Source organism: Pseudomonas sp. TH31 (assembly GCF_016650815.1).
Taxonomy (GTDB): domain Bacteria; phylum Pseudomonadota; class Gammaproteobacteria; order Pseudomonadales; family Pseudomonadaceae; genus Aquipseudomonas.
Window position 1 is genome coordinate 228199 of record NZ_JAEKEZ010000033.1, and the last position, 115343, is coordinate 343541.

A 115343-nucleotide genomic window follows, 5' to 3' on the forward strand; every position below is an offset into this window, starting at 1 on the left:
CATGCACCACCCGCAGCGGTTTTTTGAAGATCACCGCGTCAATCACCCCAACCATCTGTCCCGGCCGCACTTCGCCCAAATCGCCGCCGCGCTTGCCGGACGGGCAGGTGGAGTACTTTTTGGCCAGCACATCGAAGGCTTCGCCCTTGGCGATGCGTTGTTTGAGCTGCTCGGCTTCTTCCGAGGTTTTCACCAGAATATGGCGGGCTTGAGCTTTCATGAGGCAGGTACCTTGCAACGGTGATGACAGCGGGGCGCGGGATTATGCCTCAACTCACTCCGGTTGGCCGATCATCGTGCGAATCTTGTTGGCCAGCAGATCGATGGAAAACGGTTTGGCGACCATGTCCATGCCTTCCTCCAGGAAACCCTGGCGTTCGGCGGCTTTCTCCGCGTAACCGGTCATAAACAACACTTTGAGGTTCGGGCGATATTGACGGGCGATTTCCGCCAGTTGCCGGCCATTCATCCCCGGCAGGCCGACGTCGGTCACCAACAGGTCCACTCGCAAGTCGGACTCGAGCAAGGGCAGGGCAGCCCTGGCGTCTTCGGCTTCATGGGCGTGATAGCCCAGCTCATTGAGCAAGTCGAGTACCAGCATGCGCACCGCCGGATCGTCTTCCACCAGCACGACCGTTTCACCGGCAATCGCCGAGGGTGCGTCGCCAGTCACCGGCAGTAGCGTGTCTTGCGGCGCACCGAGGTGCAGCCGTGGCAAATACAGGCGCACGCAGGTCCCTTGGCCCGGCAGGCTGTCGAGGCTGACATGCCCGCCCGACTGCTGGGCAAAGCCGTAGATCATCGACAACCCCAGGCCCGTGCCCTGGCCGATGGGTTTGGTGGTGAAGAATGGATCGAACGCCTTGGCCAGCACTGACGACGTCATGCCGGTGCCGTTGTCGCTGACGGCAATCATCATATAGTCCCCGGCCTTGACGGCTTCGAGCAGCGTGCTGTCGCTGCCGTCGAGGTAGACGTTGGCCGTTTCGATCAGCAACCGGCCGCCATCGGGCATCGCGTCCCTGGCGTTGATCACCAGGTTGAGCAGGGCGTTTTCCAGTTGGCTGACGTCAGTACTGACCGACCATACATCGTCGGCCAGTTGCAGCTTGAGCTCGATATGATCGCCCTTGGTGCGGCTGAGCAGGTCTTCGAGCGAATGAATCAACTCATTGGCGTTCAGCGGTTTGCGGTCCAGCGACTGACGGCGGGAGAACGCCAGCAGGCGGTGCGTCAGGGCCGCTGCCCGGTTGGCGGAGGATACCGCCGCTTCGGTGAAACGGCCGATCTCGGCGGTGCGCCCATCGGCTATGTAGCGCTGCATCAGGTCGAGACTGCCGATAATTCCGGTGAGCATGTTGTTGAAGTCGTGGGCAATACCGCCGGTGAGCTGACCCACCGCTTCCATCTTTTGGGCATGGCGCAACGCATCTTCGGCCCGCTCGCGCTCGAACATCTCGTTTTGCAGGCGTTGATTGGCCTCGGCCAATTGTTGCGTACGGGCGATCACGCGCTCTTCGAGGGTTTCATTGAGGTTGCGCAGGGCTTCTTCGGTTTCTTTACGCTCGGTTTCATCGATCACGAAGATATAGAAACCGTTGACCGCGCCGTCTGGGCCGTGTCGTGGCAAGTAATTCATCAGGGCATTGCGGATACTGCCGTCCCGGTGCGGGGTGTCGATACTGAACGAGCAGGGCCGGCCTGCCAGCGCCTCGGCAACGTAGTGGGCGCGCATGGAATAGTTCTCGTCACCGAGCACTTCATGGATGGTTTTGCCAAACAGCTCCTGAGGCGTCAGGCCATACCAGTCGAGGTACGCGGCGTTGTTCAGGCGGAAGCGTTCCTCGCGGTCGACGTAGCTGATCAGGATCGGCATGGCGTTGATGATCAACTGCAGCTCGGTCTGGCTCTGGCGCAAGGCTTGTTCGGTGTGTTTGCGTTCAGTCAGGTCGAGGGCTGCGCCGAGAAAGCGCATCGGCCGACCGTGGTGGTCTTTGTAGCAACGACCCGGGCAAACACCCAGCGCAACTGGCCGTCGGGTTGCAGCAAGCGATATTCCTCGGCGTACTCGGTGCCGTGGGTGATGCAATGCTTGATGCTGCGGGCAATCATCGCCCGGTCTTGCGGGTGGACGCCTTGCAGGTAATCGCTGATCGGCAACCGGGTGGCCATGGCCGGGTCGACACCGTGCAGTTGCGCGAAGTGGGCGTCGGCGATGAAGCGGTCTTCGCCTATGTCCCAGTCCCAGGTGCCGACCGCATCGGTCGCGGCCAGGGCCAGTTGCAGACGCTGTTCGGTTTCGTGCTGGGCCTTGAGGCTGGCGGCGGAGCGTTGTTCGAGTTCGAGGGCAATGCGCCGCCGTTCGTTGGTTTCGATGGCGGTCACCAGAATCCCGGCCACTTGAGCGCTTTCATCGCGGATCGGACTGTAGGTCAAGTCCAGCCAGAAGTCGGAGTCACGCCCGTCGCGCTGCAAGGTAAAGCGTTGTTCGCTGTAGGTCCGCACCTGGCCTTGCAGGACGGCGCTGTAGATCGGGTCGGTAAAGTCTTTTAATTCTGGCCAAGTCTGGTGCGCCGGCTGTCCGAAAGCATGAGGATGCTTGTTGCCCGCCAGCAGGGCGAAGCCGTCGTTGTAGATCTGCGTGAGCTGCGGGCCCCACAGCAAGAGCATGGGCATGGGCGAGTGAATCACGATGTCCACCGCGGTTCGCAAGCTCTGCGGCCAGGTACTGGCGGCGCCCAAAGGGCTGCGGCGCCAGTCCAGTCGGGCCATCAGGGCCTGGGCATCGCTGCCGGTCGGTGATGCGTTCATCAAGATGTCCTGCACGTAAGTCGGTGTGGCTGCGTCTACTATCCTTGCTAGGCGGTAGACGCTGGATGGCCCGATGCGTCACTGTCTCGGGTCACATCTGTTCATTGAATGCTTCGCGGGTGTTTTTTGCCATGGAAATCGATGTGCTGTTGCGGCAACTGGCGAGCCAGGAGGGCTCCGATCTTTACCTGTCCACCGGCGCGCCACCCAGTGCTCGGTTCGACGGTGTGCTCAAATCCTTGTCTGATCAACGGTTCAAGCCGGGGAAATCGCCGCCATCGCCGCGTCCATCATGGACGCCGAACAGCGATTGGAGTTCGAGCGAGAACTGGAAATGAACCTGGCCATCTCCCTGGCCGGGGTCGGACGTTTCCGGGTCAACATCTTCAAGCAACGCAATGACGTATCGATCGTTGCGCGCAACATCAAACTCGACATCCCGCGCTTCGAAGACCTCAACCTGCCGCCCGTGCTGCTCGACACCGTGATGCTCAAGCAAGGACTAATGCTGTTCGTCGGCGCGACCGACTCGGGCAAGTCCACGTCCCTGGCGGCTTTGATCGATTACCGCAACCGCCACAGCAGCGGCCATATCATCACCATTGAAGACCCGGTGGAATATATCCATCGCCACAAGAAATCGATCATCAACCAGCGGGAAGTCGGCGTCGATACCCGCAGTTTTCATACGGCATTGAAAAATACCCTGCGCCAGGCACCTGATGTGGTGCTGATCGGCGAAATTCGCGACCGCGAAACCATGGAGCATGCCCTGACGTTTGCCGATACTGGCCATCTGGTGATCTCCACGTTGCATGCCCACAACGCCAACCAGGCGCTGGACCGCATTATCAATTTCTTCCCGCAGGAGCGCCGGGAGCAACTGCTGCATGACCTGGCCAACAACCTCAAGGCCTTCGTTTCCCAGCGGCTGGTGCGCACTCGCGATGGTCAACGCCGGGCGGCGGTGGAAGTGATGCTGGGGACGCCGACCATTGCCGACTTGATCCGGCGCAATGAGTTTGATGAGCTCAAGGGGATCATGGAAAAGTCGGTGGAACTGGGGATGCAGACGTTTGACGGGGCGCTTTACGCGTTGGTTGTGGAGGGTGCGATTAGCGAAGACGAAGCATTGAAACATGCGGATTCGCTGAACAACTTGCGGCTGCGATTGAAGTTGCATGCCGATGCATTACCGGGCCCACAGCCACCGTCCGGCGAATGGGGCCTCCTGGACTGACACCGTTCCCCATCTGCATGGGGACCCATGGCCTGACACAAATCCCAATGGAGCTGCCGCAGGCTGCGATCTTTTGATTTTGTTTTTGATTTTAAGAAGCAAGATCAAAAGATCGCAGCCTGCGGCAGCTCCTACGGGGGGATTGTGTTTCAGTCATTGAGTTCGTGGCGGTTTCGGAAATGCTCGAGGGCTTCGGGATTGGCCAAGGCATCGGTGTTTTTCACTGGTTGCCCATGCACCACATTCCTTACCGCCAACTCCACCACCTTGCCGCTGATGGTGCGCGGAATGTCCGTCACCGCCAGGATCTTCGCCGGCACATGCCGAGGCGTGGTGTTGGCGCGGATCACCTGGCGAATCTGCTGCTGCAGTGATTCATCAAGAACGATGCCGTCCTTCAACCGCACGAACAGCACCACCCGCACGTCATCCTGCCACTGCTGACCGATGGCCACGCTGTCCAGCACCTGCGGCACTTTTTCCACCTGCCGGTAGATTTCCGCCGTGCCAATGCGCACGCCGCCAGGGTTGAGCACGGCGTCGGAACGCCCGTGAATCATCATTGCACCGTGTGGCAATTGCTCGGCGTAGTCGCCTTGAGCCCAGACGCCGGGGAACTGGCTGAAATACGAGGCGCGGAGTTTTTCGCCAGTCGGGTCGTTCCATAAGCCGATGGGCATCGCCGGAAAGTGCCGCGTGCACACCAACTCACCTTTTTCGCCGATCACCGCTTGGCCTGCATCGTTCCAGACCTCGACCGCCATGCCGAGGCTCTTGCCCATCATCTCGCTGCGCCGCACCACAGACATCGGATTGCCATTGACGAAGCACGAGACGATATCGGTGCCGCCGGACATCGAGGCCAGGCACACGTCCGGTTTGAAGTCGCGATAGACGAAATCGTAACTCTGCGGTGACAACGCCGAACCGGTGCAGAGCATGGTTTTCAGGCTGCTCAAGCCGTGGCTCAGTCGAGGTTTCAGGGCGCTGCCTTCCAGGGTCGCAAGGAACTTGGGACTGGTGCCGAAGACGTTGATGCGCTCGTCGTCGATCAGGTCGACCAAACGTTCAGGGCCTGGATGAAACGGTGAGCCGTCGTACAACACGATGGCGCTGCCGACCGCCAGGGCCGAGACCAGCCAGTTCCACATCATCCAGCCGCAGGTGGTGTAGTAGAACCATGCGGCTGCCGGGGCCGAGATCGCAATGCAAGCCGTGTTCCTTGAGGTGTTGCAGCAACACGCCACCGGTGCTGTGGATGATGCACTTCGGCACGCCAGTGGTGCCGCTGGAATAGAGGATGTACAGCGGATGGGCGAACGGCACGGCAATGAAATCCGGTTCACCGCCGGCTTCGTAAAAGTCTTCCCAAAGCGTCACGTTGGCTCGGCTGCGGAAGTCTTCGATGTGCGCCTGTGGCAGTGCGTAAGGCACGACGATCAACTGCTGCAAGGTTGGCAGCCGTTCGAGGATTTCGTTGACCTTGGCGCGCTGGTCGATCTCTTTGCCGGCATAGCGATAACCGGCGCAGGTGAGCAGTACCTTCGGCTCGATCTGGCCGAAACGGTCGATCACCCCTTGGGTGCCGAAGTCCGGCGAAGAACAGGACCAGATCGCCCCGAGGCTGGTGGTGGCGAGCATCGCGACCAGGGTTTGCCAGGTGTTGGGCATGCACGCTGCGACCCGGTCGCCCTGGCCGACACCGGCGGCTTTCAAACTGTTCTGGAAACCGGCGACATGGCTGGCCAGTTCGGCCCAGGTCAGTTGTTCGCGCTGACCGTTTTCCGCCACGGCGACCACCGCCACGGCGTCGTCACGACGCCGCAGCAAGTGTTCGGCGAAGTTCAGTGTTGCGCCGGGGAACCATTCGGCGCTGGGCATGCGCGGGCCTTCACGCAGCACCGCGTCGGGTTGTGCGTGAAAACGGATATCGAAGACATCGACGATGGCCTGCCAGAACGCCTCCCGCTGATCGATGGACCATTGGTGCAGGGCAGGGTAGTCGTCGATCTTGAGGTGATGTCGCTGATTGATGAAGCGCCGAAAGGCCTCCATGCGGGTCTTGCCGATGCGCTCGGCGCTGGGTTGCCAGAGGATGTCGGACATGGTTTGCCTCTTCTTGTTGGCGAGTGCTGCGCACTCGATCGCGGGCAAGCCTTGCTCCTACAGGTTCGGTGCGCTCTTGTAGAAGCAAGGCTTGCCCGCGATGAACGATAACGCGGTCTAGTGGCGGGTTACTGCGCCAACCACCCACCATCAATATTCCACGCTGCACCGCGCACCTGGCTGCCGGCCTCGCTGCACAAAAACAGCACCAGTTCACCCAGTTGCGGCGGCGTCACGAACTCAAGGGAAGGCTGCTTCTCGGCCAGCAAATCGTGTTGCGCCTGCTGCGGGTCGATCCCGGTGGCGGCGCGATCGTCGATCTGTTTCTGTACCAGCGGCGTCAGCACCCAGCCCGGGCAGATAGCGTTGCAGGTCACTTGGGTCGTCGCGGTTTCCAGGCCAACGACCTTGGTCAACCCGATCACCCCGTGCTTGGCCGCCACGTAGGCGGCTTTGCCCACCGAACCAACCTGGCCGTGAACCGAGGCGATGTTGATGATCCGTCCCCAATTCCTGGCGCGCATGCGCGGCAGGCACAGGCGCGTGCTGTGGAATACCGACGACAGGTTGATCGCGATGATCGAATCCCAGCGCTCTACGGGAAAGTCTTCCACCGCCGCCACGTGCTGGATGCCGGCGTTGTTCACCAGGATGTCGATGCCCCCGAACTCATGCTCGGCGTAGGCAATCATCTCGGCGATTTGCTCGGGGTTGCTCACATCGGCCGGGTGATGGCCAACCTTGCCGCCAAACTGTTGCACTTGGGCAATCACCTTGGACGCATCGCCGAATCCGTTGAGGACCACGTTGGCCCCAGCCTTGGCCAGGCTGAGGGCGATGCCCAGGCCGATGCCGCTGGTGGAGCCGGTGACTAATGCGGTTTTGCCTGTAAGAGTCGTCATGAATGCCTCACACAATGCCAGTGGCGTAGAAAGTACCGATGACCACGAAAACCGCCAGGGTCTTGATGATCGTAATACAGAAAATGTCTTTGTAGGCTTCGCGGTGCGTCAGGCCGGTCACTGCCAGCAAGGTAATCACCGCGCCGTTGTGCGGCAGGGTGTCCATGCCGCCACTCGCCATCGCGGCGACCCGGTGGAGCACTTCCAGCGGAATGTTGGCCGCGTGGGCCGCGCTGATAAATTGCTCCGACATCGCCGCCAAGGCGATGCTCATGCCGCCCGATGCGGATCCGGTGATGCCGGCCAGCAAGGTCACGGTAATGGCTTCGTTGACCAGCGGATTGGGGATGCTTTTCAGCCAGTCGGCCAGTACCAGGAAGCCCGGCAGCGAGGCGATCACCGCACCAAAGCCGTATTCCGAAGCGGTGTTCATCGCCGCCAGCAATGCGCCGCTGACCGCACTTTTACTGCCTTCGGCCAACTTGCTGCGAATCGCCTGGAAGCCGAACGCCAGCACCATGATGATGCCGATCAACAACGCGGCTTGAACGGCCCAGATCGCGGTGAGCTTAGCGATCTCGGTGGTCACCGGCGTAGCCATGCCCGGCAGCGCGAGTGTATGGGTCTTGCCGTACCACAGCGGAATCCAGTGGGTGAACAGCAGGTTCATGACGCCGACCATCAACAGCGGCGACAGCGCGATCCACGGGTTCGGCAGCTTGATATCTGCAGCAGTTTCCGGCTCGTTACGCAGTTCGGTGCCGTAGCCTTCGCCAGCCCGCAGGGCTTTGTTGCGTTGGCGCTGGAGGAACAGCATGCCGGTGCAGAACACGAAAATCGTCCCGATCAACCCCAGCCACGGCGCGGCCCAGGCAGTGGTGTTGAAGAAGGTGCTGGGGATGATGTTCTGGATTTGCGGAGTGCCGGGCAGGGCGTCCATGGTGAAGGAAAACGCGCCGAGGGCGATGGTCGCCGGGATCAGCCGTTTGGGGATGTCGCTCTGGCGGAACATCTCGGCTGCAAACGGATAAACCGCGAACACCACCACAAACAGCGACACGCCACCGTAAGTCAGCAGGGCGCAGACCAACACGATCACCAGCATCGCCTGGCGGGTACCGAGCAAGCGAATGGCCGCCGCGACGATTGAGCGCGAGAAACCCGACAGCTCAATCAACTTGCCGAACACCGCACCGAGCAGGAACACCGGGAAATACAGTTTGATGAAGCCGACCATTTTCTCCATGAACACCCCGGTGAACGTGGGGGCGACGGCGGAAGGATCGGTGAGCAGGACAGCGCCGAGGGCGGCAATCGGGGCAAAGAGGATAACGCTGTAGCCACGGTAAGCAGCCAGCATCAGCAGCGCAAGGGCTGCCAAGGCAATGATCACACTCATGGGTGTGTCTCCTGGAATTGTTATTTTTGTAGGGTGAATCTTTTGTGGGAGAGGGCTTTAGCGGGAATCGTGCCAGATTATTAACTTATTGAAATATAAGGATATTGTTGTTTTTTAAAACGAGTTTGCTAATTTTTGTCTCTATTTTGAGATTTTTGCTGATCTGGCGGACGCCTTCGCGGGCAAGCCTCGCTCCCACGGGTTCGTGTTGTTCGCGAGTGATCGCAAACCTGTAGGAGCGAGGCTTGCCCGCGAAGAGGTCCTGTCTACTAATAGAGATATGTATCTCTTTATGGAGACTCGGCAATCCCCAACGCCACCATCTTCTTGTACAAGGTCGACCGCCCAAGCCCCAGTCGCGCCGCCGCTTCAATCACCTTCCCCCCGCATTGCACAAGGGTGGTCTCGATCAACTGCCGATCAAACCGCTCCCGAGCCTCACTGAACGTCTCCTGGCCATCCGCCTCGATCACCGGGCTCGTCCCACGCTCAACCGGCGTGAAAGTGCCAATCGCCGCCCGGATATCGGCTTTGTTCAACATCAAGTCATCGCTGAGCAACGCTGCGCGTTCCAGCACATTGCGCAACTCGCGAATGTTCCCCGGCCAGGCGTGTTGACCCAGCAACTCCTGCGCCTCGCGGTTCAGCTCATGCTGACTGCGCAGTTCTTCAAGGATCGCTTCGCTCAAGGCCGGAATATCGTCGAGCCGGTCACGCAACGGCGGAACCTGGATCGGCAGCACGTTGAGGCGGTAGTACAAATCTGCACGAAATTCGCCGCGTTTGATCGCCGCTTCCAGATTCGTGGAGGTGGCGGCAATTACCCGCACATCGCTCTGGATCACTTCATTTGAACCCACCGGCTCGAATTCTTTTTCCTGCAACACCCTCAGCAACTTGCTTTGCAGGGGCAAAGGCATGTCGCCGATCTCGTCGAGAAACAACGTGCCACCCTGAGCGATCTGCAGCTTGCCGACCCGGCCTTTGCGGTCCGCGCCGGTAAACGCGCCGGGTGCGGTGCCGAAGAACTCCGCTTCCAGTAATGATTCGGGAATCGCCGCGCTATTAATGCTGACAAACGCCTTGTGTGCCCGTGGCGAAGCGCCGTGGATCGCCTGGGCCAGCAGCTCTTTGCCGGTGCCGGTTTCACCGAGCAGCAACACCGGTGATTCGGCGCTGGCACTGCGCCGCGCCCGACGTTTGACTTCCAGGCTGGCGGCGCTGGTACCAATGAAATGCGCGAAGTTGTACTTGGTCTGCCGCGCGCGCAGCAGGGAGCGGGTCGAGGCCAGTTCTTCCTGCATGCTCAGGTAGCGCTTGAGCATTGGCGACAGGCTGCGCAATTCGTCGAACAACGCGAAGCCGATGGCGCCGATCACCGCGCCGGCATCGTCATGAATCGGTAGGCGCATCACCACCAGCGGTTCTTTGGGGGTGTCCTGCATGTCCAGCAGGATCGGCCGGCCAGTGCGCACCACCTCGCGCAGCAGGCTGCCGGGGATCACGCTTTCACAGGGCTTGCCGATTGCGACTTCTGCCGATTCCAGGCCAAAGCGCCGGGCGTAGCGTTCGTTCATCCAGACGATATTGGCGTCGCGATCAACAATCACCGTGCCTTCGCTCGATTGCTCGATGATTTCGAACAACGAACGGATCGCCAGCATACGCACGCGCTGGTAGTCCTTGAGGCTTTCGGTGGTGTTCATGTTTGTCGTGTCCAGAAGTTGTGTTATCTGTGCGGGCGTCTTCGCGAGCAGGCTCGCTCCCACATTTGAAATGCATTCCAATGTGGGAGCGAGCCTGCTCGCGAAGGCCGCGCATCGGTTTCAAGGCTTAGCCTGGATGCGCCGCCGCCAACAGCTCTTTGGTATACGGATGCTGCGGCGAATCGAACACATCGTGGCTGGCGCCGCTTTCCACCACTTTGCCATCCTTGATCACGATCATGTCGTGGGCCAGCGCTCGCACCACCGCCAGATCATGGCTGATAAACAGGTACGTCAGGCCATGCTTTTGCTGGAGGTCGCGGAGTAGGGCGACCACTTGTTTTTGCACGGTGCGGTCCAGTGCCGAGGTCGGTTCATCCAGCAGGATCAGCGCCGGCTTGAGCACCAGTGCCCGGGCGATGGCGATGCGCTGCCGTTGGCCGCCGGAGAATTCGTGGGGATAGCGGTGGCGGCTTTGCGGGTCGAGGCCGACTTCTTCCAGCGCCCGAATCACTTCGGCTTTGCATTCCTCGGTGCTCAGTTGGCTATGCACCTCCAGCCCTTCGCTAATGATCTGCGCCACGGACATCCGGGGGCTCAAGCTGCCGAAGGGGTCCTGGAACACCACCTGCATCTTCTTGCGCCACGGCCGCAGTTGCTTTTGCGTGAGACCGTCCAGTGCCTGGCCTTGAAAACGAATGCTGCCTTCGGAGTCGAGCAAGCGCAGGATCGCCTGACCGAGGGTGGACTTGCCGGAACCCGACTCGCCAACGATGCCCAGGGTCTTGCCACGTTGGACATTCAGGCTGATGCCATCCACCGCGTGTAAATAGGTCTTGCGTTGGAACAGCCCGCCGCCAATGGCGAACCGTACTTGCAGGTTGTCGACCTCCAGCACCTTCTCGCGCTCGTCCCGGGGCAAGGCTTCGCCTTCAGGCTCAGCGTTCAGCAGCACGCAGCTATAAGGGTGCTTCGGTTCGGTGAACAGCGTTTCGCAAGAGGCCTGTTCGACGATTTCCCCGGCCTTCATCACGCACACGCGCTGGGCGATGCTGCGCACCAGATTGAGGTCATGACTGATCAGCAGCAGCGACATGCCGAGCCGTTGTTGCAAGGACTTGAGCAACAGCAGGATCTTGCGCTGTACCGTCACATCCAGCGCCGTGGTCGGCTCGTCGGCGATCAGCAGTTCTGGTTCACAGGCCAGGGCCATGGCGATCATCACCCGTTGCCGTTGGCCGCCGGACAGTTGATGGGGGTAGGCCTTGAGCCGCTCCTTGGGTTTCTGGATGCCGACCAGTTCCAGCAGTTCAAGAATTCGCGCTTGCGCCACTTTGCCGGCCAGGCCTTTGTGCACCAGCAAGGTTTCGCCGATCTGCTTTTCGATGCTGTGCAGCGGGTTCAGGGAGGTCATCGGTTCCTGAAAGATCATCGCGATCCGGTTGCCGCGTAACTGACGCAAGACCTTGGCATCGGAACCGACCAGTTCCTGGCTGCGATAACGAATGCTGCCCGTGGTTTCGGTGCCCAGTTTGGGCAGCAGTTGCAGGATCGAATGGGCCGTCACCGATTTGCCCGAGCCCGACTCGCCCACCAGTGCCAGACACTCGCCGGGGCGGATGTCCAGGCACAGGTTGCGCACCACGGTCTGGCCACTGAAGGCCACGTTGAGATCACGGATTTCGATCAGGTTGTCATTCATATCAATCGCCCGGCTCATAGTCGTGGATCAGGATCTTGGGTCGAAGGCATCACGCAATGCCTCGCCGATGAACACCAGTAAAGACAGAATCAGCGCCAGGGTGAAAAATGCCGTCAGGCCCAGCCATGGCGCTTGCAGGTTCTGCTTGCCCTGGCCGATCAGTTCGCCCAATGAAGCGCTGCCTGCGGGCATGCCGAAGCCGAGAAAGTCCAGGGCCGTCAGGGTTGAAATCGCGCCGGTGAGGATGAACGGCAAGTAGCTCAGCGTTGCGTTCATGGCGTTTGGCAATATGTGCCGCACGATCACTTTGCGGTCGCTCAAGCCCAGGGCCCGGGCGGCTTTGACATATTCCAGGTTACGTCCGCGCAGAAACTCGGCGCGCACCACGTCCACCAGGGCCAGCCAGGAAAACAGCGCCATGATCCCCAGCAGCCACCAGAAATTCGGCTCGACGAACCCCGACAGAATGATCAGAAGATAAAGCACCGGCAGCCCGGACCAGACTTCCAGCAAGCGCTGGCCCAGCAAATCGACCCAGCCGCCGTAATAGCCTTGCAGCGCGCCGGCGGCAATGCCGATCAACGCACTGACAAACGTCAGTATCAAGGCAAACAGAATGGACACCCGAGCGCCAAAAATCACTCGGGCCAACACGTCTCGCGCCTGGTCGTCGGTGCCCAGCCAGTTGACCTTCGTCGGCGGGCTCGGCGCGGGTTTGTTCAGGTCGTAGTTAGGCGTGTCGTCGCTGAACGGGATTGGCGGGAACAGCAGCCAGCCGCCGTCCTTGCGGATCAGCTTCTGTACGTAATCGCTGCGGTAGTCGGCCTGGAACGGCAGTTGCCCGCCGAACTCCTGCTCGGTGTAGCGCTTGAATGCGGGGAAGTACAACGAGTCCTGGTAACTGACGATCAGCGGCTTGTCGTTGGCGATCAACTCGCCACCGAGGGTCAGCAGGAACAACCCGATAAACAGCCACAGCGACCACCAGCCACGGCGGTTTTTCTTGAACCGTTCAAAACGGCGCCGGCCCAGCGGCGAGAGCTTGAACATCAGGCGTTCCTCGCGGCGAAGTCGATGCGCGGGTCGACCAGGGTGTAGCAGAGGTCGCCGACCAGTTTTATCAAGAGACCGAACAGGGTGAAGATGAACAACGAACCAAACACCACCGGATAATCCCGCGATACAGCGGCTTCATAGCTCATGCGGCCGAGTCCATCGAGGGAGAAAATAACTTCGATCAGCAACGAGCCGGCGAAGAACACGCTGATAAACGCCTGGGGAATCCCGGACACCACCAGCAACATCGCGTTGCGAAACACATGGCCGTACAGCACCCGGCGTTCGCTCAAGCCTTTGGCTCGGGCGGTGACCACGTATTGGCGGGTGATTTCGTTGAGGAAGGAGTTTTTGGTCAGGATGGTCAGGGTGGCGAACCCGCCAATCACCAGCGCCGTAACCGGTAATACCAGGTGCCAGAAGTAATCGGCGATTTTGCCCACGCTCGACAGCGACTCGAAGTTGTCCGAGACCAGACCGCGCACCGGGAACCAGTTCAGCGATGTGCCACCGGCAAACACCACGATCAGGAACATGGCGAACAGGAACGCCGGCATGGCGTAGCCGATGATGATTGCGGTGCTGCTCCAGATATCGAAATGGCTGCCGTGGTGCACGGCCTTGCGAATCCCCAGCGGAATCGACACCAGGTAAGTGATCAGCGTGGCCCAGAGGCCGAGGGAAATGGTCACCGGCATTTTTTCCAGGATCAGGTCGGTAACCGTGGCGCCGCGGAAGAAGCTCTTGCCAAAGTCCAGTCGCGCGTAGCTTTTAAGCATCAGCCACAGGCGTTCCGGTGCCGGTTTGTCGAAACCGTATTGTTTTTCGATCTCTTTGATCAGTTGCGGATCGAGGCCTCGGCTGGCGCGGGAACTGCCGTGCAGGGTCTCGCCTGCGCCTGCGCCGATGCTGGCGCCGCCGATGCCTTGCAAGTGCGCGATCGCCTGTTCCACCGGGCCACCGGGGGCGGCCTGGACGATGACGAAGTTGACCAGGAGAATGATGACCAGCGTCGGAATAATCAGCAGCAGGCGCCGCAGTATGTAAGCCCACATCAGCGTGGCCCTCCGGATTTGCCGCGTTTGATCAGTTCGGCGGTCATCTGTTGGTTGGTGAGGGGGGAGGTGCTCACTTCCCACCAGCTCTCGATGGCTTCGTCGTTGCTGGCTTGCACGCTGGGAATGCCGAAGCGATTCCACCACACGGTCGAACTGCCGGGCGGGTAATAGTTGGGAATCCAGTAGTAGTTCCATTGCAGTACCCGGTCCAGGGCATGGGCGTAGCGCAGCATGTCGGCCTGGGTGGTGGCGCGGACCAGGCCGCTGACCAGCGTATCGACCGCCGGGTTCTTCAGCACCATGTAGTTGTTGGCGCCGGGATCGTTGGCCGCGGACGAACCGAAGTAGTTGACCAGTTCGCTACCGGGGAGGTGGTCACCGGGTAACCGGTGATGACCATGTCGTAGTCTCTGGACATCAGGCGGTTGACGTACTGGGACGAGTCGATGCGCCGAATGTTGAGGTCGATGCCGATCTGTTTCAGCGTGCGCTTGTACGGCAACAGCAGTCGGTCGATGCCGTTCTGGCTGGTGAGGAAGGTAAAGCTCAGTGGCTCGCCCTGGGCATTCACCAGTTGATCGCCGTCGGGTTTCCAGCCGGCCTGTTCAAGCAGGGCCAGGGCCTGCAATTGTTTGTCGCGGATATTGCCGCTGCCGTCAGTCTTCGGTGCTTCGAAGACCTGGGTGAAGACTTCGTCGGGAATCTGCCCGCGCAACGGTTCGAGGATCGCCAGTTCAGCAGCATCCGGAAGCTTGCGCGCTGCGAGGTCGGTATTGGAAAAGAAGCTCTGCTGGCGGATGTACAGGTCGCGCATCATCTGCCGGTTGCTCCACTCGAAATCCCAGAGCATGGCCAGGGCCTGGCGGACACGGCGGTCCTGGAACATCGGGTTTTGCAGGTTGAACACGAAGCCTTGGGCGGTTTGCGGTGCTTCGGTGGCCAAGTGAGCCTTTTGCAGGCGACCGTCGCTCAGGGCCGGGCTTTCGTAGCCGATGGAGTAACCGGTGGCGGAGAACTCGCGGTTGTAGTCGTAGGCGCCGCCGCGCAGTACCTGGCGGGCGACGTCGGTATCGCCGAAGTACTCGAGGCTGAAATGATCGAAGTTGTATAAGCCGCGGCTGACCGGCAGGTCCTTGCCCCACCAGTCGGCGTTGCGTTCAAACGTGATGCTGCGTCCGGCATCGACTTTGCTCACTCGATACGGGCCGCTGCCCAGAGGTGGCTCGTAACCACCGCCGCTGGCGAAGTCGCGGGTTTTCCACCAGTGCTCGGGAAACACCGGCAATGTCGCGATGTCCAGGGGAAGGGTACGGTTTTCGTTGCTCTTGAAGTCGAACCGAACGGTTGATGGCGACTCGACTTCGACGCCTTTGACGTCGGCGAACTGGGTGCGATAGCGCAGGCTGCCCTGGGTCATCAGCAGGTCGAAGGTGTAGCGCACGTCCTCGGCGGTGATTGGCGTGCCGTCGGCGAAACGGGCCTTGGGGTTCAGGTAGAAACGCAGGGACAGCCCGTCCTCGGCACGCTCCATCTTCTGTGCCACCAGGCCATACACGGTATAGGGTTCATCGAGCGAGCGCTGAGCCAGGGGTGAATAGAGCAGGCCGTCAATCTGGGTCACGCCGATACCCTTGTCGATGTAGGGCAGGACATGGTCGAAATGGCCGATTTCAATGGCCGAGCGCCGCATTGTTCCACCCTTGGGGGCTTGCGGGTTGGTGTAGGTGAAATGACTGAAACCCGCGGGATATTTCGCCGGCTCGCCATACACGGTCAACGCGTGTTGCGGTGCTGCATTCACACCGGCGGCACCCAATAGCAGTGCCACGGCAGTGAATATCAAAGTGGGGAAAACCAGTCGCATTGTCAGCCTTAGAGCCGGGTAATCGATAACTACAATTTGTACGCTAGCGGCGCGTCACTCGCCAGCCGAATCATCTTGCCAAAACACAACGGCCCACCAAAAGGCGGGCCGTTGTGCAGATAACGCAGGCGACAGATCAGTCCTGGCGGCTGGTCACTTCCAGCAGGTGATAACCAAACTGGGTTTTGACCGGGCCTTGCACCACGTTGATCGGTGCGCTGAAGACCACGGTGTCGAATTCCTTGACCATCTGGCCCGGGCCGAACGAACCCAGGTCACCGCCCTGACGGCTGGACGGGCAAGTGGAGTTGGCCTTGGCAACGTCGGCGAAATCAGCGCCGCCTTCGATCTGGGCTTTGAGTTCGTTGCACTTGGCTTCGCTGGCAACAAGGATGTGACGGGCAGTGGCTTTGGCCATGGGGAAATTCTCCATTCAATGTTCAGTAAAGTGCTGAGCCTACCGGATTCAGTGGCCTATTTCTTCTCAAAGTTCCATCGCAGGCGGGCGAGCGATAAAGGATGGTCTTCGATCCGTTAAGCCAAACGCAATCTGCTACAAAGAGCGTGTGTCACCTGAGATCTTCTTAACTGATCGGCATCAGGGCTTAAAGGCCGGCATTTCTCAAGCTCTCGGCGTGCAGCGCGCGGAAAAACTCCGCCCAGTCTTCGCTTGAAGACTGGAGTAAGCCGTTGGTCATGCTGGCCGTTGTGTACGGTGCCGTGTCCGAAGCCGGTCGGCCGCCTGGCGCAACAATTGGTCCGTGGCTGCCCAGCCGAGGCAGCCATCCGTTACCGATACTCCGTACTGCAAAGACGAACTCAACGCTTGGCAGCCTTCGAACAGATGACTTTCAATCATCATGCCGATCAGGGAATGATCACCGTGCAGGCGCTGTTCGAGCACGTCGTTGAACACTGCAGGCTGGCGTAACGGGTCTTTGCCGCTGTTGGCGTGACTGCAATCAACCATGATTCGTGTCGGGATCTTCAGTTTGCTCAGGTCGTGGTTGATCCGCGCGACGCTGTCACGGTCGTAGTTAGGTCCGCGATGCCCGCCGCGCAATACCAGGTGGGTATCCGGATTACCTGGGGTTTGAATGATTGCAGGATGCCCCTGGCTATCGACCCCGAAATGCCGATGGGGGTGAGCTGCCGAGCGCATCGCGTCGCTGGCGACCGTGACACCGCCATCGGTGCCGTTCTTGAAGCCCACTGGCATGTTCAGGCCACTGGCCATTTCCCGGTGGATCTGCGACTCGGTGGTACGTGCACCAATGGCGACCCAACTGAGCAAATCGTCGAAGTAGCCGGCGGCCATCGGTTGCAACAGTTCGGTGGCAATTGGCAAACCGAGGCAGAGCATTTCGCACATCAACTCGCGAGACAGGGTCAGACCACCGGCCATGTCATCGCTGCCATCAAGGCGCGGATCGTAGGCCAGGCCTTTCCAGCCAACCGTGGTGCGAGGCTTTTCGACGTAGGCACGCATCACCAGAAGCATTTCATCACTGACATCGGTGGCCAGGCGCGCAAGGTTAGCGGCGTATTCGAGTGCGGACTGCGGGTCGTGAATGGAGCAGGGGCCGACGATGACCAGCAGACGGGAGTCTTCACCGTTGAGGATCGCACGGACCGCATTGCGGTGGGCGGCGACTTGCTGGGTCAGGACGTTGCTGAGAGGCAATTGCTGTTTGAGTTGCAATGAGCTGGGCAGACGCAGGGTCAGCGCTTCATTGGCAGGGCTCAGGGTGGACAGTGGCAGAGCAGAGACGGACGAGTTCATATTCAGGCTTCCTGGGCTGGCAGCGGGTTCGTTCCCGCGTGCTCGGCCCTACTGGGGTGTTCGACAATTGGCCGGATTGGCTGCGTGTGTGTGCTTGCCACCTGTGGGTGACCGATCGGAGGCGGCAGGCTGTCCCGAGCGGAGGCTGGTAAATCGCCAGGCGGTAAAACTGTCGTAACGGTAATAAGTGGCATCGTTCATTTTCTAAATCCTCAGGTGTCTGGTGTGTCGCTAAAAATGTGCAGGGGCTGAAAAAACAAAACCCCCGGTCGGGAAGCCGACCGGGGGTTGAGAATTCTCTGGTGGCGACCCGTTTAAAGTGGGCGCCGTGTGGGTATCAGGCGCGCCAGTGGCTAAACCAATACCCAAAATAAAAGCTTGCCGGGGCACAAACGTCATTCGCCCGGGCAGCCGCCATCGAGCGCAGGGCGCTGACGGTACGAAGCTGTGAGAGGGCGTTGAACATGGTCTGTCTCCGATGAATGCACTGAGCTTACTAGAGGGCGGCAGGCGGATTCAATCAGAAAATACTATCGGGCACCGACAGTGTTTTCTATCGCTTCCGTGCCTGGAGGGTTGTGACACACTCTGCGTTTGGCCAACACGATGATCTTTGCGGAGCGTTGCATGGTTTTCGAACGACGTCCGGCGACGTCCCGGGATCTGGATTTCGCCCGAGACCTGACCTGTCAGAACATGTTGCACTATTACATTCAGCACGACCTTCTGTGGCTGGATGAGGCTTTTGATGTCGCCTGGGCCGGCCGGGAAAACTGGCTGATTATGCAGGGCGACGTTGCGGTGGGGTTTTTCAGCCTGAGTCGTGATGCCAAGGCCCTGTACATCCGCGAACTGCACATGGCTGAAGCCTTTCGGGGCAGGGCGCAGGTTCCTGGGCGATCGATCAGGTATGGGCCATGACCTGCGCGGAACGTAGGCCTGCCTTGCGCCTGACTGTTTTTAAAAATAATCCGGCGCAGGCGCTGTATCAGCGAAAGGGCTTGGAGGTGGTCGGCGAGGACGGGTATTTCCTGAGAATGCAGCGCGAAGTCGATGCCCCTCGTCGCTGAAACGCACAGACGGCAAGCTTTCAAAGATGAATTGAAACTTTTTATATGTCGCTTGCCGCTAGGTCTGCCAGTCGCTTTTTGCTAAGGTGTTCGGCAACTCAATACGACCATATCGCGAGGTGTCTGCTTGATTAGGGTGCTAGTAGTCGATGACCATGATCTCGTTCGTACAGGCATTACACGAATGCTGGCTGACATCGATGGCCTGCAAGTAGTCGGCCAGGCCGAGTCAGGGGAGGAATCCCTGGTCAAGGCGCGTGAGTTGAAACCCGATGTGGTTCTGATGGACGTCAAGATGCCCGGGATCGGCGGTCTTGAAGCCACGCGAAAATTGCTGCGCAGTCATCCCGACATCAAAGTTGTCGCGGTCACTGTGTGTGAAGAAGATCCGTTTCCTACACGGTTGCTGCAGGCCGGTGCGGCGGGTTATCTGACCAAGGGCGCAGGATTGCCGGAAATGGTCCAGGCTATTCGGCTGGTGTTTGCCGGGCAACGTTACATCAGCCCGCAAATCGCCCAGCAATTGGCGATCAAATCGTTCCAGCCGACCAACGATTCGCCTTTCGATGCCTTGTCAGAGCGTGAGATCCAGATCGCGTTGATGATTGTCGGCTGTCAGAAGGTTCAGATCATTTCCGACAAACTTTGCCTCTCGCCGAAAACCGTGAATACTTACCGTTACCGCATTTTCGAGAAGCTTTCGATCAGCAGCGACGTCGAACTGACGCTATTGGCGGTTCGTCACGGCATGGTTGATGCCAATCTCTGAAAATGACTGAAGTCTTCGATCCGAGTGCCTTCCTGTCGACCGTGAGCGGACGCCCCGGCGTCTATCGCATGTTCGACAGCGATGCACGCCTGCTTTACGTCGGCAAGGCCAAGAATCTCAAGAAGCGCCTGGCAAGTTATTTTCGAAAAGCCGGTCTTGCGCCCAAGACCGCCGCGCTGGTGGGCCGTATCGCCCAGATCGAAACCACGATCACGGCCAATGAGACCGAAGCCTTGTTGCTTGAGCAGACGCTGATCAAGGAATGGCGTCCGCCCTACAACATTCTGCTGCGTGACGACAAATCCTATCCTTACGTCTTTCTCTCGGATGGCCAGTTTCCGCGCTTGAGCATCCACCGCGGTGCAAAAAAGGCCAAGGGCAAGTATTTTGGCCCTTATCCAAGCGCGGGTGCCATTCGAGAAAGTCTGAGTTTGCTGCAAAAAACCTTTTTCGTTCGCCAGTGCGAAGACAGCTATTACAAGAACCGTACGCGGCCTTGCCTGCAATACCAGATCAAGCGCTGCAAGGCCCCGTGTGTCGGGCTGGTGGAGCCGCAGGTGTATGCCGAAGACGTACGGCACTCGGTGATGTTCCTTGAGGGGCGCAGCAACGCGCTGACGGACGAGCTGTCTGCCGGGATGGAGGAGGCTGCGATCAACCTCGAGTTTGAGCGCGCGGCTGAATTGCGAGACCAGATTTCATTGCTGCGCCGGGTTCAGGACCAGCAGAGCATGGAGGGCGGAACCGGCGATATCGATGTGATCGCCGCGTTCGTCAATCCGGGGGGCGCCTGTGTTCACTTGATCAGCGTGCGTGGCGGCCGGGTGCTGGGCAGCAAGAATTTCTTCCCGCAAGTCGGGATTGAAGAAGACGTATCCGAAGTCATGGCGGCATTTTTGGGCCAGTACTTCATCACCAGTCCCGAGCGGGATTTGCCGAGCGAACTGATCGTCAACGTGGTTCACGATGATTTTCCGGTCCTGATCGCCGCCATCGACGAACTGCGCGGTCGCGAATTGTCCATCAGCCACCGGGTACGCGGTACGCGAGCGCGCTGGCAGCAACTGGCGGTCACCAATGCCGAGCAAGCCTTAAGCGCGCGACTGGCCAATCGTCAGCATGTCGCCGCGCGTTTCGATGCTCTGGCGCAAGTACTGAACCTGGAGGAGCCACCACAGCGCCTTGAGTGTTATGACATCAGCCACTCCAGCGGTGAAGCCACTGTGGCATCCTGCGTGGTGTTCGGCCCGGAAGGCCCGATCAAGTCTGACTACCGCCGGTATAACATCGAGGGTGTGACACCAGGCGACGACTACGCTGCAATGCACCAGGCCCTGACCCGACGCTTCAGCAAACTGAAGGACGGCGAGGGCAAGTTGCCGGACATCCTGTTGGTGGACGGGGGCAAAGGTCAGCTGTCCATGGCCCGGGACGTACTCAATGAACTGGCAGTGCCTGATCTGATTCTGCTGGGCGTGGCCAAGGGCGCGACGCGCAAGGCCGGTTTCGAAACCTTGTACCTGAATGACGCTGCACATGAATTCACGCTGCGCGGTGATTCCCCCGCACTGCATTTGATCCAGCAGATTCGCGATGAGGCCCACCGTTTCGCCATTACCGGGCATCGGGCACGACGGGGTAAAACCCGTCGTACCTCAACGCTTGAAGGCGTTGCGGGCGTCGGGCCGACACGTCGGCGCGATTTGTTGAAACATTTTGGTGGATTGCAGGAGCTGTCTCGTGCCAGCATCGAAGAGATCGCCAAAGCACCCGGGATCAGTAAAAAGCTCGCTGAGTCGATTTATGCAAATCTGCACAGCGAGTAGAATGCCAACTCACCTCGTAGCCAGTTGTGCCGATGAATATCCCTAATCTGATTACCGTTCTACGCGTCCTGCTCATTCCGATCTTCATTTTACTGTTCTACCTGCCGTACCAGTGGAGCTATCTGGCTTCCAGTTCGGTCTTCGCATTCGCCGCAGCCACTGACTGGCTCGACGGATACCTGGCCCGTCGTCTGGAACAGAGCACGCCGTTCGGGGCCTTCCTCGATCCGGTGGCTGACAAATTGATGGTCGCCGTTGCGCTGGTATTGCTGGTGCAAGAACACGGCAACCTGTGGCTCACACTGCCGGCAGCGGTCATTATCGGTCGCGAGATTGTCGTCTCGGCGTTGCGAGAGTGGATGGCCGAACTCGGCGCCCGTGCTCACGTCGCCGTGTCGAACCTGGGCAAATGGAAAACCGCCGCGCAAATGCTGGCGCTGGTGATCCTACTGGCCAATCCATCGGACTTCAGCTTCTGGGTCCTGGTGGGTTACGCCTTGTTGCTGGTATCGGCAGGCCTGACATTGTGGTCAATGGTCCAGTATCTGCGGGCTGCCTGGCCGCATCTGAAGACCGACGTTGAAAAGAAATAAAACTTTTTTGAATCAAGGGGTTGACGGGGCTTCTGGATTCTATAGAATGCGCCACACCAAGACGCGGGAATAGCTCAGTTGGTAGAGCACGACCTTGCCAAGGTCGGGGTCGCGAGTTCGAGTCTCGTTTCCCGCTCCAAATATAGAAAAACGCCACTCAATGAGTGGCGTTTTTTTTTGCGCGTTATTTTATTGCCAGCATTGGAAAAAGAGGCTTCGGTCTCATTTGCAAATGCCCAAAAGGGTGTTGCAGGCGGGACGTCGGGGCCGTCTTGATCAGTATGGGCCTTCAGCTTTCAGCTTAGCCAGGGCCTGTTTGATGTGCCCGGAGTTCTCACCGATCATGTGAAGCGCGCCGCAGACATTGTCGCCAGTATCCGTCGTGCCTTGGCGCTCCACCATCAAGGTGAACGCCATCAAGGCCGCCTCTAAGGCGAGCTGGTTTTGGTACAGTCGCTCAAGGACATCAGGTAGCGAATATTCAGTGGGCATCGTTTCGACTCCGATCGAGTAACCGAGAGCGTAGCAGCGGGGGAGGGAAGACAGCCAAAGGCCCAAGGGCGGTGGATAGACGATTCAGCCAATCTGTAGCATCGACCGGTTGAATCCACACCTTAAAGCGGATACGTATGGGAAGGCGGCTGCACTCAGCACTGAAGTACTATCAGATAATGCTGCCTGACTATTTTAAAAAGAAGTTTGACGGTAACTGAACGGCGTTTCAGCCTCAGAGGCTATGTACCAGACTATCGAGCACTTCGGCGGTTGTGTCATCCAACGTAAATTCTGCTGATACGGTCACTCTAAGCTGCCGTGCTAAGCGGTATTCGCTGGGCGTGCAGTTAACGAACTGTTTGAAGGCGCGAGCGAAATAGGAGGGGTCCTTGAAGCCGGCCTCATAGCCGATGCTGGTAATAGGCATCTGGCTATTGTCGAGCAGTTGCTTGGCGAAGCTCATGCGTTTGTTCAGGATGTAGTCCGTAAAGCCAAGTCCATTGGCTTCCTTGAACAGGCGACTGAACCGAAATGTTGTCATGCCGCAGCGTTTCGCCAGGTCCCTCTGATCGATGCTATCCCGAAAGTGCCGGTCGATGTGCAGCATGACATTGCTGAGCGCTTGGTGTTTTTGGTGTCCCGAGGTCAACCGGATACTGTCCGGCAGGGTCGGAGAGTGATCGATCAGCGATGTCGTGCCTTGGTTATGGGCATTTCGGCGCAGCTCGCAGAGCTGTATCACTGCCGTCAGGTAGCGCTTCCTTTCGATGGTTGTGAGCGGGAGCATCATGTATTCCCAAACGCCTGAGCGCATGGCCCAGATAGCCAGTTCTTCTGAGTGCTGCAAGGTGAACATGGTGATCGGGATGGTGGGTGAGGTGCGTTTGATCTCCAGTAGTAGCCGCAAGCCCGGCGTATCGGGGCGATCGAAATGGATGCAGATCATGTCTGCCTGTTCCCCTCTGGGCAGTACAGAGTTTTTCGCCAGTCTGCAGACGCAGGTGCTCTCGAACTGCGCGATGAGTTCGCTCGTGGATCGATCGTGAGTCAGATCGAACCATAATAGCGATGGCTTTATGATCAAGTTCGACGTCATGTCTCTACTCGCGGTTTTTTATGCCTCTCTTCGCTGAGTAGTATTGTCAACGTGCCATCAATTTGCAGACTAAATCCTGATAATAAAGAGTTGATTTAGTTCTATACGCTCTAAATTTCGCCTGAAAACCACCGTTGGACGACTGTTTACTCGCGTGTTTTCGATGCAGTCGGCACCAACCGTTTATAGCTTGTCAATCAACGACAATTGCACTTGCAAGTCTTTTCCTTTTTCACCCCCCTGTTACTTCTGCAAAGCCAGCTTCCTGGTTGGCTGCGCCCGCAAAAAAGTCCTAGCGATGCGCAAAATCCTCCTAACGCCCATGCCTGCCTCCTGACTAGGGTGACATCAGGCAGTGCAGAACGTGCTGCCTCATAAAAAAGACATTCGAATGAGGTGGGCAAAATGATCATGCAAACAATCAAGGCTTCGGTGGTGAAGTTCCTCAAAGACGAAGATGGTCTGACCATCGTGGAGTACGCGGTGGCGGGCGGGTTGATTACGGTGGCTGTTGCCGCTGCTTTCCTGGCGCTTGGGACGCAGGTGAATACCAAAATTACGGCGCTCTGCGCCGCGGTCAAAGGTTCCGCTTGCTAACGATAATTCCCGCTGGAGGACGCAGCGAAGTCCATAGAACAACCGGTTGCCTCTATCTCTGATAGGGCGTCGGACAACTTTCTAACTGGGCTTCGCGTTGTTCCTGCCAGTTTGCGTTTTGAGCGGCATGGCCGCTGGAGTGAGGTGAGCAAAATGACTCTGCAAACAATCAAGGCTTCGGCACTGAAGTTCATCAAAAACGAAGATGGCCTGACCATTGTGGAATACGCGGTGGCGGGTGGGTTGATTACGGTGGCTGTTGCCGCTGCGTTCCTTCTACTGGGTGGCCAAGTGAATGCCAAAATCACGGCGTTATGCACGGCGGTCAATAGTGGTAACGCTTGCCCATAACCATTAGCCCAAGTCGGGAGACGCGCCATGTCCATGGAATTGCTGGTGTCGACAATTGTGCTGCTAGGACTGCTGGGCGTCGCGGTGGTGAGCGATCTGCTTCACCACCGTATTCCCAACATGCTGATTCTGTCAGGTGTTGTCCTGGGATTGGTCGGTCAGATTTATTCGGGTGGTGTCAGCGGATTGGGTGACAGCCTGTTGGGTATCCTGGTCTGTATGGGGCTTTTTCTGCCCATGTACGCTTTGGGTGGCATGGCTGCCGGTGATGTCAAGTTAATGGCCATGGTTGGCAGTTTTCTACCGTTCCATTACGCGTTGTGGGCTGCACTATTTAGTCTGATAGCCGGTGGAGGGGTTGGTTTTTTGATAGTCCTGGTTCGCGGTCAATTGTTTCAGACCCTGGGGCGCTATTGGCTGATTGTGAGGGCGCAGTCCTATCTGGCGCCCGCTCCAGATGAAGTGGCTGGCAAGCCTTTTCCTTACTCGATTGCAATCTTGATAGGCACTTTAATCAGCGTCTACTGGCAACTTGTTGCCGGTGGGTTGGGAGTTTAGTCATGCACGTCATCGTCGATAGCGAGGCCTACCCCAGCGATCGGGAAGCGGTGCAACGACTGGCTCCTCAGCCTTGCACAATCAGCGAAACAGGTCTGACAGAGAGTTTTCTCGGTGAGTTGCTGTGTAAGCATTTGTATGAAGCCGGTGTGCTGGACATGCCGCGACTGGTAGAGCGACTGGCGCTGACCGGCGCCGTACTTGAAGAGGTCCTGGCGTTTCTGCGCAAGGATGGCCGTGTTGAAGTGCTTGGTCAGATAGGGCTGCAATCGACGGGTGGGCAGATGCTGCGCTACGGCCTGACCGAACGCGGTCGCGGTGCCGCCCGCGATGCCCTGTCGCGCAGTGGCTATATAGGTGCGGCCCCCTTCCCGGTGAGTACCTACCGTTCCTTGCTCAAAATCCAGACCATTCACCATGGCCGCATCAACGCGAGCGATATGCGCAGGGCCCTCTCGGGCGTAGTGCTGACAGAAGGAATGCTTGATCAGTTGGGTGTGGCGCTGAACTCCGGGCGCGCGATCATGATTTATGGCCCTGCGGGTACCGGCAAGACCTATGTCAGCAGTCGGCTGATTCGCCTGTTCGCCGAAGCCATCTGGGTGCCTCATGCCATCGTTATCAACGAGTCGGTGATCGAGATCTACGACCCACAGGTCCATCAGAAGCTGGATGATCGCGGCCAACAGAACAATCTGATGCTCAACGAAGGAATCGATCGTCGACTGCAGTGCTGCAAACGTCCGATCGTGATCACCGGTGGTGAGTTGAGCATGGAGCAGCTAGACGTTCGCTATGACCCCTTCACCCGTCAGTACCAGGCTGCCTTGCAGCTCAAGGCCAGCAATGGCCTGTTCATCATCGATGACATGGGACGCCAGCGCATGGCGCCCGCCGAATTGTTGAATCGCTGGATCGTACCCATGGAGGAGAAGCGTGACTTCCTCAACCTGGGCGGCGGTCGGCACTGTGAACTGCCGTTCGATCTGATTCTGGTGTTCTCCACCAACCTCAACCCGCTGGAATTGGCCGATGAGGCCTTCCTCCGTCGGATTGGCTACAAGCTGCAGTTCGGGTACCTGAAACCCGAGGAATACGAACGGATCTGGCGTCAGGAATGCGAGCGCCTGGGCATTCCTTTTGATCCTCTGTTGCTGCGCTATGTACTGCAACGGCTTTATGCAAGTGAAGGCATGCCGCTGGTGCCTTGCCATCCCCGCGATCTCCTGAACATGGCTCTCGATCGTCAACGTTACTTGGACGGTTCCGGTGCCCTGTCGCCGCAAGAGTTGGAATGGGCCTGGCACAACTATTTCGTCCAGCTCGACTTTCTTTGATCCGGAGATACTGACATGAGCTCTCGTACTCTTACCCTGATAGGCGTTTCCCTGGTCATGGGCCTTGGTGCTGCATGGATGGCTGACTCCTGGCTGAGCGCAAGGCTCAATGCAAGCCCGGATGACCATCTTCGAAGCGTGGTAGTCGCCACGGTAGAGATTCCATTCGGGCAGATGGTCGAAGCCCAGCAGGTCACGACCGTGCGCATGCCCATGGACACAATCCCGGACGATGCCTTTGATTCCAGCGACAAGGCGGTGGGCAAGATCGCAACGTTCGACATCCTTCGGGGCGACATCGTGCGCGGCGCGCGTCTGAGTGAACACTTGGGAGGCAGCACCCTGGCCTCTTTGATTGCACCCGACAAACGCGCGATATCGGTACGTGTGGACGATGTGGTCGGTGTCGGCGGATTCCTGTTGCCGGGTAACCGGGTCGATGTACTGGCGACCAAAACCACAAATGCCGGCAGTAATAACGCTGTCTCCAGGACCATCCTCGAGAACCTGCGGGTGTTGGCGGTGGATCAGACGGCGGGTACTGACAAGACCCAACCGGTGGTAGTGCGTGCAGTGACGCTGGAGATGTCGGCCACTGAGGCCGAAGCCCTGGTCACTGCGCAGACGGAAGGCAAATTGCAACTGGCGCTACGCAATCCGCTGAACCTCGAGAAAAAAGCCGCAGTCGTTGCGCCTGCCACACCTTTCGCACCTGCTGCACCGGTCATGGCTGTGGCTAGTGCCCCGGTGCCAAAACGCGTGGTGCAACACCGCAGCAATGGCGGGGCTATCACCATTATCCGCGGGATCGAATCTCGCGTAATCGACGTTCGCTGATCGGGCACGACAGGTGCCTGGGCAGCCAGGTAGTGGCGGAGCCGTTCCGGGTCCGTATCGGTACATGAGGGCTTAACGATGCATCCTCGAATTCAACGGCCGTTTCCGGTAACGCCAAGGCGCCAACGGGGATCGGTGACCGTTCTGATGGTGATCGCGTTGGCGGCGATCACCTTGATGGCGGCCTTGGCGGTGGACGGCGGCCACATGCTGCTGAACAAGACACGCCTGCAAAATGCAGTGGACGCCGCGGCCCTGAGTGGCGCCAAAACCCTCAGTCAGGTCACGGGTGCTACCACCAGTGCCAGCGCCACACGCGCTGCCGCGCTGCTTACGCTCAATGCCAATGCCAATGCCACGGGTAACGCGGAATTGGCAACGGCCATCGGCGGTAACGCGAACGCGGGTACCTTCGCGGTGGTGGAACTGGCCTCCAACGTCTACGGACCGTTCTCCTATCCAGGGCCGACGAATGCCACTTACGTTCGGGTAACGGTATCGAGCTATCGCCTGACCGGTTTCTTCTGGAGTTTCGTCCAGTCATTTGGTGCTGCCGGTCTGGGGAGTAAAGCGGTGGCGGCGATGGCCACCGCAGGCCCCAGTCCCACCAGCCCGTGTGATCTCGCACCCTTGATGGTCTGTGGTGATCCGACCAAGTACAGCCCGAGCACCGGGGTGTTCTGGGGGTTCAAATTTGGTGATTTGCAGGATTTGAAAACAGGCTCTGGCACTTCGTCTGCCATTGGCCCTGGCAACTATCAGTTGCTCGATTTCGGATCGGGTGGCAGTGCAGTCAGGGATGACATGGCCGGAGGCGGCTCGGTGTGCCGCAGCGTCGGGCAAAGTGTCACGACCGCACCGGGCAACAAAGTCGGCCCGACATCCGAGGGTTTGAATACTCGCTTTGGTCAGTACAACGGACCGGTCAGTGCCTCGCAGTATCCACCAGACCTGATCGTTAGCTACAGCACACCGGTGATCAGCTGGAACAACTCAAGCACGCCACCACGGGCGGAGTTCAAGGGCCAACCCGTCATATCGACCGGAGGCACGCTCACCGCTGGCAGCAATGCGGTGCTTGGCTACAAAGACTGGCTGGCAAGTTCTGCCGCATGTGCTGCCGGCTCAGGCAGTGGTTGCCAGAGCGGCGGCGTCTTCGAACGACGGATGCTGAAAGTCGTGATTGGCAACTGCACTGGGAAAAACAATGGGGCAACGTCGATTCCGGTCCTGGGGTTTGGTTGCTATTTCGTGGTCCAGCCGGCCGGTAGCACGGGAAGTACCTCGGAGATCTTCGGACAGTTCGTGCAGGAGTGCCAAGGCGACAACGTGCCTGGCCCCAATCCTTCGGGTGATACCGGCCCACAGATCATTCAGCTCTACAAAACCTATATCAACACCACCACTCCGAGCACTGATTCTTAGGAGGCGTCATGAGACTTCATTCGTTGAAACAAGCGCAGGACCAGCAAGGAATGGCATTGGTGGAATTCACCATTGTCCTGCCGTTGATGCTGCTGCTGTTGCTGGCCCTTGGCGAGTTCGGCCGCATGCTTTTTCAGTACAACACCCTGTTGCAGGCCAGTCGTGATGCCGGACGTTACATCGCCAGCCAGGCCTGGAACTCGACGCTGGGACAAGTCGATCTGACCACCAACACAACACTGGTGACCCAAACAAAAAACGTGGCGGTCTATGGTGTGCCTGTCAGCACCGGAACGCCTGTGGTGTCAGGGTTGACGACCAGCATGGTGGGGGTCACTGCGGTGGGCTCTGACCATGTGCAGGTCACCATCACCTATACCTTCTGCCCGGTGATTGGCGGTGGCAGCTGTGCCGGCTCGATTACCGGTTTTTTTGCCAATTCGATTTCGCTACGCGTTCCACTGGTTGCCACGACTGTCATGAGGGCTCTGTGATGAATCGCAAACAGATGCGCGGCGTCTATGTGGTGGAGTTCGCCTTCGTCGGCCTGCTGGTGTTCATACTGTTGTTCGGCGTGCTGGAGATGGGCCGCCTGTACTTCACGGTGAATGCCCTCGACGAGTCCGTAAGGCGTGGCGCGCGCCTGGCGGCAGTGTGCAATATCAGCGATCCGATCGTGTTGCAGCGGGCGATTTTCAATGCCGCGGGTAATACGGGCACGAGCCAGTTGATCACCAATCTGGGCACCGCCAACCTGACGCTGACTTATCTGGATGCGAACGGTGCATTGGTGGCCAACCCCACCGACACCACCAGCGTCACTGGATTTCGTGCCATCCGTTATGTCCAGCTGAGCCTGCAAAACTACGTGTTCAATCTGTTTATTCCCGGGGTTGGTGTGCCGATTACCCTGCCGGTATTCAGGGCGATTTTGCCACGCGAAAGCCTTGGGCACCATTCCGAGTCAGGGGAGGTCACTCCATGCTGAATATAAAGGAAACTCCGTTAAGCACTGCGACCGGCAAGCCCGGGCTGCGATTGCTGATCAGCAGTCGCGATGCCACGGCGTTGCGTGATTTGCAAAGCGTCTGTCAACGCATGCCCTGCCTGGAGGTGAGCACTCGTCTGGTGAGTAATGGGCATGTCGACCCGCTCTACGGTCTGGAACGGATGCCTGATCTGTTGCTGTTGCGCGTCAGCCACCTGTGGCGCGAGGAAATGGCGGCACTGTTACTGCGTCCTGCCCATGAGCGTCCGCCCATGTTGGTGTGCGGTCTGTTGAGCGAACAGGAAGGCATGCGCCTGGCGATGCAGGCTGGCGCCCGCGACGTGCTGCCGGAGCCCATCGCCGAGACAGAACTGGTCGCTGCCTTGAATCGTCTGGTCACAGAGGTTCGGGTTGGCAGTGGGGCCGAAGGGAAATTGATCGCCGTGATGAGCGCCAAGGGTGGCTCTGGCGGCACCTTGCTGGCCTGTAACCTGGCTCAACAGCTCAGCCTCAAGGGCGGCAGTACCCTGTTGCTGGATATGGACCTGCAGTTTGGCAGCGTGACGCATTACCTGGATGTGGCGCAGTCGCACAGCCACCTGGAGGTATTGCAACAGATCGATAGTCTGGACAGCGTAGCGTTACGCGGTTTTTGCAGTCACTTCAGCCCGACCTTGCATGTGCTGGGTGGCCGGGCTGGTGAGTTATGTCTGCCGCAGGATGCTCAGGCCGAGCAACTTGACGCCCTGTTGCAGTTGGCCCGCGCCAGCTATGACTGGGTGGTGATCGACCTGCCGCGGCAAATCGATCACCTCACCGACTCCGTGCTGGAGCAGGTGGATCGGGTGTACATGGTGGTGCAGCAAAGCGTCAGCCATCTGCGAGATGCCAGCTCTCTGGCGCGGATTCTTCGCGAAGACCTGGGTGTGCGCGGGGATCAATTGCAAGTGGTGGTCAACCGCTATGACAAAGCGGCAGCGATCAGCCTCAAGGACATCGGCGAGGCACTGCGCTGCATGAACCTGTCGAAATTACCCAACGACTTCAGCCTGGTCAGTCAGAGTCAGAACACTGGGGTGCCGTTGGGGCTGCATGCGCCGAGGGCCGCAATTACTGTCGCCCTGCGCGACTTGGCCGAAGAGTTGGTCGGTCACCAGATGACTGGAAACAAAGGTTTATTCAAACGCGCCTTCAACCGTTTTTTCGGGGGATGACCCATGATCAGCGACTTTCGTACCCGCTTGCGCAAACAGCCCGGTAAATCCACCTCATCGTCGGCAGGCCAACAGGGCGATGATCTGCTGGATCCGGCAGAGGAAATGATGGCGTGGGAGCGTGCAACGCCGGACGTTCTTTACGAGACCAGAAGCCAGGTCACCCCGGTGGAGGCCGAGTGGCGCGAAAAGATCTACCAGCAGTTGCTCAAGGTCATGGACCTATCCTTGTTGGATTCCCTTGAGCAGGTCGAGGCTGCGCGGCAGATTCGCGATATTTGCCAGCGCTTGCTCGATGAGCATTCGGCGCCGGTGAGTTCCGCCAGCCGCCAGTTGATCATCAAACAGATCACCGACGAGGTGCTCGGCCTGGGTCCACTGGAGCCGCTGCTGGCTGATCACAGCGTGTCCGACATTCTGGTCAATGGCTATGCCTCGGTCTATGTCGAGCGTTTCGGCAAACTGCAAAGGACCGATGTGCGCTTTCGCGATGATCAGCATTTGCTGAACATCATCGATCGCATTGTGTCCAGCCTGGGTCGTCGTATCGACGAGTCCTCGCCGTTGGTGGACGCCCGACTCAAGGACGGTTCACGGGTCAACGCGATTATCCCGCCGCTGGCCATCGACGGCCCGAGCATGTCGATTCGCCGCTTTGCGGTGGACCTGCTCAATGCCGACAGCCTGGTCCAGGTAGGGACGTTGACCCCGGCGATTGCTCTGTTGCTCAAGGCGGTTGTCCGAGGGCGGCTTAACGTGCTGATTTCCGGCGGTACCGGCAGTGGCAAGACCACCATGCTGAATGTGCTGTCCAGTTTCATTCCGCACAACGAGCGGATCGTCACCATCGAAGACTCGGCGGAATTGCAACTGCAACAGCCTCATGTGGTGCGTCTGGAAACCCGGCCTTCGAATATCGAGGGGCGTGGCGAGGTGAGCCAACGGGAGTTGGTGCGCAACAGTCTGCGGATGCGCCCGGACCGCATTGTGATCGGCGAAGTGCGCGGCGCCGAGGCGCTAGACATGCTGACGGCCATGAACACTGGTCACGACGGCTCGTTGACCACCATCCACGCCAACACCGCGCGCGATGCGTTGGGGCGAATCGAAAACATGGTGTCGATGACGGGGGCCACCTTTCCAATCAAGGCCTTGCGTCAGCAGATCGCTTCGGCGATTGATGTGGTGATCCAGCTGGAACGTCAGGAAGACGGCAAGCGCCGACTGGTCAGCGTGCAAGAGATCAATGGCATGGAAGGCGAGATCATCACCATGACCGAAATCTTTTCCTTTACGCGTCAAGGCATGGGCGAAAACGGCGAAGTGCTCGGCGACTATCGCCCCAGCGGCATGATTCCATCGTTCCGCGATGTGCTGGCCAAACGCGGTATCGAGTTGCCGCTTTCCCTGTTCCGCCCTGAGTGGATGGAGGCGCGGCAGTCATGAGCCATATTCCTGGTGTATTCATTCTGGTTTTTCTCGGCATGGTGTTTATTGCGGTATTCCTCCTGTCCCAGGGCGTGGTGGTGCCCGTGTTCGGCGAGGCCGGCAAGATGCGCAAGCGCATCCGTGGCCGTTTGCATGTCCTGGAGAAAGCCAACAATCTGCCCAACATGCAGACGGTATTGAGGCAGAAATACCTGACGCGCTTGTCGCCACTGGAGGCCAGGCTTGAGCAGTTGCCCTTTATGGCGGACCTGACTCAGTTGATTGAGCAGGCAGGCCACGAATATCGTGCCTATCGGGTGATGTTGCTCGGGCTTGTTCTGGGTGTTGCGGCGGGGGCTCTGGCCCTGGCGTTCTCGTTACCGTGGTGGATGGCGCTGGCGGTGACTTTTGCGGTGGCCTGGTTACCCATGCTGAAGATTCTGCGAGACCGCAGCAAGCGTTTTGCAGCGTTCGAGGAGGGGTTGCCGGATGCGCTGGACGCCATGTGCCGGGCCCTGCGCGCCGGGCACACGTTCAACGAAACCCTGCGCCTGGTCGCTGAGGAGCACAAGGGACCGGTCGCTTATGAGTTCGGCCTGACCTTCGCCGATATCAACTATGGCAACGATGTACGGCGGGCCATGCTTGGCCTGCTCGAGCGCATGCCGAGCATGACGGTGATGATGTTGGTGACCTCAATCCTCATCCATCGCGAGACCGGCGGCAATCTGACGGAAGTGCTGGAGCGTTTGAGCCGGCTGATCCGCGGGCGCTTTCGCTTTCAGCGCAAGATCAAAACCCTGTCGGCGGAAGGGCGTATGTCGGCCTGGGTGCTGGTGGCGATTCCTTTCGTACTGGCGATCGCGATCGTGCTCACAAGCCCCAGTTATCTGCCTGTGCTGGTCAATGATCCCATGGGTCATAAGCTGATCATTGGGGCCTTCTGCGCCATGCTGATCGGGATTCTCTGGATACGCAAAATCATCCGGATACAGGTTTAAGCGGTATTCGCTACCGGGAGGTACAAGTCATGGACTTTTTGCTCGGGTTATTCAGCCGGGTCACGGGGAACGAACAGATGGCGCGTTTGTTGTTCCTCAGCGCGATCGGGTTTAGTACGGTGCTTGCGGTCGTCGCCGTGATCTTGCTGATGCAGGGGCTTCAAGACCCGGTACAGCGTCGTCTGGCGCTGATCAAGCGTGGTCATTTAGGCAGCTCTGTCGGTCAGGAGGCCCTGGGTAACCTGCAACTGTTGCTGGAACGGGTCGGCCAGCGCGTCGGCTCAGCCGAATCGGCCCAGACGTCTGTAACCCAGACCCTGTTGATGCACGCGGGGTACCGTTCCTCGTCGGCGGTGCAGATGTATTGGGCGGTACGCTTGCTGTTACCGCTGTTGCTGGTGGGCATTGCGTTGTTGCTGTTACCGATGATTCCCAAAGTTTCCCTGATCCCGGGCTTGTTGTCGGTCGTCATGGTGGCCGCTGTCGGATGGCTGGCGCCCGCGCTGTATGTCGGCAAACGCAAGCAATTGCGCCAAGGCCGGCTGCGTGCCGCGTTTCCGGATGCACTGGACCTGATGGTGGTATGCGTGGAGTCGGGCCTGGCCCTGCCCACGACCATAGAACGGGTGGCCGAGGAGATGTCGGTCAGTCAGGTTGAATTGGCCGAAGAACTGGCCCTGGTCAATGCGCAAATTCGCGCTGGCGTTTCCAGTACCGAGGCGCTTAAGCAACTGGCTGTGCGCACCGGACTGGAGGACGTGCAAGGGCTGGTCAGTCTGTTGGCGCAGAGCATCCGCTTCGGCACCAGCGTGGCCGATACCCTGCGCATCTATGCTGATGAGTTCCGTGACCGGCGTACGCAGGCCGCTGAGGAAATGGGCGCGAAAATCGGTACGAAGCTGATATTTCCACTGATTTTCTGCCTGTGGCCGAGCTTCTTTCTGGTCGCCATCGGCCCTGCCCTTATCGGGGTGTTAAGAGCATTCGGGTGAGGTAATCGGGTGGCGGCTGTCGAGCCCGATGGCCATGTCACCTGAGCATGAGGTGGAGTAGGCGAGGGGAGTGTATTCACTCAAATCGCCGCTCAAGCCTCGCACCTGATTGCTATTTTCATGCACAGCTCATTCGGTCCGGCTTTGCAGCCGGACAATCTGGACAAGCGCCAGAGGCTGATCACGTCGTTGATGTCTTTCAGTTGCCGCTACTGCTGATTTCACCTGCTGTCTTTTGCTCGAAGAATGCCGGAATCGGGTAGCTGAAGCTATTTAGCCAGCGCTGCATGGCCAGGTCACGTTCGGTGGCCGAAGCGGTTTGCAGTTTTGGGGAGGCAACCACACCGCGAATCTGTAACTGCAACCACTGTTCGGTGCCTTGTTGATGCACCGATGCGGGGCCCGGCTCAATTGCCCAAGCCGTGGTAGACAAGCTTGCCATGCACACGATCAACAGCCTTTTGGTATTCATCTCGACTCCTCGTACTTTCTACTTGATCGCGCTGGAGGAGGCATCGACCACCTCTGTCCTGCGATTCCCCTCGGACACCACCGCTTTTTTCGCGGTGGCCTTGAGTTTTTCCGCTCGGCTCTGGGCCTCTGCGACTTGCTTGGGGCTCAAGCTGGTCCGGGTCACGAGTTCTGAAGCGGCCTTCCAGTTATCCTGATAGATCAGCAGCGTCACCATATTGAGCGCCGCCAGTGAGTCCGACTGCTTGAGCTCCATGGCCGTCATAAACTCGAAGCGGGCTTCAGGGATCTGTCGCTGATTGAGGTAGACGACTCCCAGGTCATTACGCATCTTGTCGTCGGTGGGGTCCATCTTCACCGCTCGCTTGAGGTGAATGGCAGCGGCGGCGTTATCATTCTTGGCTGCGGCCAACTGGCCCAGGCCATGTTCCCCGTCAGCGGCCAGGCAGGTGCCAAGCAAGCTTTCATACAATGGCCCCGCTTCGGGACGCCCCATCAAGCGCAGCACCCGAGCCTTGCGCAGGCGAACCTGGACCAGGTTGTCGGGCAAGCCTTCCAGATTCGCCAGGCTGGCATACAAACGGCCCTCGTTGGCCATGTTGTCGGCGAGGTTCAGGGCCAACTCTTGTTCCGAACCGGGCTTGGCGCAGTCTGCGGGTCGCGAGGACACGCCATTGGAGGCACAACCTGCGAGCATTAATGTCGCCGCTATTGCAATGACTGCTTTCATCGAGTGTCCTCCGGCTACAACACGTTGAACGCCAGGCCAGTGCCAATGCAAGCGCTCAAGGTCACCGCTACGAGTGAGGGCGAGGCAAGCCCGGTTCAGGTTCAGGTTCTGGCTCATTGCGAGAGCCCGGTCTGACTGTCGAAATCGCCATTGTCAAGGAAGAACATGCGGTAGAAGTTCGGGTCGTAATTGCGTAGCTGTTCGCCAGGCAATGACGGTAGTTGTGCATTGGCAGCCAGGGGCTGGACCAGATGCGGGGTGACAATCATCAACAGTTCGCGCTCTTCACGGTTGATGGTGTTATTGCGGAAGAACGCGCCCAGGATCGGGATATCGCCCAGCCCTGGAAACTTGTTCACCTGGGAGTTGTTACGAGTACTGATCAGGCCGCTGATGACGAAACTTTCGCCGTCGGCCAGGGAAATGCTGGTGTCGGTGCGTCGTATGGTCAGCGCCGGGACGATCGTGCCAGCAATGCTGACGGCGTTGGAGAAGTCCAACTCGCTGACTTCCGGCGCTACCTTCAGGGCGATCCGGTTTTTCCCTACGATGGTCGGCGTCAGGGTCAGGCGGATACCGAACTCCTTGTATTCGATGGACACGTTATTGCTGCTTGAACTGGGCACCGGAATCGGTACTTCACCGCCGGCCAGGAAGCTCGCACTCTGTCCGCTGAGCGCTACCAGGCTTGGCCGCGCCAGGGTGTAGGCGAAGCCGCTGCCTTCCAGCGCGTTGATCGCCACCAGTGTATTACCGGTAGCAAAAGAGAGGTTGAACATGTCGTTGTTCACCGGCACCGACGGCGTGACGATGCCTCCGATGGAGGGCAAGGTTTTCGGTGAGCCGAACAGGAAGTTGCCACGGGTGCCGAAAATAGACGCTGAGGCTTCCTTGAGTTTGGTCCGGCTGACTTCAACAAAGCGGATATCGGTCTGCACCTGGCTCGGCAACAGCGGGTCGTCGGAAGGCACCGTAGACACGCTGGTCAGTGCTGCAGTGGCCCTGCCCTTGACGAATACCATGCTTTGGCGCGGTGTGGGTGAGCAGGCGGTCCAGACCATCAGGCTTGTGGTGCCCGGTGCGATGCCCGTGAGTATGAAGGCGTTGCTGCCGCTGGGCTGGACATCGGCAATTTTCGGGTCGCCCACGGCGAGCTGTGTCACAGGGACGGGGACGCGCAGTTCATTTTGAAGTCCCTGGCCAACCTCGAAGGTTGCCGGCAGGTTGTTCAGTTGCGAACAATTGGCTGCCGCGGCCTGAGCCGCATCCACGCCGAGGCCCATCCAGAACAGGCCATGAATAATGTGCTTGAAAGCGGGCACGGTACGATAGCTCATTAAGTGCATCCTCGCTGAATAGGCCATCTTTAAGGCTTACTAGGTTACGGTTACCTCGGATTACTTCCAGAGGCCCAGGCTGGCCCTTTACTTCGCCAGACCACTCATCATTAATGGTCCCGGCAATATTCCTTGGTGCTGCACGCGAGCAGCCGCAATACGTGGGTCTGACTGACCTGCAAGCGATCTACGATAAAACTGTCGTTAGGAATCCAGATACCTAGGCTCAGGACACGCGAGTTTTTTGCCAACCTTGTTTGGCTCCGACAGGCTTGCGACCAGAACAATACGCACAGGCTCGACAGCAACTGCGGCTATAAACATCACCGTCAGCCGACGTGAGTAACTGGTAATCAGGGCATCTAGCAGGAAAAAGCCAACCAGGATCATAGAGAAGTAACTCCTTGTGCCAACTCGCTACCTGATCTCTGAACAAAAGGCGAGAAACTCAAATCGATACGCCTTTCCCCATGAATGAAGGTAGTTCAATCAAGGCAAAGCGTCATGAATTCGAAAGAGAAACTTCGACGCAAATTTTGGCACAGGTCTTAAAACCTTGGTCTTGCGATGCTGCGTGCCCCTTGCGGTTAAACCCTGTGCGAAAAATGCCGAGCACTACGTGGCGATTGCTTTGCGCAGTCCCTCTTCATTTTCAACAAAAATGCCAAGAACTAAGGCAATCGATGTCGTGCGTTTGGCAGCAGCAGGGGATAGCAGTGCACACCTGTATGACGACAAAGCAACTTTTCCCAAGCTTCAGAGCATCTTGCCGTTGAACTGGATGGAACTAAATGCGTCTTAGTTGGCGGACAAACCAATCCTTGTGGAAGCCATCATGCGTTTAAAAAGAAAAACCTAGTTGCCGTTATGCAAACCTGCCGATACCCGGGTATCGGCAGATCGGGCTCTGCCGCTCAAAGACTCAGTAGGAATTGCAGTGTTGTGCTACGGCCGTGGCTTGGTCGACGTACGGCCGCGCCGGTTCAAGGTTCCACTCGGGCTTGTTCCTGACAGGCTTGCCGTCGAAGGTTGCTGCCAGATGACAAACCATTTGCCGGCGCAGTGACCCGCCATTGACGCTGTACTCCCTCCATTGCTGATCGTCTTTATGTTTGTTGTACAACTCGGCAAACATTCTGTCGGTCTGATCATCCTTGATAGCACGGCCGCAAGCGGTAGGCACCACCTGGAGCGACCAGGTGTTCGGTCCGAGTTTCGGATCGGGACGTCGTACCCAGCTGCTTGATTCGATGTACTTGTCACAGAACTGTTGCGAGGGGGAGGCGTGGTGTTGATGCACGAGAAGCTGGCCTTGCTCGTCGGGGTTTTTGGGAAATCAATCTTGACGATGTTACGGTCCTTTCCTGTCTTGTTTTTATAGTCTCGCTGATTGGCCAAGGCATCGTTCAACCCACGTTGATCGCTGTAGAAAAAGGCCAGAATCGGTAGTTCGTCATCTTTCGGGTTACCCAAGCGTAATTCTGTCTGGGTTTGAAACTCACGGGTGTTGATGACTTTCCGAGCCCCCATGAAGTTGCGAAAGGCGTCTACCCGATCCTTGCTGCTCATGGGATTGCGCATATTGAACCCACACTGCAACTGGTCTTGCTTGATGTCGTTGTTGAACTTGGTGAAATGCGTAACCCAGGCATTCGCGCTAAGGATAGGGGGGGCCATGGCTTGGCATACGGCCTCTGTCTGGGCGGTGTTTTTGTTGTTGCCACAGCCCCGGTCGTCTCGAAAATCGGTCCAGGCGTCGTTGGGGAATGCACAGTAGACATGCACCGGAGTCTCGGGATCGCGTACCAGATCTCTCGGAGTGATGATGTAGCCGTTCTGCGTACTCATGCCAGGATCTTCATAGCTGATGCCATCGGCACGCATAAAAGACGCGGCAAAAGTACCCAGCTCTTTGGCTTTCGGGCTTGGATTCCATACGTCCCATTTCTGCCCCTTTGCCGGGTCAGCTCGGTGAGTGCCCCTGATCAACAATCCCGAACAGTCCGATGCCGGATCCTGCCTGCAACTATCGACTGTGTTGTTGTACAACGTTTCAACCCGTTTCAGTGTCTCCTCGCAAGATTCGGCGTTGGCCAAGGCCGTTTGCAAGAGCAAGGGAAATATAAGAAATGGAGTCATCCTGTTCAGACGTTTTTTCATGGCGCTACTTCCTTGTGGTTGGAGTCAGTAGCCGGCGTGGGCGTCCATGCCGGTGCTACAGAAAACAGAAGGGTTCGTTGCACGCGCCGGCCTCTTTCGCCGACGACTTGCGCGACCTGCCGCGGACAACCGTAGCGCCCTCGGCGGACGAGGGCGGCACGGTGCTGCGCAAACTCAACGCGGCACGGGGTTGCAACCTGCGCCCCGGGTCTCGCTGTCCGACAACGCAGGCCTGAAAGGCTCGAGATTCCAGGGCGTCTTGCTGCGGTAGTTGACCAGTACGCAGCTCAATTGCTGGCGCATGCTACCGGCGGAATTTTCATTGTCACGCCAGTTGCTATCTGCGCCCTTGAGGGCGAACAACTGGTCGTACAAAGCCCCGGCCTGCTCGTTGGGCAGGGCGCGGCCAGCTGCCGTGGGCACCACGCTCAAGGTCCATTCATCCTTGCGGGTGCCGGGGTCGTAACGCTTGACCCAGTCGGCAGAGGCAATGTATTGCGGTGCCTGGAGCGGCAGCGGATTGCAACCGGCCTTGGCCGCTTCCTGGGGGTGACATTGGGGCGAAACGGTTCCAGGCTCCATTCGGTCTTGGCTGGATAGTTCTGCACCAGGCAGCTCAGTTGCTGGCGCATGCTGCCCGGTGATTTCTCGTTGTCGCGCCACTGGCTATCGGCCCCACGCAGCTCGAACAGTTCCTTGTACAAGGCGTCCTGGTTGCTGGCCTGGATCGCCTTGCCCTGGGCGGAGGGTGTGACCTGGAGGGTCCATTCGTTTTTCTTGCTGCCTGGGTCGTAACGTTCGATCCAGGTCGCCGCAGCGATGTAGCTGGGCACCGGTTTTACCGGCGCCGGCTGCGCACCGCCAGCCACCGTCAGGTCTATCGCCTGGTCGGCGGCGACATAGCTGAAACGCTGCTCCGCCGGCTTGGTGAAGTCCAGCCGCAGGACCGGCACGCTGTAGCCCTGGGCCTGGAGTTTCTTCTGGAAGTTGCGCGCGCTGTTCAGGCCGTTCTCCGGTTTTGGTGGCAACTGGTCACCGCGGGTGGCGAAGTTCTGTGTGCTGTTGACGTTGTAGATGAAGGCATCGATGTACTTCATGTTTTCGCTGCCGTCATTGGTCGCCGAGGCATTCTTCAGCATGAACTCGTTGACCTGGGCACTGAAGGCGAAGGGGTCCTTGTTGGTGGTGTTCGGCCGGGACTCGTGGACCCGGATCATGGCGTTCCAGTCGCTCGGTTTTTCCGCGTTCCAGGAGCACTGGCTGTATTGGATCGGTCCCTTCATCAGCCCGGTGTATTTCTGGGTCCATTGCTCGGCGGTGCTGACTGCGGCTTCCGCGCAGGTGCCGTAGGCCAGGGCGGCGTTGCGGTTGTTCATCACGCCCTGGGCCGCACGCGGTGGCTCGCGGCTGTCGAAGAAGCCGCAGCCGTACCACTTGCGCTCTGGCCCGGTACCGCCATCGAAGGCGTAGATGCAGGTCCAGCCCTGTTCCTTGACTGGCAGGCTCAAGGCCGCCGCATCGGCCGGGGTGCGCAGGATAAAACCGGCCGGGTGAATGAGAATCCGGGTGCTCAGGTCCTTGCGGATCCAGGAGTAGGAGGTCGCGCCGATCTTGATCGCGTAGGGGCTGTAGTCCCAAGGGTTGAATGGCCCGTCGTTGACCATACGCAAGGTCACGCCGCTGCAGTAGTAGTGACCGCGTGCGGCACCGGTATCGGGCTCCTGGCAAGCGTCCTTGAGGATGTTGTAGTTGTGGTTGATGCGATTCAGGGTCTGCTGCGGATCGAGCGGCGGCTGGGCGGCAACCGCACAGAACGCCAGGGGCAGGGTCCAGACCAGGGCAAAGGACGAGCGAGCGGCTGGGGACATTGTCGACGACTCCTTGTCGAACGAGATGATTTCCTTTAGAGGACCAAAGTAGTCAACTCAGTCCTTGTGGTCAAACCAGTGCTTTTTTCACGGCTCAACGTCTCGGTTCATAACCCTACCCATGACATTGAACCGCAGCGTCCATTCGCATGGTGGCCGGTCTGCTTATCAGCGTAGACAACAAAAGGTTCGGGGTGCCTGGTCTACAGATGATCAACGTTAAAAAACTCTGGAGCGTCCCTTAGCCTGTCTCAACAGGCCAAGGGGCAATCCCAAGGGATCGTGAACCTAGGCCTCCCAGCCCGCCCCACTGACCGCTGCCTGCGCCAGTGGGTGCAAGTCCGCTCCTTGATGCTCCGTCTGCCAGGCCAGCAGTTCCTTGCGCATGCCGGGCGTCCAGTACATCTGCAGATGATTACGCACGCCGAGCACTGCCAGTTGCTGGTCCGGTTCACTGGCGAAGTATTGGGCGATCTGGTTGACCATTTTGATCAGGTTGTCAGTGCTCATCGGGTCACCTCGGTTTTTGTTCCTGTGGTGCGCGCCTGGCGGCGTTCGTCGAGCAGGCGTTGTTGGTTGTCGCTGAATTCCTGATAGCGTTTTTGCCACTCGGAAGGGTGGTAGACGCGGCTGACTTCCACGGCGGTGACCTTGTACTCCGGGCAGTTGGTGGCCCAGTCGGAGTTGTCGGTGGTGATCACGTTGGCCCCCGATTCAGGGAAGTGGAAGGTGGTGTACACCACGCCTGGGGCGACCCGTTCGGTGACCCGCGCACGCAGTACGGTCTGTCCGGCGCGACTGCCGATGCCGACCCAGTCACCTTCGTTGATACCACGGCTCTCGGCGTCGGTCGGGTGGATTTCCAGGCGGTCTTCGTCGTGCCAGGCGACGTTCTCTGTACGCCGGGTCTGGGCGCCGACGTTGTACTGGCTGAGGATGCGCCCGGTGGTCAGTAGCAGGGGATAGCGATTGTTGACCTTTTCTTCCGTGGGTATGTAGCCAGTGAGCATGAAGCGGCCCTTGCCGCGCACGAACTCTTCGATGTGCATGGTCGGCGTGCCGTCCGGTGCCGCCGCGTTGCATGGCCATTGCAGGCTGCCGTGGCGATCCAGTTCGGCGTAGCTGACGTTAGTGAAGGTCGGCGTCAGGCTGGCGATTTCATCCATGATTTCTGACGGATGCTGGTAGTTCATCGGGTAACCCAGCGCGTTGGCCAGGGCCACCGTGCCTTCCCAGTCGGCCTTGCCGCCCAGCGGTTCCATGACCTTGCGCACCCGCGAGATACGTCGCTCGGCGTTGGTGAAGGTGCCGTCTTTTTCCAGGAACGAGCTGCCCGGCAGGAACACATGGGCGAACTTGGCGGTTTCGTTGAGGAAGATATCCTGCACCACCACGCATTCCATGGCCGACAGCGCCGCAGTCACGTGTTGGGTATTGGGATCGCTTTGGGCAATGTCTTCGCCCTGGCAATACAGGCCCTTGAAGCTGCCGCCCAAGGCTGCTTCGAACATGTTGGGAATGCGCAGGCCCGGATCGGGTTGCAGGGTGACGTTCCAGGCCTGTTCGAACTGCGCCCGTACCACCTCGTTGGAGATGTGCCGGTAGCCGGGCAACTCATGGGGGAAGGAGCCCATGTCGCAAGAGCCCTGAACGTTGTTCTGCCCACGCAGCGGGTTCACGCCCACGCCTTCACGGCCGATGTTGCCAGTGGCCATGGCCAGGTTGGCGATGCCCATGACCGCCGTGCTGCCCTGGCTGTGCTCGGTGACACCCAGGCCGTAGTAGATCGCCGCGTTGCCGGCGCTGGCATACAGACGGGCGGCGGCACGGATGTCGGCCGGGGCGACGCCGCAGATCTCGCCAAGGACTTGCGGCGAGTTTTCCGCGCGGCTGACGAGCTCGCGCCAGCGGGCGAAATCGCTGCCCTCGCAACGGGCGTCGATAAAGGCCTGGTCGAGCAAGCCTTCGGTGACGATGACGTGGGCCAGGGCGTTGAGCATGGCAACGTTGGTGCCCGGGCGCAGGGCCAGGTGCAGTTCGGCGCGGGCATGCGCCGAGTCCACCAGGTCAATGCGGCGTGGATCGATGACGATCAGTCGCGCGCCTTGTCGCAGGCGGCGTTTGAGCTGGGAGGCGAACACCGGGTGGGCATCGCTGGGGTTGGCGCCCATCACCAGAATCACGTCGGCCTGCATCACCGAGTCGAAGCTCTGGGTCCCGGCAGACTCGCCCAGGGTTTGTTTCAGGCCATAGCCGGTCGGCGAGTGACAGACCCGCGCACAGGTGTCGACGTTGTTGTTGCCGAACGCGGCGCGCACCAGTTTTTGCACCAGGTAGGTTTCTTCGTTGGTGCAGCGACTGGAGGTGATGCCGCCAATGGAGTCGCGGCCGTATGTTTGTTGCAGCCGGCGGAATTCGCTGGCGGCGTAGGTCACCGCTTCATCCCAGCTGACTTCCTGCCACGGGTCGTTGATGTGCTGGCGGATCATCGGCTTGGTGATGCGATCCGGGTGAGTGGCGTAGCCCCAGGCAAAGCGCCCCTTGACGCAGGAGTGGCCGTGGTTGGCGTGGCCGTTCTTGTCTGGAACCATGCGTACCAGCTTGTCGCCTTTCATCTCGGCGCGGAACGAGCAGCCCACCCCGCAATAGGCACAGGTGGTGATTACGCTGCGTTCGGGCTGGCCGAGTTCGACCACGCTTTTTTCCATCAGGGTCGCGGTCGGGCAGGCTTGCACGCAGGCGCCGCAGGACACGCATTCCGAGTCGAGGAAGCTTTCGCCACCGGCAGCGGCGACCCGGGATTCGAAACCGCGCCCGGTGATGGTCAGGGCAAAGGTGCCCTGGGTTTCTTCGCAGGCGCGCACACAGCGGTTGCAGACGATGCACTTGCTCGGGTCGTAGTCGAAGTAGGGGTTGGAAGTGTCCTTCTTGTCGGCCAGATGGTTGTCGCCTTCATAGCCGTAGCGCACTTCCCGCAGGCCGACCTGGCCGGCGACGGTTTGCAGTTCGCAATTGCCGTTGGCCGAGCACGTCAGACAGTCCAGCGGGTGATCGGAGATGTACAGCTCCATGACGTTGCGCCGCAGCGTGGCGAGCTTCGGCGTCTGGGTGTGCACGCTCATGCCTTCGCTGACCGGCGTGGTGCAGGATGCCGGGTAGCCACGCATGCCATCGATCTCCACCAGGCACATGCGGCAGGAGCCGAAGGCTTCCAGGCTGTCGGTGGCACACAGTTTGGGAATGGTGGTGCCCATTAGCGCGGCGGCGCGCATCACCGAGGTGCCTTCGGGCACGCTGATGCTGCGGCCGTCGATGTTCAGGGTCACCTGCACCTCGCTGTCGCGGGCCGGAGTGCCCAGGTCGATATCGGTGTTCGGGTCGAAGAGAGTAATCATTGCTCGGCCTCCGAGGGCTGCAGACCGAAGTCGGCGGGGAAGTGCTTGAGGGCGCTGGCCACCGGAAAGGAGACCATGCCGCCCAGCGCGCACAGCGAACCGTATTGCAGGGTGTCGCACAGGTCCTTGAGGATGATCACCTGCGCATCACGACCGCTCTGGCCCGGCGCGGCCAGCAAGCGGTCGATCACCTCCACGCCGCGGGTCGAGCCGATGCGGCACGGGGTGCATTTACCGCAGGATTCCTCGGCGCAGAACTGCAGGGCGAAGCGCGCCATGCGGGCCATGTCCAGACTGTCGTCAGCCACCACCACACCACCATGACCGAGCATGGCACCGATGTTGGCGAAGGCTTCGTAATCCAGCGGTGTGTCGAATTGCCGGGTGGCACCCAGGCGCCGAGGGGCCCGCCAACCTGGGCAGCCTTCAGCGGCCGGCCACTGGCGGTACCGCCGCCGTAGTCTTCCACCAGTTCGCGCAGGGTCAGGCCAAAGGCCCGCTCCACCAGGCCGCCGTGACGAATATTGCCCGCCAGCTGGAAGGGCATGGTGCCCAGGGAGCGGCCCATGCCGTAATCGCGATAGAACTGCGCACCCTTGGCCAGAATCAGCGGCACCGAGGCCAGGGTCAGCACGTTGTGCACCAGGGTCGGCAGGCCGAACAAGCCCTGCAAGGCAGGAATCGGTGGCTTGGCGCGAACGATCCCGCGCTTGCCTTCGAGACTGTCAAGCAGCGCGGTTTCCTCACCGCAGATATAAGCGCCAGCACCGACGCGCACTTCCATATCAAAGGCCTGGCCGCTGCCGCCGACATTGGCACCGAGGTAACCGGCAGACCGGGCGATGTCCAGCGCTTCGCGCAGGGTGGCCACGGCCTGTGGATATTCCGAGCGCACGTAGATGTAGCCGTAGCTGGCCCCGACGGTGATCCCGGCAATGGCCATGCCTTCGATCAGCAGGAAGGGATCACCTTCCATCAGCATGCGATCGGCGAAGGTACCGGAGTCGCCTTCGTCGGCGTTGCACACAATGTATTTCTGCGCAGCCTGGGTGGCGCGCACCGTGCGCCATTTGATCCCGGCCGGGAAGGCTGCGCCGCCACGGCCACGCAGGCCCGAATCGAACACGGCGGTCGCGGTCTGCTCACCGCCCAGGGCGATGGCCTGAATCAAACCCTCGAAACCGCCATGGGCCCGGTAATCCTCCAGGGACAACGGTTGGGTAATGCCGGCGCGGGCGAACAACAGGCGTTGTTGCGTTTTTAGATAGGGCAACTGCTCCACCAGACCCAAGGCCAGTGGATGGGCGGACGAATCGCCTTGTAGTGCATCGAGCACGGACGGCACATCGGCAGCGGTCACCGGGCCGAAGCCGATACGACCTTGTGGGCTGTCCATTTCCAGCAGCGGCTCCAGCCAATACAGGCCGCGCGAGCTGGTGCGTTGCAGGTCCAGCGACAGTTGGCGTTCCTGGGCCCGAGTGGCCAGGGCCACCGCCACATCATCGGCACCGACGGCGCGGGCAAGTGAATCAATGGGCAAATAGAGGCGCGGCATCATGCGTCCTCCTGGCAAGCATCGAGCAGGGCATCCAGACGCTCGGCACTGAGCCGCGCATGCACCTGGCCATCCAGCTCCAGAGCTGGCGAACAGGCGCAGGCGCCGAGGCAATACACCGGGCGCAGACTGATGTTGCCGTCGGCGCTGCTGCCGTGGTCGTCCAGTTGCAGGCGTTCGCGCAACTGCGCGGCAAGCTGCTCGGCGCCGCGACTCTGGCAGGACTCGGCCCGACACAGACGCAGAATATGCCGGGCCGGCGGCGCGGTGCGAAAATCATGGTAAAAGCTGATGACCCCGCGAATCTCGGCCTGACTCTGGTTGAGGGCGTGGGCAATCTCGGGGATGGCGGCATCGGGGATATAACCGATGCCCTCCTGAAGTTCATGAAGAATCGGCAACAGTGCGCCAGCGCAGCCTTTGTGGCGCTCTAGCAGGCTGTGAAGCACAGCCAGTTGCAACATCTCATCAGGCATACGGCATTCCTCACGGTCACGGACAAACCAGGCGGTTGTCGGTTGTCCGAAAGTGTCGGCTGCGGCACTCACGCCACGTCACGCAATCGTGGCATTTTCAGGCCGTTGGCCAGGCACCCTGATCGGGCATCTTGTTGGGCCCGGCACGGTCTTGACCGCACCTGTTCAGGGCATAAATAGCAGCTTGCCACGCTGCCTTTAATTCATCTGCACCAAAGCGACGTGCTCGGTTCTTTCTACGACTACTCATTGAGTCTAGATGCGCACCGATACATTAGCCGATTGGCGTACTTGGCACCCTCTCTGCGACATAGGGCGCAAGGCGCTGAAACCCTGCGCCGAAGCGTTTCAGCGGCCTGTCGTGGCGACGCCTTGCAAGGCGCCGGTCTGTTTCAGCGCTTAGAACCAATAATGCAGGCCGAGCATTAATGACTGGGCGCTGTAGTCAGTGCGCACATCGCCTTGGGGCAGGCCCTGAATGTCACCGAAGTGCGCATCGCGAGTCTTGAGGTATCGATAATCCAGGGACAGGGACCATTGATCGGTGAGCTCGAAACCTACCCCGGCGCCGAGTTGATAGGCCGATACGTTGTCGCGATGAGTATTGCCGAAGTGGACGCCGCCGGCTTCCAGGCCACTGATTGACACGCTGCTGTAGCCCAGGCCACCGCCAATGTAGGGAGTGAACCGACTGAAGGGCGCCGGGAGATTCAAGACGTCATACCAGAGGTTGGCCATCAGGCTGGTGACTTCCTCCTTGCCTTTGCCCGGGATGCTCCCGCCGCCTTCGTATACCCGGTTATTGAATTGGGTCAGGGTGTTTTTGCGGTAACTGAGTTCCACTTCAGGCCTGAGCCCGACGGGGAATCGCCAGCCCAATGCCAGCCCGGTGGCGTAGCCGGAGTCTAACGGGTGGTTGAACTGCATCTCGACAAAATCGAGGTGGTTCTGGTTAAGGTCCTGCGGGGCAACCCAGTTCAGTCCGCCCATGACACTGATGTAGGGGCCGAGCGTGTCGGCGGAACTGGACGCAGGGCTGATAAAGCCCATGCCAATGACGCCCATCACGAGATGCTGAGTGCTTTTTAGTAGGTTCATGCTCGGTCCGAAGTGTGCCGTTATCGATAAGTAAGCGAAGCGTGCTCAGGCGCGAGCGTTCAACACGCCCGTTCCCGGGAGGGGTCATTGGTGCTGCAAATGCGTGCCTGGTTTGTCGAGCACGAGGTTGCTCAGCGTATTCGCCCGTTGTTCCGCCAGCGTGCGCAGGTTGTCCAGTGCGGTGGTCATTGCTGCCGTCAGCATTTTTCGTAACAGCCCGCGATACAAGAAACTCAAGGGGCCGGAGATCTTCGCGCTGTGGGTGACCCGGGTTTCATGCGGGGAAAGTCTATGCATCTGGTGATCGAACTCGAGGTCGATCCAAAGCAGCCTTGCCGTGTTCCGATAGCTTTCATGCAGCCTCACCGTTTCCAGTTTCAGTGGCATGTTCAAGCCACTCCTGAGGACACACTTGCCCCGCGTTCCAGGCTGGAACGGGCCATTGAGTTCACAATGACTGACGTCGGTATCCCATAACGGCGCCTCTTTGAAGTTGCTCCAGATCTTCCAGATTTCGGAAGGCGGCGATTTGACCCGGACTTGCACATTTACATCGTTCACGGTGACACCTTTGTTGTGTGGGCGCTGTCATGCTGGAGAGTGAGATCAACTCAATACCTCACGCAGCAGGCGCGGATTGACTCAGCACTTGAGCGGTAATACTGGCTTGACCGATTTTTTCGCCCCGGTTGAACAGGTCGATGTAGATGCGGTTCGTTTTGAATGGCTGATCCTGTGCGTCAAAGCCGGCTTGCGGTGCCAATGACAGCGGGCTGTTCCTCGGGATTGGTCGATCCAGAGTGAAACTCAAGGCCAGCAGGTTCATCGGGGTATTGAGTGGAATTCGTAGATAACTGTGGGCAATCTGCATGTAGCACTGGCGGGCAACTTCGAGGAAATAGACCATCGAATAGTGCTCGGGGTCGCCCTCCTGGAAGATGTGCTCATCCGGCACTCTGAGCGTGTCCACGCTCAAGCCCTGGGCGATACCGCTCATGTCACTGACGATGATGTTTTCTTCTCTGGCCTTGTGCAGCAGCGCCTTGTCGCGGCAGCGAACAGCCGTGAACTCACCGGCAAGCGATGTCTCGAACGCCGAGTTGTAGGCCATGCCAAGGATGCACGTGCACATCAGCTTTCCGGCCTGCATGACCTTGGCATTGAAGACCTGAGGGTCTTTGCCTTGTTCCAGATGAAGATCAATCGCACCCTGCTTCTGTACGTATTGCTGGAACTTGATACTCAGGTTTTTGACATAGGCAACCCGGCCGCTCAGCGGGGGCATGGCGAGTTCAATCAGTTGCAACACGCCCTCGAGCAATAAAATGCCGGGGATGTGATCAAGCGGGTGGTCGAAGAAGTAAGGGTGCGCTTCATTCACCACGAGCCGGGCGTGCAGTGACTGAGGGCCACGCTGGACGTTGGCGATCACGATATTTTCCGGGCGACGTTGCCAGTGCACGGGGCGCTGGGCTTCAGCGCCACGGTGCAGGGCGAAAAGGCCTTCCATGGCGCGAGTTCTGACACGCAGCCCCGAGAGCAGGGTGCTGGTCAGCAAATCGCTGAGCTCCAGCACGTCGACGCCGTCGTGTCGCGGCTCCCTGGCCAGGCTGACAGGTCGTGCAGGCAGGATGACCTGTTGCAGTTCCTGGGGCGCCGAGTGAGCGAAACGCAGCGTAAAGGGATGCTTGACGGCAGCGGCGGGTCCGGCAGCGGCCGGGCGCCACTCCTGAAGCTTTTCAGTAAATAACCACATCACTGCCTTGCCGGCCTCGCGCACCTCGATCACCGTGTGGGCCGAGGCACTCAACAGCACCGCCAACAGGGTTTCGATGCCACTGGCTTCGGCCAGGAAACCGGTCATTTCTTGCAGTGAGCTGCTTGGATGAGTGGCATCAGGCTGCAGCTCGCAGACTTCAATGTTCTGGTATTGGCTCCGCTTCTTGCCCAGCAGTTGGCAAGCCTCTTCCAGCGAGTTCGCAGCATGGGCCAGGACTGCCGCGCGGATCACCAGTAAAGGCTTGTCGCTGGAGCCTGGTCGATAGGGGCGCAGCGCAATCACCCCCAACCCTTCGCCTTGCAGTATCGCTGAGTGCCGGGCGCGTTCGATCTCTATTTCGCCACTGATAAAACGCCCTGCACCGAGCAGGAGCGTCGCCACGCCGTCCTTGAACCATTGCTGAGATGCCAGCAAGGTTTGCCAGAACAAGCCAGGGGTGCCGACCAGTGTTTGATGGAAACCTTTGAAGTCAAAAATTTTTGCCGGGTAGCCGGACAACATGTTCGGCAACATGGTTGCGACGTCCGTCACCTCCACACCCGGTGGCCGGCCTTGAGCCTGTGAGTAGAACGTGTGGGCGCCGCTATACGCATTGCTGAAGCGCTCCCCACCCATGTTGCAGCACATGACCATGGCGGTGCCGGGTGAACCGGCCACACCCGGCAGGCGTTGCAGTAAATGATTGATGCGATCGGTGACCAACAGCTTGAACGGATCGACATGGGCCAAATGTTTGGGGCCCATGCCGAAACCGTCGATATCAATGACGCGATCCTGCACCAGGAATTTTCCCAGTAACGGCTGACCCGCAGTGGCGGCGCAATCAACGAAGCGTCCATAAGGGAAACTGACTGACGGTGCTGCTGGCTGATCGAGTTGTTGCTTGAGAGCCTGCAATGAGAAGTGACTGCCGATCGCCGCTTCTGCCCCGACAATGGCAAGGTCCAGCATCAGCACGCCGGGGGCGACCCGGGGGACGGCAGGGCGGTTGTCGGGAATGTATTCATCCACCACCAGATGCGCATTGGCGCCGCCAAAACCAAAGCTGGATATGCCTACCCGGATCGCCGACTGACGATCAGCGAGGGGCTGTACCTGCTCTGTGGCCAATCGCAGGCAGGTCTCATCGACTTTTGCGCTGGGGCGATAGTCGGGCTGAGGTGGAATACCTTTGTGACGCAATATCATCAGCGCCTTGGCGAGCGAAGCGCCTCCGGCGGCGGCCAATGGGTGACCAATGACGGATTTGATCGAACCGATCATTATCTTTTTGTCATCTATGCGATGAGGGGCGAAGAAACTGTTCAACGAGTCCAGCTCTGTCGCATCCCCCAGCGGTGTACCGGTGCCATGGGTCTCGATGTAGTCCACGTCGTTGGGGTCAAGACCGATATAGGCACGCTGGTAAGCCGTGCACTGAGCCTGTTTGCCAGGCGCAAATACCGAGCCTTCGGCGCCGTCGGCCGAAAGTCCCAATGCCCGCAGAACGCCCAGGGGGCGGCGCTTGGCAATCAGGGCCTGCGATACCGGCTCGACCAGAAAGGCGACCGCACATTCGCCCGGCACAATGCCGTCAGCGTCCTGGCCGAACGCCTGCATTTGGGCTCGGGAGGAAAAGGCGGTCAACTGCGAGAACCCCAGAAACAGCGCCGGCGGCAGTACAGTGTTCAGTGCCATGACAATCGCGTTATTCTGCCTGTCCGCTGTTGACCAGCGCTTGAGCCATATCGATTGCATAGGGGAACGAGCTGCAGGCGGTATCTACCGATAACGCAGGGCCACCCAAGGCAAAAGCCGCCGCCAGTTCAGCAACTTGTTCACCCGGCGTATAACCCCGTGGTGTCTCGGCTGTACCGCAGACTCCCGTGACGAAGTAACTCTCATCACTCCAGGACGTCGCGACCACTAACGCCGTGCGCTCCCTGATCAATACCGAGCCTTGTGCGGCAAGCTGGGCGAGGAGTGTCTGGAGTACTTTCTTGCCGATGGCGACCTGCCGTCCTTCATGGCGTGAAGGGGTCGATGCGTCATCGGCCAGGCAATAAGCGCTGTCCAGGTAAGTACGATCCTTTTCCCCTTTCGTTGCTGAATAGATTGACGCCTTATCCAGCCCCCAACGTGTCAGCATCGAATGGATGGGCGCTACCTGTCCCTGCGAGAGCAAGTGCCAAAGCGCATCCGTTGAGGGGGCCCCGGGAAACTCTCCAGCCATTGCACTGAAGCAAAAATCGCCCTCTGTCGTTACCGCGCCACTCATACCCGTTCTCCTGGTTGTCAAAATGCTGGGTGATCTTTGCGATCACCCGGACTCCATTCCATTTTTTACAACGGCTCAGCCCAGTCTTGTCAGCAACGACATGGCGTCTTGCGGCGTACGACGCGACATCAGCGCCTCACCGGCAAATTCGCTGACAGGGCACTGTTGCGCCATTGATTGGCAGAGGGTCTCTCGGGCAAAACCGCTGAGCCCCAACTGTGCGAAAGGCATCTCGATGTCGATCGACGTTGGGGCGTCGGGGATCAGGGGGGACAGGGCGTTTAAAAGCAGATTGCTTATCTGCTCCTGGGGGGCTGTTGTGCTTGTTGGTTGTGCTTGGCTGGGTGTTACCGAGGTTGACTCGGGGGTGGCCAGGGCGGCTTTAATCAGTGCGATTGTGTCCTGTGGGAACTTGGCGTTGACCAACTCAGTGCTGTTGGCCTTGAGTAGCGGCCACAAAGCGACGATCGCTTCCTGAAAGTCCAGTTGCACCAGGGAATCCAGGCCCAGGCTTTCATAGCTTTGCTTCTGGTCGATCTGGTCAACCGTAAAACCGGTGATATTCGCCAGTTGTTCAAGTACCCATGCTTCGATATTCACGGCAGGCGCCTGCGGATTGGCTTCAAGTCGTGCCAGCAAGACGGTAGGCGAGGGCGCATCAAAGAGCGATGAAGTGAGTTCTTTCTTTTCCGGGAAGTGCTGAGCCAGGGATTCGAAAATATCGACCAGCCCCAGGGAGTCGATGCCCAGACTCTCGAAACTTTGATCGAAGTCGATTTGTTCCTTTTTGAATCCAGTGACCGAACTTATTTCGGCGCGCAACCATTGCCCGTAGCTGAGCGCAGGCATTTGTTCCGCCACGGGTGCCGATGCCAGTACTACCGGGGTCGAGTGTACGGGCTCCAGGACGGGCAGGCTTCTATTGACGGGGGCTTCAATCCCATGGGCATAAACGCCTTCCAGAACTTGTTGATGCGCGTTGAAGTAATGCGCAGTGACCGTTTCGGCCTGCGCCAGCACACGCATCAATATTGATTCTTTTTCGATATTGGAATCGCACAGTGAATCAATGATTTTTTCTGAAAGAGAGAAATAGCTATGAGCTATTTTTCCATTGGACACGATGAATTCCTGCACAACATCGTTGAGTTGGACGCGCATGAGGTTCTCCTAACCAAAGTCGGTATATGTTTTCTATCAACAAGAAATCAAAAGTCATGGCCCAGGGCTGGGCCTTGTGTCACTCAATGAAGCAAACAGGCAGTAGCCATATAGAGACTTAAAGTTGGAGTTCCACCGCGTCGATCTCGGAAGATGTTGTTTTTCTGGCCCCTTTGAGCAGCCCGGATCTTACGTTCAGATAAGTGAAGAGCGTGATTGCATCAGCCCCCTGGAAAGCGATGTAGCCGTCAGGACGAATCAGCATCAATGTGCCCTCTTTGGCGTGGTAGCGCTTGTGCAGCCGCCAATCGGGGTCCAGCAACGTCGAGTGCCAGAAAGGCAGCTCGCAGCTACCTAGAGCATCAATGACGCAATAAGCCTTGATGCCTGGGTAATCCTTCTCCACCGACTCGGCCAGCGAGTAATAGCCCGGTAGCAAAGGGGAAAACTGATCGGCTGCGCTAAATATCAGCAACGTGAAGGTTCCCTGGAACAAGTCGATCAAGCGTTTTGGCGGCAAACCTTGCAGTTGCCACAACTCGACATCGGGAGCCAGTTGACCTGCGCGAGGCGCAGACGTCTTAAACTCGGGTTTCTTGCCTTTTTTATCCCAATTCATGCGCTGCTTTTTCGTCAGCGATTCTTGAATGTAATCACTTTTGCCGTAGTGGTACTGATGACCGGAAATCATCGTGGGCAACTTGCGCTGAACCTTACGCCTGTTGCTCAGCAGTGGCAGCACATTGTCGCGCAGCCAAACGAGGGCGCGATGCCTGAGGGTTATCAGTGCGGTCAGTCGGTGTGCCGTGTTCTCGACCTCCAGGGCGACCGGGTAGCGTTCTTCGTTGTAGCTTTCCAGCAGTGATTGATCCGCCAGGCCCTGATCGACATAGGCCATTTTCCACGCCAGGTTGTAGGCTTCGGAAACGCCCAGGTTCATCCATTGCCCGCCGATCGGGCTGCCGATATGAGCCGAGTCGCCCACCAGAAACACAGCGCCTTGTTGCAGCGACTGCACGCGGCGATGTTGAAAAGAGGCGATGGTGGTCGATGAAATATTGGACAGCGTCATCTTTTGCCCGCGTCCTTCGCACAACCGCTGAAAGTTCTCCAGACTCAGGGAAGGGCGCTCACCTTCTGGCGGCAGGTCGTAGGGCATCTCGATGAAAAGTCGATAACGGGATTGGGCGCTGATCGGCGCGACTGCCACATAACCATCCTGCGCACCCAGGAAGAAAGCCCCTTCATCCTTGCTTCCAGACCACTCGATATCGGCATCGGCCAGCATGAAAAATCGGTCGTAGGACGATCCTTCGAAAGTCATCTCAAGACGTTTTCTAATGTTGCTGCGAGCACCGTCGCACGCGACTACCCACCGACTGGTAAAGGATTCGTCAATGCCATCCGCATGATGGAGCGTCATTCGCACGGATCCCGGCTGGTTGTCTATATCGACCAGTTCGGTATTCCACTCGACATCCACCCCCAGCTTGTTAAGTCGCTCAAGCAGAATCTTTTCTGTTTGCGGCTGTGGCAGGCTGAGGAGCAGGGGATAGGTCGTATCCAGGTAGGAGAAGTTGTAGTTCAGCACCCGTTTGGCGTTCGACTGCACCGAAAACTGGTTGATCGTGAACCCGTCGCTGATGGCCTGCTTGGCAACACCCAGATCTCGAAAAATTTCCAGGGTTCTGGAATGGATGGCCATCGCTTTGGTAGCGGTCGAGGGGCCGGCATTCTTTTCAATAATGCGAAAAGACACACCCCACTTTTTCAGCATGATTGCCAGGGACAGGCCAATAGGGCCCGCACCGACGATCATGACTGTCGGGGTGTTACCGGGGCCGAAGTGCTTGGGTGCCAACGTGCTCAGAGTATTCATCTATCAGTACCAGTTTCTATAGAAGGGAGAGTTGGCAATGCCGAGCAGGGCGTCGTCACCGGATGAATCTCCGTAGGCATAAATGTAAAAGTCATCAAGGTTGCTCAAACAGCCTTTCAGGCGTGTGACTTTTTCTCTCTCAACACAGTTGGTACCTGATATTGCGCCGGTCAGTTTGTTCTTCGCAGTCGCCAGGCGGGTGCCGCAGACATAGTCAAAACCTGCCGCCTGTCCCCAGGGAATCAGGTAGTTCTCCGGCGAGTTGCTGACCAGCGCCGTGATATGTCCCATGGACTGATGCCATTGCAGCCGGCGCAAGGCCTCGGGCCTGAGCCAGAGTGGTAGCAGTTCGCTAATGAAATACCTGGCATGCTCGCGCTCTTGCTCGACTGACAGGCCGCCCAGGTAACAGGCAATGAACGCCAGGCGTGCCTGCATCAACGGTGTGATGCCTAGAAGAACACTGAGCATTTTGGGCAGTAGGGGAACGATCCTTAGCCAAAACGACCTGGTCCCCACGATAAAGCGCATGTAGCGCCAGAACGTATGCCTGTCGGTCAATGTGCCGTCAAAGTCGAAAACGGCCAGTACCGGTTGTGTGTTATTTGCTTGCATGGATCTCTTCCTTGAGAGAGAGAATCTCGATGGTTCTGGGCAGTTTGAAGCCTGAGAGGTAGCGCGAGAGCAGGGTGGAGATAGCGCTCTGGGTCAGGTCACCGCTCCCTTCAATGCACAGGTGCAATACGTTGACCTCCTTGTTGTCAGGGACGATGTAAGCCTTCGCGCGCACCACGCCTGGATGCTTCAGGGCAATGGATTCGATTTCGGTGAGGTCGACCATTTGCGCTTTGATCTTCGAGATTCGCAGGCGTTGGCAATAGAAGAACACATGTCCATCGTCGTCCCGCCAGACCAGATCACCCGTGTGTAGCCAGCCATCACGGAAGAACCGGGCATTGGCCTCCGCTGCATCGTTATATCCGTCAATCACCATCGAGCCGCGTATCAGCAGTTCGCCGATACGCCCAGGTGCGACGTCTCGACCCTGAGCATCGACGACCCGCAGTTCTACGTTGCGAATCGGTTGTCCCATGGCACCGCGATGGACCTTGCCAATCGAACTCTGGACTATCACCGGCATGCTCTCGGTCAACCCATAGCCTTGCAGCACCGGATTGCACCCCAGCAGCCTTCCCAGTTTCTCGGCTTCGTCCGCCGGTAGATGGCTGCCACCCGAATAAATCATCAGTTGTGGGTGCATCGGCAACAGTGCGCCTTTGCGTTTGGCCAGTCGCGTATTGAAGTAGCGAATGACGTCGGGCACCAGGCAGGCAAAGGTGACCTGATGCTGGGACAGGATTTGCGCCAGATCGCTATTGAGCAGCGTGTTGGTCATTAGCAGGGTGGCGCCCACGCTCAATGGAAAGACCATCATCACGGACAGTCCGAAGATGGCATACAGCGGCAGCGTCACCAGATGAACGGATCCGCCCCCTTGAAGATGAAACTGCTCATGCAACCCATCGCTCGATTGCGTCAGGTCAAGGTAACGATGGGAAACGGCCAGCGGTTTACCGGTGCCCCTATAGGTGAACTGCACCGAGACGATCGGATTGCCTTCGGGCAGTAACAAAGGTTCGGCCTGTCGAGGAAGCCGTGAATCGGCCGTTGCGTTGTCGGGCAGGGGAGAGGATGGCTCGCTTGCGGTGTTCAACACCAAGGCGTGATGAACGCCGTAGGCAGGCTGAAATGTCTCGCTGTGTTGCTCGAATAGCGTTTCGGTCGTCACGACCAGCGTCGGCCGGGCAATACTGATGACGCTGCTCATCTCGAATGGCGTCAGTTTGTAGTTGAGGATAACCGGAGTCGCCCCGCGTCCGATGATCGCCAGATAGTAAGCGATGAACTCCACCCCATTGGGTAGAACAACCGCCACTGTGTCACCTGGTAATACACCCAGGTTTTTGAGTGCGCCGTTGCACTCTTCAGCCTTTATTCGCAACCCGCGGTAAGTGACGGTCTCTTCTTCCGCGTCCAGGTTCCTGATAGCAACGTGGTCCGGGAAAGATTCTGAAAAACCGACAAACCGATGCAGAAAACCTTCTTTATATGAAAGGCTTTTCATTTACCAACCTCTCTCAATCCTTGAAGTAATGGTTAGACAAAAAAAGTAATACAGAGGCAGGCTATATAAGTTGTTTCAATTACGCATTTGTGTAGTTGTTTTTCCGATACCAGTCCAGGGTGTCGGTCAGTGTTTCAGCAACCGGGCGGAACTTGCACTCCAGCTCTTTCAGGCTTTTGTTATGGCTGAAATGAGTGCGCCCTTGCTCTTGCTCTATGAGTTTGACGGTGGAGGTGCTGATGAGCACCGGCTTTTTCGTAACTCGGTAATAGCCTTCATACATCAAGGCTATTATTCGCAGCATGAATAGCGGGATTTTTCGTTCCGGCGCTTTTACGCCGCTGACACTGGAGAGTGCCTGGAAAATGCTTTTCATGTTCATATGATTGCCGGCTGCCAGATAACGTTCTCCGGATCTGCCGCGTGTGATGGCCGCGAGTTGATGCTCCGCCACATCCCGGGCGTCTACTACGGAAAAACTGCCAGGCAGCACACCAGGTAATTTCATCCCGACAAAGTCGAGCAGAAACTGTCCTGATGAGGTCGGGCCGATATCCCCGGGGCCAAACATCCAGCCCGGTAGTACCATGGCGATGAACATGTCGGGGTGTTGCAGCAAAAATTCCTGAATTTTTTGCTCGGACAGTATTTTACTCAAGTAGTAATCGTCAGCATCCGATTCACTGCGTGACATCGTCTCATCGATCACCTGGTCTTTATTGCCCTTCAATACGGCAATGGAGGAAGTATGGACTGCACGACGAATGCCGGCGGCGTAAGCGGCTTGCAATAATCGCTCGGTCCCGGTGACATTGGTGTCATACAGTTTCTGCCAGTGTTTTCCACCTTTGTAACTGTCGCGGAAGTAAGCTGCCGTATGAAACAAGGCATCACAGCCTTGCAGGGCATGGCTGAAGGCGTCGACATTGAGCATGTCGCCTTCGACAAATTCGACAGGCAGATTGCCGAACTGCTTCCTGGCTTTTTCTACGGAGCGAACCAGTGCTTTTACCTTGATATTTCGCTTTAAAAGCGCATGAACCAAATTATTACCGAGCAGGCCAGTAGCGCCTGTGACAAAGGCATATTCCATTAAAATCCAGCTCCTGTGGGGTAACCTGCTGCTGCATTGAGATTGATGTCACGGGTCTCGATGCTTTGATCAGGTGTTGGCTGAGCCAACGACGCAAGTAAAAACCATTCGGTATCTGAAAATCAAGTGGTATTTCGTTATGAGCATAGAAGTGACGTCCCTGGACTGGGCTTAAAGCTATTAAATTCAGCGTTTTAGCGCTTAATCGACAGCAGGTACTTCACCTGGATCGGGCGGGTTGAAGGAATTTTTCGCCGCTCGTCGTCTGCCTCTTGAGGGAGTCACAAGACAACCTTGCCGATTCGGTCGATCGGGTGGGTGGGCCACGCGTTAGGCTGGATACCGAGGTGCCTGAGCATGCTGGAGTTGACGCCTCTTCATGAGTTGCAAGGGCTTGCAACGGCGGCGCCGCATGTCGATGCAGCGCGCTTCGCCGCCGCCGTTCCCATACATGGCATTTACATGGCACTTTTTAAAAGCGTAAATGTAAATTGATTAAGATGCTCTAGTATAAGGTATAGTCGTTAAAAGCCGTATTTTGTAGTGAATAGCAAGCGTGTTGCATTCAGTTACAATTAGATATTTTTTGTTTGGCCAGAGGAGCCGAAGTTGTGATTAAGAAGAGATTGGGTCGCGAAGAAAGTCAGCAAGTAACAAGAGACAAGTTATTCGATACCGCCACTGATCTTATGGTTAGGAAAGGCTTTCACGCCGCCAGTGTCAACGCTATATCTGAGGAGGCCGGCTTTTCAAAAGGCGCTTTTTTTTCAAATTTTACAAGCAAGTCAGACTTGCTTCTGCAATTGACCCAAAGATTCAAGCGAGTTGAAATCGACCGCTTGGGTGTTACCCTGGCTTCTGGATATTCATCAGAAGAACTGGCGCATGGATTGAACGCTTATATTGATACGCTTAAAAACAATACCAGTTGTGCGATCCTTGATGCTGAACTACAACTGATTGCCTTGCGTGATGAGGAGTTTTCAGCGCATTACTATGCCCTGCATCAGGAAAACAGTGAGGCGTTGGGCAAGTTGATTACGATTATATTCAGCCATGCAGGCAAGAAGCCTCCTTTGGAATGTGCCACCCTTGCAAAGACATTCACCGCTCTGTCGGAAGGTTTGATACTGCAAGGGCATAAAGACCCGGCGTCTGAAATAAAATTGGTATTGAACTCGCTTATCCAGACAGCAGAGCCCTTATAGAATATTTGCCAATCTTGGGAAGCATGCATTGTTCACATGTCCGGGGCTCAGATCTCGGACAGGATGCGAGCGGTTTTTCACTGTGTCCCGACAACTTTTTGGTGCCGTTTTCGCGAACTGGAAAACCTCCATTGGTTGTGACGGTGCATTGCTGCTTTATACCTATTGAAATATGTAAAAGTACGCTCGGCGAAACACCGGAAGGTCACTTCGGACAACTGCTCAGCCGCTCCAGAGCGAATGCCACGGGTGAATATTTTGTCCTGAATTCCATCGTGCCGGAGCAGGAAGTTGTCCGTAACCTTAGTGCTGCCAATGGCGGTATCGATCAGGCTTTCAGCTTGATCATGAGCTGGTCGGCGTGGCGCCCGATACCCACGAAGCCTGGCATTCGAGCATCGAGTCGTTGAGTTGGCAATCATTGGCCAGGACCGTCTGAGGCAACTCAGGCAGGGTTTTGGTCGTGCAGCCACTAGCGATCAGTTCACGTATAAGTTGTTGCCCGACTTCTAGAACCAAGTCTCCATTTGCACACCCAATTGCCACTCGCCGCCGGACTTGAAGCCCTTCTGACCAAAATCGTCTGTGGCGCTGAAATTATCCAGGTCCCTGGACCAGTTCATGTAGGTGGCGAACAGACGCAGTTCCGGGCGAATGAAAAAGTCACCGGTCTGGGCCTTGAAGGTCGGGGCGAAGGTGAGTTTCCAATAGTCGCCCTTGGCGGCCTGGCGGCCATCGTAGCCCAATGCATTGAGGTTCATTGTTTGCCAGCTCAGCTCATATTGCATTTCGAAGTTGCTGGTCAGTTCGTTGGCCAGGCGCACGTTGAGCGTCATGTAGCGATAGTCGTCGCCGGGGACGTAACGATTCTTGCTCTGCTCGGCTATCAAGGCCGGTGCGATGCGCCAGTCCTGATTCAGGCGGGTATGGCCATAGAGCGCCAGGCGCAATGTCTGAGCCTGGTCCAGCAAGTCGCCGTCGGCACCAATGCTGTTGACCTCCGCCCCCAGCCCTTGGCCGTACAGCAGCGCCGCCTTGAAGTAGCCTTCTTGACCAAAGAAATCGGGGCGGTGGTAGGCGAGCATGCCATGGGCGCCACTCGAAGCAGGGCTGAATCCAGACTTGTTCACCCGGGTATCCCTGGCGAATTCCTGCCTGCTCTTGTCGTTCAGGCTGGCATCGTTCTGGCCTGAAGAAATGCCATTGAGCATGACCTGCCAGCGGCCCTCGTCGAAAAACTGATTGAGGGTCGCGACATAGCTGCGGATGTCCTTGTTTTCCTCGGTGCCGAAGTCACCGTAGGAACGGCTCATCAGCGATGCATTGATGCGCCAGTCTTCAGCCAGGTGCACGTCGTAGATACCGCCGCCGGTCCCGGCCAGGAACACTATCCCCCTGTCGAGCCAATGGATATCGTAATTGTCCCGATCAAAGCGCTTGCCCGCCCACAGGGTGGCATTGCGCAGCAGGGGGCTGTCTTGAAAGGACGCCAGGTGACCAAGTTCGGCGTAGACCTGGCGCACATTGAGCGCACTTTGCGCCGCGGTCCAGTCGTTGGGCGTCTCCAGACCGTCGGCGAGCATCAGCGTGTACTTGGAGCGTGTTCCATTGGCGGCCTGGCTCTCCTTGGTGAACTTGGCTTCCATGTAGGTATCGACTTCATTGCCCAAACGGCCAACCGCGCCACCTACGGAGCCGGCGGGGGTCACGTAAGGGCCGCCGCGACCGGCACCTGATTTGTTGCTCATGATCCCGGAGCGGGCATAGCCGCCGAAGGTGAAGCCATCGCTCAAGTGCTCGGTCGGGGTGGCTGCAGGGGCGGTCGCCGCAGAAGGGCTTTGGAGGGACTGCTGATTGGCTTCTACCCGGCAACGCGTTGGTCGAGGGCGGTTTGTGCAGGCGTCGGCAGCCTGCCGGTGATTTGCTGGTTGAGGTGTTGGACTTCCTGGCGCAATCGCGCTGCATCGGCTTCGGCCATCGAGGCTCGGGCTTCGGCGGAGGAGGTCCTGGCTTCAAGTCGGGCAAGACGCTCTTCGATGCTTTGCGCCGGTGCGGCGAACAGTTGCGTGGAGAGAACCAGCAAGGAAAAGCCAGCCAAAGGCCGGCAAACCTCAGAACGCATAATTAACCCTCTTGTTTTTGTATTCGGGTACTGCAAACACCTTTCGAACGCATCCCCGGCTCCAGTCGGGTCGGGGTTTGTGCTGGATCGTCCAGCGCGATATCAGCGCCTTTTGCACAGCGCTCCACTTGACAGCGAACCGTTTGGGGATGCGTAATGCGCTGCGATGTTAACGTTAACTCAAATAAAAACAAGAGGGTCGTCACATGCAGCTTGCAGTCAAACGTGAGTACTGGCTTATCAGTGGTTTGCTGTTTTTCTTCTTCTTTTCGTGGTCATCCAGCTATTCGCTGTTCTCGATCTGGCTTCATCGAGTCATTGGCCTGAATGGCACGGAAACCGGATTTGTTTTCGCCGCCAATGCCATTGCCGCGCTGCTGATTCAGCCGTTCTATGGCGCTCTTCAAGACCGACTTGGGCTGTCCAAAAAGCTCCTGGTATGGATTGGCATCCTGCTCTGTGCCGCCGCCCCGTTTGCGATTTATGTATATGCCAACCTGCTGGCGCAGAACGTGGTGTTGGGCGCCATGGTCGGCGCGGCTTTCCTGGCCCTTGCAATGCTCGCGGGAGTGGGCGTGATCGAGTCGTATACGGAGAGACTGTCACGTCATGCGGGCTTTGAGTTCGGGACCACCAGAATGTGGGGTTCGCTGGGCTGGGCCAGCGCGACGGGCGTCGTCGGTGTGGTTTTCAACATTGACCCGGACATCGCGTTCTACATGAGCAGCGCAGCCGGCGTCGTGTTCTTGCTAATCCTGTTTCGACTGGATTTGAGCAGGTTCAACCAACCCGGCGTGCAAGCCGGTGAGCAAGCAGCCAAACCCGTGCGCCTGCACGATCTTTGGACATTACTGACACTGCCGCGTTTCTGGGCATTCAGCTTGTACCTGACCGGAGTGTGTGGGATCTACATGATCTACGAACAACAGTTCCCCGTGTATTTCTCCTCTTTTTTCCCGACCCCGGAAGAGGGCACCCGAGCTTATGGCTACCTGAACTCATCCCAGGTACTCGTCGAGGCGGTACTGATGCTGTTCGCCCCCTGGGTGGTCAGCCGCACGGGCGCCAAATATGGATTGATCCTGGCCGGCAGCATCATGTTCGTGCGTATTCTTGGATCCGGGCTGGCAACGCAGGCCTGGACCATCGCTGCCTGCAAGATGTTGCACGCTTTGGAGGTGCCTATCCTGCTGGTCTCGGTATTCAAATACATTTCGTTCAACTTCGATTCTCGGCTTTCCGCCTCGATCTATCTGGTGGGATTCCAGTTCGCCCAGCAATTGACCGCAATGCTGCTGTCGCCGCTCGTGGGCTACGGTTACGACCATTTCGGTTTCTCGAGTGTTTACGTACTGATGGCTTGCCTGGTCGGCGCTTGCTTAGTGCTGTCATGGACCTTGTTGCGCACCGATCCAGTGCGCAACCTCTCCCAAGTGAAGGTTGTCGATTCGCTGGAACTCCCTGCCATGGCTCAATCCACCACTCGTTACGAACCCTAGAAAGGACCAAGCCATGCACGCTGCACTGCTGGACGAAGCGCATCGCGCCATCGAAACAAAGCTACCCGGACGCGGTAGCGACTACCGCCTCGGTTATCATCTGGCGCCGCCGGCGGGATGGATGAATGACCCGAACGGTCTGGTTTTTTTTCGCGGTGAATATCATGTGTTCTATCAGCATCATCCCTATTCGGCGCAGTGGGGACCGATGTACTGGGGGCACGCCAAGAGCCGCGACCTGGTGCATTGGGAACATCTGCCCATAGCCCTGGCCCCCAGCGATTCCTATGACCGAGACGGGTGTTTTTCAGGGTCGGCGGTGGTCGCGGACGATACGCTTTATCTGATTTACACCGGGCATGCCTGGTTGGGCGCGCCGGGCGACGACCAGAACATTCACCAGGTTCAATGCCTGGCCAGCAGCACGGATGGTCTCTCGTTCAGCAAGCACGGGCCGGTAATCGAAACACCGCCCGATCCGCAGATCATGCATTTTCGCGACCCAAAAGTCTGGCAGCGAGGCGGGCAGTGGTGGATGGCGCTTGGTGCTCGTCAAGGCGACGACCCGCAACTCCTGCTCTATCGCTCCGAGGACCTGCATCACTGGGAGTATCTGGGCTGTGCCCTGCAAGGTCAGCGTGAGCCGGACGGCTACATGTGGGAATGCCCGGATCTGTTCGAATTGGATGGCTGCGACGTTTTTCTCTATTCGCCGCAAGGTCTGAAGCCCAGTGGCTACGACAACTGGAACAAGTTCCAGAACAGCTATCGAATGGGCCTGCTAGACGACACCGGGTGCTTCAGTGAGTGCGGTCAGCTGCGCGAACTCGATTCCGGTCACGATTTCTATGCCGCGCAGACCCTGCTGGCGCCGGACGGGCGCCGCCTGTTGTGGGCGTGGATGGATATGTGGGACAGCCCGATGCCGAGTCAGGCGCAACATTGGTGTGGCGCGCTGTCGTTGCCTCGCGAGCTGAGCCGCGACGGCGAACGGCTGCGCATGCGTCCGGCCCGGAGTTGGCAGCGCTAAGGCAGTCACGACGGACGCTGCAGATCGGCGCGGTCGAATCCCGGAGCCACACACTCGATGTACGTGGCGCCCTGCTGGAGTTTGAGCTTGAACTGGATCTGGCCGGCAGCAACGCTGAGCGCTTTGGCCTGGCGCTGCGCTGCAGCGAAGACCAGCAGGAGCGGACATTGCTGTATTTCGATGCCATGGCCCGTCGCCTGGTTCTCGATCGGCAAAACTCGGGAGCGGGGGTGAGCGGTGTTCGCAGCGTCCCGGTGACGATGGAGCAGACGCGGATCGTGCTGCGGATTTTTCTCGATCGTTCATCTATCGAGGTGTTCGTCGACGACGGCGCCTATAGCCTTACCAGTAGGATTTATCCACGGCCCGACAGCCTCCAGGTCAGCGCATTCGCCGTCAATGGGGTAGGGGTGTTCGGGGATACGTCTGTCTGGAACCTCGCCGATCTCCAACTCTGAATACACCAGGGGTGCCATTCATGCAGTTTGCTGCCAGGCATCGTGTTGTCATGCTTTTATCAAGCATGACATGATGCCCGGCCAGACAAGCAAGGGCACCCGCGAATGGCTTCAGTTAAAGATGTCGCACGGCTGGCGGGGGTTTCCTTCATGACCGTTTCCAGGGCGCTTAACACCCCGGAAAAACTGAACCAGGAAACCCTGGCGAAAGTTCGTCAAGCGGTCGAGACCTTGGGCTATGTCCCCAGCCTTTCTGCTCGCAAGATCCGTGGTGGTCACTCCAGTGGCAAGACCATTGGCGTCTTCGCGCTGGATACCGCGACTACGCCCTTCGCCGTGGAGATGCTCCTTTCAATGGAGCGTACGGCACGGGAAAACGGCTGGAACGTTTTCATCCTCAATGTGTTCGAAGCGCCACCGAGTCAGCAGGCCATCGACCTGATGCTGTCCCATCAACCCGACGGGATCATCTTCAGCGCCATGCAGTTACGCACCGTCGAGATCCCCCGGTGCTGCGCAGCCTGCCGCTGGTGCTGAGCAATTGCATGAGTTCAGAACCCGGCGTGGCCTGTTACGTGCCCGACGACGCAGACGGTCAGTATCAGGCCGTGCGACAGGTGCTGAAGCGCGGCTACCGGCATCCGTTGTGCATCAACCTGCCGCAAACCAGCCTGGCCTGGGAGCCGCGCCAGTTGGGATTGCGTCGTGCCCTCACGGAGGCCGGCATGTCCGCGGACGAGGTTCCTCAATACAACCTGTCGACCGATGACGCCTATCAGGAAACGATTGGAGTACTGGAGCACCAATTGCGGGGGTTAAAAGGAAGACCGGCTTTCGATCTGCTGATTTGTGGTAACGACCGCATCGCGTTGGTCGCTTATCAGTACTTGCTCAGTCGCGGTTTGCGTATTCCAGCCGAGGTGGCGGTTCTGGGCTACGACAATATGATCGGTGTTGCCGAGTTGTTCTATCCACCGCTGAGCACTGTGCAATTGCCGTATTACGAGATGGGGCGTCGCGCTGCCCAGTATGTGATTGAAGGCAGGAACGAAACCACGATTCACCGGGTTGAATGCCCCCTGGTTGAGCGTGAGTCTTGTTAACAAGGATGTTGCATGGGGCGCAGTTTTTTGCAGGCGCTGAAGATAACGATGACGACGATGAAAGTGGCGAGCGCGCTTCAGACGATGGCCCGCACAGTTCGGTAGTCGTCCGGGCGCCTTCACTCCTAACCCGGTCTGAAGCGGACCGGCAACGTGCGCGCCAGGACGCGCACCTTGCTCAGTACCTACTCGGCACTTCTGTCGTTATGGCTGGAGACGAATTGCCGAAAGCGTTCGGTTGGCAAACCTTCGAACAGTTCTGCTGGCGTACCCTGGGCATCGATCAGGCCACCGTGCATGAATACCACCCGATTTGACACATGCCGGGCAAAGCCCATCTCGTGCGTGACTACAAGCATGGTGCGGCCTTCTTCGGCCAGGGAGCGCATCACCCGCAACACCTCTCCAACGAGTTCCGGGTCAAGTGCCGAGGTCGGTTCGTCGAACAACATGACTTGTGGATTCATCGCCAGCGCCCGCGCTATCGCTACGCGCTGCTGTTGTCCGCCGGACAAGTGCGCGGGGTAATAGTCGCGGCGATCGTACAGGCCGACCTTGTGCAACAGGGCCTCTGCTTCCTCGATACATTCGGCACGGGAGCGTTTGAGGACCCGCATCGGGCCCTCAATGATGTTTTGCAGTACCGTCATGTGCGACCAGAGGTTGAAGCTTTGGAAGACCATTCCCAGGCAACTGCGCATGCGCTCAACCTGGCGGCCGTTGCTCGGGGTCTGGCGGCCGTCGGCATGTTGCTTCATTTCGATCACTTCACCATTGACGCTAATGATGCCTTGATCCGGCGTTTCCAGAAGGTTGATGCAACGCAGAAAGGTACTTTTACCGGATCCACTGGCACCGAGGATCGAGATCACGTCGCCCTTGTGGGCTTCCAGGGAAATGCCCTTGAGGACATGTGCGCTGCCGAAGGACTTCTGAATGTTAGTTACCGACAAGGCTGAAGCGGGCTGAGTGCTCATGGCATGCTCCGTATCAAATCAAGAATGGGTAGGCAGCGAAGGGCTGGCTTTTTTGATGGCGTCGACTGGCCGCTCACGCAAGTGCGGCGAGAGGCGATACTCGAGCCAGGCGACAGCACGCACGACCAGGAAATTCAGCACCAGGTAGATCAAGGCCGCGCAAATGAAAACTTCCATCGTGCGATAGGTGCGCTGGATGATCTGTTGCGCGACGCCAGTGACGTCCCAGACAGTCACCAGGCTGGCCAGCGCCGTGGACTTGACCAGCAAAATGGCTTCGGTGGAGTAGGCCGGCAGGGCCTGGCGCAGGGTAACCGGCGCAATGATCCGGCGTAGCAGTTCCCAGGGCGACATGCCCACGGCCTTGCCCGCCTCAATCTGCCCCTGTGGCACGCTGAGCAGTCCGCCGCGAATGATTTCGGCGGTGTAACCGGCGGTACACAAGGCCAGTGAAACCACCGCGCAGCCATAGGGCGACTTGAGCAGTACCCAGGCGAAGCTGTCGCGAATGGCCGGGAACTGGCCGAGTCCGTAGTAGATCAGGAACATTTGAATCAGCAGCGGCGTACCGCGAAACAACATGATGTAGAACCGCGCTGGGTAGCTGAAAAACCACCAGCGGCTGACCCGCAGGCTGACAATGCCGACAGACAGGGTCAGGCCGATCACCAATGAGCTGAAAAACAGTGTCAGCGTGGTGGGCAGTGCGGCCAGCAGCTTGAGCATGGTGTCCGCGAGGAACGGAAAATCGATCATAAGTGTCGCTCCCGACTCGAACTAGACTGGGCTGCGCTGACGCGTACGGCGCACGCGAGCTTCAGCCATATGGAAAAGCCGACCGGACAGGCCAGTGAGAATGAGGTACACAGCGCCCCCGATGATGTAGAACGTGAAATATTGACGAGTGGATCCGGCCGCGACCTGACTGGCACGCATCAACTCCACCAAACCGATGACTGAAATCAACGCGGAGTCTTTCAGGCTCATTTGCCAGACATTGCCCAGTCCGGGCAGCGCGAATCGCAGCACCTGGGGGACCAGAATCCGTTTGAAGCGCATCGCACGGGTCATGCCAATGGCCAGCCCGGCTTCAAGTTCGCCTTTGGACACCGCGAGAAAAGCGCCACGGTAGACTTCAGCCTGATAGGAGCCGGAAATCAGCCCGACCGCCAACGCCCCGACCAGAAAAGGCGGCACGTCGATATAGCCTTCACCGCCGAACCAGTGGCCAACCGCGGTTACCACACTGGCTCCACCAAAGTAGAACAGGTAGATCACCAGCAACTCGGGGATCCCCCTGAACAGTATCGAGTACAGATCTCCCAGCCAGCGCAAACTGCGCTGACGGGATAGCTTGGCAGCAGCGACCAGGCTGCCAAATACCGCCCCCACCAGCAGGGCTGCCAGGGTCAATATCACGGTCATGCCCGCTGCCTTGAGCAGCGCCATTCCCCAGCCTGAGTCACCGAAACTGAGTAGCTGCAAGAGGTTCATAGAGGGTCCCACTTATGAAAAGGTTTAAGCAGGCCCGGCAACCTTTACGGTGCCGGGCCATTCAGAATCATTGCTTAGGGGTAAGGTCTGCCTTGAACCACTTCTCGCTCAGTGTCTTGATCGTACCGTCAGCCATGGCTTCCTTGAGGGCTGCGTCGAACTTGGCTTTCAGCTCAGGGTCTTTCTGACGGAAGCCCAGTGCTTCGCCTTCACCCCAGATCGGGCCTTTGATGACCGGCCCGGTAAAGACCAGCGGTTTGTTCTCAGGCTTGTCCATGACCGAGTTGAAGAAGGTCACGTCATCGAACGATACGTCGATACGGCCGGCAAGCAGATCGAGAATGGCTTCGGCGGAGCTGCCGTACTCACGGATAGTTGCCACATCCTTGAAGTTCTGATCAATGAAGGACGTGTAAATCGTGCCCGAGGCGATACCAATGGTTTTGCCCTTCAGTGCCTTGCGCAGCTCTTCAACGCCGGCGCGTACTTCCTTGGCATCGGAACCCAGCGTAATGGCGGCATCGGCACCGGTTTTACCCGGCAACAGATCGGCTTTGAGCGCGACGAAACTGGCCGGTGTCTGGGCGTAAGGCGTCGAGAAGGCCATGACCTTCTGGCGTTCTTCGTTGATGACAATGGCGTCCATCAGCACGTCGAATTTACCGGCATTGAGGCTGGCGATCATCCCGTCCCAGTTCTGTACGACGATGTTGCACTTGAGCTTCATGCGCGGACAGATGACATCCATCAGCTCCGGTTCGAAGCCGCCGATTTTTCCACCCGGGAGCGTCAGGTTCCAGGGCTCATAGGCGCCCTCTGTTGCAATATTCACCGAGGTCCACTCTTTGGCCTGCAGTGCCGGAGCACAGGCCAGAACCATTGCACTGAGCGCTACAGAACCCAACCAGCTTGATTTCTTCGACATCTTGATACTTCCTGCCTAATCAATGGAGTGTTGCGAACTGATCCGGCTCAGGCCGAATCTCCAATGTCTGTGCGTACAATTATTTTTGTGTACACAAGACAAAACCATAAAAGCCAACCGTCAGTTAAGCCGGTCAATTCGCACCCATAATGGTTTCAGCCTGGACAGCTTCCCCATCTCCATGTGCCCTGTCCGACTGATCAACCGGTAATCATCGGCAGGTTCAAACCCTGCTCCTTGGCGCAGTCGATCGCGATCTGGTAACCCGCATCGGCGTGACGCATGACGCCGGTCGCCGGGTCGTTGTGCAGCACGCGAGCGATACGCTCGGCCGCTTCGTCCGTACCGTCGCAGACAATCACCATGCCCGAGTGCTGGGAGAAGCCCATGCCGACGCCGCCGCCGTGGTGCAGGGAAACCCAGGTCGCGCCGCTCGCGGTGTTCAGTAGGGCGTTGAGCAGTGGCCAGTCGGACACAGCGTCGGAACCGTCCTGCATCGACTCGGTTTCGCGGTTCGGGCTGGCTACCGAACCGGAGTCCAGGTGGTCGCGACCGATGACGATGGGCGCGGACAATTCACCGCTGCGCACCATTTCGTTGAACGCCAGGCCGAGCTTGGCGCGCAGGCCCAGGCCAACCCAGCAGATACGTGCCGGCAGACCCTGGAAGCTGATGCGCTCGCGGGCCATGTCCAGCCAGTTATGCAGGTGCGCGTCGTCCGGGATCAGTTCTTTGACTTTGGCGTCGGTCTTGTAGATGTCTTGCGGATCGCCCGACAGTGCAGCCCAACGGAACGGCCCGATGCCGCGGCAGAACAGCGGACGGATGTAAGCCGGTACGAAACCCGGGAAGTCGAATGCGTTTTCCACGCCTTCTTCCTGGGCCATCTGACGGATGTTGTTGCCGTAGTCAAAAGTCGGCACGCCCATTTTCTGGAAGTCCAACATCGCTTGAACGTGCACCGCCATCGATTGCTTGGCGGCTTTCACCACGGCAGCCGGCTCGGTCTTGGCGCGAGCGCGGTACTCTTCCCAGGTCCAGCCGGCCGGCAGGTAACCGTTGAGCGGGTCGTGGGCGCTGGTCTGGTCGGTGACCATGTCCGGGCGCACGCCGCGCTTGACCAGTTCCGGCAGGATTTCAGCCGCGTTGCCCAGCAGGGCGATGGAAATCGCCTTGCCTTCCTTGGTGTATTTGGCGATGCGGGCCAGCGCGTCGTCGAGGTCGGTGGCTTGTTCATCGACATAACGGCTGCTGAGGCGGAAGTCGATGCTGACCTGCTGGCATTCGATGTTCAGCGAGCAAGCGCCGGCCAGGGTCGCGGCCAGCGGCTGTGCGCCGCCCATGCCGCCGAGGCCGGCGGTCAGGACCCAGCGACCGGTGAGGTTGTCGTTGTAGTGTTGGCGACCGGCTTCGACGAAGGTTTCGTAGGTGCCTTGAACGATGCCCTGGCTGCCGATGTAGATCCAGCTGCCGGCGGTCATCTGGCCGTACATGGCCAGGCCTTTGGCGTCGAGCTCGTTGAAGTGTTCCCAGCTCGCCCAGTGTGGCACCAGGTTGGAGTTGGCGATCAGCACGCGCGGTGCGTTGCTGTGGGTCTTGAACACGCCGACCGGCTTGCCGGATTGCACCAGCAGGGTCTCGTCGTCGTTCAGGTTGGTCAGGCTTTCGACGATCTTGTCGTAGCACTCCCAGTTACGTGCCGCACGACCGATACCACCGTAAACCACCAGTTCTTTAGGGTTCTCGGCGACAGCAGGGTCGAGGTTGTTCATCAACATGCGCAGCGGCGCTTCAGTCAGCCAGCTCTTGGCGGTCAACTTGTTACCGCGCGCGGCACGGATTTCGACGTCACGATGCTTCGTAAATGGAGTAGCAGTAGGCTTATTGTCAGTCACGAAAAAAGACTCCTCAGCGATCAATTCAAACCAGCCCTGGCGGTGGGCGAGCAATCCAATCCGCAAAATGTGCACATCGGCGAATCAGTGGACGATGGTCGAGTCTCCGTGACTCATACTCATACGTCTTTACTTGTACATACAAGCATATGCAATCAAGCGGCCAACTTGTTGGTGTGGCGTTCAATAAAACTCGGATTTTTGCTGAAACGCCCTTGATACAAGGGTTTGCCGGGAGGCGTTTTTTTTCTGAGGTTTTTTGCGGCGGGGGGCGATTGTTACTTGAGCCTGGAATTGCGCCACTCTGGGGCGCTCGGTGACAGTTTGGGAGAATTTAGTGCGCGTTGGGAAACAGTTGGAGCCCATGAGTGTGTGGCGAGGAGGGAGGGCGCGCGGCACTGCAAAGCCCGGATTCGGTTCCAGGCTCGGCCCCAAGGCAATCCTTCAGTCGTCGAGAAGCCGCGAAACGCATCCTCTTGACGGCCAAAGGACAGCCCTGGAGTACAACCGTTTTACTTCAGGGTTTTCTGCACCGTGGCCAGGATTTCACCACTGCATACCTGTTCGGTAACACTCACCATGTCCAAATAGAATGCACGATCATTGTCGGCGACCGGCACTCGGCTACGCACCAGATCATAAACGGCCTTGGTGACACTGGAAGCCTTGTGCACATCATGGAAGTCCAAGGCTTGGCAGCCCACCAGCAGTTCAATCGCCAGTACCGACTCAAGTTTTTCGGAAACCTTGTAAGCCTTGATCACGGCGTTATAGGCGAGGCTGACCAGATCCTCCTGGTTGCCGCAGGTCGAGAAACTGTCAACAGAAGAAGGGAACGACAGCGTCTTCATTTCCGCATACAGGCCAGCGGCCGTGTATTGAAGGATCATGTACCCGCTGTTAAGGCCCGGGTTGCGCACCAGGAAGGCCGGCATTTCACTGAAGTGCGAGTTGACCATGCGGTCGATACGGCGCTCGGAAATCTTCGCCAGGTTGGCCAGCGCCACGCACAACGAATCCGCTGACATGCCGATGTAGGTGCCGTCGAAGTTGGCGCCTGAGATGGCAATGCCGTCGCCGTCATCAAGAGGGTAGATGACCGGGTTGTCGCCCGAGGAGTGAATTTCGTTTTCGATATTTTCCCGGGCGTGATCAATGAATTTTTTCGAAGCACCATGCACCTGGGGAATGGCACGCAGGCTGTAGGCATCCTGAAGCCGGTAATCGATGTTTTCGGCGACCAGTTGGCTATCGTGCAGCATTGCTTTTATATGCTTGGCAGTTTGCGCCTGTTCTTTGTGTGCCTTGACCGAATGATAGCGAGGGTCGAATGCGCGAATCGTGCCCTTTAACGCTTCAAGCGAAAGCGCCGCGGCGACATCGGCAACGGAGGCTGTCTGCATGGCGTTGTAGAGCGCCAGAATAGCGATAGCTGTAACTGACGTGGTGCCATTGAGCATGGCTAATCCTTCTTTGCACTGCAGGTCCGTCGGTTGCAGGCCGACCTGTTCAAGTGCAGTGGCGCCATCCACCCATTCGCCGCCATTGACCCGGGCTTTGCCTTCGCCCAGCAGCACCAATGCCAGGTGCCCCTCGACTGCCAAATAGCCCACCGAGCCTTCGCCTGGCGCAAACGGCACAACTTCATGGTTGAGCAGGCTGGCAATCAGCTCCAGTAACGCCAGGCGCACCCCCGAAAAACCTTTGCCAAGACTGATCAGAATCATCAACTGGATAGCACGAACCTGTTCACGCTTGAGCGGCTCGCCCACTGCGACGGCGTGGGAGCGCACGATGTTGACCTGAAGCTCTTTGGCATTCTGCGGCGAAATCACATGCCGAACGTTATCGCCGAACCCCGTGGTCACACCATAGACCAGGCGATTCTCTTCGAGGAAACGCTCGACCAAACCACGGGACTTTTTCACACGGTTCTTGTAGGTCTCGGAAAACGACACCCTGGCTGAATAACGGGATACAGCTACGAACTCTTCAATGGAAGGTTCTCTGTCGCCGAGGACGACCTGAGTGATCTGCCGAGGATGAACTTTCATTGCGAACTCCCAAAATACCAAATGAATGAGGGGGCCGGGCCGACTGAGCTGTCAGCCCGATTGAGTGCACAAGAAGACTAAAACGATATGATAATTAAGAAAATATGGTAATTTCTGTCAGTTTTATTAGAAAAACTAAACATAAAATACCTCCGAGACCTTCACATCACCATGAGCCGCTTACCGCCCTTACGAGCCCTCCAAATATTCGAAACCGTTGGTCACTGCGGCGGTGTATCCCAAGCCGCAAAGCGATTGAACATCTCTGTGGGCGCGGTGAGTCAGCAGATGAAGTTGCTTGATGAGGCGCTGGGCATGAGCTTGACGGTCAAGGAGGGACAGCGCTTGCGACTGAACGCCATTGGCCAGCGTTTTCATGCGCGGTGTTCTATAGCGTTTGAAGAATTGAGAGCCGCCGTTTCCGAAGTAGAGCGTTCGAAAAACCCCAACAATTTGTATGTCAGTGGCCTGCCTTCACTCATGACCAAGTGGCTGGCGCCTCTCACTTACGAATGGCAGCATGAGGATGGTGATCTCGACCTCTATCTCGATGGCACGCTGGCGGATACTTCGGAGGAGGAAAACGCCGATTTTCGTATCGGCTATGGCGAACCTGGCCAATATGCCGCGCATAGCGTTGTACTGTTCCGCGATTGTGTGGTGCCAGCATGCTCACCGACGCTTTTGGGTCATCCGGGCAATGTGGAACACGCCGGTGACCTGCTCCAATACCCACTTATCCGTATCGATTCGCGGCCGAAATTTGACTCACCCCCCTCATGGACCGAATGGTTTGAACTGGAAGGCACTGCCGTCGAGCAGACGATTGCCATACGTCGTAGCTTTTCTTCGTCCAGCATGGCTATTCAAGCCGCCATCGATCATCAAGGAATAGTGTTGGCGCAGTTTTCGATGATTGCCCGTGACATTGAGCAAGGGCGCTTGATCATTCCTTGGCCCTCGGCGATGCCGCTTCCCTCGCCGTACTACCTGAGTTGGCACCCCAATACTCTGCAGAAAGCGCAATGTCGGGCATTTCAACGCTGGCTGATTGGCCGAGGGAAGGCACAAGAGGACATTACCGACGCCTTGATAGCCGCACAGCCCGCTGGCAACTGCCCCCACGGCTGATCGGGAAAAGGCCATCGTGCAGTTCGCCATTGACCTGACGCTGGCGCCGGCGTCGCTGAACGCCAGTTACATCCGGACGCTTCGCGACCAAGGGCTGGACGATGCACAGGTTTTGGATCTGATCCACGCGATCTCGATTTTCGCCTGGGCCAATCGCCTGATGTTGAACCTGGGTGAGCCGGTGTTTACCGTGCCATAGCGCTTGGGGTACGAACGCGCGGGCGAAAGACGACCGAACAAGGAACGGCGGGCCTGGATCGGACAGTGGTATTTCGATGCCGGTTTGGCACGCCAAGGCGCTATCAAATCATACCGAGGACTGTTGCTTTCACAGCCGCCTCCGCCTTGTTGGACGCTTTCAGTTTCTTGAGTGTGTTGGCAATATGAAATTTTACCGTGCGCGCATCTATATTCAGGACGTTGCCAATCTCGACGTATGTCTTGCCAGACGCCGTCCATCTCAAGACCTCCCGCTCCCTATCGGTCAGTTCCGTGAGTGATTCCGGCATTCTTTCAGGTGATAAAAAACCACTCATGGCGGAGTGTACGATACTGGTCAGCCACATCAGCTTGGGCTCCTGATGTGCAAGTTCCCTGGCTGAAATGAAATCATGGCTACGCACCATGGAAAGCTGGCCGATCACGCCAAATCTGCTGAACGTGCTCTGACACCAGCCATGGGCGAGGCCGTGCATTCTGGCTTCCTCCCAGAACTGTCCATCCTGAGAGGCCGATTGCGCTTCCCATGTGAGTGGCCGATGTGTGTTCAGCGCGTGACGCACGGTAGGGTCCAGAAAAAAATAATTATTGTTGATATAGCTCTCTTCCCAGGCTTTGGGATAGGAGGACAACAAATGGAATGTGGGGGCGCTGACGGGGAGGGGAATTCGAATGCCATAAGAACAGGATTGAAAACCTAAACTTTCAGCGACGCTTTGTAAGCTGGAAAATAACGCAGTCTCGGATTTGGATTCCGAACAGAGCGCCAGAAAATCTTCAAGCCAGCCAGCCAAAGAAATAGTCCTTTTTTTTGTAAAGCATCCATTAGTCGGCAGTCTGGACTGCCGTGGAAAATGATACTTCATGTCTATTGGGTTTTCCATTGATCTTGTTTAACTTGCCGCGAGCACTATTTTCGGAGGTTATGACGCCGACGGTTAATTGTTGATTGTTTGATCAGGATTTCAGTAAGGGAATTCATTAAGTTGACGTTTGGCTACCTATTTCATGGGGCGACGACGAACTGAGAGATGAACTTCGTGACCTGGATATCCGGGTAGCAACGACCGGGTATTGCGAGTGGAAAAGTACTGCTGCAACGACTGTAAGTATCGGCTGGAGCTGTTTCGCCTCGGCTGTCAACGCCTCCCCTGCTGGCCCCTGAGGAACAGAGAACGAAGCTGGTGCTACGTGAGTCAACGGGGCGAGCGCCTCGCGGAAAACCGCCTGGGTATCTTGCATGGCCTCGGTGGGCGGGCACTGTGACCTGCCCAAACGGGCAGCTATGAAAAAAAAGAGTTTACATCTCTAATTGGTGGGCTAACCAATGGGAGGGGTTATATTGCGTTTGATTACAGGGATGAGCAGTGAAATCAATCAAAATGTAATGTATGGGCTTGCAGAGTACCGTTACGATATTTTTGTCAGAAAGATGGGCTGGCCACTGAACTGCCCAGAGGGTTTTGAACAAGACGAATTTGATCGGCCGGACACTGTATATGCGATTGTGCTGGATGCCGATAATAAGATATGTGGCTGTGCACGTTTGCTTCCAACGAACAAACCTTATTTGCTGTCAGAGCACTTTGTTCATTTGATGGGCGGTGCCAGCCTTCCCAATCATTCGCAAACATGGGAACTGTCCCGCTTTGCGATTAGCCCTTCCAGAAATGGAGGTAGTCATTCAGCCAGGAATTGGGCTGATACCGTTGCGCTTGTTCGAAATGTTATCACCACGGCGATAGACCTGGGCGCCAACAGACTGATTGCGGTCTCGGCCGTAGGGAACGAGCGTCTGTTGAAACGCATGGGGGTCAATGTTCATCGAATTTCGATTCCTCAGTGGGTCGATCAGAAACCGGTAGTAGCGTTCTGGATCGAGATTGACCAGCAGACCCGGTCCGCATTGGATATTGATTGCCCCTCCTGGGCACTTTCAAAATAAAGAAGTGCTGCGTGCCATTGTTTTTAATACCGGAGTGATGGGTTCTTAATATCGCGCTTGTGCGACCCGTGGCAAGCAGTGGCGACTGTTGTCTTCGAATGTGTTGCACCAACTGCGTCGATTAAGACGCTTTTATCCAAAGTAAGGATGTGCGAATGGCTGTTATTTCATCTCATCATGAATTTGTTGCGTCAGAGCAAGAGCTGCTTGAATTGATAGATAAGGAGTTAAAAGATTCCGATTTTAAGGAACTCGTTGTAATGGCGGGGCACTTCATGCTTTTTTATGATGAACAGACCCGGAAACTGGTTCCCGGTGTTTTTCAGGAACATAATGACACTGTGCTCAAAGAGCGAATCAGGCAACGCGTCGGTATTTTTCCGAAATACACATGGGATCTCTCCTTGGATATCGCCAGGAAATACCGAGAGGCCGTGGGTGATGTCAAGTTTCTAATGCTGATCAACGATTGGCAATATGTACCTGAGACTGGATCGGCCAGTGAGCATCGAACAAAATTCTATGAGGGTTTCACGAGACTGCCGAATACCTACCGGGAATCCCTGGAAATTCAAGGAGTGTTTACTGAGCAAGATGTTCTTGCCAGTCGTAAACACAGCCTTGCATTCCCGGAAACATGGCTAAAGTATAGATTCCAGAAAAGCGCCGCCAAACTGGTGAAGCAAGGGAAACTTGAGAAAAGAGTTCTTGAAGACCGCCCGAGCCAGTCGGAAATCTCTTTTCTGGATGACAGTGGTCATTACCGGACGCTCATCAGTTGTGGCATTACCGGGTGCGCAGGGGAAGTGACGGAAATGATTTCCGAAGTCTATAAAACAGGGAAGCGGCTCATGCTCATATTCGCACCGGGCGAATGTCATGCGCCTGTGAAGTCGGGTATCGAGATTGCGCTTTCTCTCTATAACCTGGAGGGCATGAAGATCATCGTGGCGGATCCGGGAGGAAGTGGCGAACTGACACCGGAAGAGATATACAACAAAATGGTTAATTTTTCGGTCTTCCGTTCTTAATCTTGCCGTCAAGGCCGGTGCATGGGCAATCATGCACCGGCCTTGAATACGGATGGCAAAAGCAGTTCTGTTTTCTGGAATGGTTAAATAAGTAACCGTCCAGATCAAGACATGGAGACGTCAGATGGATATATACCTGGACAGTGCCGCAACAACTAAATGTAATGATCAAGTCATTTTGTCAATGAATCAGTTCCTTGCCGATCACTACGGTAATGCTTCATCCCCTCATAAAATGGGGAAAATTGCCCAGCATGCCGTGAATGTCGCGCGGACGAAGATCGCTAACGCACTGTGTGTGTCGCCGACCGAGGTCGTGTTCACTTCCGGCGCGACTGAAAGCAATAACATTGTCATTCAGGGGGCGTTTGGATATGGCGAGACGGCGCCGGCCAATGCAGTGTTTTGTCCCATTGACCATAAATCTACTATTGAAGTCTCAAAGGAGTTGAGCCGAAGAGGCGTCGAAGTACGTTATGTCAAGGTCGGGCGCGATGGGCGTGTTTGTCTCTCATCTCTAGAAGCGCTGATTGATGATAATACCCGGCTGCTCAGTATCAGTTATGTAAACTCGGAGATCGGGACCTTTCAGGATCTTGATCAGATTTCTCGTCTTTGTGAGTCTCGCCAACTCATTCTGCATATCGATGCGGCCCAGGCGTTCGGCAAGTTGAAACTGGAAGTAGAGAACAGTCGAGTCGATTGTATTTCATTGTCCGCTCACAAGATCGGGGGACCCAAGGGGGTTGGCGCGCTGTATGTACGCAAGGCCACTCAGCAACGCTTGCGCCCACTGACTTTTGGCGGCGAGCGTAACAGCCTGAGAAGCGGTACCCTGCCGACTCAGTTGATCGTTGGCTTGGGCGTGGCTTGCGAGATGCGGGGCGGGGCGGACCTGGAGAGTGAGTGGAACCACCTCACAGCCCTTCGGGATCTGTTTCTCTCGGGACTGTCTTCGGCGGGTGTGACGTATGAGGTGAACTCGTCTTTAGACGTGAGTGTGCCCCATATCTTGAATATCGGTTTTCAAGGCGTTCGTGCCGAAACACTGATCAGTTCGCTGGATACTATTTGTATTGCATCAGGGTCGGCTTGTAACTCCGAAAGTATGGAGCCCTCTTATGTACTGAAGGGCATTGGCATGAGTGATCAGAGTGCTAACTGTTCCGTGAGAATTTCACTGCATCCGGATATCAGCAGATCTCAAATCGAGGACGCCGCTCGCATTGTCGCCAATAAGGTGCTGCAGCTTCAGTCGTTAGTATAAGACCCGGACACAAAGGAGATGGCAGTGGCAGAGCAAAGAAAGTTCTTGATCCTGAAAGGCGGGCGTTCTTCCGAGCGAGAGGTTTCTCTCAAGACGGCCGCCCATGTAGAGGCTGCGTTTGATCGCATGGGGCTGGATTATAAATCGGTTGAATTGGATGGTTTTTCCGAATGGTTGTCCTTGCCATTGAAGGGTGTTGATTATGTATTCAACGCCATGCATGGAGGGCCCGGCGAGGATGGAACACTGCAGGCGCTTTTGGATGGCTTGAATATTCGCTACAACGGCGCTGGTCGTGAGGCCAGCGCAATCTGCATGAGCAAAGTACTGACTCGTCTGGTCGCTTCGGCAAGTGGTATCCGCGTTCCGGAAGGCGTCTGGACACCGTGTGGAGAACCTGCAAACTTTAGTCGCTTGCAAGCTACCCTCGGGGCGAGTTTCGTTGTAAAACCGGATGCGCAAGGGTGCAGCATTGGTGTGAGTGCCGTTAACAATAAAGAAGATTTCGATGCGGCACTGTCCGTGTTGAACAGGTTCAATGGACGGGTTTTGTTTGAAGAGTTGGTGTCAGGTGATGAAATCACAGTGGGATTGCTCGATGGAGAGATATTGCCTTGCTTGCTGATATCTCATGCTCACTCGTTGTTCAGTTACGATGCGAAATTCAACTCCCCGGAAACCACAGGTTATTCGATCGCGAAGATGCCGCCTGAGGTGCTGGCGCGTGTTGAAAAGGATGTGTGGCGGATGTGCAGCATTCTTGATATCAGGGACTACGCCCGATTTGATTTCATTATCAAGGATGGAGTGCCATTCCTTCTTGAGGTGAACACGCTGCCGGGTTTGAATTCGCACAGTGTGTTCGTCAAGGCGAGCGGGTTGGCAGGTATGGATTACGACAGTGTCATTGGAAAAATCATCAACGCCTGATTAACGTCGGATCACCGTCTGCTGAGACTCGTGTATTTGCCAGGCATGGCGTTCGGTTTGATTCGCAGCAAATCGCGTCGGTTCAATGAGTTGTGCTGTTTACGGACGGTTGTGCCTGATCATTCGTCAAGGAGTTGGGATGCTTTTATCGGATAGCTTTCGCACAAATGGGGCGTTGGTGGTGCTTGTAGGGATTTGGACGCTCGGCTGGTTTTTAACCAAAGTCGGTTTGGAGAGTTCGACGCCTTTCTCATTTACGGCCGTGCGATTCGTGCTTGCCGCAGTTTTAATGCAGTTGATTCTGGCATGGCGGCAGAAGCGCGGTGCATTGAAGAGCGTGGAATGGGTATGGGTCGGTCTTATCGGGTTGTTTCAGACCACGCTGATGTTTTCGCTCGCGACCTATGGTTTGCTCGAGGTGGGGATAGCCAAAGCAGCGATTCTTATTTATTCCACACCGCTGTGGAGCAGTTTGCTGGGCTGGCTGTTTTTGAAGGAGCGTTTTACACCCCTCAAGTGTGCAGGTTTGGTGGCCGGTTGTGTTGGAATGGTCGTCATGGTTTCCCCAAGCCCGGCAAAAGAAAGTTTCATTGGGGAAGCCTTGCTGGTCGGTTCGGCCATGTCATGGTCGGTATCGAGCTTTCTCTTGAAAAAATACCTGCCGAACGCTGACAAGCTGGCCATCGGAACATGGCAAATGACTTTTGGGGCGATCGGACTGCTTGTGCTCACCCTGATTGTCGATGGTGGAATCAAATTCGACGTTAACGCCGAGAGTCTGCTCGCCATGCTGTATGTCAGTGTCGTTGGCTCGGTTGTTGCGTTTTCACTATGGTTCTATGTTGTCCCGCGGATTGACCTGCTTCATTCCAGCATGGCGTCGGTAGCGGTGCCTGTCGCGGTGCTGGGGATAGAGGGCATTGCCCTGGAACAACACCTGGATACGACATTGCTCTGGGCTTCGATGTTGATCATCGGGGGGATCGTTCTGGTGTTTCTCAGCGATCATATGGGTAGAAACAAGCGCTGAGTGCACGGGCCCATCCAGCCGGATACCGATAATCGTCCGAAGCGCCCATGTAGATGAAGTCCTGCTTGCCTAATCGACCGCCAGCTTTGCTGCTGGACGTCTTTGGTTTGTTTTTTTGTTCCGGCAATTTCTATTGATTCCGGCACTTCGCTGGGCATTAATAAAACCACTCCATCTACAGGAAGTAAAAATGTCCAACAAGGTTGAGCGCCATGCGGCCTAACGGTGAGCTGCGTTTATTTGCCGTTCTCTTGTCGGTGGAGTTATCAGCAGCATGCTGATCTGGCTGATGATCGCTGCGCCGCTGCTTTTGCCTCACCCGGCCGCACTGTCGGAGCGTTCGATGGAGTTGCCACCGATGTTTCGGGCAGGCGCGGCTGCTTTCGCTCTTTCAGGCTTGATTGCCGGGATACTGTGCTCCGCTTTCAATTGGATTTATGAACGCCGTCGTCATTTCGGAGTGCGGAGCAAGGATTAGACCGTGTCCTGATGTTCCAGGGCGTAGCGTCGGCAGTGATTCAGTTATCCCGCTCCCCACACGGCAAAACGCCACTCAATCGAGTGGCGTTTTTACTGGTACGTTTGGCGCGATTATCAGCCGGCGACTTGTGGCAGTATCTGCAGGTTGCCATCCACATCCTTGACCAACCCACTGGCCAGAAACAGTGGGGCCAGCCGCTTGTGCAGCTCGGGCTCGACAAACTCCTTGACGGTCACCAGTGCCAGTTGGCCGTGAAGCTCCAGCTCCACTTTGGTGTACGACAGCCAGGCCTTCTTCAGTGCCATCAGCACATCGCTGCCGGCGGTGGAGGCGAAGCGGCGGTTGAGCACTTGTCCGGCGAGGTTGAAAGTATGCGCGTTCTCGTAGCCGGTCTCGTCGCCAACGCTGTCGACACAACGGATGCAGGTACATTTACCCTCGCCGAAGGCCGCGCGCAGGTAGGTGTTGAAGTCCACGACTGGTTTGAGCCCCAGGCGTTTATCGACTTCGAACAAGTCCCCGGTCAGTTTTTCTTCAGTGCTCAACGTCAAATCCTCACAGTCATACGGCATATTTTTACAGCGCTGCACAATACCAGCCGGATCGGTTGTGCGGGTATTTTCCGAGCGGCCAAAGGATCACGAACCCAAAAAGCCACTCAATTGAGTGGCGTTTTTGTCTGGGCTACAGGGGTTGATCAACTCAACCAATTCCCCCCATCAACGTTGTAAGTCTGCGCCACGATGTACTCACTCTCGGGCGATGCAAGGAAGATCGCCATGCCCGCCAGGTCATCTGCAGTGGCCATGCGTCCAAAAGGCACTTCCTCGCCAACCAGTCTTTTCTTCTCGCCGAGCGGTCGGTTTTCATATTTGGCGAACAGCGCATCGACGCCATCCCAGTGCTCGCCGTCGACCACGCCCGGTGCAATGGCGTTGACGTTGATCCCATGTTTGATCAGGTTGAGACCGGCCGATTGCGTGAGGCTGATCACTGCCGCTTTGGTCGCACAATACACTGCCACCAGCGCCTCACCCCGGCGACCGGCCTGGCTGGCCATGTTGATGATCTTGCCGCCGTGCCCCTGGGCAATCATTTGCCGGGCGGCGGCTTGCAACGTGAACAGGGTGCCGGCGACGTTGATCGAGAACAGCCGCTCGTAGCTGTCGCGGGTGATGTCAGTGATTGGCGCGAGATCAAACAGCGCGGCGTTGTTGATCAGAATATCGAGCTTGCCGGCTTTTGCGACGACGGCTGCGATGGCGTCGTCGATGGATGCCTGATTGGTCACGTCCATCTCCACCGCATAGGCCTGGGAACCCAATTCGGCGGCGGTCGCCTGCGCCCGCTCCAGGTTGATATCGGCAATCGCGACGTTAGCACCCTCGCGGATGTAAGCCTGTGCGAAGGCTTTGCCGATGCCCCTGGCGGACCCGGTAATCAGCGTGCTTTTTCCTTCTAAACGTTTCATTGTTCTCCTCCATTTGTTGAAGCCATAAAGCCTATGACAATCCAGTGTGGGAGCGGGCTTGCTCGCGAAGGGGCCTTGTCAGTCAGCATCAATGTTGAATGACACACTGCTTTCGCGAGCAAGCCCGCTCCCACATTGATTGCTACTTGGGATAACCGGCGCGTTTCATCTCGCGCTCGGTGCTCTGTTGGGCATTGGCCAGGGCCTGTTCAACCGACATCTGCCCGGTGAGTGCCGCAGACATCTGCTTGCCGACCGACGTGCCGATGGCCTGGAACTCGGGAATGGTCACGTACTGGATGCCGACGTAGGGCACAGGCTGGGCGGACGGGTGCGCCGGGTCGGCGTTCTGCATCATTTGCAGCGTGACCCTGGCGAAGGGCGCGGCCTGCAAGTAGGCATCGCTGTAGGTCGACTTCCGGGTGCCCGGCGGTACGTTGGTGACGCCATCCTTCTCGGCGACCAACTGTATGTATTCCTTGGAGGTGGCCCAAGTCACGAAGGCTTTGGCCGCTTCTTTGTGTTGGGAACTGGTCGGGATGGCCAGCGACCAGGCATACAGCCACGACGACCCCTTGTCCGTGACCTGCGTCGGCGCCGCAACGAAGCCGGCCTTGTCGGCAACATTGCTCTGGGTTTTGTCGGTGATGAAGGAACCCGCCACACTGGCATCGACCCACATCGCGCACTTGCCGCTATTGAACAGGGCCAGGGTCTCGTTGAAACCATTGCTCGACACGCCGGGCGGGCCGTAACGCTTGAGCGTATCGACGTAGAAGTTGGCGGCGGCGGTCCACTCGGGTCCGGTCAGTTGTGGCTGCCACTTCTCGTCGAACCAGCGCGCACCAAAGGCATTGGCCATGGTCGAGAGCAACGCCATGTTTTCACCCCAGCCGGCCTTGCCGCGCAGGCACATGCCGTATTGCTCTTTGTCCGGATGGTTCAGTTTGCCGGCGAACTCGCCGAGCTGGGTCCAGGTCGGGTGCTCGGGCATACTCAGCCCGGCCTCCTTGAACAGGTCGGTGCGGTAATAAGTGACCGTGCTTTCGCCATAGAACGGCAGGGCGTAGAGCGTGTCGTTGAGCGAAAGCCCCTGGCGCACCGACGGGAAGATATCCTCGACGTCATAGCTGGCGGGCAGGTCCTTCATCGGTTCCAGCCAGTGTTTTGCCGCCCACAGCGGCGTTTCGTAAGTGCCAATGGTCAGCACGTCGAATTGACCGCCCTGAGTGGCGATGTCGGTCGTCAGGCGTTGGCGCAAGACATTTTCTTCCAGCACCACCCAATTGAGCTTGATGTCCGGGTGCGCGGCCTCGAAGGTTTTCGAAAGCTTCTGCATGCGGATCATGTCGCTGTTGTTCACGGTGGCGATGGTGACGGTTTCGCCGGCCTGGCAGAGCAGGGCGAAGGAAATACCGGCGGACAGGAATAGGGCATTGGGCAATAGCTTCATCGTGTTCTCCGCTCTGCGGCGTGGGCAGCAGAATCTTTTATTGTTGTAATCCGGGATGGCGAACCGATTACAACAGCTACCCATGTGCCCAACAAATGAACGGCATACGCACTACTGATACTTTTTTAACCAGCTACTTGCGCGGCAAAAAGTATCAGTCGCCAGCGCTTACAGGGCTAGGCAACCCATGTGCTTTGGTGTGAACCTTGGACCAACGCTTGCCGGAGACTGTCCACAGTGACGAGCCATTACACAAAAACGGACAAACCGCCCGCGCTCGAAGTCATTCTCAACGAGCCCCAGCACAGCTTTCGCTGGTATCAGCATGACTATCCCTTCGATCTGGCGCGCTGGAATCATCATCCCGAGTTCGAGATCCACCTGATTCGCGAAGGCAGCGGTCGGCTGTTGGCGGGTGATTACATTGGCCTGTTCGAGGCCGGCCATGTGGCGCTGATCGGGCCGGGGCTGCCACATGACTGGATCAGCGATCTGGGTAAAGGCGAGGTGATTGCAGGGCGTGATGTGGTGTTGCAGTTTGATGGTCAGGCGTTGATGCAACTGCGCAACCTGGTGCCCGAGCTCAATGAATTGCAAAGCCTGTTCCGGCAAGCGGCCCGGGAATCGAGTTTGGTGGTGTTACCCGAAAGAAAGCGGCCGGACTTCTGGAACAGATCGGGCAGAGCCAGGGGTTCGAGCGGTTGTGCCTGTTTTTGTCGTTGCTGCAACTGCTGGCCGCAGCGCCCGAAACCGAAAGAAAGCCCCTCGCCAGCCTGCAATACGCGCCGATGCTCGACGCCTTGACGGCCCAACGCATGAGTATCGTTTTTGACTACATCCTCAACGACCTTGCCGAGGAGTTACGCCTATCGGTCATTGCCCAACGCCTGGACATGAGCGAACCGGCGTTTTCCAAGTTCTTCAAACGGGCCACCGGCCACACCTTCGTCGACCTGACCCGCAAGCTGCGTGTGCAGCGAGCCTGCCGGTTGTTGGCGCAAAGCGACTTGAGTGTCGCCAACATCTGCTTTGAGGTGGGTTACGCCAACCTGTCGAATTTCAATCGGCACTTTCGTCATGAAATGCAGGAGACGCCGAGCGAGTATCGGCAACGGTTGCAAAGGGCCGTGGCGGCCGGCTAACACCATAATATCGGGTCAAAAATAGCCTCTGTGGCGAGCAAGCTTCGCTCGCCACAGGTTCAGTGTCCACCGTTAGTCAAGTCGTACACATCACTGGCCAGGAATGGCCAGCCATTCACCCACAACCTTCTGATAGTTCCCGGTAACCTTGCTCAGGTGCAGCCACTGATCAACGTATTGCTTCCAGGTCATGTCATCGCGGGGCAGCAAATAAGCCTTCTCGCCGTACTGGAAGTACTGGTCCGGATTCACAGCGCACAGGCCAGGCTTGAGTTTCTGTTGATAGCGGGCCTCGGACGCATCGGTGATCATCACGTCAGCTTTCTTGTCCAGCAACGCCTGGAACAGCGTCACATTGTCGTGCAGCAGCAACTGCGCCTTGGGCAGGAAGGCATGGACGAACGCCTCGTTGGTGCCGCCTGCCGGTTCGATCAAGCGGACCGAAGGCTGGTTGATTTGCTCGACGGTCTGGTAAAGCGCCTGGTCTTCACAACGCACCAACGGGACCTTGCCATCGACGTCCAGAGTACTGCTGAAATAGGCCTTTTTCTGCCGCTCCAGCGTCACCGAAATTCCGCCCATCGCGATGTCGCATTTGCCCGCGAGCAGGTCCGGCATCAGGGTTTTCCAAGTGGTCTGCACCCATTGCACCTTGGCCCCGAGGCTGTCGGCCAGCGAGCGGGCCATGGCGATGTCGATGCCTTCGTACTCGCCGTTTTCGTTTTTATAGGTGTAAGGCTTGTAGTCGCCGGTGGTGCAGACCGTCAGCAGACCTTGCTGGATGACGCTGTCCAGATGTGAAGGCGTTTCCTGCGCTTGCACGCCCAAGGGCAGGGCGAGCAATGCGCAGAAGATCAGTGCGTATGAGTTGTTGTTCATCGGTTTGGCGCTCACTTTCAAATCCTATGAGAGGTGCGCCGAGTATCACCGAAACCGACAGCCGTTTGTTGGTCAACGATCAACGCATCCCAAGCCTATGAGGGTGGCTTCGACGGCCTGCGCCAGCGGCGTGTGCGGTTCAGTCCCGAGCACTGACAGCAGCTGAAGGTTGTCCATGCGTAGCGGTTGTTGCCACAGGTAGCGCATCTCCTGCATTTCACGCAGGGTCGGCATGAAAGGCGAAACCAGCCGCGTCAGCCACCAGGGGAAGGCCCGCTGTTTCGCCTTCCCGCCGTTGTGTTCGACGCAACGTGCAATGGCCTCAGCCATTTGCTTGCCGTCTGCATCCCAATGCCCGGCCATGTGGAAGGTCGAGAAGGGCGCAAGACGTTCCCGAACGCTCAGCAGTTGCACCATGGTCTGCGCGACATCCGGCAGATAGGACCACTGATGACCGACGCCGGGATCGCCCGGCAAGTTGATGTGCTTCACCGCTTGCCCAGGCTTGATCAGCCCTAGGGAAAACCAGTTGTTGCCGGCCTGTGGCCCAAAGAAATCGCCAGCCCGCAGCACGATTGCCCGTGCACCTTGCTGTGTGGCGGCGTGCAAACGTTGTTCGAGTTGGACGCGGATCTGGCCTTTTCGGGTCAGTGGCTGCTGCGGGGCATCCTCGGTCAGCAGCGGAAACGCCTCCGGGCCGTAGTTGTAGATTGTGCCGGGCAAGACTACCGTTGCGCCTTCTTTCAGAGCCGCCGCGAGGGTGTTATCCATCATTGGCAGCACCCATTCACTCCAACGGCGATAGCCCGGCGGGTTGACCGCATGGATCAGAACGCTGCAACCCCGAGCGGCATGCATCACGTCGGCTCGGTTCAGCGCATCGCCGCGCAGGTAGAGGATGTCCTCGCGGGTTTCGCTGTTTTGCGTGAGCCCGCGCTGCAAGGCCTGGACTTGCCATCCCGCGTCACGCAACTGACGCGCCACTTCGCCGCCGATGCCGCCCGTTGCGCCCAGAACCAAAACCTTATTGCCAAGCGTCATTTCAGGAACTCCCAAAGTTGAGAGTCGATTCTGCTGCGCCGGCGTGATGAAAGAAATTGCTGAAAATCCACTACAAGCTATACATTTATGTATGACTAAAAATATTGGTTGGGAACTCTATCGAAGCTTTCTGGCGGTGCTGAGCCACGGCTCGTTGTCGGCTGCCGCACGGGCGCTGGGCATCACTCAGCCGACCGTGGGCCGGCACATCGCCGAGCTGGAAGCGTCGTTCAAACAAACCCTGTTTACCCGTTCAAGAACCGGGTTGATGCCCACCGAGGCGGCGCAGACCCTGCGTAGTTACGCCGAGGCCATGCACAGTAATGCCGCCGCTCTGGAACGAGCGATGGCCGGGCAGGGACAAACCACGGGCGGCACCGTGCGCATTACCGCCAGCGAAGTGATTGCCGTGGAGGTGCTGCCATCTGCTTTGGCCCTGCTGCGGCAGGCGCATCCGCAACTGATCATTGAACTGGTCGCGACCAACCGCGTGCAGGATTTGTTGCAGCGCGAGGCCGACATCGCGGTGCGCATGACCCCGCCGAAACAGGAGCAACTCATTGCGCGCAGCGTCGGCAATGTCGAGGTCGGGCTCTATGCGCGCGCCGATTACCTGAGCCGCGAGGGCACGCCGGCGTTGCCGGCGGACCTGGCCCGGCACACGTTGATTGGTTTCGATACTGAAACGCCATTTGTACGCGCGGCCAGCAAGCGGGTGCCGGGCTTGACGCGTGACGGGTTTTCACTGCGCGCCGACAGCGACCTGGCCCAGCTCGCCCTGATCCGCGCGGGCGCGGGCATTGGATTTTGCCAGTCGGCACTGGCCAAACGCGACACCCGCCTGGTACGGGTATTACCCGAGCACTTCCCCTTTCACCTGGAAGCCTGGGTCACCATGCATGAAGACCTGCGCAACAGTCCGCGCTGCAAGGTGGTCTTCGATGCCTTGGTCCACTGTTTGCTGGGGCATACCGCTATTTAACGGCATACAACTTGCGCACATACCGCGTGCTTTTCCAGGCGCACGGCGCACCTTGCGGCACGAACACGCTGTCGCCGGTGCTGACCGTTACGCTGGATCCGTCCGGTGCGAGCAAGGTCACGCTGCCTTCGATCAGGTGCATCAGTTCATTGAGTTTGTGCGCCCGGCCGTGGCGTTCGTAAGGCGTCGAATCCCAGACCCCCACGCGCAGGTCGGTTGCCGCGTCTTCGAAAGCGTTGCGTGACCGGCATTGCGGCGCAGGGCCGATCAGTATCTGCGGTTCTGGCGCGGCGGAAGGCGAGAGCATCGCCAGCGGATCAAGAAAGGTCAGGCCGGGTGTCGGTGCTTCGGTGCTCATCGCACAAAAGGCCCATTGCGTGCCGGCGTGCGCTTCGATCCGCAGGGTGGTCCCGCGACCGATCACTGCGCTGGCGCCGACTCCCAGTTCCAGCGTCTGCTCCTGGGTTTTCAGCACCACGTGGCCGGCATGCACGACGATCACTTCGGTGTGCGGGAAATCCTCGATATCAACGACTTCGCCTGCGTCGACGATACCGGCAGACACGCCATCCACCCCGGACCAGGCAATCCGGCGGGTATCCATAAACGGATCGGCCGCATTCAATGGCAAGGTTTTGAAAGGCGTGACAACGCGGCTGCCGTCGGCGCGAGCCAACAGCAGAACGGTAGGTTGGGACATGCGGGTGATGCTCCGTGTAAATGAAGGTGTCAGGTAGTCCGTCAGCCGATGGCTTGGGTCACCAGTGCAAACTGGCGCACGCCGTTGGCCGCTTGTGGCGGTGTGCCGCGAGCCATTTGTGCCACGGTGTCGACTTGCTTGAGGCCGGCTTCTGCCAGCCAGTCGCTCAAACCGCAATCCGATGGAATGTCGATGCGCACAAAGGTATCCGGCACTTGAGCCAGTACTACGGCAATCAGGTGTTGAGCCTGTTCGAGGTTTTCTGCAACCACCGGACCCATGCCACGACCACGGCCGTAGGGGCGGAGCATGGCGAAGGCGCGCACTTGACCGCCGCGCTCGATAACGACCGAATGCTCGACGACATCAAACAGGTCGGTGAGCACCGCATGACGGTCCAGTCCGGTACCCGTGTTGGCCAGTTCCAGCACACGAGCCTTGTCGGTCTCTCGCAGCGGGCGACATTCTTCTGCGTCGGCCAGCGGCGCGGGGATTGGCGCTTGCGCCAAGCCCTGACACTGCTGAATCCGCCCAAACTCGACAAAACCCTGGCTGACATAAAGTGGCGCACCGGCGAGGGTCGCATTCAAGATCGGCGTGCGCGACTGGCACGCCTCAAGCGCCAGTTCCATCAGCTTGCGACCGATGCCCTTGCCTTGATAATCATTGCTGACGATCACCAAGCCGATGGTCGCGAAATCGCCTTGTGGGCAGGCGAACGCCGTGCCGATCAAACGCTCGCCATCCAGTGCCACAAAACCGTCGCTGATGCGCAGCACCATCGCCCAGTCCTCCAGCCGATGGGGCCACTTCAATTGCACGGACAAGGCATGCGCTGCCGGGAGATCGGCCTCGGACATCGGGCGATAAAGATAAGCAGAAGGTTGCGGGGCGGACATGGCGAGTCTCCGTTGAACAGTGTGCGCGAGCGGCCGGTTTTCCGGCGTGATGGTGCCTGTATCCCATCTGCGTGTAGGCCTGGCAAGGGGGGCTGGAACATTCGGCAGATTTCGCGAGGCAGAGCCCACAAGACCACACTTACTACTTAATTTCACCGCAAGGTCGGCAGCAAATGCTTGGGCTTTTTTTCTACGATGGAGACCTGGGTAAACGCCTCGCCGATCCTTTTTTGGAGTGCTCCATGGATAGCTTCGATCCTCGTCTTATCGCTGTGCGCAGCGCTCACTTTATCGGCGGAAAATACCGCGACGCTAAACCGGGACTGGAAGTGGTGCGGCCCTCGGATGGCCAGGTGTACGCCGGGCTGCCGATTGCCGATGCCAATCTGGTGGACGAGGCGGTCAACGATGCCTGGCAGGCGTTCAACCGCAGCGATTGGGCCAGTCGCCCGCCGCGGGAGCGGGCACGGGTCATGCGCCGTTGGGCCGACTTGATTGAGGCGGATGCCGAGATCCTCGCACCACTGGAAGCCGTCGGTTCGACCCGCCCGCATAAAGATGTGATTGCCTGGGACATTCCTTATGTCGCCGAAGGCATTCGTTTCTTTGCCGAACTGGCGGACAAGCACGGCGGCCAGGTCGCGGCGACCCAGACGGATCGCCTGGGCATGCAGATCGCCGAACCTTACGGCGTAATCGCGGCCATTGCGCCGTGGAATTTTCCGTTGAGCATGGCCTCCTGGAAAGTCGCTCCGGCGCTGGCCGCAGGCAATGCCGTGGTGCTCAAGCCATCGGAACTGACGCCGTTCTCCAGCCTGCGTTTTGCCGAGTTGGCGTTGCAGGCAGGCATTCCGGCGGGGATCTTTAACGTGGTTCAGGGCGATGGTCGCACCACGGGTGATGCCTTGTGCCGGCATCCGCGGGTCGGCAAGGTGACCTTTACCGGCTCCACTGCCACCGGGTCGAGCATCATGTCCACCTGTGCGCTGGTGGGGCCGAAACCGGTGACCCTGGAACTTGGCGGCAAGAGTCCGCAACTGGTGTTCGCCGATATCCCGGACATCGCCAAAACCGCGCGCACCGTGGCGCTGGCGATTACCGGTAACGCCGGGCAGGTTTGCGTGTCCGGTTCGCGGCTGCTGATTCAGCGTTCGATCATGGAGCCGTTTATTGCGCACTTGCAGGCGTACTTCGAGGAGCTGCGCCCCGGTCCTACCTGGTTGTCTGCGAGCACACTGTCACCGATCATTTCCCGGCTTCAGGCCAGTCGTATCGACGGCATCGTCCAGCGCTCGCGCCAGGCCGGGGCTCAAGTGCTGACCGGTGGCGGGTTGTTTGAAGGTTTGGGCGGTGCGTACTACCAACCGACGTTGCTGGCCGGCCTCGATAACCAAAACCCGGCAGTCTGTGAAGAAATCTTTGGCCCGGTGCTGACCGTGCAGGCGTTCGATGACGAAGAACAGGCGCTGAGCCTCGCCGCCCACGCCACTTATGGTCTGGCGGCGGGTGTGCACACTGCCGACATCAACCGTGCGTTGCGGCTGGTGCGCAAGCTGGAAGCGGGGACGGTGTGGGTCAACCGTTACGGGCGCAGTAACGACTACATCCTGCCGACTGGCGGCTACAAACGCTCCGGCATCGGCAAGGACCTGGGGCGCGAAGCCTTCGAAGCGAACTTGCGCTACAAAAGCGTGCTGATCGACATCCTCCAGTAACTACGCCCCCGTAACCCCGTAGCAGCTGCCGAGCCTGCGAGGCTGCGTTCGGCTGCGAAGCAGTCGCCAGATCAGGCGCTGCGGTGTTTCAGTTAAACCGTGTGCCTAGGGTTTTACGACTGCTTCGCAGCCGAACGCAGCCTCGCAAGCTCGACAGCTGCTACAACGGGCCGTGGGTAAGCTCGAAAGTCTCGGCCAAACGGGCGCTTCCTCAGGGAAGCGCCCGTTTTCATTCAGCCCGGCGCAGTTTCTGCGGCCAATGGCGGCACAGGCAGGTTGCACAGGGCTATAAAGGTCCATAAGAGCGCACAAATACGGGGTTTGCCCAAGGCTGGAGCGGGCCGCAAAGTCTGCTGAGGGCGGCGGTTAAAACGGTGGTTTGTATCGAGCAGAGGTCGCTTTTAACGCCATCTGCTGATTTCACGGTGTTGTAATGACGGTGTGCTGCAGCGTTGCATCACCGCTTTGAAACCGAAGCGAATGCTTGTCGCGCCATGACCTCAACGAACTTCAGGACCGCACTCAATGAGCTTCCTTCGCCCCAAATTCATTACGTTCGACTGCTACGGTACGCTGACCAATTTCCACATGGGTACGATGACCCGCGAGATTTTCGCTGATCGCGTTCCTGCCGAGCAGATGGACCAGTTCGTCAAGGATTTCTCGGCCTATCGCCTCGACCAGGTCATGGGTGACTGGATGCCTTACGACGAAATCCTCAAGACCGCCCTGGCGCGGACCTGTAAACGTTGGGGCATCGAATACCGCGACGAAGGTCAGCTGTATTACGACGCCGTACCGACTTGGGGCCCGCACCCGGACGTCCCGGCCGGCCTGTCGAAAATCGCCGACAAGATTCCCCTGGTGATTTTCTCCAACGCCAGCGACAGCCAGATCATGTCCAACGTCGACAAGCTCGGCGCGCCGTTCCACAAGGTATTCACCGCTGAACAGGCCCAGGCCTACAAGCCGCGTCTGGCCGCGTTCGAATACATGCTCGACAACCTCAACTGCGGTCCGGAAGACATCTTGCATGTGTCTTCGAGCTTCCGTTACGACCTGATGCCGGCCCACGACATGAAGATCAAGAACAAGGCCTTCGTTGCCCGTGGTCACGAAGTCCCGGCCAATGCCTTCTACGGCTACCAGCAGATCACCGATATCGGTGGTCTGGCTGCGTTGGTCGGGCTCTGAGTCGCAACGGTAACGGCACTTTTCCTGGCATAGGCGGATAGACATGGGCAGTGAATCCTACTGGCTCGACACCGCACCGGCCTTCACCGGTGCACAGCTCGGCGCATTGCCCGGGCAGGTCGATGTGGCCATCGTCGGTGGCGGTTTCACCGGGTTGGCGGCGGCTCGGGCGTTGGCCTTGAAGGGCGCCAGTGTGGTGGTGCTCGAAGCCGGGCGAGTGATCGGCGAAGCCTCGGGGCGCAACGGTGGCCAATGCAACACCGGGGTCGCCCAGGATTACGCCGGCCTCAGCGCCAGCCTCGGCGCCGACAAGGCCCGGGCCTATTACCAGGCCTACGAAAGCGCGGTGCAGAGCGTGGTGTCGCTGGTGGAACAGGAACGGATCGCCTGCGACCTGATCCGCAACGGCAAGCTCAAGTTGGCCGCCAAGCCGATGCACTACGAAGGCCTGGCGCGGACGTGCGAATTGATTCGCAAGGAGGTCGATGCCGATGTCGAGTTGCTGTCCGCCGAACAGACCCGCGCCGAAGTGAATTCGGCGCAGTTCCACGGGGGCTTGCTGCAACGCAACGGCGTGCAGATGCACGTCGGGCGCTTCGGTGTCGGACTGGCTGAAGCGGCGGCCCGTCACGGCGCGCTGATCCATCAAGGCACCTCGGTGCTGGATTGGAAAGCCCAGGCTGGCGGCTATCAGGTCAACACCAGCAAGGGTTCGCTGCACGCCGGGCAAGTATTGCTGGCCACCGGCGCCTGTCAGCACGGTGGGTTGGGCTGGTATCGGCGGCGGATCGTCCCGGTGGGCAGTTTCGTCATCGCCACTGAAGTCTTGCCGCAAGCGTTGATCGATCGACTGCTGCCGGGCCGTCGGGCCTATGTCACCAGCCGCATGATCGGTAACTACTTCCGCCTGACACCCGACAACCGCCTGCTGTTCGGCGGCCGTGCCCGATTCGCAATGTCCGACAGCGTCAACGATGCCAAGAGCGGCAAGGTGCTGCAAGCCGCCATGGTGCAGATGTTCCCGCAGTTGGCCAACGTGAAAATCGACTATTGCTGGGGCGGTTTGGTGGACATGACGTCCGACCGCTTGCCTCGGGCCGGCCAGCACGGCGGGGTTTATCACTCCATGGGCTACAGCGGCCATGGGGTACAGATGTCGGTGCACATGGGCCAGGTCATGGCCGAGGTGATGGCTGGCAACGTCGACGCCAACCCTTGGCGTGAACTCGACTGGCCGGCGATCCCCGGACACTTTGGCAAGCCGTGGTTCCTGCCATTCGTGGGCGCTTATTACCGCTTCCAGGACTATTTGCATTGAGTTGATGTTGTGGCGTCACCGTCGTTTGCGTTTCAACGCCCCGGACAACCGGAGCCATCTCCTTCTCGACAGGTACAACTGATATGACTGACAACAAGATCGACTCACCCCTGATCTCCGGCCAGGACAGCCTGCGCGTGTTCGAAGGCCTCAACCGCGGCATGTCACGCCGCAATGCCTTGCAAATGCTCGGCGTGGCGGGCGTTGCCGCCGTGGGCGCCGGCAGTCTGTTCGGCGCCGCTGGCAAGCTGTTCGCCGACGAAGCCGCGACCCCGGGCAAAGGCAAGCCGGGCGGGCGGATTCGTGTCGCCGGCATGTCCAGCTCCACCGCCGACACCCTCGACCCGGCTAAAGGTGCGCTGTCCACCGACTACGTACGCCACTACATGTTCTACAACGGCCTGACCCGTTTTGACCCGCACCTGGTGCCGCAACTGGAGCTGGCCGAGCGCATCGATAACACCGATGCGACGCTGTGGACCATCACCCTGCGCAAGGACGTGACCTTCCACAACGGCAAAACCCTCAGCGCCGCCGACGTGGTGTTCTCGCTGTCGCGGCACAAGGACCCGTTGACCGGTTCCAAAGTCATGCCGCTGATGGAGCAGTTCGTCGAGATCAAGGCCACCGCCCCCAACGAAGTGCAGATCCGCCTCAGCGCACCGAACGCCGAATTGCCGTCGATCCTCGCCGTGTCGCACCTGCTGATCGTTCCTGAAGGCACCACCGACTTCAACCAAGGCATCGGCACCGGGCCGTTCAAGGTCAAGGAATTCAAACCGGGCGTGCGCTCGATTGCCGCGCGCAACACCGGCTACTGGAAACCGGGCCTGCCGTACCTCGACGAAATCGAGTTCATTGCGATTGCCGACGAACCGTCGCGGGTCAACGCGCTGCTGTCGGGCGACGTGCACATGATCAACGAGGTCAACCCGCGTTCCACCACCCGGATCAAGGCCAGCGCCAAGCACCGGGTCGTCGATGCGCCGTCGGGCAACTACACTGATTTGATCATCCGTCAGGATCAGATGCCGGGCAAAAGCGCGGAATTCACTCAGGCGATGAAGCACCTGATGGACCGCGAGCAGATCAAATCCGCCGTGTTCCGTGGCTTTGCCGTGGTCGGTAACGACCATCCGATTGCCCCCGGTTCGCGCTACTACAACGCCGACCTGCCGCAAACCGTCTACGACCCGGAAAAAGCCAGGTTCCTGCTGAAGAAGGCCGGCATGGAAAGCATCAGCATGCCGCTGGTCGCGTCTCCAGCCGCCACCGGTTCGGTGGACATCGCCGTGCTGTTGCAACAATCGGCGAAGCAGGCCGGGCTCAAGCTCGACGTCAACCGCTTGCCGAGCGACGGCTATTGGTCCAACCACTGGATGAAGCACCCGCTGAGCTTCGGCAACATCAACCCGCGGCCGAACGCCGACGTGATGTTCTCGCAGTTCTTCCAGTCGAAAGCGCCATGGAACGAATCCGGTTGGCAGAACGACCAGTTCGACCAGTTGCTGATGCTCGCTCGCGGCGAAACCGATGACGCCAAGCGCAGCAAGATGTACGCGGACATGCAAACCCTGGTGCATGACCACAGCGGGATCGGCGTGCCGGTGTTCATCAGCAACATCGATGGCGTCGACCAGCGCATCAAAGGCTACGGCAGCAACCCGCTGGGTGGCTTTATGGGCTACATGTTCGCCGAGCAGGTCTGGCTGGACGCTTGATCGGGCCTTGAAGGGTAGTCGTGTTGTACGGCAGGGACAGTGCACGAGGGTAGGCGATGAATAGCAATACACTGTGGTTGATCGGCCGGCGTCTGGGCGCCGCGATCGTGACTTTGTTGATCGTGTCCATGGTCGTGTTTGCGATCACGGCAGTCCTGCCGGGGGACGCGGCGCAACAATCGCTCGGGCAGTTCGCCACGCCGGAACAGGTGGCGGCCTTGCGCCTGAAACTGGGGCTCGACCAGCCCGGTGTGCTGCGTTACCTGCACTGGTTGATGAACCTGCTCAGCGGCGACATGGGCTTGTCGGTGTCCAACGCGATGCCGGTCGGCGAGTTGATGGCCGGCCGGGTGCCTAACACTCTGATGCTGGCGGCCGCCACGGCGCTGGTGTCAGTGCCGGTGGCGCTGATTCTGGGCATCGGCTCGGCGATGGGCCGTGGCGGGCGCATCGACAGTTTCCTGAGCTTCTTCACCCTGGCCATGGTCGCCGTCCCGGAGTTTCTGGTGGCGACCCTGGCGGTGCTGATTTTTGCGGTGAACCTCGGTTGGTTGTCGGCGCTGTCCTATGCCAGCGACATCACCTCGCCCTGGCAATTCATGCGCACTTACGCTTTGCCGGTGATGACGCTCTGCTGCGTGATCGTCGCGCAAATGGCCCGCATGACCCGGGCCGCCGTCATCGATCAACTCGACAGTCCTTACGTGGAAATGGCCCGGCTCAAAGGCGTCAGCCCGATGCGTATCGTGCTGCGCCATGCCTTGCCCAACGCGATCGGGCCGATTGCCAATGCCATCGCCCTGAGCCTGTCGTACCTGCTGGGCGGGGTGGTGATTGTCGAGACGATCTTCAACTATCCCGGTATCGCCAGCCTGATGGTCGATGCCGTGACCAACCGTGACATGGCGCTGGTCCAGGCCTGCACCATGCTGTTTTGTACGGCGTACCTGGGGTTGGTGCTGATTGCCGACCTGTGCGCGATTCTGTCCAATCCGAGGCTGAGAAACCAATGAACAATCTCATTGTGAAATCGACGCCCAAGACCCCCGACCTGTCGGTTGGCAAGGTGTCTCATGGCCCGGCGTGGCTGGGTCTGATCGGCGCCGGGATGTGCGTGATCTGGTTGCTGGTGGCGATTTTCGGCCCATGGCTGGCGCCGCACCCGGTGGGCGAAGTGGTCTCTGACAATGTCTTCGACAGCATCAGTGCGCTTTACCCGTTTGGCACCGATTACCTGGGCCGCGACATGCTCAGCCGGATCCTCGTCGGCGCCCGTTTCACCGTGGGCCTGGCGTTGGTGGCGGCGGTGTTGGCCAGCGGGCTGGGCACCAGTTGCGCGTTGCTGTCGGTGGTTTCGCCGAAGTGGCTGGACGAAGTGATCAGTCGCATGATGGATGCCTTTATCTCGATCCCGAGCAAGATGCTGGCGCTGATCATGGTCTCGGCTTTCGGCTCTTCAGTGACCTTGCTGATCTGCACGGCGGTCCTGAGTTTCACCCCTGGCGCGTTCCGCATCGCCCGCAGCATGGCGGTGAATATCGAAGCGCTGGAGTACGTGCAAGTCGCCCGGACCCGTGGCGAGCGCCGGTTGTACATCGCGTGTGTGGAGATCCTGCCAAACATGCTCAACCCGGTGCTGACCGACCTCGGGCTGCGCTTTGGCTTCATCGTGCTGTTGCTCAGTGGCATGAGCTTTCTCGGCCTCGGTGTGCAACCGCCGGATGCCGACCTCGGGTCCCTGGTCCGGGAAAATATTGGCGGCCTCAACCAGGGCGCGCCGGCCATCGTGATTCCGGCGCTGGCCATTGGCACCCTGACCATCGGTGTGAATCTGTTTATCGACAGACTGTCATCCCGACGTAGTCGCCGTACGGGAGGTCATTGAAATGAGTGAATTGATTCGAGTCGAAGACCTGCGGGTGGTCGCCTGTGGCGAGCGCGGCGAAACCGAAATCGTCAAAGGTGTGAGCTTTTCCCTGGAAAAAGGTGAAGTGCTGGCGTTGATCGGCGAGTCCGGCTCCGGCAAGACCACCATCGCCTTGGCGCTGCTGGGTTATGCAAGACGCGGCTGCCGGTTGTCCGGCGGGGTGGTGCAGGTTGGCGAGGACAACATGCTGGCGCTGAGCGAAAAGGAACTGCAAGGCCTGCGCGGCAATCGGGTGTCGTACATCGCCCAAAGCGCGGCGGCGGCCTTCAACCCGGCGAAGAAACTGATCGATCAAGTGGTGGAGGGCGCTTTGATTCATGGCCTCGGCAGTCGCGCGGTGCTTGAAGCCAAAGCGATTGAACTGTTCCGCGACCTGGCGTTGCCGGACCCGGATCATATCGGCCAGCGCTACCCGCACCAGGTGTCTGGCGGGCAACTGCAACGGGTGATGGCGGCGATGGCGCTGATCAGCGATCCGTTGCTGGTAGTGCTCGACGAACCGACCACCGCCCTCGACGTCACCACCCAGATCGACGTGCTTCGTGCATTCAAACGGGTGGTCCGGGAACGTGGGGCAACAGCGGTTTATGTCTCCCACGACCTCGCGGTGGTTGCTCAGATGGCCGACCAGATCGTCGTGCTTAACGGCGGCCAGATCTTCGAACAGAGCGCCACCGCGCCGCTGCTCAAGGCGCCGACCCACGAATACACCCGCAGCCTGTTGGCAGCGGCACGCCCCGACACGACGATTCGTCCGCCCAGCGGCATCGCCGAAGACCAACCGCTGCTGACGATCAAGGGCCTGACTGCCGGTTACGGCAACAAGAACATGCAAGGCATGCCGTCGATCCGCGTGCTCGAAGACATCGACCTGACCGTGCGCCGGGGCCAGGCCATCGGCGTGATTGGTGAGTCGGGTTCCGGCAAGTCGACCCTGGCGCGGGTAGTCGCAGGGTTGTTGACCCCGGCGCTCGGCGGATTGACCTTTGACGGCCAGCCGTTGGGTGGCGGCCTCTGCGAACGGACTGACGAACAGTTCCGTCGCATTCAAATGGTCTTCCAGAACGCCGACACGGCGCTCAACCCGATGCACAGCGTCAGCACCATTCTGAGCCGGCCGCTGAAGATGTATTTCGGCCTCAAAGGTGCGGCGTTGCGCGAACGTATCGGCGAGTTGCTGGACTTAGTGCGTCTGCCCCGAACCCTGGCCGAACGACGGCCGAATGAACTGTCCGGCGGGCAGAAACAACGGGTCAACCTGGCCCGTGCCTTGGCGGCGAAACCGGATCTGATTCTCTGCGATGAAGTGACTTCGGCCCTGGACACGGTGGTCGGCGCGGCGATTCTCGAACTGCTGCGCGATCTGCGTCAGCAATTGGGGGTTTCCTATCTGTTTATCAGCCACGACATCTCCACGGTGCGGGCGCTGTGCGACGACATCGTGGTGATGTACAGCGGCCACAAGATCCAGGCCGGCACTCGGCAGTCGTTTGCCCAGGCGCCGTTTCATCCGTACACCGATCTGTTGATCCATTCGGTGCCGGAACTGCGTCAGGGCTGGCTGGAAAACTGCGGTACCACCTGTGGCGAGCTGCCGCCAATTGGCGCCAAGGCCAACGTACCGGAGCTGTGCACCTTCCTCAGTCGTTGCCCGGTGCGGGTCGATGGCTTGTGCAATCGCACGGCGCCGAACCGCCGCACCCTCGACGGCGGCAGTGAAATCCTCTGCCACCACGACAGCACCGAGTTGCTGAAAACCCAGCAGGATCTGATCACCATGACCCAGGGAGCCTACGCATGAAGGGGCGTTTTGTGAGACTGGCCGAGCAGAGCCGGCCGACGGTCAGTTTGACGGTGGACGGCGCACCCATCGAGGCGTTGCAAGGCGATACGTTGATGGTCGCTTTGCTGACCCAGGGCAATGCGCTGCGCCAGTCGGAGTTCGATTCAGGGCGACGTGCCGGTTTTTGCCTGATGGGCGCGTGCCAGGATTGCTGGGTCTGGACCCGCAGCGGCGAACGCCTGCGTGCGTGCTCCAACGAGGTCCGTGAAGGGCTGGACATCGTCACCACACAACCGGAGGCGACATGGCCACTGCACGGATAGTCATTGTGGGCGCGGGGCCGGCGGGTATTCGCTGTGCCGAAACCCTGGTGGCGGCGGGATTCAAACCAATGTTACTCGATGAAAATCGCCGGGATGGCGGGCAGATTTACCGTCGTCAGCCGCAAGGGTTTAGCCGTAATTACGCCACGCTGTACGGCTCCGAGGCGCGCAAGGCGCGGGACCTGCACGAAAGTTTTGATCGCCTGCGCGGTTCTATCGATTATCGCCCCGACACCTTGGTGTGGAACCTGACACCAGGGCAGTTGTGCTGCGTCAGCCAGGGCAAACATTCGACGGTGGATTACGACGCGCTGATCCTCTGCACCGGCGCCACCGACCGCTTGATGCCGATTGAAGGCTGGCAGTTGGCGGGCACCTACAGCCTGGGCGGGGCGCAAATTGCGCTCAAGTCCCAGGCCGTGTCCATTGGTCACAGCGTGGTGTTTATGGGCAGCGGGCCGTTGCTGTATTTGGTCGCGAGCCAATACGTCAAGGCCGGCGCGAAGGTAGCAGCGGTGCTTGATACGTCGCCGATGATCAAGCGCATTGGCGCTTTGCCAAAATTGCTGGCGCGTCCCGGATTGCTGTTCACTGGAATGAAACTGTTGGCACAGTTGTATCGGGCGAAGATCCCGCTGCACTTGGGGATCAAGCCTTTGCAAGTTCAGGGTGATGCGGCCAACGGCGTCAGCGGCGTGCGGGTGCTGACGGCTCGCGGCGAGACGTTGAATGTGGATTGCGATGCCGTGGCGCTCGGTTATCACTTGCGCCCGGAAACCCAATTGGCCGATCTTGCCGGTTGCCGCATGCGTTTCGACGAAGCGTCGGGCCAATGGTGGCTGGCAGTGGATGAAGAGGGCCGGACCTCGGTGAGCGGAGTGTACGCGGCGGGTGACGGTTCGAAGATTCGCGGCGCGGACGCCGCTGAACACGCCGGTCGCCTGGTGGCCATGGCACTGCTGGAAGACCTGCACCAACCCGTCAACGCCGGATTACGCGACGAACAACGCCAGGCACTGGCGGTGATGGACCAGTTTCGCCTCGGTCTGGCCCAGGCGTTTCCCTGGCCTGCCGAGCAAGCCAAATCCTTGCCCGACACCGCCATCGTTTGCCGTTGCGAGATGATCAGCGCCGGTGAATTGCGTGCGGTGGTCAGCGAGAAGGGCGCCTGCGAAGTCAATCGGGCCAAGGCGTTCAGCAGGGTGGGCATGGGCCGCTGCCAAGGCCGTTATTGCTCTCAGGCCGGGGCCGAGGTGATTGCCGCTGCGGCAGGCGTTAGCGTGCAACAAGTCGGCCGCCAACGCGGCCAGGCGCCGGTCAAACCCCTTTCGATGCTCACCGAGGAGGTCTCGCCATGACCGTACAGAAAGCCGATGTGGTGATTGTCGGTGGCGGCCTGATGGGCTCGGCGGCGGCGTTTTTCCTGCGTCGTCGCGGGCAGTCGGTGATTCTGCTGGAGCGCGACCAGATCGGTCAGTACGCCAGCGGCGTGAACTTCGGCAATGTCCGGCGTCAAGGGCGTTATCTCGGGCAACTGGAGTTGGCCAACCGTTCCTGGGCATTGTGGAAGCGCTTGCCGGAGCTGATCGACGATGACCTCGAATTCATCGCCAGCGGCCACATGCGCGTGTGTTATCGCGAAGACGAAATCGCTGAGCTTGAGGCCTATGCCGCTGCACCTGAGGCGGCGCAACTGGACCTGAAAATCTATCGCGGCGCCGAATTGCATCAGCGCTTTCCGTTCCTCGGCCCGGACGTGAAGGGCGGTTCCTACGCACCTCACGATGGCCACGCCAACCCGCGTCTGGCGGCCCCGGCATTTGCCCGTGCGGCCCGAAGGCTCGGCGCGCAGATCGAGGAGCAGACTGAAGTCGCCGAGGTGCAGAAAGTCGGCGGCGAGTTCAGCGTTACCAGCACTGACGGTCGCCGGTTCAGCGCCGCACAACTGCTGATCACTGCCGGTGCCTGGGGGCAAAAACTCTCGGACCAGTTCGGCGAGCCGGTGCCGCTGGACACCCACGGTCCACAAATGGCCGTGACCGAACCGGTGCCCTACGCCTTGCCTACGGTGATCGGCGTGTACACAAAGATTCCCGAGGAAGTGATCTACTTCCGGCAGATCCCTCGCGGCAATATCGTCATTGGCGGCGGCTACCGCAGCAAACCGGACATGCTCAATCGCCGGGCTTACGTTGAGCCGCGCAGCATCCTCAACCAGATGGAACAGATGCGCCGTCTGCTGCCGGGCGTCGGTAACCTGAACATCATCCGGGTCTGGAGTGGCATCGAAGGTTACTTGCCGGATTCCTTGCCGATCATGGGCCCAAGCGGTACGGTCGACGGCTTGTTCTACGCGTTCGGCTTCTGCGGGCACGGTTTCCAGCTCGGCCCCGGCGTCGGCGACGTCATGGCCGAATTGATCAGCACCGGCAGCACCAGCACTTCGATTGAGCCGTTCTCTATCCGTCGGTTCGCCCATTTAGCCGAGCAACGGAGCAAGGCCTCATGAAACCCCGTGTACTGGATATTCTCAAACGTTTGATGGCGTTCGACACCGTCTCTTCGGAGTCGAACATGGCCCTGATCGAGTATGTGCGCGACCTGCTACTGACCAAGGGCATCGAGTCGCTGATCGTCAAGGATGAAACCGGCAAAAAGGCCAACCTGTTTGCCAGCACCGGGCCGAAGTCGCTGCCGGGGATTCTGCTGTCCGGGCACACCGATGTGGTGCCAGCAGCGGGGCAGGCCTGGACCGTCCCGGCATTTCAGGCGACGGTGCAGGACGGCAAGATTTACGGGCGCGGCAGTTGCGATATGAAAGGCTTTATTGCCCTGGCCATCGACGCGATGCTTGATGCCGCGGACCATTCCCTGAGCCGGCCGCTGCAACTGGCGCTGTCCCATGATGAAGAAACCGGGTGCGTTGGCGTACGTCGTTTGCTCGACGTGCTGCACCTGGCGCCGGTGCGGCCGTTTTTGTGCCTGATCGGTGAGCCGACCAACATGCAATTCGTGCTCGGGCACAAGGGCAAGGGCTCGTATCGCACCTATTGTCGGGGGCTGGAGGCGCACTCGTCGCTGGCACCGCGCTCGGTCAATGCCATTCACGTGGCCTGCGATTTCATTGCTGCGCTGCGTCAGAGCCAGCAGCAACTGCAAGAGCAGGGTGCTCAGGATGCCGATTACGACGTGCCCTACAGCACCGTGCATGTCGGGCAGATTGGCGGCGGCCGGGCGCTGAACATCGTGCCGAACCTGTGCACCCTGGATTTCGAAGTGCGTAATTTGCCGGCGGATAATCTGGATCAGTTTCTGGAGCACATGCAGGAGCGGGCGCAAGTGATCGTGCGCGAGGCTCGGCTGTTGTCGAGTGTTGCGGCGATCGAAATTGAAACCCTTAACGTGTATCCCGGCCTCGATACGCATCCGAGCGTTGAAGCGGTGCGCTTCCTGAAAAACTTCGCCGCGCCGGATACCGGTACGGCCAAAGTTTCGTTCGGTACTGAGGGCGGGTTGTTCAAGCAGCGGCTGGATGTGCCGGTGGTGGTCTGCGGGCCGGGCTCGATTGAACAGGCGCACAAGCCGGACGAGTTTATCGAGATCAGCCAGATGGAGGCCGGCGAGCGGTTTCTTGAAGGTTTGTTGGGTTCGTTGAAGGTTTAAGATCAAAAGATCGCAGCCTTCGGCAGCTCCTACAAGTTCGATGTACGCCGCAATTTTGTGGGTGAACTCAATCCATGTAGGAGCTGCCGAAGGCTGCGATCTTTTGACTTTGCTTGCCGGCAGAGCCTGCCGTCCCACCCCGATTTTCAGCATCCAACACCGCCCAAACGGTGCTTTCAGCATCCTCCCCCGCAGCGCCTCCCTAGACTAAAGCCTGTCTCGGATCAGGACTCGACCATGCTCAAGAATCGTTTGAAAGACCCCAGCCTTTTAGCAGAACTTGCCTATGTAAACGGGCAGTGGATTGGTGCCGATAACGCCGCGACCCTGGACGTCATCGACCCGGCCAGCGGCCAGTTGCTCGCCCGGTGCCGGCCATGCAAGGCGTGGAAACCCGCCGGGCCATCGAGGCCGCCGACAACGCCTGGCCCGCCTGGCGCGCCCGCCCGGCAGCCGAACGTGCGGCACTGCTGGAGCGTTGGTATCAGGCCATGATCGACAACCTCGACGACCTGGCACTGATCATGACCTGCGAACAGGGCAAGCCGCTGAACGAGGCCAAAGGCGAAGTCCGCTACGGTGCCGGTTTCGTCAAATGGTTCGCCGAAGAAGCCCGGCGGGTCTACGGCGAAACGATGCCGGCCCCCAGCGGCGACCGTCGACTTTTAACGCTCAAGCAACCGGTGGGCGTCTGCGCCGCGATCACCCCATGGAATTTCCCCAACGCGATGATCACCCGCAAGTGCGCGCCAGCCTTGGCTGCCGGTTGCCCGATCATCGTCAAACCCTCGGACCTGACGCCGCTGTCGGCCCTGGCCCTGGCCGTCCTGGCAGAACGGGTTGGCATCCCTGCGGGCGTGTTCAACGTGTTGACCGGCATGCCCGCCGGCATTGGCGAAGAACTGACCAGCAACCCGACGGTGCGCAAGATTTCCTTCACCGGTTCCACCGCTGTCGGCCGTTTGTTGATGCGCCAAAGCGCCGAACAGATCAAGCGCTTGAGCCTGGAACTGGGCGGTAACGCGCCATTTATCGTGTTCGACGACGCGGACCTGGAACAGGCCGTGGCCGGGATCATGCTCAGCAAATTTCGCAACGCCGGCCAGACCTGCGTCTGCGCCAACCGGATCCTGGTGCAAAACGGTATTTACGAACGTTTCGCCCAACGGCTGGTGGAAGAGGTCGGCAAGCTCAAGGTCGGCAACGGCCTCGCTGCCGACGTTACCATCGGCCCGCTGATCAACCCGGCAGCGGTGAGCAAAGTCGCCCGGCACATCGACGATGCCTTGAGCCAAGGCGCACGGTTGCTCTGCGGCGGCATTCCCGAGGGTGATAGCCAGTTTGTGCAGCCCACGGTCCTCGGCGAGACCCACGCCGGCATGCTGCTGGCCAACGAAGAAACCTTCGGCCCGGTGGCGCCGCTGATGCGTTTCACCGACGAAGCCGAAGCCCTCGCACTGGCCAACGCCACGCCTTACGGTTTGGGCGCCTACTATTTCACTCAGGATCTGCGCCGTTCATGGCGTTTCGGCGAGGCGCTGGAGTTTGGCATGGTCGGGCTCAACACCGGGATCATTTCCATGGAAGTCGCGCCGTTCGGCGGCATCAAGCAATCGGGCCTGGGCCGCGAAGGCAGCAAGTACGGCCTGGACGAGTACCTTGAAGTCAAAGCCTTCCACATTGGCGGGCTGTAATTTACAGACACTGGGGAGGCAAGTTGATGAGCAAGACATTCAGAATCGCCGCGATTGCCGGCGATGGCATCGGCAAGGAAGTCCTGCCGGAAGGCTTGCGGGTGCTGGAGCAGGCTGCGAAGAAATGGCAGCTGGATTTGAGTATCGAAGTGCTCGACTGGGCGCACTGCGATTACTACCTGGAACACGGGCAGATGATGCCCGACGACTGGTTCGAACAGCTCAAGGGTTTTGACGCGATCTACTTTGGCGCCGTGGGCTGGCCGGACAAAGTACCAGATCATATTTCCCTGTGGGGTTCGCTGCTGAAGTTTCGCCGCGACTTCGACCAGTACGTGAACATCCGCCCGGTACGGCTGTTCCCCGGCGTGCCGTGCCCGCTGGCCGGACGCAAGCCGGGGGACATCGATTTTGTGGTGATCCGCGAGAACACCGAGGGCGAATACTCCTCGGTCGGCGGCAAAATGTTCGAAGGCACCGAGCATGAATTCGTGCTGCAAGAGTCTGTGTTCACCCGCCGTGGCGTGGACCGGATTCTCAAGTTCGCCTTCGAACTGGCCCAGACCCGGCCGCGCAAGCGCCTGACGGCAGCGACCAAATCCAACGGGATTTCCATCAGCATGCCGTACTGGGACGAACGCACGGCGTTGATGGCGGCACAGTACCCGCAGATCACTTGGGACAAGCAGCACATCGACATTTTGTGCGCGCGTTTCGTTTTGCAACCGGACCGGTTTGATGTGGTGGTGGCGTCGAACCTGTTTGGCGACATTCTGTCCGACCTGGGGCCGGCGTGTGCCGGGACCATTGGCATTGCGCCCTCGGCGAATCTTGACCCGGAGCGCCGGTTTCCGTCGTTGTTTGAGCCGGTGCATGGCTCGGCGCCGGATATCTACGGGCAGAACATTGCCAATCCGATTGCGATGATCTGGTCGGGGGCGTTGATGCTGGATTTCCTCGGCAACGGCGATGAGCGCTATCGGGCGGCCCATGATGGGATTTTGCAAGCCATCGAACGTGTCATCGCCGAAGGACCGATCACGCCGGATCTGGGCGGGAAGGGCTCCACTCAAGACGTGGGCAAAGCCATCGCTGATAACCTCTGAATCACCACAAACCCCTGTAGGAGCAGAGCTTGCTCGCGAAGGCGTCCTTTCAGCCGATATTGATGTCGCCTGACATGCCGCCTTCGCGAGCAAGCTCAGCTCCTACAGGGATGTGCGTCGCGAAGTAGATCTTGCCAACCCCCAATACCCTATGGGAGCAGCCTGCTCGCGAAGGCGTCCTTTCAGCCGATATTGATGTCGCCTGACACGCCGCCTTCGCGAGCAAGCTCAGCTCCTACAGGGGATATGCGTCGCGAAGTAGACCTTGCCAACCACCAATACCCTGTGGTGTGTTCAATAACCTTGGGTGCGGTCGATCTGGCCCACCATTGGCTCGCCTCGTTCAAACCGCCGAATATTCTCCAGCAACACCCCAAACGCACTTTCCGGCTGAGTCATCGCCGCAATATGCGGCGTCAGCAGAATCTGCGGATGATTCCAAAACGGATGATCCGCCGGCGCCGGTTCTTCCTGCAGAACATCCAGCACCGCGCCACTGAGCTGTCCGCTGTCCAGCGCCGCCAGCAGATCACTTTCCACCAGGTGCCCACCCCGACCCATGTTGATCAACGCCGTACCGTGGGGCAGTTGCCGAAACAGCTCACGATCAAGAATGCCCTGCGTCTGCTCGGTCAGCGGCAACACGCACAACAGGATGTCGCACTGGCTGAGAAACGCCGGTAATTGCTCGTTACCGGCATAGCAATCCACGCCATCAATCCGATGTGCACTGCGCGCCCAGCCCTTCAACGCAAACCCCAACGGCTGCAACGTCGCCAGAATCTGCTGCGACTGGGTGCCCAGCCCCAACACACCGACCCGACGCTTGCTGGCCGGTTGCAGCAAGTGCGCCTGCCAACACCGCGCCATCTGCTGCTGACGATAACGCAGCATGTCCCGGTGCAAACTCAGCACGGCAAAACTGGCGTACTCGCACATGCCTCGGGTGATACCCGGGTCCAGCAGGCGCACCACCGGCAGGCTCTGCGGAATCCGACTCAGGTCCAGTTGATCGACCCCGGCGGACAGCGCGAACAGTACCTTCAGATTTGGCAGCAAAGCTTCGAGATCATCTGGTGCCTGCCACGCGGCCAGGTATTCAATCTGCGAAGGATCGCCAATGTCCGGCCACGCGCGCCACTCGATATCCGGGGCGTGTTCGGCGAACAGCGCTTTCCACTGTTCGCCGCGCACAGGGTCAGCTTTATAAACCAGGGCCATGGGCATTTCCTGAAAGGGTGAAGGTGCTCTCATCATCGCGCACTGCCGGCGCAGGATCTGTCGAAAGCGCCGGGTTAAACGGCTTGCGTCACGCTGGATCAGTAGGGCTGCGGCAGATTCGGCGGGCTGAAGGAATCTGCCGTTTGACAGGGTGAAAACAGTCGATCCGAATTTCTCAGGGGCCAAGTTCGGCGTAGTTCGTTTCGCACAAGCCTTAACCTGAACACCATCGCAACCACCTCCCGGTTGCCGGACTCACGATGGGAAATGCCATGAATAGCAAAGTCGACGACACCCCACATTTGCTCCGTCAGCGCGATCAATTCGTGCCGCGTGGCCTGGTTACCGCTCACCCGTTGGTGATCGATCGCGCCCAAGGTGCCGAACTGTGGGACGTGGACGGTAAGCGCTACTTGGATTTTGTCGGCGGCATTGGCGTGCTGAACATCGGCCACAATCATCCGAAAGTGGTCGCGGCGGTGCAGGCTCAGTTGCAAAAGGTCTCCCACGCCTGTTTTCAGGTGGTGGCTTACAAACCTTATCTGGATCTGGCCCAGCGCCTGTGTGAAATGATCGGCGGTAACGAAGCCTGTAAAGCGGCGTTCTTCACCTCCGGCGCCGAGGCCGTGGAGAACGCGGTGAAGATCGCCCGGCTCACACCAATCGTTCTGCGGTGATTGCCTTTCGTGGCGGTTTCCATGGTCGGACCTTGCTCGGCACCACGCTGACCGGCATGAGCCAGCCGTACAAACAGAATTTCGGGCCGTTCGCGCCGGAGGTGTTTCACACGCCTTATCCGAATGCCTATCGCGGTGTCACCAGCGACATGGCGCTCAAGGCGCTGGAGGAATTGCTCGCGACCCAAGTGGCGCCGGAGCGGGTTGCCGCAATCATCATCGAACCGGTGCAGGGCGACGGCGGCTTCCTCTCGGCACCGGTGGAGTTCCTCCAGGGCCTGCGCGCGCTGACTGAGAAACACGGCATCGTGCTGATCCTCGATGAAATCCAGACCGGTTTCGGCCGTACCGGCAAGTGGTTCGGCTTCCAGCACGCCGGCATCCAGCCGGACCTGGTGACCGTCGCCAAGAGCCTGGCCGGTGGCTTGCCGTTGTCCGGTGTCGTCGGTAAAGCCGACATCATGGACGCGCCGTTGCCCGGTGGTTTGGGCGGCACCTACGGCGGCAATGCGCTGTCCTGCGCGGCGGCACTGGCGGTGATCGATGCCTTTGAAGAAGAAAAACTGCTGGCACGCGGTGAAGCGTTGGGCGAGCGACTGCGCCAGGGACTGCTGCGCTTGCAGAGCCGTCACTCACAAATCGGCGACGTGCGCGGCACCGGGTTCATGCTGGCCATCGAGCTGATCAAGAACGACCAGGCCCGCACGCCGGACGCCGACCTGAACCAGCGCCTGATCGATGAAGCGCGCAAGGGTGGCTTGCTGGTGATCAAGTGCGGCGTGTACCGCAACGTCCTGCGCTTCCTCGCGCCACTGGTGGCTACCGAAGCACAGGTCGACGAAGCCCTGCAAATTCTGGAAGCCGCTTTGGCACGCGTCTTGAACTGAGCTCCTGCAGGCGTGGGGCGCTGCTACAAGGCGCCGCCCGTAAGCAGTTACGGAGCACGGAGGGATGGAATGCATCATTGGAGGCTTTGCACACCATGGGGCTGACTGATTATCGAGCGCTGCTCATCGATTGTGATGAAGTCCTGGTCGATCGCGACTCGGGCGTCTGGGCGGCGTTGCAACCGCTGCTCGACAGCCGGGGCGGGCAGCCGGACAAGGAACAGGTGCTGGCCGAATACGGCGAGGTGGTGCGTGCACTGTATCCGCGCTTCGGTGAGCTAGGCTTCAGTGGACTGCTGTGTTTCGCCCATCGCCAGTTGGCCGAGCGCTGGGGCCTGAAAGCCAGTTGGGAGGAGGGCATGAGCTTTGCCCGGTCGGTGGCCGTCTGGTCGCTGTTCGAGGACGCGCCGGGGGCGATGTTGTACCTGCGCAAGTTCTATCGCCTGCTGGTTCAGGGTGATCGGGACGCTGAGGATCGCGGGCTGTTGTGCGAGCGTTTGGGGATCATGGCGGATGATTTCATTTCATTGGCCAGCGACCCGTTGCAGGACTCGGAGTGGCTTCAGGCCAATGCGCTTAAGCCAAGCGAAATCCTGCAAGTGACCCGACCTTCCGCCAGCCCGCAGGCGAGTAGCGGTGTGTGCCTGATCTGTCGCGGCCGGGTCAAACACCCGACGCCATGTGCTGCGGATTATTGCATCAACAGCATGGCGGATCTGGTGGCTCAGCATCAGCTGTCTTTACGGCGCTGATTTTGCTAGAAGATTGTCTTACAAACGGCAGTCAAGAGGTACGCAATGGAAGGTTTAGTCAAACTGGACCGGATCGACATCAGCATTTTGGTCGAGCTGCAAAAGGACGGGCGCATGACCAACGTCAGCCTCGCCGATGCCGTGGGATTGTCGGCCAGCCCCTGCCTGCAACGGGTCAAGCGGCTGGAGTCGGCCGGGTATATTTCCAGCTACAAGGCGCACTTGAACCTGGCGAAGATCACCGATTCGGTGACCGTCTTCACCGAGATCACCCTGAGCGATCACAAGCGCGAAGACTTCGCCAAATTCGAGTCCAACATTCGCCTGGTCGATGAAGTGCTCGAGTGCCATTTGATCAGCGGTGGCTACGATTACCTGGTGCGCTTCATGACCCGCAGCATTCAGCATTATCAGGAAGTGATTGAAAGCCTGTTGGACAAGAACATCGGCATCTCCAAGTACTTCAGCTACATCGTCATCAAATCCCCCGTGCTCAAGGACGGCGTGCCGTTGCGTAAGCTGCTGCGGCACTGAAACACCCTCAATACCAACACAAATCCCCCTGTGGGAGCGGGCTTGCTCGCGAAGAGGCCGTGTCAGTCGGTAGAGATGTCGACTGACCCACCGCTATCGCAAGCAGGCTCGCTCCCACATTTGTTTTGCAGTGCGGCATGCACCGCGTTTGGACAATTCCTCGCTAGACCTTCTCAACCCGCCTCATCCTGGCGCAAGCCGCATAAACCTCTGTTTCAATCCGCAAAAACAGTCACCGATGGCCCCGCACGCACCGATTTCAGAACAAAGCGCAAAAGTCTCTGCGCTGTAATGCGTACAGAAAGAGGGGCGCGGTTTGTGAAGGTGCTGATTTCGGGAGGATGAAGCACCTGCAACGAATCGCTGAATAACACCAATCGGAGCCAAAAAAATGCGAATGAGCAGCGCAAAAGCACTATTGGGTTACGGCGTCTTCATGCTGGCCAGCAGCAGCGAGGCGCACCAGATCTGGTACGAGCAGCCACCCGGGCAACCCCTGGCGTTGTACTACGGCGAATATGACAAGAACATGCTGGAAGTCACACCGGGCGGGATGGACCGGTTCCAGCAACTCAAGGGTTGGTCGATTGGCAACAATTCGAAACTATTGAATCTGAGCTTGCAGCGTCAGGCCTTTGCGGTGGCTCATCAGGCGACGGGCGATGACTCGCTGCTGGCCCAGGACCCGCATTATCCGATCTTTGACCTGCATGAAGCCGACAAAACCCTGAAAACCCACTGGACGCCTGCGACTCGATGGGTCGGCGATTTACGTGCGCGAACCCCGGAACTGACCCTGGACATCGTGCCCACCGGCCGCGTCGACGGCAACAAAGCCCAATTCCAAGTGTACTATTCGAAAAAACCGCTGGCGGATCAGGACGTTATGCTGGAAACCGGCTCCGGCGAAGTCTTTGCCCAGCGTACTGATGCGGCGGGCAAGGTCAGCTTCGAGTTGCCCTGGCAGGGCACGTATGTGGTGGCGGTCGAATACAAGGACCGCACCCCCGGTGAACGCGTCAGCCCCCAGGGCAAGACCGAGCCGTACGACCTCAAGAGCTTCAGCTCGACGCTGTCGTTCTATCGGACGCAGGGCAAACCATCGTTGCCACGGGCACCGTCGCAACTGCCAGCCTCCGAAGTCGCCCGGTTGAAGAAACAAGCCTGATCCATCGCCCCTACAGGAGTCACCGATATGTCCCAATCTTCAGGATTGGCCGGGCAGGCGGGAAGTGTTTCCGCTGCGCTGGCCGCCCCCTGGTAAAAGCCAACACCCGGATGTTGGCCATTGATGCCTTGCGCGGTTTCGTCATGCTGTTGATGTTGATCGACCATGTGCGCGAAACCTTTCTGTTGCATCGTCAGGTAACCGATCCAATCGACGCCTTGAGTGTAACGCCCGACTTGTACTTCACCCGGATGCTCAGTGAAATCTGCGCGCCAGTCTTCATCTTCCTCACCGGCCTGTCGGCCTGGCTCTACAGCCAGAAACACACCGCCAGTGAAACCTCGGTGTTCCTGCTCAAGCGCGGGTTCTTCCTGGTGTTTCTGGAAATCACCTTCGTCTGCTTCGCCTGGAACGCCGAGTTCCCGCCCAAGACCTTGTGGTTGCAGGTGATCTGGTGCATCGGCATCTGCATGATCGTGCTCGCCGGGTTGCTGCACTTCAAGCGCGGCTGGCTGATCGTGCTCGGGGTGGTCATCGTTGCCGGGCATAACCTGTTCGATACCGTGACCGTCGGGCCGGAGTCGCCGTTCTTCGTGCCTTGGTCGATCCTGCATCAACGGGTGTTTATCGACATCACCGAGTTCACCGGGCGCGCACTACTTATCCGGTGTTGCCGTGGATTGGGGTGATTCTGCTGGGTTGGGCCATCGGGCCGTGGTTCGGCAAGGACATGGAGCCGGCCGAGCGCATTTCCCGGTTGGTCAAACTCGGCGTCGGCTTGCTGGTGGCGTTTGTGTTCATTCGTTACTTGAACGTCTACGGCGAGAAGCCTTGGGTGCAGACCGGTGACTCGTTGCGCACCTTCATGAGTTTCATGAGCGCGAAGAAGTACCCGCCGTCGTTGATGTTCCTGATGCCAACGCTTGGTTTGGGGCTCCTTTTGCTGGCGTTGTTCGAGAAGCTGCAGGATCGCTGGTCCACCGCGACGCTGGCGATCTACGGCGGCGCGCCGATGTTTTTCTATTTGCTGCACCTGTATGTGCTCAAGGCCATGTACCTGGCGGCGGTCGCGATCTGGGGCGCCAATCAGGGCGCGTATTACGGCTTCGATAACCTGCCGACGGTGTGGCTGTGGAGCGCGATTCTCGGGGTGTTGCTGTTCTTCCCGACTCGCTGGTTCGCTGCTCTGAAGCAGCGGCGTCGCGACATCGCGATCCTCAAATACCTCTGAGGTGCATACCTCTTGGTGAGTTGCCCATGGTGTCCCCCGTTCGGCGGGACACCTTGCAGACCCCGGACTTGTGTGGAGTTGCACTGTGAAGACCCTATCGACACATACCCTGCTATTGGCATTGGGCGGGCAGTCGCTGCTCGTCCTCGCTTCAGAGCAAGACAACGCAAAAGGCTTTGTCGAGGACAGTCAGTGGAGCCTGCTCAACCGCAGCGTCTACGACCGCCGCGACTATGAACACGGTTCGTTGAGCAATGGCGCACGCAATGCCTACAAACCTCGCGCCCAACGCAGCGACCTCGCCGAGGAATGGGCCTACGGCTTGATGGCCGATTTCACCTCCGGCTACACCCGCGGCATCGTAGGCTTTGGCCTCGATGCTCATGCCTATTCCGGCTGGGAACTGGACAGTGGAGGTGGGCGGGCTGGCAAGGCGCGGCTGCTCGGCGTCGACAATGACGGCCACCCCAAGGATGAATTCAGTCGTGGAGGTGCCGTGGCCAAACTGCGGTTTTCCTCCACCGAACTGCGCTACGGCGAACAGCGAGTGAAAACCCCGGTGTTTGGCTCATCCGACAGCCGCCTGCTGCCTGAAACCGCCACCGGCTGGCTACTGACCAGCCGCGAACTGCCCGCCACCACGCTGTACGGCGGCCACTTCAACGAAAGCACTGACCGCAACGCCACCAGCCATGACCAAGGCTTTGTGGTCAATTACTCCAATGGCAAACAGGGCGACAGCTTTGATCTGGTGGGCGTGCGCAACACGGCGCTCAAAGGGCTCAACGCCAGCCTGTTCAGTGCGGTCTACGCTGACACTTGGCGCCAGCACTACCTCGGCGCGGTTTATACCCAGCCGTTGGCCGACGGCCAGGACCTGACCTTCGACCTTAATCTCTATCGCACCCAAGACACCGGCAAGGCCTTGTCCGGCCGGATCGACAACACCACCTGGAGTTTTCTGACGACCTACAAGGCCGGCTCCCACAGCTTCGGCCTGGGTTATCAGAAAGTCGACGGCGACACGCCCTACGACTACGTCACCCGCGGTGCCATCTACCTGAGCAACGCCGTGGCCCTGTCCGACTTCAACGCGCCGCAAGAGGCGTCCTGGCAAGCCAGATACGACCTGAACATGACCGGCTACGGCATTCCCGGCCTGACCTTCGGCGCACTGTATGTGCGCGGCAGCGGCATCGACGGCAGCCATATGGACCCGAACGGCGGCTACAAATGGCTGGGTTACGGGCAGGGCGGCAAACACTGGGAGCGCGATCTGCAAGCCAAATACGTGGTGCAATCCGGCGCCGCGAAGAATCTCGCGTTTACCTTGCGCCACGCCGTACATCGCGGGAATGCCGCTCAGGCGGAACTGGATGCCAACCAGATCAGGCTGGCTATCGAGTACCCGCTGGGCGGGAAATTCTGAGTGCGCAAACGAGAGACCCTGTGAAACCCGGAGCAATCAACCCAGCAGAAATTTTTTTGAAATCAAGGGGTTGCCAGCTTCGGGAAATCAGTACATAATTCACGCCATCGAAAGCACAGACGGCTGAAAAAGCCTAATGTTTTCAAAGGGTTAGAGAATGATTTAATCATCTCTCGAAGCTCAGCGTTTGTATGCATTTGGTGTCGTGCTACTGACATCAGATGTTTGAGGCCGAGTAGCAAAATGGTTATGCAGTGGATTGCAAATCCACCTACGCCGGTTCGATTCCGACCTCGGCCTCCACTTTAAACGAGCTCCGTAGATCTTTGATCTACGGAGCTTTTTTATTTTCGCGGTCCTGCAAGATTTAGTCTTGAAAAGGGCATCTGCGAACTTGCTTCACCGGGGCGGGGTGTATATATTTCCCCCTCTGTTGCACAAGCGTCAGAACTGCCAGTTTTTTTGGGCAGCCGTAAGACCGCTTGATCGCGCTACCGCCCGAATGGCGAAATTGGTAGACGCATGGGACTTAAAAGCATCTGACTGTCAACACCCCTTCAGATCCTCCGCATTTCTTCGATTCACTCTCAACACCCCGCAAACACTAGGCCTCAGCCACTTCACCATCGACATTCTGCTCTCCATCTCCAGGCTGATTTTTTCGCCTTGGTAGCTTTTTGGGAGCTGGTGGTCAAATTAGGGCCATCTCCTGGCAGCTTCTGGTCACGCGACTAAGCTCTCGCCAAATTATTTTCACTTTTCTCAAAAATATTTTTACCACCGTTTTGCAGCTCCCAAGCGCACCCTTTTGGCTTTCTTCGGGCGATAAAAAACCCGGTCGCTGGGCCAGGTTTTTGGGAGTGCCTCGGGCATCATGCCAGGGCCTCAGTTGAGCATCGTGCTCGGGTGAATCAGGTCTATCTCAGGAAGCCGGTAGCGTCACGCAGGGCAGTACATGGTCTCCGAAAAACGTACTACGTCCGCACGTTTGTAAAACACTCTTCGGCTGATGTGCTTATGCGCTGGAATTTTATCAATATGCTTCCCCGCATATCGCCAAAATCGCAGGGTTTCCGCAGAAACACCAAGGATCGTAGCAGCCTCTTCGGCGCGGATATAATCGCTCATACAACATTCCTTTTAACGTAAATGGTCATGCAAATCAGGCCTGTCTCCCCGATCTGTCAATTTACGTTAAATGTTTGGTTGAGGGCCGTCAAGGTGCGAGATGCAGAAACATATGAGTATGTCAAGAGCATACTCTTAGATGGGCATAAAAAAGCCCGGACGGGGTAGCAAGAGAGACCGTCCAGGCTTGGTGCTGAGGGAAAAAGGAGGTAAACCCTGAACACAACTAATTATAACATAGTAATTATATAAGTGTTCGTGGTTGGCTACTTTTTGTTATCAAATTTACATTGTATTGAGGTTTAGGTCGCCTATTTCGTTTTGGGCTTTGAAACCGTTGGTGCCAGGCTTGTGCTTAATACGAGCGCTTACTATTTTCCCTTCTGCTTTAATCAGATCCTTGATGTTCTCCATTGGTGTGCTTGTTGCTTTCGAGATCTTCGAGATTACTGAGTTGCTGATCTTGATGGCCATCTCGCTATTACCACTGCCATAGACTCTATGCCAAAAGTGACGGCCCGCATGTTCGCCCGACATTACTTGCAATTCCATCAGGATCGTTTCACCACCAGTCTTTGTTGGCTTGCTGTTGAATGACCTGAACTTAATCATGGCATCGTGGGTTGGCATGGCCTCCGTTGAGTCCGCTTTCTTGTTGACGATCTTAATGTCGCCTTGTTTTCTGAACTTTCTTTTCAATGAGTTGATGTGAGACTTCGCGAAGATTTGGCATGAGCGCCATGCTGCTGCTTCCTGCGATTCACCTGGTCGTGGCCTGTTTCTTGGATACTGCATGTCGCGGAAGTATTCATTGCCAGCGTGGTCAATGTTGTCTACTTCGAAAATTCGCTTTGCGATCTCATCCTGGGTTGAAGATGTAATCATGCCGCCGATGATCCGATTCAGTTCATAAGACC

General features: G+C 58.4%; 86 protein-coding genes, 2 tRNA genes and 16 pseudogenes (2 of these 104 only partly in view). 54 read left to right on the plus strand and 50 right to left on the minus strand.

Annotated features, from left to right (window positions below):
* Both JFV26_RS26685 and JFV26_RS26690 read right to left on the minus strand, forming a co-directional pair.
* Positions 1-220, minus strand: partial view of a peptidylprolyl isomerase gene (locus JFV26_RS26685; protein ID WP_007898282.1) — the 5' portion only. It extends 56 nt beyond the left edge of the window; only the first 220 of its 276 coding nucleotides appear in the window; it begins with the start codon at positions 218-220; its stop codon lies beyond the left edge, outside the window.
* 54 nt (positions 221-274) lie between these two features.
* Positions 275-2811: pseudogene (locus JFV26_RS26690) on the minus strand (PAS domain S-box protein).
* A 131-nt stretch (positions 2812-2942) separates the two neighbouring features.
* Between JFV26_RS26690 and JFV26_RS26695 the strand changes: the two are divergent.
* Positions 2943-4051 (plus strand): annotated as a pseudogene (locus JFV26_RS26695) (PilT/PilU family type 4a pilus ATPase).
* Between the two features lie 149 nt (positions 4052-4200).
* On the opposite strand, the pseudogene JFV26_RS26700 reads toward JFV26_RS26695, so the two are convergent.
* The 10 genes and pseudogenes from JFV26_RS26700 to JFV26_RS26745 form a co-directional block, all read right to left on the minus strand.
* A pseudogene (locus JFV26_RS26700) lies at positions 4201-6157 on the minus strand (acetoacetate--CoA ligase).
* 128 nt (positions 6158-6285) lie between these two features.
* The gene (locus JFV26_RS26705; RefSeq protein WP_201196536.1) at positions 6286-7059 is read right to left on the minus strand and encodes a 3-hydroxybutyrate dehydrogenase; all 774 of its coding nucleotides are present in this window, start codon (positions 7057-7059) and stop codon (positions 6286-6288) included.
* Positions 7060-7066: 7 nt separating this feature from the next.
* Entirely contained in the window at positions 7067-8458 is a 1392-nt protein-coding gene (locus JFV26_RS26710; RefSeq protein ID WP_201196537.1) for a GntP family permease, read from the minus strand.
* A gap of 290 nt (positions 8459-8748) precedes the next feature.
* The gene (locus JFV26_RS26715) at positions 8749-10164 is read right to left on the minus strand and encodes a sigma-54 interaction domain-containing protein (protein ID WP_201196539.1); all 1416 of its coding nucleotides are present in this window, start codon (positions 10162-10164) and stop codon (positions 8749-8751) included.
* Between the two features lie 127 nt (positions 10165-10291).
* Positions 10292-11866 (minus strand): ABC transporter ATP-binding protein, encoded by a 1575-nt coding sequence (locus JFV26_RS26720; RefSeq protein ID WP_201196541.1) that lies wholly within the window; start codon positions 11864-11866, stop codon positions 10292-10294.
* Between the two features lie 27 nt (positions 11867-11893).
* Positions 11894-12916 carry an ABC transporter permease gene (locus JFV26_RS26725; protein ID WP_201196543.1) on the minus strand — a complete coding sequence of 341 codons (1023 nt, stop codon included), beginning with the start codon at positions 12914-12916 and terminating at the stop codon, positions 11894-11896.
* The gene (locus JFV26_RS26730) at positions 12916-13977 is read right to left on the minus strand and encodes a microcin C ABC transporter permease YejB (RefSeq protein WP_201196545.1); all 1062 of its coding nucleotides are present in this window, start codon (positions 13975-13977) and stop codon (positions 12916-12918) included. Before JFV26_RS26730 ends, JFV26_RS26725 begins: the two co-directional genes overlap by 1 nt.
* Positions 13977-15844, minus strand: a pseudogene (locus JFV26_RS26735) (extracellular solute-binding protein). Before JFV26_RS26735 ends, JFV26_RS26730 begins: the two are co-directional and overlap by 1 nt.
* Positions 15845-15980: 136 nt before the next feature.
* Entirely contained in the window at positions 15981-16262 is a 282-nt protein-coding gene (locus JFV26_RS26740) for a peptidylprolyl isomerase (protein WP_093413984.1), read from the minus strand.
* Between the two features lie 276 nt (positions 16263-16538).
* Positions 16539-17627 carry a 3-deoxy-7-phosphoheptulonate synthase gene (locus JFV26_RS26745; protein ID WP_201196546.1) on the minus strand — a complete coding sequence of 363 codons (1089 nt, stop codon included), beginning with the start codon at positions 17625-17627 and terminating at the stop codon, positions 16539-16541.
* A gap of 627 nt (positions 17628-18254) precedes the next feature.
* On the opposite strand from JFV26_RS26745, the pseudogene JFV26_RS26750 reads away from it, so the two are divergent.
* From JFV26_RS26750 to JFV26_RS26770, 5 genes and pseudogenes are all read left to right on the plus strand, one after another.
* A pseudogene (locus JFV26_RS26750) lies at positions 18255-18697 on the plus strand (GNAT family N-acetyltransferase).
* 127 nt (positions 18698-18824) lie between these two features.
* Complete coding sequence (gacA, locus tag JFV26_RS26755) at positions 18825-19466, plus strand: response regulator transcription factor GacA (protein ID WP_201196548.1); 642 nt, start codon at positions 18825-18827, stop codon at positions 19464-19466.
* A gap of 2 nt (positions 19467-19468) precedes the next feature.
* Positions 19469-21292 carry an excinuclease ABC subunit UvrC gene (gene uvrC, locus JFV26_RS26760; protein ID WP_201196550.1) on the plus strand — a complete coding sequence of 608 codons (1824 nt, stop codon included), beginning with the start codon at positions 19469-19471 and terminating at the stop codon, positions 21290-21292.
* Between the two features lie 32 nt (positions 21293-21324).
* Positions 21325-21885, plus strand: a complete 561-nt coding sequence (pgsA, locus tag JFV26_RS26765) for a CDP-diacylglycerol--glycerol-3-phosphate 3-phosphatidyltransferase (protein WP_201196552.1) — start codon at positions 21325-21327, stop codon at positions 21883-21885.
* A gap of 63 nt (positions 21886-21948) precedes the next feature.
* Positions 21949-22024: transfer RNA gene (locus tag JFV26_RS26770), tRNA-Gly, on the plus strand.
* Between the two features lie 137 nt (positions 22025-22161).
* Here the strand turns inward: JFV26_RS26770 and JFV26_RS26775 are convergent.
* Together JFV26_RS26775 and JFV26_RS26780 are read right to left on the minus strand one after the other, a co-directional pair.
* Positions 22162-22377: a hypothetical protein gene (locus JFV26_RS26775; RefSeq protein ID WP_201196553.1), complete on the minus strand. Its 216-nt coding sequence runs from the start codon at positions 22375-22377 to the stop codon at positions 22162-22164.
* 235 nt (positions 22378-22612) lie between these two features.
* Positions 22613-23476: a response regulator transcription factor gene (locus JFV26_RS26780; RefSeq protein WP_201196554.1), complete on the minus strand. Its 864-nt coding sequence runs from the start codon at positions 23474-23476 to the stop codon at positions 22613-22615.
* Positions 23477-23881: 405 nt separating this feature from the next.
* Here JFV26_RS26780 and JFV26_RS26785 point away from each other — a divergent pair, with 405 nt between their 5' ends.
* The 12 genes from JFV26_RS26785 to JFV26_RS26840 all read left to right on the plus strand — a co-directional run bounded on the left by JFV26_RS26785 (position 23882) and on the right by JFV26_RS26840 (position 34204).
* Positions 23882-24073 (plus strand): Flp family type IVb pilin, encoded by a 192-nt coding sequence (locus JFV26_RS26785; RefSeq protein ID WP_201196555.1) that lies wholly within the window; start codon positions 23882-23884, stop codon positions 24071-24073.
* A gap of 153 nt (positions 24074-24226) precedes the next feature.
* Entirely contained in the window at positions 24227-24424 is a 198-nt protein-coding gene (locus JFV26_RS26790) for a Flp family type IVb pilin (protein ID WP_201196556.1), read from the plus strand.
* Between the two features lie 27 nt (positions 24425-24451).
* Complete coding sequence (locus tag JFV26_RS26795; protein ID WP_201196557.1) at positions 24452-24982, plus strand: A24 family peptidase; 531 nt, start codon at positions 24452-24454, stop codon at positions 24980-24982.
* A 2-nt stretch (positions 24983-24984) separates the two neighbouring features.
* Positions 24985-26319, plus strand: coding sequence for an AAA family ATPase (locus JFV26_RS26800; RefSeq protein ID WP_201196558.1), 1335 nt, complete (start codon positions 24985-24987; stop codon positions 26317-26319).
* Positions 26320-26334: 15 nt separating this feature from the next.
* Positions 26335-27156 (plus strand): Flp pilus assembly protein CpaB, encoded by an 822-nt coding sequence (gene cpaB, locus JFV26_RS26805; protein WP_201196559.1) that lies wholly within the window; start codon positions 26335-26337, stop codon positions 27154-27156.
* A 78-nt stretch (positions 27157-27234) separates the two neighbouring features.
* Positions 27235-28581: a TadE/TadG family type IV pilus assembly protein gene (locus JFV26_RS26810; protein ID WP_201196560.1), complete on the plus strand. Its 1347-nt coding sequence runs from the start codon at positions 27235-27237 to the stop codon at positions 28579-28581.
* 8 nt (positions 28582-28589) lie between these two features.
* On the plus strand, positions 28590-29075 hold the full coding sequence (locus tag JFV26_RS26815) for a TadE/TadG family type IV pilus assembly protein (RefSeq protein WP_201196561.1): 486 nt from the start codon (positions 28590-28592) through the stop codon (positions 29073-29075).
* A complete protein-coding gene (locus tag JFV26_RS26820; RefSeq protein WP_201196562.1) occupies positions 29075-29569 on the plus strand; it encodes a TadE/TadG family type IV pilus assembly protein in 495 nt (164 codons plus the stop codon). The genes JFV26_RS26815 and JFV26_RS26820 overlap by 1 nt, the downstream gene beginning before the upstream one ends.
* Entirely contained in the window at positions 29563-30783 is a 1221-nt protein-coding gene (locus JFV26_RS26825) for an AAA family ATPase (protein ID WP_201196563.1), read from the plus strand. The genes JFV26_RS26820 and JFV26_RS26825 overlap by 7 nt, the downstream gene beginning before the upstream one ends.
* Positions 30784-30786: 3 nt before the next feature.
* Positions 30787-32229: a CpaF family protein gene (locus tag JFV26_RS26830; protein ID WP_201196564.1), complete on the plus strand. Its 1443-nt coding sequence runs from the start codon at positions 30787-30789 to the stop codon at positions 32227-32229.
* Entirely contained in the window at positions 32226-33212 is a 987-nt protein-coding gene (locus JFV26_RS26835) for a type II secretion system F family protein (RefSeq protein WP_201196565.1), read from the plus strand. The genes JFV26_RS26830 and JFV26_RS26835 overlap by 4 nt, the downstream gene beginning before the upstream one ends.
* Positions 33213-33241: 29 nt before the next feature.
* A complete protein-coding gene (locus JFV26_RS26840) occupies positions 33242-34204 on the plus strand; it encodes a type II secretion system F family protein (protein WP_201196566.1) in 963 nt (320 codons plus the stop codon).
* A gap of 199 nt (positions 34205-34403) precedes the next feature.
* Here the strand turns inward: JFV26_RS26840 and JFV26_RS26845 are convergent, their stop codons facing one another.
* From JFV26_RS26845 to JFV26_RS26925, 18 genes and pseudogenes are all read right to left on the minus strand, one after another.
* Positions 34404-34676 carry a DUF3613 domain-containing protein gene (locus JFV26_RS26845; RefSeq protein ID WP_201196568.1) on the minus strand — a complete coding sequence of 91 codons (273 nt, stop codon included), beginning with the start codon at positions 34674-34676 and terminating at the stop codon, positions 34404-34406.
* A gap of 18 nt (positions 34677-34694) precedes the next feature.
* Positions 34695-35405 carry a tetratricopeptide repeat protein gene (locus JFV26_RS26850; RefSeq protein WP_201196570.1) on the minus strand — a complete coding sequence of 237 codons (711 nt, stop codon included), beginning with the start codon at positions 35403-35405 and terminating at the stop codon, positions 34695-34697.
* Positions 35406-35518: 113 nt separating this feature from the next.
* Positions 35519-36742 carry a type II and III secretion system protein family protein gene (locus JFV26_RS26855; protein WP_201196572.1) on the minus strand — a complete coding sequence of 408 codons (1224 nt, stop codon included), beginning with the start codon at positions 36740-36742 and terminating at the stop codon, positions 35519-35521.
* A gap of 922 nt (positions 36743-37664) precedes the next feature.
* Positions 37665-38902, minus strand: a pseudogene (locus tag JFV26_RS26860) (DUF2599 domain-containing protein).
* A gap of 174 nt (positions 38903-39076) precedes the next feature.
* Positions 39077-39328: a DUF2599 domain-containing protein gene (locus JFV26_RS35035; protein WP_446739952.1), complete on the minus strand. Its 252-nt coding sequence runs from the start codon at positions 39326-39328 to the stop codon at positions 39077-39079.
* A gap of 2 nt (positions 39329-39330) precedes the next feature.
* Entirely contained in the window at positions 39331-40770 is a 1440-nt protein-coding gene (locus JFV26_RS26865) for a DUF2599 domain-containing protein (RefSeq protein WP_242487907.1), read from the minus strand.
* A gap of 288 nt (positions 40771-41058) precedes the next feature.
* Positions 41059-41280 carry a formate dehydrogenase subunit delta gene (locus JFV26_RS26870; protein ID WP_201196574.1) on the minus strand — a complete coding sequence of 74 codons (222 nt, stop codon included), beginning with the start codon at positions 41278-41280 and terminating at the stop codon, positions 41059-41061.
* The gene (gene fdhF / locus JFV26_RS26875) at positions 41277-44165 is read right to left on the minus strand and encodes a formate dehydrogenase subunit alpha (RefSeq protein ID WP_201196576.1); all 2889 of its coding nucleotides are present in this window, start codon (positions 44163-44165) and stop codon (positions 41277-41279) included. The genes JFV26_RS26870 and fdhF overlap by 4 nt, the downstream gene beginning before the upstream one ends.
* Positions 44162-45723 (minus strand): annotated as a pseudogene (locus JFV26_RS26880) (formate dehydrogenase beta subunit). Before JFV26_RS26880 ends, fdhF begins: the two are co-directional and overlap by 4 nt.
* Complete coding sequence (locus tag JFV26_RS26885; protein ID WP_201196577.1) at positions 45720-46196, minus strand: formate dehydrogenase subunit gamma; 477 nt, start codon at positions 46194-46196, stop codon at positions 45720-45722. Before JFV26_RS26885 ends, JFV26_RS26880 begins: the two are co-directional and overlap by 4 nt.
* Before the next feature lie 399 nt (positions 46197-46595).
* Entirely contained in the window at positions 46596-47294 is a 699-nt protein-coding gene (locus JFV26_RS26890) for an outer membrane protein (RefSeq protein WP_201196579.1), read from the minus strand.
* An 84-nt stretch (positions 47295-47378) separates the two neighbouring features.
* A complete protein-coding gene (locus JFV26_RS26895; RefSeq protein ID WP_201196581.1) occupies positions 47379-47855 on the minus strand; it encodes an SRPBCC family protein in 477 nt (158 codons plus the stop codon).
* 58 nt (positions 47856-47913) lie between these two features.
* A pseudogene (locus JFV26_RS26900) lies at positions 47914-51331 on the minus strand (beta-ketoacyl synthase N-terminal-like domain-containing protein).
* Between the two features lie 75 nt (positions 51332-51406).
* Positions 51407-52492: an acyl carrier protein gene (locus tag JFV26_RS26905; protein WP_201196582.1), complete on the minus strand. Its 1086-nt coding sequence runs from the start codon at positions 52490-52492 to the stop codon at positions 51407-51409.
* Between the two features lie 118 nt (positions 52493-52610).
* The gene (locus JFV26_RS26910; RefSeq protein ID WP_201196584.1) at positions 52611-54371 is read right to left on the minus strand and encodes an FAD-dependent monooxygenase; all 1761 of its coding nucleotides are present in this window, start codon (positions 54369-54371) and stop codon (positions 52611-52613) included.
* A 3-nt stretch (positions 54372-54374) separates the two neighbouring features.
* Positions 54375-54986 carry an HAD-IB family hydrolase gene (locus JFV26_RS26915; RefSeq protein WP_201196586.1) on the minus strand — a complete coding sequence of 204 codons (612 nt, stop codon included), beginning with the start codon at positions 54984-54986 and terminating at the stop codon, positions 54375-54377.
* Positions 54973-56496 carry a class I adenylate-forming enzyme family protein gene (locus JFV26_RS26920; RefSeq protein WP_201196588.1) on the minus strand — a complete coding sequence of 508 codons (1524 nt, stop codon included), beginning with the start codon at positions 56494-56496 and terminating at the stop codon, positions 54973-54975. The genes JFV26_RS26915 and JFV26_RS26920 overlap by 14 nt, the downstream gene beginning before the upstream one ends.
* Positions 56497-56575: 79 nt before the next feature.
* Complete coding sequence (locus JFV26_RS26925) at positions 56576-57589, minus strand: SDR family oxidoreductase (protein ID WP_201196590.1); 1014 nt, start codon at positions 57587-57589, stop codon at positions 56576-56578.
* Positions 57590-57946: 357 nt separating this feature from the next.
* On the opposite strand from JFV26_RS26925, the gene JFV26_RS26930 reads away from it, so the two are divergent.
* Entirely contained in the window at positions 57947-58084 is a 138-nt protein-coding gene (locus JFV26_RS26930; protein WP_201196592.1) for a hypothetical protein, read from the plus strand.
* Positions 58085-58200: 116 nt separating this feature from the next.
* Positions 58201-58797 (plus strand): TetR family transcriptional regulator, encoded by a 597-nt coding sequence (locus tag JFV26_RS26935; protein WP_201196594.1) that lies wholly within the window; start codon positions 58201-58203, stop codon positions 58795-58797.
* 509 nt (positions 58798-59306) lie between these two features.
* Here JFV26_RS26935 and JFV26_RS26940 read toward each other — a convergent pair.
* Positions 59307-60919: pseudogene (locus tag JFV26_RS26940) on the minus strand (carbohydrate porin).
* Between the two features lie 206 nt (positions 60920-61125).
* Between JFV26_RS26940 and JFV26_RS26945 the strand changes: the two are divergent.
* From JFV26_RS26945 to JFV26_RS26955, 3 genes and pseudogenes are all read left to right on the plus strand, one after another.
* Entirely contained in the window at positions 61126-62418 is a 1293-nt protein-coding gene (locus JFV26_RS26945) for an MFS transporter (RefSeq protein WP_201196596.1), read from the plus strand.
* Positions 62419-62431: 13 nt separating this feature from the next.
* Positions 62432-63906, plus strand: a pseudogene (locus JFV26_RS26950) (glycoside hydrolase family 32 protein).
* Between the two features lie 105 nt (positions 63907-64011).
* Positions 64012-65009 (plus strand): annotated as a pseudogene (locus JFV26_RS26955) (LacI family DNA-binding transcriptional regulator).
* Between the two features lie 185 nt (positions 65010-65194).
* On the opposite strand, the gene JFV26_RS26960 reads toward JFV26_RS26955, so the two are convergent.
* The 6 genes from JFV26_RS26960 to JFV26_RS26985 all read right to left on the minus strand — a co-directional run bounded on the left by JFV26_RS26960 (position 65195) and on the right by JFV26_RS26985 (position 72354).
* Positions 65195-65986: an ABC transporter ATP-binding protein gene (locus JFV26_RS26960; protein ID WP_201196598.1), complete on the minus strand. Its 792-nt coding sequence runs from the start codon at positions 65984-65986 to the stop codon at positions 65195-65197.
* 18 nt (positions 65987-66004) lie between these two features.
* The gene (locus JFV26_RS26965; protein ID WP_201196599.1) at positions 66005-66742 is read right to left on the minus strand and encodes an ABC transporter permease; all 738 of its coding nucleotides are present in this window, start codon (positions 66740-66742) and stop codon (positions 66005-66007) included.
* Between the two features lie 21 nt (positions 66743-66763).
* Positions 66764-67480 carry an ABC transporter permease gene (locus JFV26_RS26970; RefSeq protein ID WP_201113906.1) on the minus strand — a complete coding sequence of 239 codons (717 nt, stop codon included), beginning with the start codon at positions 67478-67480 and terminating at the stop codon, positions 66764-66766.
* Positions 67481-67547: 67 nt separating this feature from the next.
* A complete protein-coding gene (locus tag JFV26_RS26975; RefSeq protein WP_201197006.1) occupies positions 67548-68312 on the minus strand; it encodes a transporter substrate-binding domain-containing protein in 765 nt (254 codons plus the stop codon).
* A 293-nt stretch (positions 68313-68605) separates the two neighbouring features.
* A complete protein-coding gene (hutU, locus tag JFV26_RS26980; RefSeq protein ID WP_201196601.1) occupies positions 68606-70300 on the minus strand; it encodes a urocanate hydratase in 1695 nt (564 codons plus the stop codon).
* Between the two features lie 512 nt (positions 70301-70812).
* Positions 70813-72354, minus strand: coding sequence for an HAL/PAL/TAL family ammonia-lyase (locus JFV26_RS26985; RefSeq protein WP_201196603.1), 1542 nt, complete (start codon positions 72352-72354; stop codon positions 70813-70815).
* Between the two features lie 171 nt (positions 72355-72525).
* Here JFV26_RS26985 and JFV26_RS26990 point away from each other — a divergent pair, with 171 nt between their 5' ends.
* Both JFV26_RS26990 and JFV26_RS26995 read left to right on the plus strand, forming a co-directional pair.
* Positions 72526-73485 (plus strand): LysR substrate-binding domain-containing protein, encoded by a 960-nt coding sequence (locus JFV26_RS26990; RefSeq protein WP_201196605.1) that lies wholly within the window; start codon positions 72526-72528, stop codon positions 73483-73485.
* A pseudogene (locus JFV26_RS26995) lies at positions 73466-73684 on the plus strand (peroxidase-related enzyme); the annotation flags it as partial. The gene JFV26_RS26990 and the pseudogene JFV26_RS26995, both read left to right, overlap by 20 nt.
* A gap of 103 nt (positions 73685-73787) precedes the next feature.
* On the opposite strand, the gene JFV26_RS27000 reads toward JFV26_RS26995, so the two are convergent.
* Positions 73788-74498 carry a LuxR family transcriptional regulator gene (locus JFV26_RS27000; protein WP_201196607.1) on the minus strand — a complete coding sequence of 237 codons (711 nt, stop codon included), beginning with the start codon at positions 74496-74498 and terminating at the stop codon, positions 73788-73790.
* A gap of 230 nt (positions 74499-74728) precedes the next feature.
* Between JFV26_RS27000 and JFV26_RS35040 the strand changes: the two genes are divergently transcribed.
* The 7 genes from JFV26_RS35040 (at position 74729) to JFV26_RS27035 (ending at position 80385) form a co-directional block, all read left to right on the plus strand.
* Positions 74729-74869 carry a DUF4902 domain-containing protein gene (locus JFV26_RS35040; protein ID WP_207204071.1) on the plus strand — a complete coding sequence of 47 codons (141 nt, stop codon included), beginning with the start codon at positions 74729-74731 and terminating at the stop codon, positions 74867-74869.
* Positions 74870-75046: 177 nt separating this feature from the next.
* Positions 75047-75649, plus strand: coding sequence for an acyl-homoserine-lactone synthase (locus JFV26_RS27010; protein WP_242487908.1), 603 nt, complete (start codon positions 75047-75049; stop codon positions 75647-75649).
* Positions 75650-75804: 155 nt separating this feature from the next.
* Positions 75805-76680, plus strand: coding sequence for an LPD16 domain-containing protein (locus JFV26_RS27015; RefSeq protein WP_201196609.1), 876 nt, complete (start codon positions 75805-75807; stop codon positions 76678-76680).
* Positions 76681-76804: 124 nt separating this feature from the next.
* On the plus strand, positions 76805-77947 hold the full coding sequence (locus JFV26_RS27020; protein ID WP_201196611.1) for a cysteine desulfurase family protein: 1143 nt from the start codon (positions 76805-76807) through the stop codon (positions 77945-77947).
* A 24-nt stretch (positions 77948-77971) separates the two neighbouring features.
* Complete coding sequence (locus JFV26_RS27025; protein WP_201196613.1) at positions 77972-78877, plus strand: D-alanine--D-alanine ligase; 906 nt, start codon at positions 77972-77974, stop codon at positions 78875-78877.
* Between the two features lie 139 nt (positions 78878-79016).
* On the plus strand, positions 79017-79907 hold the full coding sequence (locus JFV26_RS27030) for a DMT family transporter (RefSeq protein ID WP_201196614.1): 891 nt from the start codon (positions 79017-79019) through the stop codon (positions 79905-79907).
* A 274-nt stretch (positions 79908-80181) separates the two neighbouring features.
* On the plus strand, positions 80182-80385 hold the full coding sequence (locus JFV26_RS27035; protein WP_201196616.1) for a hypothetical protein: 204 nt from the start codon (positions 80182-80184) through the stop codon (positions 80383-80385).
* Between the two features lie 116 nt (positions 80386-80501).
* Here the strand turns inward: JFV26_RS27035 and JFV26_RS27040 are convergent, their stop codons facing one another.
* From JFV26_RS27040 to JFV26_RS27050, 3 genes are all read right to left on the minus strand, one after another.
* A complete protein-coding gene (locus JFV26_RS27040; protein WP_201196617.1) occupies positions 80502-80933 on the minus strand; it encodes a hypothetical protein in 432 nt (143 codons plus the stop codon).
* A gap of 152 nt (positions 80934-81085) precedes the next feature.
* On the minus strand, positions 81086-81859 hold the full coding sequence (locus tag JFV26_RS27045; RefSeq protein WP_201196619.1) for an L-iditol 2-dehydrogenase: 774 nt from the start codon (positions 81857-81859) through the stop codon (positions 81086-81088).
* A gap of 142 nt (positions 81860-82001) precedes the next feature.
* The gene (locus tag JFV26_RS27050) at positions 82002-83312 is read right to left on the minus strand and encodes an ABC transporter substrate-binding protein (protein WP_201196621.1); all 1311 of its coding nucleotides are present in this window, start codon (positions 83310-83312) and stop codon (positions 82002-82004) included.
* A 237-nt stretch (positions 83313-83549) separates the two neighbouring features.
* Here JFV26_RS27050 and JFV26_RS27055 point away from each other — a divergent pair.
* Positions 83550-84454 (plus strand): annotated as a pseudogene (locus JFV26_RS27055) (helix-turn-helix domain-containing protein).
* 90 nt (positions 84455-84544) lie between these two features.
* Here the strand turns inward: JFV26_RS27055 and JFV26_RS27060 are convergent.
* Both JFV26_RS27060 and JFV26_RS27065 read right to left on the minus strand, forming a co-directional pair.
* Entirely contained in the window at positions 84545-85333 is a 789-nt protein-coding gene (locus tag JFV26_RS27060) for a transporter substrate-binding domain-containing protein (protein WP_201197009.1), read from the minus strand.
* A 72-nt stretch (positions 85334-85405) separates the two neighbouring features.
* Positions 85406-86374: an NAD-dependent epimerase/dehydratase family protein gene (locus tag JFV26_RS27065; protein WP_201196622.1), complete on the minus strand. Its 969-nt coding sequence runs from the start codon at positions 86372-86374 to the stop codon at positions 85406-85408.
* Positions 86375-86465: 91 nt separating this feature from the next.
* Here JFV26_RS27065 and JFV26_RS27070 point away from each other — a divergent pair, with 91 nt between their 5' ends.
* The gene (locus JFV26_RS27070) at positions 86466-87356 is read left to right on the plus strand and encodes a LysR family transcriptional regulator (RefSeq protein ID WP_201196624.1); all 891 of its coding nucleotides are present in this window, start codon (positions 86466-86468) and stop codon (positions 87354-87356) included.
* Here the strand turns inward: JFV26_RS27070 and JFV26_RS27075 are convergent.
* Entirely contained in the window at positions 87349-88056 is a 708-nt protein-coding gene (locus tag JFV26_RS27075) for a cupin domain-containing protein (protein ID WP_201196626.1), read from the minus strand. The genes JFV26_RS27070 and JFV26_RS27075 overlap by 8 nt on opposite strands.
* Before the next feature lie 41 nt (positions 88057-88097).
* Positions 88098-88955, minus strand: coding sequence for a GNAT family N-acetyltransferase (locus JFV26_RS27080; protein WP_201196628.1), 858 nt, complete (start codon positions 88953-88955; stop codon positions 88098-88100).
* Positions 88956-89197: 242 nt separating this feature from the next.
* Here JFV26_RS27080 and JFV26_RS27085 point away from each other — a divergent pair, with 242 nt between their 5' ends.
* From JFV26_RS27085 to JFV26_RS27145, 13 genes and pseudogenes are all read left to right on the plus strand, one after another.
* Entirely contained in the window at positions 89198-90670 is a 1473-nt protein-coding gene (locus JFV26_RS27085; RefSeq protein WP_201196629.1) for an aldehyde dehydrogenase family protein, read from the plus strand.
* 525 nt (positions 90671-91195) lie between these two features.
* Positions 91196-91864, plus strand: coding sequence for a haloacid dehalogenase type II (locus JFV26_RS27090; RefSeq protein ID WP_090319036.1), 669 nt, complete (start codon positions 91196-91198; stop codon positions 91862-91864).
* A gap of 43 nt (positions 91865-91907) precedes the next feature.
* Positions 91908-93182 carry an NAD(P)/FAD-dependent oxidoreductase gene (locus tag JFV26_RS27095; RefSeq protein ID WP_201196631.1) on the plus strand — a complete coding sequence of 425 codons (1275 nt, stop codon included), beginning with the start codon at positions 91908-91910 and terminating at the stop codon, positions 93180-93182.
* A gap of 83 nt (positions 93183-93265) precedes the next feature.
* Complete coding sequence (locus JFV26_RS27100) at positions 93266-94903, plus strand: ABC transporter substrate-binding protein (RefSeq protein WP_201196633.1); 1638 nt, start codon at positions 93266-93268, stop codon at positions 94901-94903.
* Between the two features lie 56 nt (positions 94904-94959).
* Complete coding sequence (locus tag JFV26_RS27105) at positions 94960-95916, plus strand: ABC transporter permease (protein ID WP_054050496.1); 957 nt, start codon at positions 94960-94962, stop codon at positions 95914-95916.
* Positions 95913-96788, plus strand: a complete 876-nt coding sequence (locus JFV26_RS27110) for an ABC transporter permease (protein ID WP_201196635.1) — start codon at positions 95913-95915, stop codon at positions 96786-96788. The genes JFV26_RS27105 and JFV26_RS27110 overlap by 4 nt, the downstream gene beginning before the upstream one ends.
* Before the next feature lies 1 nt (position 96789).
* Positions 96790-98631 carry an ABC transporter ATP-binding protein gene (locus JFV26_RS27115; RefSeq protein WP_201196636.1) on the plus strand — a complete coding sequence of 614 codons (1842 nt, stop codon included), beginning with the start codon at positions 96790-96792 and terminating at the stop codon, positions 98629-98631.
* Positions 98628-98936, plus strand: a complete 309-nt coding sequence (locus JFV26_RS27120) for a (2Fe-2S)-binding protein (RefSeq protein WP_201196638.1) — start codon at positions 98628-98630, stop codon at positions 98934-98936. Before JFV26_RS27115 ends, JFV26_RS27120 begins: the two co-directional genes overlap by 4 nt.
* Positions 98918-100294 carry an FAD/NAD(P)-dependent oxidoreductase gene (locus JFV26_RS27125; protein WP_201196640.1) on the plus strand — a complete coding sequence of 459 codons (1377 nt, stop codon included), beginning with the start codon at positions 98918-98920 and terminating at the stop codon, positions 100292-100294. Before JFV26_RS27120 ends, JFV26_RS27125 begins: the two co-directional genes overlap by 19 nt.
* On the plus strand, positions 100291-101445 hold the full coding sequence (locus JFV26_RS27130) for an NAD(P)/FAD-dependent oxidoreductase (RefSeq protein ID WP_201196641.1): 1155 nt from the start codon (positions 100291-100293) through the stop codon (positions 101443-101445). Before JFV26_RS27125 ends, JFV26_RS27130 begins: the two co-directional genes overlap by 4 nt.
* On the plus strand, positions 101442-102599 hold the full coding sequence (argE, locus tag JFV26_RS27135) for an acetylornithine deacetylase (protein ID WP_201196643.1): 1158 nt from the start codon (positions 101442-101444) through the stop codon (positions 102597-102599). Before JFV26_RS27130 ends, argE begins: the two co-directional genes overlap by 4 nt.
* Before the next feature lie 237 nt (positions 102600-102836).
* Positions 102837-104293, plus strand: a pseudogene (locus tag JFV26_RS27140) (NAD-dependent succinate-semialdehyde dehydrogenase).
* 26 nt (positions 104294-104319) lie between these two features.
* Entirely contained in the window at positions 104320-105399 is a 1080-nt protein-coding gene (locus JFV26_RS27145; RefSeq protein WP_201196645.1) for a tartrate dehydrogenase, read from the plus strand.
* A gap of 294 nt (positions 105400-105693) precedes the next feature.
* On the opposite strand, the gene JFV26_RS27150 is transcribed toward JFV26_RS27145, so the two are convergent.
* A complete protein-coding gene (locus JFV26_RS27150; protein ID WP_201196647.1) occupies positions 105694-106620 on the minus strand; it encodes a 2-hydroxyacid dehydrogenase in 927 nt (308 codons plus the stop codon).
* 272 nt (positions 106621-106892) lie between these two features.
* On the opposite strand from JFV26_RS27150, the pseudogene gabT reads away from it, so the two are divergent.
* The 7 genes and pseudogenes from gabT to JFV26_RS27185 all read left to right on the plus strand — a co-directional run bounded on the left by gabT (position 106893) and on the right by JFV26_RS27185 (position 113601).
* Positions 106893-108184, plus strand: a pseudogene (gene gabT / locus JFV26_RS27155) (4-aminobutyrate--2-oxoglutarate transaminase).
* 95 nt (positions 108185-108279) lie between these two features.
* Complete coding sequence (locus JFV26_RS27160) at positions 108280-108936, plus strand: 2-haloalkanoic acid dehalogenase (RefSeq protein WP_201196648.1); 657 nt, start codon at positions 108280-108282, stop codon at positions 108934-108936.
* Between the two features lie 45 nt (positions 108937-108981).
* Positions 108982-109470: an Lrp/AsnC family transcriptional regulator gene (locus JFV26_RS27165; RefSeq protein WP_008055821.1), complete on the plus strand. Its 489-nt coding sequence runs from the start codon at positions 108982-108984 to the stop codon at positions 109468-109470.
* 397 nt (positions 109471-109867) lie between these two features.
* Positions 109868-110638 (plus strand): DUF4198 domain-containing protein, encoded by a 771-nt coding sequence (locus JFV26_RS27170; RefSeq protein ID WP_242487910.1) that lies wholly within the window; start codon positions 109868-109870, stop codon positions 110636-110638.
* A 27-nt stretch (positions 110639-110665) separates the two neighbouring features.
* Positions 110666-111869 (plus strand): annotated as a pseudogene (locus JFV26_RS27175) (DUF1624 domain-containing protein).
* An 85-nt stretch (positions 111870-111954) separates the two neighbouring features.
* A complete protein-coding gene (locus JFV26_RS27180) occupies positions 111955-113298 on the plus strand; it encodes an OprD family outer membrane porin (RefSeq protein ID WP_201196652.1) in 1344 nt (447 codons plus the stop codon).
* A 229-nt stretch (positions 113299-113527) separates the two neighbouring features.
* Positions 113528-113601 (plus strand) — tRNA-Cys (locus tag JFV26_RS27185).
* A gap of 636 nt (positions 113602-114237) precedes the next feature.
* Here the strand turns inward: JFV26_RS27185 and JFV26_RS27190 are convergent.
* Entirely contained in the window at positions 114238-114426 is a 189-nt protein-coding gene (locus JFV26_RS27190; RefSeq protein WP_109522313.1) for a helix-turn-helix domain-containing protein, read from the minus strand.
* 285 nt (positions 114427-114711) lie between these two features.
* Positions 114712-115343: the 3' end of a hypothetical protein gene (locus JFV26_RS27195; protein ID WP_201196654.1), read on the minus strand. The gene runs 667 nt beyond the window's last position; the window shows 632 of its 1299 coding nt (coding positions 668-1299); its start codon lies beyond the right edge, outside the window; its stop codon occupies positions 114712-114714.

What these genes read in the sequence shown, in the direction of transcription:
- JFV26_RS27020 (WP_201196611.1), top strand. Translation starts at nt 76,805, where the DNA reads ATGGATATATACCTGGACAGTGCCGCAACAACTAAATGTAATGATCAA.
- JFV26_RS27095 (WP_201196631.1), top strand. Translation starts at nt 91,908, where the DNA reads ATGGGCAGTGAATCCTACTGGCTCGACACCGCACCGGCCTTCACCGGT.
- JFV26_RS26845 (WP_201196568.1), bottom strand. Translation starts at nt 34,676, where the DNA reads ATGAATACCAAAAGGCTGTTGATCGTGTGCATGGCAAGCTTGTCTACC.
- JFV26_RS27100 (WP_201196633.1), top strand. Translation starts at nt 93,266, where the DNA reads ATGACTGACAACAAGATCGACTCACCCCTGATCTCCGGCCAGGACAGC.
- JFV26_RS26870 (WP_201196574.1), bottom strand. Translation starts at nt 41,280, where the DNA reads ATGAGCACTGACAACCTGATCAAAATGGTCAACCAGATCGCCCAATAC.
- JFV26_RS26825 (WP_201196563.1), top strand. Translation starts at nt 29,563, where the DNA reads ATGCTGAATATAAAGGAAACTCCGTTAAGCACTGCGACCGGCAAGCCC.
- JFV26_RS27075 (WP_201196626.1), bottom strand. Translation starts at nt 88,056, where the DNA reads ATGTCCCAACCTACCGTTCTGCTGTTGGCTCGCGCCGACGGCAGCCGC.
- JFV26_RS27015 (WP_201196609.1), top strand. Translation starts at nt 75,805, where the DNA reads ATGGCTGTTATTTCATCTCATCATGAATTTGTTGCGTCAGAGCAAGAG.
- JFV26_RS26965 (WP_201196599.1), bottom strand. Translation starts at nt 66,742, where the DNA reads ATGATCGATTTTCCGTTCCTCGCGGACACCATGCTCAAGCTGCTGGCC.
- JFV26_RS26795 (WP_201196557.1), top strand. Translation starts at nt 24,452, where the DNA reads ATGTCCATGGAATTGCTGGTGTCGACAATTGTGCTGCTAGGACTGCTG.
- JFV26_RS27110 (WP_201196635.1), top strand. Translation starts at nt 95,913, where the DNA reads ATGAACAATCTCATTGTGAAATCGACGCCCAAGACCCCCGACCTGTCG.
- JFV26_RS27170 (WP_242487910.1), top strand. Translation starts at nt 109,868, where the DNA reads ATGAGCAGCGCAAAAGCACTATTGGGTTACGGCGTCTTCATGCTGGCC.
- JFV26_RS26705 (WP_201196536.1), bottom strand. Translation starts at nt 7,059, where the DNA reads ATGACGACTCTTACAGGCAAAACCGCATTAGTCACCGGCTCCACCAGC.
- argE (WP_201196643.1), top strand. Translation starts at nt 101,442, where the DNA reads ATGAAACCCCGTGTACTGGATATTCTCAAACGTTTGATGGCGTTCGAC.
- JFV26_RS27190 (WP_109522313.1), bottom strand. Translation starts at nt 114,426, where the DNA reads ATGAGCGATTATATCCGCGCCGAAGAGGCTGCTACGATCCTTGGTGTT.
- JFV26_RS26830 (WP_201196564.1), top strand. Translation starts at nt 30,787, where the DNA reads ATGATCAGCGACTTTCGTACCCGCTTGCGCAAACAGCCCGGTAAATCC.
- JFV26_RS26930 (WP_201196592.1), top strand. Translation starts at nt 57,947, where the DNA reads ATGCTGGAGTTGACGCCTCTTCATGAGTTGCAAGGGCTTGCAACGGCG.
- JFV26_RS26855 (WP_201196572.1), bottom strand. Translation starts at nt 36,742, where the DNA reads ATGAGCTATCGTACCGTGCCCGCTTTCAAGCACATTATTCATGGCCTG.
- JFV26_RS27105 (WP_054050496.1), top strand. Translation starts at nt 94,960, where the DNA reads ATGAATAGCAATACACTGTGGTTGATCGGCCGGCGTCTGGGCGCCGCG.
- JFV26_RS27120 (WP_201196638.1), top strand. Translation starts at nt 98,628, where the DNA reads ATGAAGGGGCGTTTTGTGAGACTGGCCGAGCAGAGCCGGCCGACGGTC.
- JFV26_RS26835 (WP_201196565.1), top strand. Translation starts at nt 32,226, where the DNA reads ATGAGCCATATTCCTGGTGTATTCATTCTGGTTTTTCTCGGCATGGTG.
- JFV26_RS26720 (WP_201196541.1), bottom strand. Translation starts at nt 11,866, where the DNA reads ATGAATGACAACCTGATCGAAATCCGTGATCTCAACGTGGCCTTCAGT.
- JFV26_RS26945 (WP_201196596.1), top strand. Translation starts at nt 61,126, where the DNA reads ATGCAGCTTGCAGTCAAACGTGAGTACTGGCTTATCAGTGGTTTGCTG.
- JFV26_RS27050 (WP_201196621.1), bottom strand. Translation starts at nt 83,312, where the DNA reads ATGAAGCTATTGCCCAATGCCCTATTCCTGTCCGCCGGTATTTCCTTC.
- JFV26_RS27060 (WP_201197009.1), bottom strand. Translation starts at nt 85,333, where the DNA reads ATGAACAACAACTCATACGCACTGATCTTCTGCGCATTGCTCGCCCTG.
- JFV26_RS26790 (WP_201196556.1), top strand. Translation starts at nt 24,227, where the DNA reads ATGACTCTGCAAACAATCAAGGCTTCGGCACTGAAGTTCATCAAAAAC.
- JFV26_RS26775 (WP_201196553.1), bottom strand. Translation starts at nt 22,377, where the DNA reads ATGCCCACTGAATATTCGCTACCTGATGTCCTTGAGCGACTGTACCAA.
- JFV26_RS26890 (WP_201196579.1), bottom strand. Translation starts at nt 47,294, where the DNA reads ATGAACCTACTAAAAAGCACTCAGCATCTCGTGATGGGCGTCATTGGC.
- JFV26_RS26970 (WP_201113906.1), bottom strand. Translation starts at nt 67,480, where the DNA reads ATGAACCTCTTGCAGCTACTCAGTTTCGGTGACTCAGGCTGGGGAATG.
- JFV26_RS26915 (WP_201196586.1), bottom strand. Translation starts at nt 54,986, where the DNA reads ATGCAAGCAAATAACACACAACCGGTACTGGCCGTTTTCGACTTTGAC.
- JFV26_RS26905 (WP_201196582.1), bottom strand. Translation starts at nt 52,492, where the DNA reads ATGCGCGTCCAACTCAACGATGTTGTGCAGGAATTCATCGTGTCCAAT.
- JFV26_RS26715 (WP_201196539.1), bottom strand. Translation starts at nt 10,164, where the DNA reads ATGAACACCACCGAAAGCCTCAAGGACTACCAGCGCGTGCGTATGCTG.
- JFV26_RS27035 (WP_201196616.1), top strand. Translation starts at nt 80,182, where the DNA reads ATGCTGATCTGGCTGATGATCGCTGCGCCGCTGCTTTTGCCTCACCCG.
- JFV26_RS26730 (WP_201196545.1), bottom strand. Translation starts at nt 13,977, where the DNA reads ATGTGGGCTTACATACTGCGGCGCCTGCTGCTGATTATTCCGACGCTG.
- JFV26_RS27090 (WP_090319036.1), top strand. Translation starts at nt 91,196, where the DNA reads ATGAGCTTCCTTCGCCCCAAATTCATTACGTTCGACTGCTACGGTACG.
- JFV26_RS27165 (WP_008055821.1), top strand. Translation starts at nt 108,982, where the DNA reads ATGGAAGGTTTAGTCAAACTGGACCGGATCGACATCAGCATTTTGGTC.
- JFV26_RS27125 (WP_201196640.1), top strand. Translation starts at nt 98,918, where the DNA reads ATGGCCACTGCACGGATAGTCATTGTGGGCGCGGGGCCGGCGGGTATT.
- JFV26_RS26885 (WP_201196577.1), bottom strand. Translation starts at nt 46,196, where the DNA reads ATGCCTGATGAGATGTTGCAACTGGCTGTGCTTCACAGCCTGCTAGAG.
- JFV26_RS27045 (WP_201196619.1), bottom strand. Translation starts at nt 81,859, where the DNA reads ATGAAACGTTTAGAAGGAAAAAGCACGCTGATTACCGGGTCCGCCAGG.
- JFV26_RS27115 (WP_201196636.1), top strand. Translation starts at nt 96,790, where the DNA reads ATGAGTGAATTGATTCGAGTCGAAGACCTGCGGGTGGTCGCCTGTGGC.
- JFV26_RS27145 (WP_201196645.1), top strand. Translation starts at nt 104,320, where the DNA reads ATGAGCAAGACATTCAGAATCGCCGCGATTGCCGGCGATGGCATCGGC.
- JFV26_RS26780 (WP_201196554.1), bottom strand. Translation starts at nt 23,476, where the DNA reads ATGACGTCGAACTTGATCATAAAGCCATCGCTATTATGGTTCGATCTG.
- JFV26_RS26840 (WP_201196566.1), top strand. Translation starts at nt 33,242, where the DNA reads ATGGACTTTTTGCTCGGGTTATTCAGCCGGGTCACGGGGAACGAACAG.
- JFV26_RS26820 (WP_201196562.1), top strand. Translation starts at nt 29,075, where the DNA reads ATGAATCGCAAACAGATGCGCGGCGTCTATGTGGTGGAGTTCGCCTTC.
- JFV26_RS26810 (WP_201196560.1), top strand. Translation starts at nt 27,235, where the DNA reads ATGCATCCTCGAATTCAACGGCCGTTTCCGGTAACGCCAAGGCGCCAA.
- cpaB (WP_201196559.1), top strand. Translation starts at nt 26,335, where the DNA reads ATGAGCTCTCGTACTCTTACCCTGATAGGCGTTTCCCTGGTCATGGGC.
- JFV26_RS27160 (WP_201196648.1), top strand. Translation starts at nt 108,280, where the DNA reads ATGGGGCTGACTGATTATCGAGCGCTGCTCATCGATTGTGATGAAGTC.
- JFV26_RS26815 (WP_201196561.1), top strand. Translation starts at nt 28,590, where the DNA reads ATGAGACTTCATTCGTTGAAACAAGCGCAGGACCAGCAAGGAATGGCA.
- JFV26_RS26990 (WP_201196605.1), top strand. Translation starts at nt 72,526, where the DNA reads ATGAGCCGCTTACCGCCCTTACGAGCCCTCCAAATATTCGAAACCGTT.
- uvrC (WP_201196550.1), top strand. Translation starts at nt 19,469, where the DNA reads ATGACTGAAGTCTTCGATCCGAGTGCCTTCCTGTCGACCGTGAGCGGA.
- JFV26_RS26800 (WP_201196558.1), top strand. Translation starts at nt 24,985, where the DNA reads ATGCACGTCATCGTCGATAGCGAGGCCTACCCCAGCGATCGGGAAGCG.
- JFV26_RS26740 (WP_093413984.1), bottom strand. Translation starts at nt 16,262, where the DNA reads ATGGCCAAAGCCACTGCCCGTCACATCCTTGTTGCCAGCGAAGCCAAG.
- JFV26_RS26710 (WP_201196537.1), bottom strand. Translation starts at nt 8,458, where the DNA reads ATGAGTGTGATCATTGCCTTGGCAGCCCTTGCGCTGCTGATGCTGGCT.
- JFV26_RS26960 (WP_201196598.1), bottom strand. Translation starts at nt 65,986, where the DNA reads ATGAGCACTCAGCCCGCTTCAGCCTTGTCGGTAACTAACATTCAGAAG.
- JFV26_RS26925 (WP_201196590.1), bottom strand. Translation starts at nt 57,589, where the DNA reads ATGGAATATGCCTTTGTCACAGGCGCTACTGGCCTGCTCGGTAATAAT.
- JFV26_RS27130 (WP_201196641.1), top strand. Translation starts at nt 100,291, where the DNA reads ATGACCGTACAGAAAGCCGATGTGGTGATTGTCGGTGGCGGCCTGATG.
- JFV26_RS26865 (WP_242487907.1), bottom strand. Translation starts at nt 40,770, where the DNA reads ATGTCCCCAGCCGCTCGCTCGTCCTTTGCCCTGGTCTGGACCCTGCCC.
- pgsA (WP_201196552.1), top strand. Translation starts at nt 21,325, where the DNA reads ATGAATATCCCTAATCTGATTACCGTTCTACGCGTCCTGCTCATTCCG.
- JFV26_RS27030 (WP_201196614.1), top strand. Translation starts at nt 79,017, where the DNA reads ATGCTTTTATCGGATAGCTTTCGCACAAATGGGGCGTTGGTGGTGCTT.
- fdhF (WP_201196576.1), bottom strand. Translation starts at nt 44,165, where the DNA reads ATGATTACTCTCTTCGACCCGAACACCGATATCGACCTGGGCACTCCG.
- JFV26_RS27065 (WP_201196622.1), bottom strand. Translation starts at nt 86,374, where the DNA reads ATGACGCTTGGCAATAAGGTTTTGGTTCTGGGCGCAACGGGCGGCATC.
- JFV26_RS27150 (WP_201196647.1), bottom strand. Translation starts at nt 106,620, where the DNA reads ATGGCCCTGGTTTATAAAGCTGACCCTGTGCGCGGCGAACAGTGGAAA.
- JFV26_RS27080 (WP_201196628.1), bottom strand. Translation starts at nt 88,955, where the DNA reads ATGTCCGCCCCGCAACCTTCTGCTTATCTTTATCGCCCGATGTCCGAG.
- JFV26_RS26920 (WP_201196588.1), bottom strand. Translation starts at nt 56,496, where the DNA reads ATGAAAAGCCTTTCATATAAAGAAGGTTTTCTGCATCGGTTTGTCGGT.
- JFV26_RS26785 (WP_201196555.1), top strand. Translation starts at nt 23,882, where the DNA reads ATGATCATGCAAACAATCAAGGCTTCGGTGGTGAAGTTCCTCAAAGAC.
- JFV26_RS26725 (WP_201196543.1), bottom strand. Translation starts at nt 12,916, where the DNA reads ATGTTCAAGCTCTCGCCGCTGGGCCGGCGCCGTTTTGAACGGTTCAAG.
- JFV26_RS26985 (WP_201196603.1), bottom strand. Translation starts at nt 72,354, where the DNA reads ATGAAAGTTCATCCTCGGCAGATCACTCAGGTCGTCCTCGGCGACAGA.
- JFV26_RS27070 (WP_201196624.1), top strand. Translation starts at nt 86,466, where the DNA reads ATGACTAAAAATATTGGTTGGGAACTCTATCGAAGCTTTCTGGCGGTG.
- JFV26_RS26745 (WP_201196546.1), bottom strand. Translation starts at nt 17,627, where the DNA reads ATGAACTCGTCCGTCTCTGCTCTGCCACTGTCCACCCTGAGCCCTGCC.
- JFV26_RS26910 (WP_201196584.1), bottom strand. Translation starts at nt 54,371, where the DNA reads ATGAATACTCTGAGCACGTTGGCACCCAAGCACTTCGGCCCCGGTAAC.
- JFV26_RS26850 (WP_201196570.1), bottom strand. Translation starts at nt 35,405, where the DNA reads ATGAAAGCAGTCATTGCAATAGCGGCGACATTAATGCTCGCAGGTTGT.
- JFV26_RS27085 (WP_201196629.1), top strand. Translation starts at nt 89,198, where the DNA reads ATGGATAGCTTCGATCCTCGTCTTATCGCTGTGCGCAGCGCTCACTTT.